Here is a 115,343-nt window from a genome sequence, read left to right on the forward strand (position 1 = left end):
GTTGCATGCCTCTTAAACTACCTCGTTCAAGATAAGTATTCATAATGAGTTCTTTTTGCTCTTCTGTGTATTTGATTTTAGGTTTGAGCACACTTGATCGACCACAATCTTTACATCTGAACTGTGCATTCCCACTTTGGTTGTGCCCATTCTTATAGATATTTGCTGATTGGCAACGGGTACATACATAGCTTATCGTTTCTATGATCATATTTAAGGTCTATTGCTCAGGCGTTTCCATTTTTATTCTAGATTAAAACACGTTGATTTTGGACACTACCCAATTTCTAAAGGTAGATGTCAGCAATAAAATTTATAAGCAAGATTCTTATCAATCTTGCTTTTCGTATAAATAAATTATTTTCGAATATACTCTGGAAAAGATTTCAACAAATCAGCACAGATAGCCTTACGACCTTGCTTAGATTCATTTCTATCAAATTCTCTCATACCAAACTTTAATACTTCAGTACCGCGTTTACTTCCCAATTCATGCTCAAAGCATTTGCGAGAGTCATCAATGAGTTCTTGATTATATTGAGTATAACCACATTGAAGTTGAGCACGACTCAATAAACCATGTAATGAAACTAGTTGTTCACAATAAGTTGGCTGCTCGCCGTTTGCTGGCTTTAGGGCTTCTTTATTAGCAAAAGTGACGCCACAAGAAAAATATGCCAGACAGCTAAGTATAAAAAATTTCTTCACCTTATTACATCTCCCATTTAATAAATATCTTTGTTTAAAATTAGCTTTGTGAACCAAATTGATAATTCCCTAAACTTGTTTTTACTACTATTTCACGAACCATTTGAGCATCGCAATTCCCAATAGATAACTCTGTATATTCTCCAAATTTCAAAGTAATTGGAAGTTTATTATTTTTAGCATATTCTGAAATTCTGCATCTATTACCTCTATTTAAAATAACATCATATATAGTCACTTCCTTATCAGACACTGCTTGTATAACAATATTGTATGTTTCTTTATCGTAGAGTGAAGTAGCATAAGTATTAATACTAAATTTAACTCCAATTGGCTGACCTTCTTCAATATTATTAGAAAAATTTCCTTGATCTGAGTTATTTTCATCATCTATTCCTTCATCTCTAAAGTCAGGATTATCCTCCCATGTTGAACTTTGAGTCACATAACTGCTTTCTTCAGTCGAATTATCTTCACTATGGTTTTCTATAGGTCTATTAGCTGATAATTGTTTAATATTTTCTTGTTCCATATGATCCTGATTTTTTAAGTCATATTTATTTAAAATTTTTGCACCAACAATCATAATAAAAATTACACTTGATACTACTGAGAACCATGCTTTATAGCTCCCTTTAACTTCATTTTTAACATAGCCAGACTTGATAAAACCATTTACTTCATCACTAATTAATAAAATTAGCGTATAAATATCTACCAATATAGATAATAGGTATAGCGATCCTTGAAAAATTGAGTAATGATCAACTATTAGTGAAAATACATATGCCAATATACCTAGTACTAACAATAGAATTAAAGAGAATCTTGCTATATTTTTTTCTTTTTGATAAAAAATAAATTAAAGTAAAAAATATTAAGCCTATAATGATATTAGCTATTAATATCGCTAAAATTGATAATCCACTTGATTCATTTTTTAAGCCCGCCTGATCAAGAAATGATATGAGTAAAGAAAAAAATAAAGAGAACAAAGTAAGTGTCGTTATCTTTTGAATAAACAATGGAGTGTTTTTAATCATGTCTTCCCCAAGCGAACAGGCTAAACCACAAACGTAATCAAAGTTTACATATTTACGTAATTTCAATCAATAGTTACGTAAATATTAGTTAAGCTGCTTATTTTGAGGAGATGAAAAAGATGATGATGAAAAAACCTTATTTGCAAAGCGCTTAACTTTAGCAATGCGATCAAAAGGCTATGAAGCAAAAGCTTCGGTTCTAGAAAGAGAGTTCAATTTGAACTACTCTGGTAAACCGATGACTCTGCACGGCGTACGTAAATGGCTTATAGGTGAAGCGATACCATCTGGTGATAAATTATTAACATTGGCAAAATGGTTAGAAGTGCCTCCTGAAGAACTGGTCTTTGAAAAAAATATCCAAAAAGCAATAAAAGAACGTGATCAGTTGTGGCAAAAAGAATTAGGCTATAGAGATAAAGATGTATTTGAAGCTTATCTCAAACTTTCAGCATCGCATAAAAAAATTATTAGAGATATGATCATCGCTTTATCTGATAAGTAACCGATTATGATTAATATAATTTTTAGAAAGGAAGCAAGATATTCAAAATATCTTGCTTTCTTCATCTTATTAAATTAATTGAACTGAATTAGTTAATTTATTACCCCACCACTCTTCAATCGCATTCATATCAAAATATACTGCTGCCTGTCTGGTATTACCCTCTTTAATTGGACGAGGAAAAGTATCATCTTCTATTATTAGTTTTCTTAACTTATCTGCTTTTATTGAAAGTATATAACATACTTCTTTTTTTGTTATTCTTATTTTTCTCATTATTTAATACCTCTATTTATAAGCTTTTAATATCTATGTTATATTCTTCTAAAAATCTTTTTCTTTTTCTGTTAATAGTTGATTTAGAAAAAAGATTTTCATAGTCACCATTGATAACACAATTGTAAAACTTTCTATCACTATTATCAGTGATACTATTATTTGAATTTTTTAGTTCTATTGTTGGAATACGAGTTTTCTCAAACAAGTTACTAAAAAAAATATCAATACTTTTAAAATCTAACCATTGATGACCAAACCTCAGGTCCCATGTCGAAAGTTGTTTTGAATGAATTCTTATTTCTTGACGAATCATTAAATCTGCTAAAGCTTTTAACTCTCTGCTTGTCTTAGATTTCTTTGCATTTACTTCAACTTCACGTCCCTTGTAATAATTACAAATATGCCAACGCTTAGAGCCAAGGCCAAAATAGATACCATTTTCAAATATTGCTTTTTCTTTATGCGTATAAGTAGCATTTTTCTTAAGATGAGATAAATATTGCAAAGCATTTTGCTTACTTTCGAAAACTATATCTCTCTTAATATCAATATTATGAATTCTAAATTGACCGAGCCTAATAGCTTCTAACTGTTTATCTGTTGGTTGAACTAAATTCATATGTTTTAATTTATCTATTGTTTTTAAAATTAAATCAATTATATCACTGTTGCCTGTCACATTATGGCCATACAAAAATTTGTATAGATTGCCAGAAAGCTTTAAACCAGTGCTAGTTTCATCTTTTGTGCAAAATGATTGAATCTTAATAACACTATCAAACTCAGAACTTACTTTCTTTGCTTTGTATGAAATAACTGCGTCATCAAAACTATATTTATCATTACTATAAATTTGATAACATGATGATATTTTTTTTGGATCATGATTAATTTCAATTTTAATAGATATTTTATCAATGTGTATTCTTTCTTTTTTCATAACAAGTTCTCTTTAGTTGGATGATTAATAATTAGTGATATAGTTTTAAATTATTCTTTATGACACAAATGTACTCTTAATATAGATATAAATTGATATTTAACTAAATTTCTCAACTTCAAAATTTATTATTTTTATTACTTAAACATAGTATTAGTAGAAATAAATTAATGACTCTATCACTCTGAGGTGGCGCATATTAATAGCACTTCTCATATTTGTCAAATTTTTCAAAAACCACTTTATTTATAATTATTTTTTATTTAATATTTTCTTGTTATTTACTTACAAAATTCTCAAGCGTATTTGCTACTTATTCACATAATTTAAAATTCACATTAAACTGTCTACCTATTCATCTTCATCATAAATGTATGCCCCATAGAAAACTAGTTTAGCTACTTCCCTCTCGTACTCTGCACAATCAAATACAACTTTGCCAATCTCGTTGAATACACTAATAGCAGAATCATGCCTATCTAATAGAAAAATCTTAGGTATATTCTTCATTAATGCCAACTTAGCTATCATACTCTGCGTTGGATAAAACAGCCCAAAGCCTGACCAGTTTCTTTCCGCCTGAATCAACACTATCTCATTTTCACCAGTTGATTCAGCCATTATTGATTCTGGATCAAGTACATTAATAATTTCTTCATGCTTATGAATATTCGATAATTCAACTTTTCGAATGCCATCACAAAGACTTAAATCATTAAAAAACAATTTCATATAAAATACCTCAAAGCTAAAGTTATAAAAATCCAGCCTAATCTTCTAATAACTGATCAACATAATCTGCCCACCATTGCATCATTCCAACACGTTCCTCAAGGTGTGATCCTTTATCATAAGCACCTTTTACACCCTTTTTCATATGGGCTAAACAAGCTTCAACAACTTGCTCTTTATCACTAAACTGATTGTTTAATGCAGTACTTGCAATATGCCTAAAGCCATGAGGATTTTGACGCCCTTTATACCCCATACGATTTAATGCCATATTAAAGGTGTTATCCGAAATAGGTTGGCTTAGGCTATTTCGACCTGCAAATAATAAATCAGATTCCGTTCGATATTGCTCTAACTCTTTTAACAATGTGATGGCTTGTCTAACCGTCTTCACATGAAGCAGATATACAAAACCAACCATTTAATTTAGCGCGCTTAACTTTCTGCTTAACAACTTCCAAACCACCATAAAATTCAATATTTTCAAAATCAGCAATGGCTTGTTGAAGCAAATTAAGGTCTTCATAATTTTCGATATAAGCAAGTACAAGCGTATGTTCTTTCGATTGCTCCAAACCCATTTCTTTCACATATTTATATGCATTCATAAGCCTTTCCCCTCATGATGCAATTCAGCCATTGCAAGTAAAGTCGCTGCTATACGAATCAAGTCATAAGCATCTTTGCGAATAACTGCCAACTCATCATCTGTAATCACGTTATCTTTAATCGCAGCAACAATTGATTGCACCAGGTCTCCGTTCTCATGCGCCAATTTCCCGACTTTAAGAATGAAATCAGCACTGGATAGCATTTGAATTTTTGGCAACTCAAACCAAGCAGCATTTCCATGAATAGAGCAAATACTGTCCATAATCCGAGCATCTTTTGTCTCAGAAAGAATGGCTTCAAAATGATGAATATTCGCTTTGTGCGTTGGAGTCGTTGGATTTATAGAACTCCGAAAAGTATTGATATTAAAACCGTTTTTATCTGCAATCAGTGCCATCAAGCAATCATCTTTATCAGAATTACTGACAGCAGCTTTTATTGCTAATTCGAGTGGCATCACAGCACGTTCACGACGCTCATTTAAAGAAAGAACCATGTTTAAAATCTCCCAATTCATTCATTTTTTTATTTTTTATATGGATTTAAGCTACTTCTAAGTTATAGAACCAGCGGACAATATCAGCGTATGAGAAACGATTTTCAGAATGATCAGCCAAAGCCTGCATTAGCTCTGGGCGCGGAATCTTGTAACGATGGCGTAAATGAGTACGCAAATATGACGATGATGTACCGCATTTTTGAGCACCTCGTTTTATATCTCAGTTTTTTTATTGCTTGGATTTGTAGTTTTTTCAAGTTTAAAAAGCTGCGCGCATTCAATTGATCAAGATGCAGAACGTGCTATTGCATACCAAGCACAATTCCAAAATGCAAACGAACATGCGGTTTATGTTCGTCATTTGGGAGATAAGTGATGAATAAAAAAATTTTAGATCCCTGCTTTAAAGCTAGCCAACTTTTCTTTCCTGCTTTAAATAGATGTGGGGGGTCAAATACAACTAAATTGAACTGTCCATCATTGAAAGGCATATTTCTAAAATCCATTTCAATATCTGGATTAACTTCAAGTGAGCGGCCATCACAAAGTGTATGTTGCTCGGTTCGGATATCACAAAACGTTGCCAAAGGATTTTTATGATCAAACCACATCATTCTTGAGCCACAGTGCTGAGCTAAAAGTTGGCTCTAAAGTCAAAGTAGATTTTATTAGTGAATCGCACACAATTTTTTCGGGTAAACGTTTTACGGGTACTGGTGTTGTAGATCGTCTTGAAGATGGCCGAGTATTTGGACGTTTAGATGATGGCCGTACTTTTCTGTGCTTTCCAAGTGATGTTGTGGTTTTGGGAGAAGTGGCATGAAAATCATAAGCATCGAATTTAGTTCAAACCTCATATGCCCTAAGTGTTACAGCTCTCAGATCTCATTTGGTTGTAGTCATTCAAGTTCAGGTTCACAAGCTGAATGTCGTTCATGCGGCTATTGCTGGCGATGAAGGAGGAATCATATGACTACATATACAGAAATGCTTGAACAGCCTCAAATCATCACAAAAATTGAATCAGCGATTGGCGGGCAAATTGTTAGCGTTTATTTGGCTGCTCACTTAACACCACCAATTCCATTTCAGGAAAATGGTCGCTTTAAATACGTTGATCCAGCACCACAGAAATACGCAAATCATTTACGTGAAGGCATGAAATTGTTTGCTGAGTTACTTGATGAAATTCACCAAAAAACTGGTGGTGAAGATGCCTGAGATCATCATTACCATAGAAGTTGATTCAGCACCACAATTGGTACTTGGGCAATCAATCCTTGGCGGAATTATTACAGCCCTAAAGCTTGAAAAGAAAAAGTTAGTTTCAGTTGCTGATCTAGTTTCTAAATATAGCTTGTCAGATGAAACGATCCGCACAAAGTGCGCAGCAATCAACCAAGGCAGCAACGGCAAACATCTTTATGATCCAGATGCAGCCGATGCAATTTTGAAAAACACCAAAATTCGACGCGGTGCAAAACGTATCAATTAATTCACTTATTTTATTGGCTATGCGGAATAAGTAGTGGAATTTAAGTTTTAAGAAAAATCCGTATTTCGGAATAACGTGTGTAATTTAAAAAGGTAACTATCATGAAACAAGCACTAAAAATCAAATTGGCAGACCATTCAGAATTTACACAAGCATGGTTTGCATTCATCAAATTAGGCTATCAATGGGGCGGTAATTGCACCGAACCTTGCACAGCACCATATCTATACACATACGAAGATGGGCGCATTCTCGCTGATTATTTTGATGTTGAAGGAGCTGATTTACTTAGTCCTAACTCGGCTCTTGGGTACTTCAATGCTAATAAACATAAAGAAATCACACTAGCAGAGTTAAAAATCACTGCATTTGGGCGTGAAGAAGCTGTATTTATCGGGATTGATGCTGATTACAAATATTACAGTGTGGATGCTGATGGAGATGCTTGGTACACAAAAAATGAGCCACACCTTTCAGAACGTGGTGATTTTTGGGGTAAAGATATTTCAATGAAAGAAGCCCCTAACTTCAATCTGCATAGTGATTGGAAGCAATCATTAATAAAGCGTAACAGCGTTGAAGAAGAACTTGATGATCTTGAAGTTTCCACTCAATAAGTCGTTTCGTCTGGATTGGTTTTTATAACTTTTCCACACGTTATTCCGTATAGCCATTTTATTTAAAGAGGCAATATTATGAAAAGATTAACAACTAACACTGCTGTTTCAATTACAGAAATTTGGAATATAGCTCCTCAAGAAGCATTCCACTGGGAACGATTTCCAAATGGAAAATGTGTATGGCATTGCAGAATAAATAGAAAGACTATTAGTAAAAAAGCTCCAAACTTTGATACTAAGGTAAACTCATTATGGCGCGATGAAAATATGCAAAAAGTTGCAGATGAAACGAATGCTTATATTAATACACAGCTAAGTAAACTCAATATTGTATTAGCATAAAAATATGGATATTTAGCTCTAATTTGATAAATCAGAATGCCCGCTATATGCGGGCTTAGTTTTAACTATTAAACGCTTCAACCAAATCAGCGGCATTCGGATTGTAATAAGTATTCACCAACACATCTATTTTCTTATGCCCTGTGATTTTCGCTAGAATCTCAACTGGAAGCTTTCTTACTCGAACCATACGTGTGATTGCTTCATGTCGTGTATCGTGAAAATGCAGCTCATTAAGCCCCACAGTCACCTTTCTTTTTTCCCACATCAAACGAAATGCATTTTCAGATTGCGGAATGATTCTGCGGCCATCATGCTTGATCAATGCAAGCAATGCTTTTGCTTCTTCAGAAAGAGGAACGTTTCTTGACTCGCCATTTTTCGTCTTTGGCAAATGCACATGCCCATCAAAGATATCTTTCTTTTCCATTGCCAAAATTTCACCACGACGCATAGCTGTCTCGAGCGCAAACAAAAAACCCCAAGCGACATAATGCTGTGATAAAACTGGTTGCCTGCCATGTTCATAATCAAGAACTTTTAAAATCAGTTCGATTTCAGATGGATGTATACGCCGATCACGCGCTTTTGGTTTTTTCGGCTTAGTGATTAACATCCAAGCATTTTCATCAAGCAAGAACAATTCTTTTTGAGCATAAGTAAACATTGCACTGTAATGTGAAATCTCTTTAAGAACTGTATTTTCCCCTACTTCAGTTAGACGCTTATTTCTCCAGTGCGTCAAATCTTTCGGAGTAATGTCATAAATAGACTTTTGTGCCAAAGCACCAAATTTCATTTCAAAGTTTTTATACTGACCAGCGATCCAAGCTCGTGATGATTTAGACGAATTGAATTGACCTACATCTTGATAGTATTTTGTATTAAGATCACGAAACAAAAATTTTGGCTTTAACTCACCATTTTCAATTTTTGTTTGTGCTTTCAATTCTAATAGCTTTAATGCTGCCCACTGCTCACATTCTTTTGCAGTGTCACGAGTACAATAGTATCTCTTTTTTTCGTATGAAATAGAGATTGCATATGTATCTCCTCTTTTTCGTGCAACTGGCAGCTTCATTCTTGACACATTCTTGACACGTTTAACTTGTAAATATTGCCATTTTTTAACAAAAATTCCAACAATACCAAGATTAAAACGCAACGATAGGCATAAAAAAAGACCTATAAGCTACTGATTCGCTTATAAGTCTTTGATATATCTTGGTAGGTATAAGCAGACTCGAACTGCTGACCTCTACGATGTCAACGTAGCGCTCTAACCAACTGAGCTATACACCTAGGATGCAAGCATGATATTCATTTTTAAAAATTATCACAAGTTATTTTGAGATTGTTTAATTTCAATCGCACAGACTTTAAGCAATTTTTTAAATTCTTGAATATTTTGCTGGCTATCCTGCTCTAAAAACACAATTTTTTGATATAAAACAATAACTTGCTGAAATAATTGCTGATCACCACTTAAATTCGATAAACGCAGCATCCAAACTTGAAATGTTTCTGCTGGTTTTTTATGCAAATGCTTAGGCAACTGCTTTTGAAATTGCATAACAATGCGTTGATATAACGCTTGCTGCCGTGTTTGCCTCCACCAATAGAAGCCAACATACACAGCTAAAATTCCTGCAATACCCATAATTAAGATCACCACATAACTATAACTTGAATTAAAGCCTAGTTTAGATAACCAATTTTTTTGTGTTTCCGCATCATAACCCACAACTTTGGACTGCCATTGATAACTTAAATAGTCGCTCCAAACACGCATATTTTTCAAAAATTTAAATTGCTGTAAACGCCATGTTTGCGCCTGTGTATCTCCCCAAACTTGCTGATCTTCAGCTAGATAATTCTGCATTCCACCATCGATACGTTGTGGTGCAATCATTGCGGTAGGATCAATCCTTTTCCATTGACCGTGCAGGTAAACCTCACTCCATGCATGTGCATCAAGTTGACGAACCTCCCAACTTTCTCGATCTAATGCAAACTGTCCACCTTGATAACCTGTCACAACTCTGGCAGGAATCCCTGCATAGCGCATCAACATCACAAAACTAGATGCATAATGTTCACAAAAACCTTTTCGACTAGAAAACAAAAATTGATCTATGCGATCCCCACTTAATGTTCCAGGGGTCAGCGTATAAACGAAGTTATTCGTTCTATACCAATTCAACACCGTTTGAATATATTTCTCAGGCTGTTTCTGACTTTGTTCAAACAGTTGATGGGCTAATTGTTGTGCTTTTTGATCACGATCCTCATCAAATCGAGTATTAAATTCAATTTTGCGTGGCGATAGTAAAATAGATGGTGCTGATGTTCGCCCCAACCAAAACATTTGTATGGGTTGATTACGTTTAATCAGCTTTGATGGTCGTATACTATCATCTTGATATAATTGTAAATAACGCTCTTGTGGAATGGAATATTCCAAGCCCATGATCCAATTTGCCTGCTCATCAGCAGCTAAATATTGATAAGCAACGCGATATGAAGTTGAGTCCACATTTTTAATTTGCTGATTATAAAAACTACTGGTCCATGTGGTTCCATCATATTCATCCAAAACCAAAGCACGCCAATACAACTCTTGTCTATTTGGTAGTTGTCTCATATCCGCAACAACACGAAAAGCCAAAGCCGATGATTGTGATAATTGCGCAATATCTCCTGGAGACATACGATCACTGATCCCTGTAATTGCTCGATCTTTATGAATTGGAATTGCCCAAAGAGGTGGCAAACGAGGAAAGAAAATGAATAATATAATAAAGAACGGCGTCGCAATCCCGACCAACTTTAGAATTTGTTTGACATCATTTTTTAACTGATTTGATGATAATTGATGCTGGTTAAATAGACCAGTTTGAATCCGATATAGTCCCATCAAACACATCACAAATGCTGAAAAAACAATAACAGCCATCCAAAATGCCTGACTATGTAACAATAAACTGGCACTAACAAATAAGGCAAAATTGAATACAATTAGTAAATCACGGGTATTTTTGGTTTCCAAACTTTTTGCAAATAAACAAGCACTTAAAAAAGCGACTCCGGCTTCCACCCCGAGTAAAGTCTGATAATTTAAATAAATCAGACCTAAAGATAATAAAGAGAAAAAAACTAAAATAAGTCGCGGAAATGGTGCAAGTTTTTGTTTGCTATATCTCCAGACCAATATGAGCCAAATAGCACCCCACAACCCACTCAATGTCATAGGAATAAAAGCCACTTGCCCAATTAATACAAATGCCAATACAGCTAAAATACAAAAATAGATTTGTTTGGTCATGATTTTAAGCCTGTGCAAGTAAAAGTTTTGCTTGAAGAAGCTGTATCCGCCCCTGACCACTTTCTAATCTTGCATGTGGCAGTATCAATGCATAATCATCACCAAGTTGTTCACATTGCTCAATTAAGCCCATCATAAAGCTTAATTTTTCCTCATGACTTTGCGCAGGGATTTTTTGATAATCAATTTCTAAATGTTGATGATTGGCTTGAGCCTCAAACATTTTGATAAAAAAACCCTGTCCTCGAGCAACTTGCTTCCATGCCACATTTTGATAAGAATCACCTTGTTGAAAGGCTCTAAGTTCCTTAAATTCATCTAAGCTATCATTGGCGTTGGTTGGTTGATTTTTATGTTCTTTTTGCCAGTCATAAGCTTTAGGTGCAATCCAAACTTTATGTTTCGGATATAAATAAGTCCACGCTCGTACCAAACCTAAAGGATAGGTCGAATAAATTTTCATCGCACCAAATTCATATAAACCACGCTGCTTTGGAAAAAAAGCAAGTTCTAGCGTATGTTGTTGCTGATCTAAGTAAATGAGTTGCTCTTGTTGCAGCCATTGGATACGTAAATATCGGGTCATTACCGATGGCTGATTCAACCGAAGTTTTAAAATTAAAGGCTGATCGACTTGCCCAACCTCAGCTGCAATCAGATCAATTTTTAAAACATGCAATTGCTTGAAGGTGAGATAAAAACTAATACATAAAATGGCGCTAATTAAAAAGCAAAAACCTAAAATCAAGTTATTTGCATAGTTAATACCTGCAATAAAAGTAATTAGAATCAGAACGAGATATAAAAAACCTTGCTTATAAATAAAAACCAAAACATCTTTCTGTAACAGGGTTTTAGTCCCATCAACTTGAAAGCGTTTCGCAATCCACTGCTGAATCCTTTGCATAAGCCAATCTCAACTATAAGACATCAACTGATTGCAAAATTTGTTTTACCTCTATTTCACCTAAACTTAAACGATGGGCAACCACGGCAACAAAAACGGTTTGCACATCATCAGTGGTTACAAAGCTACGACCTTCAACCAGTGCATAAGCTTGTGCAGCAGCTTTTAATGCCAATACACCACGTGTTGATAAGCCATGACGTTGTTTACGTGTTTCAGCAGCCAAATCTAAAATATAATTGAGTACAGCATCACTTAAAAAAACCTGTTTCGCCAATTCACGTAATTGCAAAATATCAACTTGCGTAAATACTGCTTCTAATTGATGAATTAAAACCTGACGTGAGCTTTGCTGTAACAGTAGTTTTTCTGCTTGGCGAGATGGATAACCAAGCGATAAACGCATCAAAAAACGGTCAAGTTGCGACTCAGGCAAAGCATAAGTTCCACTTTGAAATAGTGGATTTTGCGTTGCCAACACCCAAAATGGTTGTGGTAATTCATAATGAGTTCCATCAACAGTGACTGCTCCTTCTTCCATGGCTTCGAGCAATGCACTCTGTGTTTTTGGGCTACAACGGTTGATCTCATCTGCCAATAAAATCTGAGTAAAAATTGGACCTTTTTTAAACTCAAATAGATGTTCTTTTTGATTAAAAATATTAATGCCAATCACATCACTCGCCAACATGTCATTGGTAAATTGAATCCGCTGAAAATGCAGCCCTGCTAGACGAGCTAAGGCACTGGCTAGAGTCGTTTTACCTAATCCCGGTAAATCTTCAAACAACACATGCCCACCTGCCAATAAGCAAGTCAACGCCAATTTAGTTTGCTGGGGTTTATCTAAAATAAGCTGATTCACTTCAAGTAAAAAACGTTCAACTTTCTGACTAAAATGCTTAATATGTTGTTCTACTTCTTGATTTTGTTGTTTTTTCTCTTGAACAGAAGCGTTTTCCATGCCCCACATAACTCTATCCCCAAACTAAAACAGTGCATGATTCAACATACACTGTTTTAGTTTTTTTTCAAAGAAATCAAATAATTTCTAGCAAGGGCATTTTTTCAAATTCCCACCTGACGATGGGTAACGTGCATCAACACAATAGCGATAGAAAGTCTTGGCATCCATTGGGGTTAAATCTGGATGATGCGCTTGCATGTGTTTTACATAATTTTCATAATCAGGTACACCCACCATCAAACGAAAACTTTTTTGCAAGTTTTGCCATAACACTGCAATACGAGACCAATTTTTAGGTGAAAAGATCAAATGCTTTTGTGACATGATGGTGAATTTAATAATCTTCACAATCACAGCACGTCCTTGCCGAGCAATTTTAAAATCCATCACGATTCTCCCCTCACTGTTTCTGCTGTCATCGCAGTTTCCGTGAATACTGCAGGCGCTTCATTTACAGTTGGCACAGGACTTTTTAAAGCACGGCGAATAATTCCAATCGATGCAATAATCATAACAATTGCAACAATCATGAAAAATCCGCATAACACCGCATTAATCTGATTCGACATCACAATGGTCTGCATTTCAGCAACTGACTTCGCAGGTGCAAGAACATCTCCACGTGCAATGGCATCAGAGAAACGATTCGCTTGAGCAAGGAAGCCAATCTTCGGATTTTCGTGGAAAATCTTTTGCCAACCCGCTGTCATAGAAGTAATAAATAAGAAAATCGTTGGAATAATTGTTACCCAAACATACTTCTCTTTCTTCATCTTGAATAAAATAACCGTACCCAAAATCAATGCCATAGACGCGAGAATTTGATTTCCAATTCCGAATAATGGCCACAAGGAGTTAATACCACCGAGAGGATCAACCACGCCTTGATAGACAAAGAAGCCCCAACCTGCAACTGCCACAGACGTCCCAACCAAATTTCCAAAGAATGAACCTGATTGCTTCACTGCTGGCACAACAATCCCAACTGTATCCTGTACCATGAAGCGGCAAGCACGTGTTCCCGCATCCACTGCGGTCAAAATAAATAGTGCTTCAAATAGAATGGCAAAGTGATACCAAAATGCCATCATTGCACGGCTATTGAAAATTTCTGAAATGATATGTGCCATACCAATTGCAAAGGTTGGCGCACCACCCGTACGAGACAAAATCGTACTTTCACCGACTTCCTGTGCTAATACTGTCAACATTTCTGGATGAACTACAAAGCCAAGATTACGAATGGCTTCAGCAGCAGTATCAACATTTGTACCTAAAACAGCAGCAGGCGCATTAATCGCAAAATAAATCCCCGGATCAAGTACAGTTGCACAAATCATTGCCATGATACCGACAAATGATTCCATCAACATACCGCCATAACCGATCATACGAATGTTGACTTCATTATCAACCAACTTTGGCGTTGTCCCTGAGGATACTAAGGCATGGAAACCAGAAATTGCCCCACAAGCAATGGTAATAAATAGAAATGGAAATAAGCTACCTGCAAATACAGGCCCTGTACCATCGACAAAATGCGTCACTGCGGGCATTTTGAGTTCAGGCATCGCAAAGATAATTCCAATCGCCAGACCAGCTATCACACCAATTTTAAGGAAGGTTGATAGATAATCACGAGGCGCTAACAATAACCACACAGGCAATACTGATGCAATAAAACCATAAATGATCAATGCCCAAGTCAGTTGAGTTCCAGTTAAGGTGAACAATTGCCCCCAGTAAGGGTCTTTTGCCACATCACCGCCAAAGACAATCGCCGCCATCATTAGCACAAAACCAATGATCGAAACCTCAGCAATTTTCCCTGGGCGTAGATAACGCATGTATATGCCCATGAATAATGCAATTGGGATGGTTGCTGCAATACTAAACACACCCCACGGACTATGCGCCAAAGCTTTTACGACAACCAATGCAAGTACCGCAAGGATAATGATCATGACCCCGAGCGTACCCAACATCACAATAACACCCGCGAAAGTACCTAGCTCCTGCTTTGCCATTTCCCCTAAAGAACGACCATCTCGCCGTGTCGATATAAATAGAACGAGAAAATCTTGTACCGCACCTGCAATCACAACACCAACTAAAAGCCAAATGGTTCCCGGCAAGTAACCCATTTGCGCTGCGAGAATGGGTCCAACCAAAGGTCCTGCACCTGCAATTGCAGCAAAGTGATGCCCAAATAGAACATATTTATTGGTTGGCACATAATCCAGACCATCATTCAAACGATGTGCTGGTGTTAAACGTTTAGGGTTTAATTCAAAGACTTTGGTTGCAATAAATAAACTGTAGAACCGATACGCAATGCTATATACACAAACCGCAGCCAGAACGAGCCAAACTGCATTAACATGCTCACCACGACTTACTGCCAAAATTCCAAATGAAATTGCACCAATAATGGCGACTAAACTCCATAGAATTTTTGAGGATAGTGTGGTCTTTGCTTGTATTTTTTCCATTCAGAACCTCTCAAATACATAAGCTGTAGTTTTAGATTTCCCTTTCTATATTTTCTTTAGAAGAAATATCTTTGTGAGTCTATCTGTTATTAAAAATGATTTATCTAATACTTTGGCATAAAAAAAGGGATGATTGTTTAATCATCCCTTCGATAATCGTATCACTTACGTAGCAGTGCTACTCATTTACGATTATGCACGCTCTAGGTAATCACCTGTACGCGTATCAACACGAACGCTTTCTTCTTGCTGTACGAATAATGGAACACGTACGACCGCACCTGTTTCAAGCTTCGCTGGCTTACCGCCACCGCCAGAAGTATCACCACGTACACCTGGATCAGTTTCAACGATTTTCAACACCACAAAGTTTGGTGGGTTCACGTTTAAAGGTACGCCATTAAACAACATGATCGTACATTTTTCATTAGAATCATCTTTTAACCATTTCGCAGCATCGCCCATTGCAGTTTTGTCCGCAGCGATTTGCTCGAAAGATACAGGATCCATGAAATTCCACATTTCACCATCGTTGTAAAGGTAATCCATTTCAACTTCAACAATATCAGCCGCTTCTAAAGAGTCACCTGATTTGAAAGTTTTTTCTAATACTTTACCTGAGCGAAGGTTACGTAATTTCACACGGTTAAATGCTTGACCTTTACCTGGTTTTACATATTCATTTTCCATGATTGAACATGGGTTGCCATCAAGCATAACCTTAAGGCCTGCTTTAAAATCATTTGTAGAATAATAGGCCATGAAAGGCTCACTCCAAACTTAAAACTCAAATCTATTAGTGCTAGACTACACACACAGCTAAGGCTAACACTATTTTAACGTATTGCATGATAAACTATTTACATCAAGAGCAAAACTGGCAATCACAACTCAGTGATCTAATTACTGATCCTTTAGAGTTGTTAAATCTGCTGGAATTATCGACTGAGCAATTATTATCAGGGGCAATCCTGGCATCTGAACAGTTTAAATTACGTGTGCCACGTGCATTCGTCGGAAAAATGCGCATTGGTGATCCCTTTGATCCCCTTCTTTTACAAGTCTTACCGCATCATCTTGAACTTGAAGAACACCCAGAATTCGTCACAGATCCATTAGGTGAAGAAGCAGCCAATCAGATGGCTGGGGTTTTACATAAATACCAATCACGGTTTCTACTCACGTTAACAGGCGCATGTGCAATTCATTGCCGTTATTGTTTCCGTCGTCATTTCCCTTATCAAGAAAATTTACCTAAAAATGATGATTGGCTAAAGATAAAACAATATATTGAGGATAATTCTACCATTAATGAAGTTATTCTCAGTGGCGGCGATCCTTTAACTTTATCTAATCGAAAAATAGCACTTTGGGTGGAGCGATTAGAGTCATTACCACAACTCAAAATATTGAGAATTCATTCACGTGTTCCGATTGTTATTCCAAATCGTATCGATGATGAGCTTATTTCTATTTTAAAAAACAGTAGGCTACGCATTATAGTAGTGATACACTCAAATCATGCTTCAGAACTTGATGATTTTACGTGTTCAAAGTTATTACAGTTATCATTGCAACATATAACTGTGTTAAATCAGACGGTTTTACTTAAAGGTGTGAATGATTCATCAACAACGTTAACAGAACTAAGTTATCGCTTGTTTGAAGCGCGGGTTATGCCCTATTACTTGCATGTATTGGATAAAGTAAAAGGTGCTCAACATTTTGATTTAAGATCTTCAGAGATAGATCATATATACAGTGATGTATTAGCGAGTTTAGCTGGATATTTAGTCCCGAAACTCGTCAGGGAAATTGCGGGCGAAAAAAATAAAACACCGCTTTTTGGGGTTCAAACATTCTGAGACTGATTACAATGATGAATAATGCATTTTCGGATATTTTTCAAATTCCTACTGTATTAAACCGGAATAAACTCAGCTTTTGTGATGCAAACACAAAAAGTTTAACCGAATGGATTTCAACGCTTTCTATCATGCAGTTAGGTGATACTTCAAAAGCGTTGTTTGCAGCCTTATTAGAACTAAGTGAATTGGAATGCTCTGAAACATTACGTTTTGACTTAATCCAAACATTACACCCAACTGTTGAAAATATTTTAGGTAGCCTAGAAAAAAATTTTTTTAACCAAGGTGTAATTAGTTCTGATCGTAATGAACATATTATTGAACTTGCAATGCTACTACGCTGTTATTTTGCAGCCATTTATATCAATATTGTTCGCCGTAGTAATGATCAATTAGACCATCAAAAATTTTCAATATTTGCCCTGAGTCAAAAAAAGAATTTACACACAGCAAGAACACTGGCAACTTTCCAAGCACTACAGCAATTAACCCAACTCTTATATCAACAACACATGTTATATAGCGAGCCTGTTGCTGGACAGTGGTTGATTGCTCATCAACTCTACGATGCAGCCGTTACACATAAATATCATCAAATCAACTTAGAACAAGCTCAAGGTAAATCCAATAGCCTCAATAATATTGCTCAAGCCTATGCTCAATTGATTTTGATGGATATTTTTAATACGAATCAAATTCGCCAATCTGAGATACAAGCATTATTTCAATGTAGCTTCGATTGGGCAAAAATGCTGCAACTATTACCCAAAGAGACTGATTTAACCAAATATGTTGTAGATACGACTAAAGACCACCCACCTATTTATAATAAAAAACAAAGCTCTGGATTTAATCCTAATATTTTTATTAGTACGTATAGTCTATTGGATCACATAACCGCAACATTACATAAAAATGCTGAATACATTTCCAAAAATGAAAAAATTTATTTAACCCCAGCACTCAAGTTCCATGTCCAAACTATTTTAGGCTCAACGGCTGAACGTCGCCATGAACGCTATGAATACTCGGCTCAACTACATATTTGTTTTGGTTTATTGACTGCCCATTTTTATCTATCAAAGGCAAAAAATTTCTCTGAAACCTTATTGCTAGAGCATGGTTATGGTTTACAAAGTGAATCAAAGTTTCTATCAACTTGGGATAAAAAAGATGCATCTGGCAATCAAGAATCATCGATTCAACGATTAAGTCGTGAAAATAAAGCTATCTATCAAGTTGATATTCTTGATATCAGTGTCAATGGATACCGTATTAAATGGTCAGGGGAAGCACCAAAAAATCTTAGAACAGGCGAATATATTTTAGTCAAAGAAACCTCTCACGGTCATTGGCGTGGGGGTGTCATTCGTTGGTTAAAGCAATCAACTGAAAAAAGTTTAGAACTCGGCTTAGAGGTTTTAGCACAAGAGATTTTCCCTTGTGCTGTAAGAATTCAGGCTGATCGGCATATAAGTAATTATCATCCAGCACTGATATTAAAAAATCAAAATTTGGATGAAACTAAAACAACATTAATTTTACCAGGATCACAAATTTTTCGTGAACAGCAAGCGGTGCATTTAAGATTGGGGAAAGAGGAAATAAAAGTGTATCTACTAACAGCACAGCTGATTACCCAAAGTTTTGTGCAATTTGACTTTGAGTTGTTAAATGAAGAAGAACAACCTGTTCTTCATAAATTTATTGCGCAAAAAAACATGGATACAAATGATCAAGATTTATGGGAAGCATTGAAGTGAGAAATTCCTTACTCTCTAAAAAGTTAAAACGGACAGAAACGCGCCTACTCATCATTGATGATAACCAGTTGCGTTATAATCAAATTTTAGAGATTTTTGCGCAAAAAGAACATCAAGTTCACGCAACCTTACTTGATGACCTTAAGGCCTTTGAAAAACAATTGAATCTCACTTGGGATATTGTCATTTTTGGTCGAGCTTACGATTTAAAAATTGAACAGACATTATCCTTAATCCAAGCCTCTGCTCAGCCAAGTTTGCCGATTCTATTACTAGAACCTGACGACTATAATTTAGAACAATATCAAAATTATATTCATAAAGGTCTTTATGATGTCATCAATCTAAAAGCACCAGAAAATTTCTATATTAGTATTATTAGATCTTTGTCTTATAGTCGTTTAGTTCAAGCTGAGCATCGTTTACTGACTGAATTAGAAGCAGCGCAAACCCAAGCACAATCTTTGGTTGCAGAAAGTCATAAAGCGGTTGCTATTTTACAAGAAGGGATACATATCAATGCAAATGCTGAATATGCTCATCTATTCGGTTTCAGTAATGAAGAAGAGTTAATTGGTTTACCAATTTTGGATGTGTTACAGCCCGAAGATTTAAGTCAATTTAAATTACGTTTTAAAAAAATCTCTCAAGGTCAATTTGAACAAGCACATTTTGAAATTCGCACACAAAATTCAACTGTCAAAAACAACCTACTTCGAGTCGAATTTTTACCTTCAGGAAATGATGATGAAATTCAACTCAATATTGAATGTGAGCCATCAGATACGACCAACACAGCACTCCCCGCAACACCTATTTTGATTACACCCGAAAAAACTTCAGGTATAAATACCGCTTTACAACAAATTAATCGCCATTTAACAAACCATCCTGCCAATGCGAATGCATTAGTTTTATTTAGCTTAAATAATTGCCCCAATGAAGTTTTTCAATCGGACTGGCGCGGTACTAAGGCCTACTTTGCCAATATCCAAAACTTTATTAAAGAACAAATCAACATTCCAATTTATCAGATTGGTACGGCACTTTATGTAAGTTTATTCCAAGCTGAATCAAAAACAGTCTTAAACTCGTTACTAATGGGCTTAAATAGCCTACAAAAACCTCAGTTACTGGTCACCGAGAATTACACTTTCCCATTACATCTAAAATTAGGGTATCACGAACTTAATCAACAGATTGTCGATGAAGCAAATTTTGAACAAATTCTAAGCAAGGCATTTTCACTTGGATTACCCGTATTGAATAATCCAACTATTGATGCTGATATTGGTCTAACAACGGATAATATTCCAACCACCATTCAACTCAGCCTTTTACAAGAGTTAAAACACAAATTAGATGCTGGTGCCATTCATTTAAAATATCAACAACTCTATGATAAGCAAGACCAATTTACCCACACCTATGAAGTATCAGGTGGGTTTATTTATAACAACCAATGGTTAGATTTAATGGATCTAGACGATCTAAAAGATGACCCAGAGTTATCCGTACAATTAGATCGTTGGGTACTTGTAGAAGCCTGCAAGCAATTACATAATTTTATTACCCAATATCCAAAAGCAAAATTGATTGTAAATCTTAATCATCACATTTTACTAAATGATAGAAAACTGGCGGAATTAGTTGCTAAATTATTGACGATAATTGGCAGTAAACAAGGTCACCCATTAATTTTACAGTTTTCTGAGCAAGCTCTACAACAAAATTTATCACAAGCTCAACCTCTAATTGCATCACTTCGCCAACATGGTGCTGAGATCTCAATTCGTCACTTTGGTAACTCACTGTATAGCAATTCTATTCTTGAGCAAATTGATACTCAATATCTTAGCTTCCACAGCAAATTAGCCAAGATGTTAGGTACAGAGAAAGAAATGGCGGCATTACAGGAAAAAATTCTACATGCTATTGCTCAAAAACCAGTTGAAATCTTATTAACAGAACTCAATGACATGACTTTATTTGCAAATGCGTGGAATGTAGAAGCTCGCTTCTTACAAGGTAATTATTTCCAAAAGAAACTTGACCGTTTAACTGACGTACAAGACCAATAAGATATCCTCTCCAGCCCTCCGTAAAAAACGGGGGCAATTAATGGATATAAAAAAACGGGCATATTGCCCGTTTTTACATTTCTCGATATTAACGTTTGATAGAACGTGACATACCAGAGAAACGTTGTTTGAATTTGTCGATACGACCACCAGTATCTACATTCTTTTGTTTACCAGTATAGAATGGGTGGCAAGCTGAACATACGTCAAGATAAAGAGTGTCTTTACCTAAAGCAGATTTAGTTTCAATAACGTTACCGCATGAACAAGTTGCAACTAATGTGGTGTATTTTGGGTGAATATCGGCGCGCATGGTCGATGCTCCTAATAGAGAAAGAAAGGCTTAAGCTGTTATCGCAAATTGATCACTCTCAAAGTGAGGAAAGCAGAGTTTTAAACTCGCAGATCAATACCATAACAGACCATTTCTTTTGACTTACCGAGACTCATAAAGGTCAGAGCAAAGCCAACAAGTGCCGAACATTATACGCCAATAAAATCAAATTAGCGAATTAATCTTGATTGGTTTTCGCCCAATGATTTGCAATCACACCACAAACCATTAATTGGATTTGATGAAAAATCATAATTGGCAGCACAATCATTCCTAAAGGTTGCCCAATAAAGAGAATCTGCGCCATTGGTACACCACTTGCCAACGTTTTCTTAGAACTACAAAAGAAAATTGTGACCTGATCTGCTGAATTAAAGCCTAACCATTTAGGTAAATATAAAGCGAGTAACATCACAAGCGTCAATAATACAGAACATGCCAAGGTTAAATAAAATAGCGTCAAACCACTCACTTGATGCCATAAGCCTGCAACTACAGCACTACTAAACGCACCATAAACCACCATTAAGATCGAGCCTTGATCGAAAGCCTTGACCAAACTTGGTAATTTGAGCATATAAGGAAATACATAAGGACGTAATAACTGCCCTAAAATAAAGGGTACCAACAATAACAGCGTAATCTGAATAATAGATTTTGTTGGATCAAAACCATGTTGGCTTTGACCTAAAATAAAATAGCTTACCAAGACAGGTGTAATAAACATCCCAATAATATTGGAGAAAGAGGCACTACAAACAGCCCCTGCAACATTGCCCTTTGCCATAGAAGTAAATGCAATTGAAGATTGTACTGTAGATGGCAAGAAGCACATAAACAGAAAGCCCCAATACAATTGCTGCCCTAAAATTGGTTCTAATACGGGTTTAGCCAGTAATCCAATCGCAGGGAAAATCACAAAAGTAAAAGCAAAAACTAAAGCATGCATTTTCCAATGCAGCATACCTTCAAGCACAGCTTCACGTGATAATTTTGCACCATGCAAAAAGAAAAGTATGGCGATAGCAACCGTCGTCAGCATATTAAAATAATGCGCTAGCTGTCCTGCAACAGGCAAGAACGTCGCCAGTATCACCATAGCAATTAATAATATTGTAAAGCGATCCAATGCCAATAATTTTAACATAATCTATCCCTATCCATTCACCAATAACAATAAAGCCCAATACGACATTGTTGACCATTTGATCAAAACATCATACTGAGCTGTATCAATAAAGCGAAGGCTTTAAATCAAAAATCTTAGACTACAAAGCCTAAAATCAATTATTACGTGCGTTTTGATCTTGCTGAATCAGCTCGATTTTATAACCATCAGGATCTTCAACAAAAGCAATCACCGTGATGCCACCTTTCATTGGCCCTGCTTCACGGACGACCTTACCGCCACGTGCTTTGATTTGTTCACATGCTTGATAAGCATCTTCTACACCAATCGCAATATGACCATAAGCATTCCCTAAGTCATAGCTAGGCGTATCCCAATTATGTGTCAACTCAAGTACAGTGTTATTTCTTTCATCGCCATAACCGACAAAAGCCAGGGTAAAACGCCCTTCTTCATAGTCACGCTGGCGTAGCAAGGTCATACCAAGTACCTCAGTGTAGAACTTTAAAGATTGTTCTAAATTACCTACTCGTAGCATCGTATGTAACATGCGCATCGTTATTCACCTTTCTGCTGTATGATGTGGTTCTCATGGTCACGTAATAGTTTCGCAACCCAAACCACGAGGATTAAAATTGGAATACCAATTAACGTCGTCATTAAAAAGAAATTCGGATAACCGATATTGCTGACTATTGTTCCTGAATAACCACCCAATAATTTGGGGGTTAACGTCATTAATGAACTGAAAATCGCATATTGAACCGCAGTAAATGACACACTGGTTAAGCTCGATAAAAAGGCAATAAAAGCCGCACCTGCTAAACCTGAAGCCAAATTATCGATAATAATGGCAAAGTACAGCCACAAAGAACTATAGCTTTTGATCACCTTACCAGAAAGTTCGATCATCCCTGACTGACTCGGATCAATCACAGCAATCGGCTGAATCTCTACATTTAAAGCCATCTCAGCATGAGATGCTGTATCAATATGATACTGTCGTGTTGCAAATAATTCATTTCCAGTATTATTTTTTAAGTGAACTAAGGCTGTAATGGCTTTAGTCGGAGAAGCTTGTAACAACTTTCCATCCACTGCACCTGTAAATACGCCATTTTCATCTACCTTAGTCACAAATTCTTGACCATCTAATTGAAGAACAACAGGCTTCTCCTCATTTAAGTCTTCAGCTTTAATCCCTGCCAGCTGCCCTTTAATCACCAAGCTTTGTTTTAACTCTTTTGGTGTTAAATGGTCATCACTACTGATGGGTAATAATTGAATCTGAGCTTGCTGAGAACTCACTAAATAAGGGACGGTTAATTGAATTTTAGAGTCCGCTTGATTTTGATATTGAGTGCTTAACTTCACTTCATTTGCTTTTGATAATGTGGCATTGGGTACTTGCAGCTTCCAATAACCAACTTCGTCCGTTGCGACTTGATAATGTTGATCACCGATTTGAACGTCCACCTGATCTAGTGGTTTACCTGATTTGACCAAGCCAATAAAAATCAAATTGGTTGAGCTTGCCAACACTGCACCGACAAACATCAATTTCATAATGTTCATGCGTTGTGCAAGTAAACCACCTAAAAAACCGCCGACCAAGCTAAACAACACACCATAAATTTTAACTGCTTCGGCAATCTGCTCTTTACTAAAATTTAAATCTTGATAGAACACATTGGAAATCACCCCTGCAATAATGTCAGAGATACGAAAAAACCCAATCAATAGCAAAAGCACTAAAGCAAGTTTGACACCATAACGTTTAAAGAAATCTAGAATAGGTGCAATCCAAGTTTCTTTAGCCATCTGCTGATTGACAACACCCATTTTAACCAGAGCAAAACCGATCAATAATGCCATTGCTGTAGCTGTTAAAAAGCGTAGTGCCTCTAAACCAAATAAAGCTGCGGTGTCTTTAATTGTTGCTGCTTTAACGATAGCATCTGTTAGATTGCCTGAATAAATATAGCTCACGACAAAAGTGCCAACCGCAATAAAAAACACAAAGACCAAGCGATAATAGTCTGTAGTTTTATAATGTTTATAAACGCGATTTACTTGTGGTTCACGAATACATAAAGTGGTGATGATACCCACCGCCATGACTGCTGCCATAGTCAAATAGGTATATTTCCAAGCTTCATAGATATAATTACCTTTGGCAGTTCCCAAATAAGCAGCAAGAAATAAAGCCCCTGCACCCGCAACGATCATCCCAATACGATAACCTGCGTTGTAAGTTGAAGCTAAAACCGTTTGCATCTCACTTTCAGCAAGCTCGATACGATAAGCATCAATCACAATATCTTGGGTCGCTGCGGAGAATCCCAGTAAGACTGCACCAACTGCCATTTGGATTAAATAGCTTTGTCCAAGTGCTGGGTCGGAAAATGCCATAATACAAATTGCACATATAATTAAAATTTGTGCAATCAACAACCAAGCACGGCGGCGACCTAAACTTTTCGTTAAAAATGGAACGGGCAATTCATCAATTAAAGGCGCCCAAACAAATTTAAAAGAGTAGCCCAATGCAGCCCAACTAAAAAATGTCACAGCACTTTTATCAATTCCTGCCTCACCTAGCCATAAAGACAAGCTAGAAAAAATCAATAGAATGGGTATCCCTGCGGAGAAACCAAGAAATAGCATGATCAGTGCGCGGCGATCCCAAAAAGCTTTAAATGCGGATGCCCAGCCAGTGGCTTGAGTTGTCATTGGTTATTATTTTCCATGAACAGCGTGAATGTGCTTATTCAATCGTTTCTTGCACTCGCTTGCAAGTTGCTTTATGCAACTATTGTTTTGTTTTGCCGATAAAAAACACAAGTTCGCTTGATCTTTAGACCTAAAACTGTATACCTTTAATTACTTAACTTTCGTTTATTTGTTGGATAGCAACAGTGACCCAAAAACTTGATCAAATGACTGCAACAACTTTATCTTTAACACCAACAAACACGATTACAGCGAAGATCAATTTATTACCAAGTGCCTTTGAGCAAACGGATATTCAAGCAACACTCACGAAAACAGCACTTCGTCCAGAGCAACTCACCCACATTCTCAATTTAGCTGAGATTCCAAGTTCAACGAAACGCATCAAACCCCTTAATAACTTTCTTGGGCAAGATCGCGCACGTGCTTCAGTTGAAGCAGGTATTTCCTTACCATATTCAGGCTATAATATTTTTGCAGTCGGCACAGCAGGTCTAGGCAAACGAACCATGATTAAGCGTTTGCTTCAGCAGCACGCCAAAACCATGCCAACGCCAAATGACTGGGTCTATGTCAATAACTTCAAAAACCCAAGACAACCAATTGCGCTGCGTTTCCCCGCAGGACAAGGCACAAAATTTCAAAATGCATTACAACAAGCATGGCAGATCATTCTAAAGCAGTTAGAACGCCGTTTTAGCGCAGAAAGTTATCACAATCGTATTGAGCGTATTCGTCAAGACACGGGTGATGTACAACAACAAGCGTTGATAGAACTCACAAAAGAGGGGCAAGAGCTCGATTTAAAATTGATTTCTCGTGATGACAAACACGTCTTTATTCCAATGCAACTCAGAGAGAATGAATATCAAGAATTAACAAAAAATGATCTTGATGCTCTGAGCAGCAAAGACCGCGCTGAAATCACATCCAACATGCGTTATATGGAGAAAAAGCTAGAACGTTTAGGCTTACACCTTGGCGATTTAGAAGATGATGCGCGCGATCAAGTATCGATTTTAAACCGTGACATTGCGACCCAAGTGGTTACGCCACGCATGGAATCAATTTTAAATAAAAATAAAGAAGTCAAAGGTCTCGATGTATATCTAAAACATTATGCTGAGGACATTATTGATAATGTCGAGCTAATTTTAGAGCAAGAAGAAGATGACTTTACACCTGCTTTATTCAACCGTGTTCCTTCACGCTATCAAGCCAATGTGATCGTTGCCAATAAACCCAATAGCGGTGCACCTGTTATTTTCGAAGATTTTCCAACACACTACAATTTATTGGGTCATGTTGAGCAACTTACACACAATGGTACGATTACCACTGATTTCACCTTAATTCGCCCAGGTTCATTACATCAAGCCAACGGCGGCTTTTTAATCCTTGAAGCAGAACAATTGCTTGAACAACCTTATGCATGGCAAGGTTTAAAACGTGCATTAAAATCAGGACAGCTCAAACTTTCATCTTTGGAACACATGCTCACCTTAACAGGCAGTATTTCGATTGAACCTGCTTCTGTTCCCCTTGATCTTAAAGTTGTTCTATTGGCAGAACCTGAAATTTATTATGAAATTTTAGAAGTCGAACCTGAGCTAGGTAGTGTCTTTAAAATTCGCGCTGACTTTACCGATACCTTGCAACGCAATAACAGCAATGAACAAGCCTATATGCAACTGATTGCAGACTATGTTCAAGCAGATAAATTACTTCCATTTGATCGTTCAGCACTTGCAGCTTTGCTCACTGATTCTAGCCGTCAGGCAGAAGATCAAAGTTCACTCTCTCTACATGCCTCTACACTCGGCGATTTAATTCGTGAAGCACATCATCATGCCTTTAAAGCCGATGACAAAATCGTCACTGATCAGCACGTTAATCAAGCCTTGCACCATCGCCAATATCGCTTAGGCTATTTAAGAGAGCTTTACTGGCAAGATCTCTCGCGTGGTACGCAGCTCATTGAAACCACAGGACATCGCCTGGGTCAAATCAATGCCTTGTCTGTAATTCACTATGCAGATGTTGAGTTCGGTTTACCCTCTCGTCTCACCGCATCCGTCTATCAAGGTGGCGGCGATATCCTCGATATTGAACGCAGCGTTGAATTGGGTGGTTCACTACATGCCAAAGGCGTGTTACTGATGTCGAGTTTCTTAAAAGCTCATTTTGGTCGTGCGCAGATTCTACACTTCTCTGCAGCTTTGGCTTTTGAACAAAGCTACGGGCAAGTGGATGGCGATAGTGCCACTGTTGCAGAACTGTCAGCTTTAATCTCTGCCATCTGTCAAATTCCAATTGATCAGTCATGGGCAATTACAGGCTCAATGAATCAACTCGGTCAAGTTCAACCGATTGGTGGGGTCAATTCCAAAATTGAAGGTTTCTATGATGCCTGTAAACTTCAAGGTCTAACAGGTAAACAAGGCGTGATTATTCCACGTCAAAACATGCAACATTTGATGCTACGCCAAGATGTGATTGACGCAGTACAAGCAGGTCAATTCCATGTACATGCCATTGATACAATTGATCAAGCTTTAGAAATTTTAATGGCTCGCCCTGTTGGAACACTCGACAAGAAAGGTCGATATAGTAAAAACTCAATTTATGCGGCTGTCATGCAACAATTAGAGTATTGGCAAGCGATTGAAGATGGTGAAGCTGTTGAGGACGATGAGCCAAAGAAAAAGAGAAAGCGCAAGAAAACCAAGAAAGATGATGCTGATGCAAAAACTTTAGAAGATTCTACCGTTGAAGCGAAAAGCTTAAAAATGCTCAGTAAAAAAAATAGGTCATAAAGAAAAAGCCATGTTCTTTAGAGAACATGGCTTTTTTGCTTAAGCAACGCCTTGCAAAGAGCGCCCACCTGGCAATTGAGCAAAATATTGTTTCAGTGCATCAATACAACGATGTACTTTCATTGGATATTGTTCACGCTTCGAGGTTAAAGCATGTAGCGTATAAGCAGGAAGTTGCCAATCAGGTAGAACTTCGACTAAAGACCCATTGATCAACTCTTTTTGAATATCCATATAGAGAATACGCGCAATACCATGCCCTTGTTGACACAATGATTTTGCGACAAAAACATTATTGGTACTTAGACGTGTTTTCATATCGACATTGACAACTTCATTACTCAAACCATGACGGAATGAGAAATGTTGATAATTTTGCATCAATGTGACAGGTAATAACTCATGATTACGCAAATCTTCAGGACGTGTAATTGATGATGATTGATTCAAATAGCTTGGTGAAGCAACTAAGACCTGATCGACCCGCGCCAAAGGTACAGCACACAACTGTTGATCATCAACTTTTAAACTCATCCGAATAGCAATATCAATACGTTCTTCAATCAAATCAATATAGCGATGATCTGCTTCAAAATGAATGGCTAATCCTTTATGCGCTGACATCCAGTGAGAAAGTGCAGGTATGACATGCAACGCACCCAACTCAGGTGTGGTTGCAATACGCAAATCACCAACAAGATCATCACGTAATTCATTAATACGAATTTTGCCACGTTCAGCTGCTGCCAACATTTCTTGGCAACTGAGAAAAAAAGCTTGCCCAGCTTCAGTGAGACTGAGTTTCCGAGTTGAACGGTGAAGTAAAGTGACATCCATTTCATGTTCTAAAGAACGGATCTGCTGACTGACTGCACTTGTTGTAATCCCTAGTTCTCGCGCTGCACCACTAAAAGAACTTTTTTCAACAACGCAAGCGAAGACCCCCATTGCACGCAATTGATCTAACATAGACTTCCCTCTTAATTTATTAATATGCTTATTGTTCTAATTAAAGCAATTCACAAGAGTATACAGGGAAGTCTATTTTTTAACTAGATATTATCAACAATTTGTTAAAAGCCTATTAACAAGTTCATCTAATTTGGTAAAACCGTGGTTGGGTTTACAGGTTTTCCATCTAAACGGACCTGAAATTCAAGCATGATACGAGATGCACCAGAAGATCCCATCTCTGCAATTTTTTGCCCTGCTGTCACATTATCACCACTTTTTACTGACATTTTGCTGTTGTGCGCATATGCGGTGATATAACCATCAATATGTTTAATCAACACCAAATTTCCATATTCTTTTAAGCCATCAGCAGCATAAACCACTTGTCCATTTGCAGCAGCAAAAACAGGATCACCTTCATTGCCACCATAACGTGTTCCTTTGACATTATTTGCCAAATTAAAACTTTGAATAACTGCTCCATTTGATGGTTTTACCCAATGCAAACTCGAAGCCAGAGTCGTTGATGTAGGCGTTATAGGATTTGTTGGAGCAACTTTAGGGACAACAGGTTGTGTTTTTGGAACAACGGGTTGCTGTTGAGGCGGTAAATTAATACTTTGACGTTGAATTGGCGTTGTCTGTGCGACTGCTTGTGTAGATGTCGTTCTTTGTGCAACAGAGCCTTTTAAACGTAATGATTGATTGACATAAATTCGATAAGGTGGCGCAATATCATTCAGCGCAGCCACATCTAAATAATTCAAACCATAACGATTTGCAATCGCGCTCAACGTATCGCCAGAACGTACGGTGTAATAATTTGGTGCTTGCTGTACATAACGATTACCACCTTTTGCTTGTGGTTTTGATGCACAACCTGTAACGACAACAATGCTTGTTACTGCCATAGACAACACAATGGTTTTAATCATTTTTCGTGATAGAAAAATCGAGACATGGTTTAAATGCATCTTTGCCCTCATCGAAAAAACCTTGATCTATTTGCGCCTAAGAGTATCAAAAAAGTGAGAAAAAACGAGCTCTCACTTTCTATATTCACAAAGTTATAACATAGCAACCGTTAACCATTTACATGAAGATGTAAATTGTCGAGTACAGCATAATTGGTTGCATCCATTTGAATGGGTGTGATACTCACAAAACCATTCGCAACCGCGAAAAAATCTGATTGAATATTACTTGAAACAGATTGAGGTTCTGTGACAGCTTCCCCCGCTAAACCTATCCAATAGACCTGACGACCACGTGGATCGACATGACTACTAATCGGTTTGGACTGCGCTCTACGTCCTTGATAAGTGATTTGTGTTCCTTGAATTTGCTCAACATCAGGAATATTAATATTAAAGATATGACGTGGCGGTAATATCGGTAGACCCTTTGTGATAAAATCGTGCACCCATTGTGCAGCTTTAGCATAATGTTGGGGATGCTCATATGAACGTACATTTGAGCCTGCTAATGAAACCGCAATCGCTGGCTGCTTCATTAAACGTCCTTCAAAAGCAGCACCGACAGTCCCCGAATACAGCACATCATCACCCAAGTTTGCGCCACTATTAATACCACTGACAACAAGATCAAATTCAAAATCGAATAGACCATTCATTGATAAATAAACACAATCTGCGGGTGTTCCATTCACAGCCCAAACATCCTCTGCAATTGGGATCGGTCGTAAAGGACGATCTAAAGTTAAGGCACTTGAGTAACCGCTACGCTCACTTTCAGGTGCAACCACGACTACTCGACCTAAAGGCTTTAACGCTTGTGCTAGAGCCTGTAAGCCTGGTGCAAAAACACCATCATCATTTGCTATTAAAATATTCACTTTGATCCTGTCTCTTCAAATGTTACTACGTAGTTTTTTCAATTGAATTATTCAGTGAATTATATATATTTGTAACTTCATAGTATTAGAAATTTATGCCGCCATGAGACATTTATCTACTTTTATCCGTGTTTTAGGGGTAAGTTTTTCACTTCTAACAGCACCCGCAATTTTTGCAAACACAACGGTTTCAGCTAAAGAAGCAGACGCACTCATCAAAGATGATATTGCCAATGCGCAAGTCCTCATTGAAATGTGCCCAAGCTTAATTGGAAAAAATGCTAAATTTGACGAAAACATCAAAAAGATGGTGGGTTCTTATTTAAGCACCTATTCTGATAAATCAGCTTCCCTTGAGAGTCTACAAAAGGACGGAGAATTCCAATCTTTATTGAAAGATGCTCGTGACGCAGCGAAGGAAGTTGAAAAAGCTGAACAAAAATCAGTATGTGAAGATGTATTGAATTTTGAAGGCTAATGATTAAATTCAAAATTTGTGGTTTTAAATTTTAATATTTAAAGCCACACAACTCCACTTCCCTACAGCAAACATACAATTTATTCATATTTTTATGCTATAAGCTATTCAAATTCTTTAAGTCTTGTTTCTGAGTTTGAATTCTTATGAAGAAAAATGTTTTCAAAACACTAGGTTTATCATTGTTGATTGCCTCTAGTATTCTCACAACAACAGCATTTGCCGCAGAAAAAAAATCTGAAACTGAGAAAATTGAAGTCACCCCAACCTCAGAGGGCGTTACCCCACAAGAACTCGCTGCGATTTATGTTTTATCTGAAATCTGCCCCGATCTGATTGGTAAAGATTTAAAATTTAATAAAGCATATGACAGCTTAGTCAAATCTTATTTATCCAATGAACCCAACGCTGTAGATATTCTAAATAAGCGTGCCGCAACCAAAGAGTTTCAAGCACCTTTGGCAGAAGCACGTAAAGATGCTAAGGCTGCATCCGAAGATGATAATCGCCAAATTTGCGATGATGTTCGAAATTATTATTCCAAGTAACTGATTAGTTACAATACTGCATGAAAAAGCCGCCATCTACCATAGAAGTCGGCTGTGCTTTATCCTAAAATGCTAGGCTCATCTGCTTCACACAAGATATTGGAACCACCTAGAATGACTCAAAAAAGCGCTCTTGCTGCATTATTACTTTTGCCAAGCCTTTCATATGCAGCGACTGTCCTACCGTCTCCACCAGAATTAAATAATAAATCCTATGTATTGATGGATTATGAGACTGGACAAATCCTTGCTGCAAAAAACGAAAATGAAAAACTTGCACCTGCGTCTATGACTAAAATGATGACAAGCTACATCATAGAACAAAAACTTTTAAAGGGTGAATTAACAGACAACGAACAAGTCCGTATGAATGAATCAGCATGGTGTCGTGGTACCAGTGCTGAATCATGTATGTATGTACCATTAAATGGTACAGCAACTGTTCTAGAAATGTTACGTGGTATTATTATTCAATCAGGCAATGATGCATCTAAAGCAATGGCTGAACACATTGCGGGCAACGAAGGTACATTTGCCCATATGATGAACCAAGAAGCCAAACGTATTGGTATGATGAATACTCATTTCATCAATGCAACAGGTATGCCTGCTGAAGGTCATTACTCAACTGCTAAAGATATGGCTGTACTAGCGCAACATATTATTAAAGATAGCTCTAAATACTACCCGATCTATTCGGAAAAAGAATTTACGTTTAATGGTATTAAACAAGGCAACCGTAATGCCCTGCTTTATACAGATCCAAGTGTTGATGGTTTAAAAACGGGTCACACTGATGAAGCGGGTTATTGCCTAACCACTTCGAGTAAACGTGGACCAATGCGTTTGATCTCAGTAATCTTTGGCACACCAAGCATGAATGAACGTGCCAATCAAACTCGTACATTATTAGCATGGGGCTTTGCGAACTTTGAAACAGCAAATGTACAACCTGCTAAACAAGTACTTGCTAAAGCCAAAGTATGGTTTGGTAAAGAAGATAATGTTCAAATTGGTCTAGCTGAAAACTTCAATGTAACGATGCCTAAAGGTCAAGCGGATAAAATCAAAACTCAGCTTGTGGTTCAACCTAAACTCAATGCACCTTTAGCCCAAGGTCAAGTCGTCGGGAAATTGGTTGCTAGCCTTGATGGTAAAGTCATTGCAGAGAAACCACTGGTTGCATTAAAAGCTGTTGAAGAAGCAAGCTTCTTTGCACGTATGATTGACCATATCAAAATGTTCTTTAGCAATTTATTCTAATTTTAGAATAGACTAATTAAGCATTCATGCTCTTGGGCATGAATGCTTTTTTATTTTATAATTCCTCTAAATTTTCCAATTGAACACTGCTATGTCAAACAACATTCGTCCTTATCTAGATCAAAAACCTGATGTTGATTCAAGCTGCTATGTTGATGATATGTCTGTGGTAATTGGTGATGTCAAATTAGCTGAAAATGTTTCTGTTTGGCCCTTTGCCGTAATCCGCGGTGATGTGAATTCAATTCAGATTGGCAAAAATAGTAATGTACAAGATCATTGTATGTTGCATGTCAGCCATAAAAATCAAGCTAAACCGAATGGTTCTCCGCTCGTCATTGGTGAAGATGTAACTATTGGTCATCATGTGACTTTACATGGTTGTACCATTGGCAATCGTGTCTTAATCGGGATTAATACCGTCGTTTTGGATGACGTGATTATTGAAGACGATGTGATGATTGGTGCTGGTAGTCTTGTTCCGCCACGTAAAGTGTTAAAAAGCGGTTATCTCTATGTCGGTAGTCCAGTACAGCAAGTTCGTGCACTGACTGAAAAAGAGATGCAGTTCCTTCCTTATTCAGCACGTCATTATGTGAAAGTGAAGGATAATTATTTAGATCAAATTGATCCGTAGTTTTTTTAAAACTACAGATTTCATATATTGGAATAAAAGGCACATATTCTCTATTCTTCTTTTTGTATTAAGATTTTTTAGGAGAAAAATAATCATAGGATTATTCACAGTTCTGTTAATTACATCTACTCATGCTACAGAATTAGAAAAATGTGCAGGTATAGAATATGCAGCTGATACATTAATGACATTCCATCAGATGGGATCTGATGTCGAAAAAGCAAAGGAATTTATGCTCAATTATTTAAATAAAAAGGTGAAATATTTAACAGAATAGTTGATGAAGTGAAGAACTCTCCTATTTATACAGATGAAAAATAAGCTGAAAAGGCTATAGAAAATTTTAAAAATAAATGGAAAAAATACTGTTTAGAAAATGATTAAAATTAATTGTGTTTTGTTGATACTCACTATATCGATTTAACACATAAAATTAAATTCAACTACCACATTATATCTATTTAACTACTAGCCTCCTTTAAATTCTCATAAACACTCTAATCTAGATTATCATAATTTTTAAAAAAATTTGTAACCCCTTAAATTATTCAAGCTAAATTCCATTTTTCTACACAATTTTACATTAGGCTACATGCAAAATAATTTGATTCTTTTTTGGGGCATTTAAAATGAAACATCCTCTCTATTATGGAAAACTGAGCGCACTCAGTTCGGCATTACTCAGTATAAGTTCTTCAATTTTTGCTGCCGATACCAATACAACGCCTCCATCTGCCGAACCCACAGTTCAAACTTTACCGACACTCTCCGTTGAAGTATTTTCAGAACCACAAAAACAAAAAGATGATGACATCAGTGCAGTTCCTAAGACAGTGATTACCCGAGATGAAATGCTGCAATATGGCGATCAATCCATCATGGATGCTTTACGCCGTGCGGCAGGTTTTCAACTTCCAACGCCTGGACAAGGTCCTCGTGGTGGTGGCGGTGCTTCTGGAATGCGTTTTCGTGGTGGCGCTGGCCCGACATTCTTAATCAACGGCGAACCAGTGCAAGGCGGCCCTCGTGGTGGGATGTCTATCATTGACACCATTACCCCTGAAATGATTGAACGTATTGAGATTGTTAAACAACCAAGTGTTGCTCAAGCTTCAGTTGCATCATCAGCAGTGATCAATATTATTTTAAAAGAACCACTGGATAATCGTATAAGTGGTTCGGTAAAAGTAGGTTATGGGCTACGCAGTAGCCAACAACAAGAGTCTGAAAATAAACAAATTAATATTCAAGCAGACGGTCGTGACAACGCATGGTCATATAGTGTTTCTGCAAATCAAATGTGGGTTGATAATACATCACTCACTAAAACTGAAACGGCAACAGGAACACGTGAACAAGCACGTACTGTCAATCGCACCATGCAAATGTTTGCACCTCGCTTGCAATATGATCTTGATGATCAACAAAAATTGATTGCTGAATTATTCTATCGCAACATCAAAATGAATGGTTATTCAGCAAATCAAACACAAGATGATAAGAATGATAGTATTCGTTTAAACACGCGCTATGAACGCAAAGACAAAGATCTGAGTGATAAAATTCGTTTATCAGTAGAACGTCAGACCGAAACGCAGCTTACACGTTCTTTTCAAAATACTATTTATACCGATGAAACCATTAATGAATATGGTTTAGCTTATGATGGTATGCGTAAATTAGATCCAGATCGTCAAATTAAATTTGGTGTTGACGCACGTAGTAATAATCTAGATAGCAATGTAAGTGATAGCCTAGATGAACAACGCTATGCCCTATATGCTGAAGGAAGCTGGCGTTTCACTGATCGACAAACCATTACTTTAGGTGCGCGCCAAGAATGGTTAAATCGCTCAGGTTTAGTCGATTATCAAGATCAGCATTTGAGCCCAGTATTGGCTTATCGTTTTGATCTGACCGAACAATGGTCGATCCAAACGAACCTAAGCCAAGCGTTTAACAGCCCAAAGACAGACCGCCTCATTCCAAATGTGACAGTTTCTACAGATAGCGATGCCGGTTCATTAAACAATCCAGATCGTGGTGGAAATCCAAACTTAAAACCAGAAAAAACCCGTGCTGCTGAATCAACACTAGCATATGACTCTGCAAGTGGTGGTGTCAGCTTAACTGCATATCATCGTGAAATTAAAGACTACATCGAAAAGGTGATTGCGCTTGAAGGTTCACGTTATGTCGAGCGTCCACAAAACCAAAATGAAGCAACAACATATGGAGTTGAACTTTCTGGACGTTATGCGTTGAAACAAACAGATGCGGGTCATTCATTTATGCTGAATGGGCAAGTATCAACCATCCGTGCCAAAGTTGAAGATGAACAACACAATCAACGTTTAGTGAGTGATGTTGCACCCTATAATGCAAGCGCAGGTTTATCTTATAACTTTAAGCCTTGGCAACTTTCTACCAGTATCAATGTGAGCTATACTCCTGAATTCACTCGCGGCTTAGATAATCAACCTTATGATCGAACCACCAATGAACGCTTTGGTGTAGATCTGAGTGCAACTAAACGCTTTACTCATGGTTGGGCAGCAAGTTTGAATCTGAACAATGTATTAAGCACGGATTATAAAGAACGATTGACCAACCAATCTGATGGTAGTTTATATCAAGCAAGAACAAACCAAGGCATGCCTAGTTTCCAATTCTCTCTAGAGAAAAAATTCTAACTTTTCTGCCAAGACTACGTTGATTCTTGATCAACAAAAGCCAGCTATTTTTATAGCTGGCTTTTTAGACTTCAAGATAGATATTAAAAATTGAATTAAGAAAACTCCCAATATTGGGAATGCTATGATCTGTATTCTACTTTCATCAGCGCTTAGAGGATAATATGAGAGCCGAACTCAAAGCCAAAATCGTGCAGGTCTGCGATGCAAAAATTGCAAAAAAAGGCAGTAACGTCGGACTTTCGTTCTATGCTTTCTTTGCCAATAAAAATGATGATCCTAAATGCTTAATGGAAGCTGCCCATTGGTGGATCATAGAGCATCGACTTAATCATTTTGAAAAAGCTGACAAGATTAAAGCACTGGTCTTAGCCCAATCCGATTAATTAAAGACTTAATACACATCTCGTTGATAACGCTGTTCCTGCTTAAGCTGTTCTACGTGCTCATGCCCTAGAATCTCTTTTAGAACGTGATCCACACCGCTCGCCATGCCTTGCAAACTACCACAGACATATATTGCTGCACCTTGTGCAATCCATGTCTGTAATTGAACCGATTGTGTTCTTAGGCAATCTTGCACATAGACTTTTTCAGCTTGATCACGTGAAAAAGCATAATCCACCTGATCCAGAAAACCATGCTGCTGCCAATAGCGAATCTCTGTTTGGTATAAATGATCAAACTGCTGCTGTCTTTCACCAAAAATCAGCCAATTTTTTTTATATCCCCAATGCTCACGTTGACGTAAATGTGCGACCAGACCTGCGATTCCCGTACCATTGCCGATTAAAATCAGTGGTCGCTCATCATGAGATAAATGGAAACTTGGATTATGGCGTATATTGGCTTGCAGCAATTGGTCTTGCTCCAACCCCACTGTCAACCAACCTGAACCTAGTCCTAAACCTGATTCACTCTGTTGTTGCCTCACCACCAATTCGATTAAACCATTTTCAGGTAGGCTTGCAATTGAATACTCACGCTGGGCTAATGATTCAAACTGTGTAATCCATTCTGCAAATAAAAGCGAAGCTCTAGGCGGTAACTTTCTTAAATTTAAGCGGCGTAGTTGAGGGATGAAATCCACTGCATCTTCTTGCTGTTGCGCTACCAAAAAATTCTGAATATCAGCCGTATTATTTTCACATTGAATCTCTAAAATATCACCTGATGACCAAACCAAATCTTGTTCAGGAATCAATTGGATTTTATAAATTGCATCCCCAGTACTGCCTGTATTCAGGCATTGGCGATGAGCAAATCTTAATTCCACGTGCTCTTTTTCAATAGATAGTGCTGAAAATTGAGTGGTGGTTAATTGCTCCAAGCCAAGCAACCATTGTTCTAAATCACGACTATTAAGCTGATCGACACAAACAGTCGAAAATAGAGCCTGAGCTTGCTGCTTCAATAACCATTGTTCTAGTGTTTTTCCAAACTGACAAAAATTCGCATAGCGTTGATCACCCAATGCAAGCACTGCAAATGATAAGTGCGATAAATCTAAAGATTGGGACAATATTCTATGGACAAATGACTGGGCTGCATCAGGTGCATCCCCTTCTCCATAAGTACTCACCACCCATAGAATACGTTGATGTTGGGTTAAATCAGTAATACTCAGTTCTTGAATATTTCGAATTGCAGTGTGATGATCAATTAAACGCAATTGTTCAGCCGTATGCTTTGCCCAAGATTCAGCATGACCTGATTGACTGGCATACACCACTAAATAAGCAGGATGATCTTGATTGGCTTTTTGCTTCGCATAACGTTGTTGCCATAACAACCAAACAATTATAAAAAGATGTAGACTCAATAATATTGCCAATATCACAATAATTGTCAGTACAGCTTGAGTCATCCTTTCACCTTAAATAGCAGACCAAATGAGCAGAATAATTGCCGATAAACTACATGCTGTTAAAAGCAGATGTGTCACTAAACGGGCTTTAATGGTCAGGAACAGAATATAACCAGCCAACGATAATAAAATAATGATGATTGCACTGATATCAATTAACCAATGCCAAGCTGTTCCAACGTTTTTCCCACGATGTAAATCATTCAATAGTGAAACAGGAGTAGCTGGTTTTTGTGTAATTTCAACATCACCATTATCGAGTAGCACCCACAAGTCGGTTGAACCTGCAGGGCTTTCGAGACGAATCATGACCTCACCGTCTAGTACTTCACTACTTTGATAACGACCAATCAAAGGTTGTTTCGAACGAACGTATTCCACAATACTTTGGCTTGGATTCTCTTGTGTTTGAAGAGATGCAACCAAGGTTGGTGGTAAAGTGAGTGTGGTGGTCTGCTCTGCATTTTTTGATTTGAACCAATCAGGATTATTGAGGAATAAACCTGTGGCAGCAAAGAAGATCAAAACGATAAAGGCAAAGGCAGAAAGCCAACCATGCACATAACGTGCATGGCGGTAAAAATCACGGCGTTGATACAAGGGACTAGCCTCATAGATGGAGTGATGCTAAAGCTTAAGCACCACGTTGGAAATTCAATTTAACTGTACCAATTTCTGCTTGAGCAGGCAGCGTTTGTGTTGCAGCTTTTGGTGTGACATTCAACTCAATGGTTTGATAAGAATGATCACCATGCTCACGCGAGGTTTCAATATGGATAATATATTTACCTGCACTCACCATTTTACCTGCTTCGTCTTTACCATCCCAAGCCAACTTATATTGTCCTGGTTGACGTGAAGGTTTTGCAACAGCATCTAGGTTTGGCATTTGACGACCATATCGACGCCACCAAACATAGTTAGAGTTAACCCACTTCTCATCTTTACCCCAAACAGCTAAGGTACGCACAATCTTTTTATCACCATCCGTTACCCAAACCGAGACATAAGGCGCACGGTAGTTATCTACTGCGATCTTTGGAATATTCACTTCTAACTGAGCTTGATAGCCTTTTGGCCAAGCTGTTGCTGTACCAGTTGCAGCGACATGATGCATTGTTTTAGGTTGATTGGCATCTAATAATGATGACCATCCTGAACTTTGATAACGTGTGCCATCAGTTGCAATCAGTTGAGCCTCATAACCAACGAGTTGTTCAATCAGTTGCATCCCCTCATGCGCAGGCATTGCAGTTAATGCGGTTGCTAATGCATCTGAATCAGCAGCACACTGCCCAACCACAACACATTGTTCAACGTTCTGAATCGGTTGTCCTGTATGTGGATTTAACAAATGTGATTGATCTGCGAATCCACGATAGCCTTGACCACTAAAAGCTACAGCTTGATCTTTAAGGTTAAGTACTTGAGTTGGTGCAACATTATCAAAACGTTCATTCGGGTCTTGTACACCAACTTTCCAACCTGCTTGTTGAGGTGATTGCCCCCAAACACGCATATCACCGCCAATATCAATCAGAATCCCTTGTAAATGTGGCACAGCTTGTTTTGCTGCCAACAAAGCACGGTCAATCACATAACCTTTGGCGTAAGCATCAGGCGCAATTTTAACTGCTGAAGGTGTTTTAATTTGTTTGATTTCAGGATTCAGTTCAATACTTTGCGTTTGTAACTGACTCAGCAATGATTCTTGGGTATTGTCATCCAAGCGTTGGACTTGATTGCTTTGTTCCCACAACTGAATCAACTGCCCCAAACGCGCATCAAAACCACCACACGTTGCGCTACGCCATTGCTCACAAGCAGCAACAACCTCATAAAGCTCAGATGAAGCAGAAATTTGGTGTTCACGATTTAATTGGCTGATTTCACTATCATCACGCCAAACTGAAAGAATCTGATCAAGTCGAGCAATTTCTTTCTGAATTGCTTGTAATGCTTTTTCTGCATCTTGTTGCTGAGATGTGGTTACGACAACATCTAAAGATGTACCTAGCACATGATCTTGATGAAAACGATAACTTGGTGATTGAGCCGACTCGGATAACTGTTGTATTGCATTTTCACTGAGACTTTGCTCATTGGCTTGAGTCGCCGTGATTGGTGACATGAATACAGCCAACGCTGCCATCAACGAGGATAAACGAAAGATTATCTGTACTGGACGCGAAAGTTGTTGAGTTGATGACATACTAGGGTTCCATTCTCCAAGATTTACCTAAAACTTAATGACCAATAAATTTCAAGCAATACTCTTCACTTTATCTTAATGCTCATCTTCTTCAGCTCAATTTCGGCATAACAATAGATTATATTTTTAAATAAAATCAACAGTATTAATCCAAATTAGGCTTCACATAAACGAGGTAAATAATTTTTTAATGACTGACTAAGTTTCTAAACACAGAGACTAAAAAATTATCGAAATAATATTGCAATTGATACTCGTTATCAAGTAGATTGTCACAAATCTTTTGCGTTTTTACTTATTTATCTTTTAAGGAATTTTTCATGCGTCATTTGGTTACGATTGCATTACTTTCAGCATTACCGACATTCAGTTTTGCCCATACGGCTAGCCCTTTTTTATTGCCAGAAGTATTTGATAGTAAGTCAGACAATGTTAGTTTCCAAAGTAGTATCACTGTAGAAAAATTCTTTGTTCCAAGCAGAAACTTTAAAACCAGTTATCAAGTCACAAGCCCAGAAGGTAAAAATGAATTCCTGAATGCAGCGGCAGAACTGAAAAAATTTAATATTGCTGAATTCAATTTGACCAATGAAGGAACGTATCGTATCCGAACCAAAGATGCTGTAGGTAATCCAACCAAATATGCTTTAGTGGATGGTCATTGGTTACGTGTGCGTCCAACACGCCCTGCAAATGCCGCACCTATGCAACCTCAAGCAAATGCTGAACAAAAAGCACCTCAGCAAGCAAACCAACCACCTCGTTTTGTTGCTGAAGACCAAGTTCCAGCCAATGCAAAAACAATACAAACCACCAATTATTATATTGCCGAAAGTTTTGTGACCAAAGGCAAACCAAGCCCAATTCCACAAGTTGAAAATAAAGGTTTTGAATTTAAATTTTTAACACACCCAAATGAATTATATGTTGGTGAATCACTTAAAGCACAAGTTTTAATGGATGGCAAAGCTGTTCCTAACTTAGAAGTTGATGTCTTTAAAGGTGCAAGTAGCTATCAGCCAAATGCAAAACGTGAACAACCACATGTGAAGACCAATGCTAAAGGCGAGATTGAAATTAAGTTTAATGAAGCTGGTATTTATTTAATTACAGCAGCTTATCCAGAAGCAAATAATGACAATAGCAAACAACCTGCGACTCAAACCTATACTTATAGCGTTACTGTAGAAGTGACTGAATAAATTCATCAGGCACTTACTTGCTGTAAGTGCCTTTCTTTCACCTTGTTATAAAATACAATTCATTTTGATCATAAAAATAGTATATTGTTTTAAAACTCGTTCTTAGCTTGTTTTATGACTTCAAAAAAAACCAGTGATGCAGGTATCTTTCTATGGATGGTTTATCAAACCATGCAAAAGATGAATCTAGATGCAGCAGCCATTTTTGCCAGTGTACATTTACCCGACCAAGCTCCTGATAAATTTGTCCGTCGTGATAATTCGACTCAACAACGTTTTTGGCGCGCAGCGGAGCAAATTAGTCAAGATCATGATATTGGTTTACATGTAGGTGCCAATATTCCGGCCTTTCGTGGACAGGTGATCGAATATCTTTTTCTCAGTAGCCCAACCTTCGGGGAAGGTCTAAAACGAACCATTCGCTATCAAGTCTTACTCACCAATGCCATATCATTTAAACTAGAAATAAATGATAAAAATATTGCCATCATTTCAGGATTAAACCATTCTGTTCGACATTATTTAGAATGTGCGATTGGAATTTTACTCAACTTTTTCAAATATATGAGTGAAAACACATTCACCCCAATTGAAATCGGTTTGCCTTATCAAGAAGGTGCAACACAAGAAGAATATTTTAAAACATGGGGTTGTCCTGTCAAACTCGGACAAACAGATGGTTATATTTGCTTTGATCAACAACTATTAAATATTCCCTCACCTGCATATGAACCTGAATTATTAAAAATCCACGAGCATCACGCAGAATCTCAACTTGAACTCCTTAATAAACATCAACTCATCGAGCAAATAGAAAGAATTCTAGCCAGCGGTTTACTAGAATCAGGTGAATTTGATCAAAACATAGTCGCACAACATTTGAATCGTAGTTCCCGCAGTCTAAGAGCTGATTTACAACTATTAAACACCACTTATGAAAAAGTCATCGCACAATATCGTGAACGTTTAGCACGTCGTTTATTGTCCCACACCCAAGAAAACATTGATCAAATTGTTTATCTTACAGGCTTCTCTGAACCATCTGCATTTTCTAGAGCATTTAAACGTTGGACTGGAGAAACACCGACTGCTTATCGACAAAGAAAACAAAAATAATTTGATTTGATAGGCAGATTAAAACTGTCAGCTCGGTCAAAACTTTTCATCGTGATTTTCTTAAAATCGGATGCATGTTTTACGAGGTCATCTCACATGATTGGTTTTCCAGCAGGTATCTTTGTTGCAAATGGTATGGAATGGTATTTTCATAAAGTCTGGTTACATGAATTTCCAAGCAAAAATAGAAACAGTCCATTTTTCACGCACATTGCTCACCACAAACGCGCACGCCTAAATAGCTTTCATGACGAAGGCTATGCAGAGTCAATGTTTAAAAATTCTGAAATGTATAATGAGAAATCAGCCCTCATTGGTCTAGCAGCAGCATCAACAATTTTCCTGCCCGTTGCGCCTTTTTTTACTGTTGGTTTGTATTATGGTATTTGGAATTATTGGAAAGTCCATGCCAAATCACATTTAGATCCTGAATATGCCAAGAAACGGATTCCGTGGCATTATGACCACCACATGACCAGCAACCAAAATGCCAACTGGTGTGTAACTAAACCTTGGTTTGACTATATTATGGGAACACGTGTTTTAACTGATCTATCACATACCGAAACAAATCCTTTAGCTATGAAAATGCCATTGTGGTTAGAAAAAAGAGTTAATCGTGCTGCTCGTCGCCTATTACCTAAAGCTTATGCAAAGATTGATGCGAATACGCAGTTGGATCAGCACAATTTGCATCAAGGGGTTGAGGTTGCTCTGTAAAATCAAAAAAAAGCCTAATCATATTTGATTAGGCTGTAAAAATTATTAATTCGGAAGCTTTTAAACACAATAATTAATCGATATTATTCTGCTACAAAATAACCCTAGTAGAAAACCAACAATGTTAAATATTAATTCGAGTGTTGCTGTCTTAACTGCATCATTAATACTATCTGCTTGTGGTAGTGATAATCATCAATCTAAAGAAAATAATTCGACTAGCTCTACACCATTCACTACTGAGTTTAAAAGTAATTTAACTTTACAAAAAGATTCAGACCCTATCATTCAGATTTCAGGAAGACGTAGCAATCAAAATGATGATGTAAATGCTTATTCGGTTACACATCGCTTTTATCGTGGCAGCTCATCCATCATTTTAATTTATAATTTTGATAAAAGTGATATAAATAAAACTTTACACATTAATTATGATCCTATTTTAAAGAAAGTATTGAGTGTTTCTATTGGAAAAACTTACCTAACCAAACTTAATATTAATTCATCAAACAACAACTCCCTCGCTTGTTCAGATTCTATTCTTTTTGAAGCGTGCAAGAATATCAATGTGAAATTTGATGAAAAAACTGGTAATAGCGAAATTAATTTTGAAAATCTAAAACTATCAAATACACCAACTATAACCATAACTCCAGTGAATACTTTGGATAGCGTTCAATTGCCACCAATAAATAAAAGTTATACTTATTTAACAGGTAAAATATCAGGTTCATTATCTATTCCAGCTCAAACATTTGAAAATATTAGAAAAACAAGCCAAATTAATATGTCTGTAAACCAAAAATCAATTTCTCCTATAGATGCTATTTATGATCCAGAAACAAAAGAGATTTTATTCAGTTCCTATGCAGATAATTGGATTGATTCAGGTTTAAAACCAACCAACTTTACGACTTCAATTGAAAATACGATTACGAAATATGCTTTAGTTGAAGCTGAGACCTTACATGGCTTTTCAGGTGCTTGTATGTCTTTTGTCGTGAGCACCCGGATTAAAGATGTTGCATCAATTCAAGCCAGTGACAATACCAATGATATTAGCCTAAAATTCAATCAATCTATTTATCAAGATAATACCATTCCTCCTCTATTTCCAAATATTCCAATTCAGCAAACGTGTGCAACCACATTTATACAATTGGATGGCGTAGTTAAAGTCAACAAGCCACTGACCCAACTCCAAATTACACCAACATTTAAAAATGGGGAAAATAGAACCGTTGTCCAACCTGCATTATATTTTGATGTCATCAACCATAACCAACAAAGGTTTGGAAATAATACGATTCAGATAGAACTTAAAAACAACAAGATCGAGAAGATAAATTTTAAAGACTTCTTAATAGGCGTTGATTCAAGTACGGGTTTATTAAAACGTTTTGAATATAACTTTACTTGTGATGCCGCTCAATCTTGTCAAGGTATAAGCTACAGCCCAAAAGACAATCAACTTAAATTTAGCAATACGGCTTTATTCTATAAGGGTGAACATCCTGAATTAAATAAAAATATTCACATCAATGGCATATTTGATTTTGCTGGACGTTAATTTAGATTTATAAAATCTAAGCTAAAAACCGAGCAAATATCCGCTCGGTTTTTTATTTGATTAATGTGAACCCGTTTTAGACAATAAGTTCAAGATCAGTACACCACTCATAATCAAGGCAATACCAACAATCCCCCAAACATCCAACTTTTGATCAAATACAAACCATGCCACGGTGGTAATTAGGACAATCCCGACACCTGACCAAACCGCATAAGCAATACCAACTGGAATTGTTTTCAATGTGAGAGATAAACAATAAAATGCAATCATATAACCGAGTACAACAACAATAGATGCTATCGGCTTAGTAAATCCCTCACTACTTTTTAAGGCTGAAGTAGCAATCACTTCCGCAATGATTGCGATAAATAAAAAGAGCCAATTCTTCATGTTACCTCCTATAAAAACATACTCTAATCGCTAAAATTAGACGGGGCAAAAAAATACCCTCTTATCATAAGAGGGTATTTTTTAATGCAGAACATTAATCACAAAAAATTACGCTGATTTCTTCGCCATATTATTTTTACGGATGGTAATCATCAGTAATTGTACCGCCGCAGGAGTGACACCCGGAATACGGTTTGCTTGCGCCAAAGTTTCAGGACGAACTGTTTTTAACTTCAAGGTGATTTCACGTGACAAACCTGAGATACCATCATATTCAAAATCAGCGGGAATTCTGGTCTCTTCAAGACGCTTTAACTGTGCAACATCTTCATGCTGACGATGAATATAACCTTCGTATTTCACCGCAATTTCAATTTGCTCGCCCACTTGCTCTGAAACTTCCGAACCTGTTAATTCAGCAATTTGACTAAAGTTGATATTTGGACGTTTCAACAAATCAATGGCACTACATTCTTTGCTTAAATCAGCACCCGTCATTTCAACGAATTTTTTACCCATTGGGTTATTTGGTGCTGCCCATAAATGTTGTAAACGAGATGTTTCACGCTCAACCGCTTCCATTTTTTCGCTATAGGCAGCCCAACGCTCATCATCAACCAAACCGAGTTCACGACCAATAGATGTTAAACGTTGATCAGCATTATCTTCACGCAACATCAAACGATATTCCGCACGTGAAGTAAACATACGGTAAGGTTCTTTAGTACCCAGCGTGATCAGATCATCAACCAATACGCCCATGTAAGCTTGATCACGTTTTGGTGTCCACTCTTCTTGTTCCCAAGCACGGCGTGCAGCATTTAAGCCTGCAAGTAAACCTTGCGCACCCGCTTCTTCATAACCTGTCGTACCGTTGATTTGACCCGCAAAGTACAAGTTCTGAATGGCTTTGGTTTCAAGTGAGAATTTTAATGCTTGTGGATTGAAATAATCATATTCAATCGCATAACCAGGACGCAAAATATGCGCATTTTCCATGCCACGAATCGAGCGAACCAAATTGAACTGCACGTCAAACGGTAATGATGTTGAAATCCCGTTTGGATAAAGTTCATGCGTATCCAAGCCTTCAGGCTCTAAGAAAACCTGATGCGAATCTTTATCAGCAAAACGGTGAATCTTATCTTCGATTGATGGGCAATAACGTGGCCCCACACCTTCGATCACCCCTGTATACATGGGTGAACGATCTAAACCACCACGAATAATCTCATGAGTTTTTTCACTCGTATGTGTGATATAGCAATTCACTTGTTCAGGATGCATCGATGCATCCCCCATAAATGACATTACTGGAGATGGAAAATCTCCAGGTTGTGGTGTCATCACAGAGAAATCAACCGTACGCGCATCAATACGTGGCGGCGTCCCTGTTTTCAAACGTCCAACCGGAAGATTTAACTCACGTAAACGATGTGCCAAGGCGATTGATGGCGGATCACCTGCACGACCACCACTAGAATTCTGTAAACCAATATGAATCACACCACCCAAGAATGTACCTGTGGTTAGCACAACTGTTTTCGTGTCAAAACGAATACCCATTTGGGTCACAACGCCTTTAACAGTATCGCCTTCTACAATGAGATCATCTGCCGCTTGTTGGAAAATATCCAAGTTGGCTTGGTTTTCTAAGGTATGACGAATTGCAGCTTTAAAACGTACACGGTCAGCTTGCGCACGCGTTGCACGAACCGCAGCACCTTTACGAGAGTTTAAAATACGGAATTGAATACCACCTTTATCCGCAGCAAGTGCCATTGCACCACCCAGCGCATCAATCTCACGAACAAGATGTGATTTACCAATACCACCGATTGCAGGGTTACAGCTCATCTGGCCCAAAGTTTCAATATTATGCGTCAACAATAATGTTTGTCTTCCCATACGTGCCGCAGCAAGTGCCGCTTCCGTACCAGCGTGACCGCCACCAATTACGATAACGTCGTAAACTTTAGGATAGTGCATAGTGGTAATGTATATTTAAAAAATGACAGAGTATTATACAGGAGTTTTGCATTAAATTGACAAAAATGGGCTATATTCTTGCAAATTCCAAGACACTGATTTGCCTACAAAACATACAAAAAGAAACCTTCTGTTGCATTTGTCTTCTACGATTAACACAGTGCCACACAATTATTAACTTGATCACCACTGCTTTATTTAAGCAATTTTTTATTCTAAATAGTGCACAACATACTTTAGGAAAATGACATGAACAAAAAGCTTTTAATTTCATCATTTCTTTGTAGTCTATGTTTCACCCTCGCAGCACAAACCCATGCTAAGTCCAACCTTGATGCGCAGACTCAAAAATTTCAACAAATTTGTAAAAGTAAAAAACAAGGTGACATGGTTTCCTTTGCCTATAAAGGTGTGGTTTTTAATGGCACATGCGAACCCAATCAAACAGGGAAATTAACATTCCAACCACCAATGCCAGCAACTAATGCAACACCTGAAACTCAAAGCAAAATTTCAGAAACTCAATCCGCACCACGACCAATAAGTTCGCCAGACACACCGTAAATTTGAAGCCAATAACATCCTCATCAATATTTAAATGATAAAAGAATGTGACACAAACGCATTCTTTTATCCTAATTTGATACAGCAAACACACTAAATTCAAAAAAATATCTTAAAATTGTAATCTCCTTATTTTATAATCCCTTTAGACAAGCTGAATCTATTACAATAACCTCAAATACATTTACTTAGGTTTTCCTGTGAACTGGCTACAAATCCATATTACCGTTGATCAAGATCAAGTTGAGCTTACTGAAACACTCCTTCTCTCTCTAGGCGCGGTGAGTGTTACTTTGGATGATGCAGAAGATCAAGCTTTACTTGAACCATTACCAGGTGAAACGCCACTTTGGAATAAAGTTATTGTTACAGGAATCTATCAACAAGAAGAAGATGATCCAATTGATGTTGATACGTTAGAAGCTTTTCTAAAAGTACAACTTCCTGATGTTCCTATACGCCATGAGTATTTAGAGAATCAAGTATGGGAACGCGCGTGGATGGATTATTATGAACCCATCCAAATTGGTGAGAAATACTGGATTGTACCTGAATGGTTAGAACCACCTGAAGCAGATGCAACTAATATTAAACTTGATCCAGGTCTTGCTTTTGGTACGGGAAATCACGCAAGTACGTTCCTATGCTTACAATGGTTAGGCAAAACTGACGTTAAAGATAAAATCGTCATTGACTACGGCTGTGGTTCGGGCATTTTAGGCGTTGCGGCTTTACTACTTGGTGCTAAAAAAGTCTATGCAACTGATATCGACCCACAAGCTGTATTGGCAACCAAACAAAATGCAGAATTAAATGGTGTACTTGATCGTCTTTATGTAGGATTACCAGAAGAGTTCAATCAAGCATTTAATCAACAAGCAGACGTACTTGTTGCAAATATTTTAGCAGCCCCATTAATGGCGCTTGCGCCTGAATTCTCAACTTTATTGAAAAATGAGGGTGAGTTTGCACTTGCTGGTGTAATTGAAGAGCAAGTTGCTGATGTTTCTGGTGTTTATTCTGAGTTTTTTGATATATTAGAAATCGAAAAACGTGAAGAAAACTGGTGTCGCATCTCAGGAAAACGTAAAACAACAATTTGAGAATATTGTTCCTTATGAGTGAAAAACAAACCCGCTGCCCTAAATGTTCCACTGTGTACAAAGTAACCCTTTCACAACTTAGTGTTGCACAGGGTATGGTTTGTTGCCCTAAATGCGTGATTAATTTTAATGCATTAACCAATCTCTTAGAGTCTGAAACGGATGATACGATACTAACACCAACCAATCGGTCATTATTTTCGTCAATCCAACCCGATAGTTCGTTTGCTGAGAAGCAAATGCAAATTTTAAGTATTTTTGACCAAAAAATTGAAAACTCAAATATTGATTTACTGACATATTTAAATAATTTGAATTATTTCAATACCGAACCCGTTACGGCATTGCCTAATTTGAATCTATCAGAAGACAATGTGTTGATTGACCATGAACAAAACCACAAACAACACGGTTGGCTTTACTATACGCTTTGGGGGGTAGGCAATATTGCATTAATCCTCGTATTTGCTTTTCAGATCTTATGGTTCAATCCAAAATTGATGCACGCAAGCCCAGCATTAAATCGCATTTTCAATTTTACCTGTGAAATAGTTACATGCAAAATGGAAAACGAACAATATAAGTCTTTAAGTTTTGAAAAAATAAAAGTGAAACGTGTTGGTAAAGATGAAACAAGTTTCTCAGGGGTACTAATCAATCACCACAAAGACAGTCTCATTATTCCTTCTATTAAAGTTGTTTTAAAAGAGCATGGTAAGATCACGACCGATATTACACTTAAGCCACAAGACTATTTAGTCGACAGTCTAAAAACCATTCAACGTATTCCAAGCAATAGCCCTTTTCGATTTCAATTTACGATCCCAAAAAGCAAAAATAGCTTTGATGACTATAGTTTAGAAATTGTACAGCCCTAAAAGCATAAAAAAGTGACAAAAAAATTAAAAAAAGTGCAGTTAATTTGCTCATTTTTTCACAGACAGTGGTATGATACGCGCCACGAATGCTTAACCCACATACTCCTCGTTATTTATAAACAATAAAATCGTTAAACGAACTGTGCTTCTATCATATAAGCGCATTGTTGGTTTTTTTGTTTTTAAAACTAGGCTGTAACAAATCTTTAACGATTGTTGCGCTTATTTTTTACACAATTCGAGGATTTGTGGCAAGCTAATAGTTCCTTTGTTTTAGAGTCACTGTTTTAGGATCTAAAACAGGACTCGTTAATTTAGACCACATTTATATATCACTTTACCCAAGTGGTATTTTTGATTTTTCGGATTAATACGCATGAATAGCAAATCTCCTATTTTTACGGCTCAATCTGATGTCGCTCTTCGCATCCATGTAGATCGCGCAGTTCGTCATTATTTTGCACAATTGCAAGGTGAGCAACCATCTCAAGTTTATGACATGGTTTTAGCAGAAATGGAGAAACCTCTTTTATCTGTGGTCTTAGAATATACTCGTGGCAATCAAACACGCGCTGCTGAGATTTTAGGCCTTAACCGTGGAACTTTACGTAAAAAGTTAAAAGCTCACGGTTTAATGAGTGAATAATTGATAAAATGCTCACGTTCTCGTGGGCATTTTTTTTGCCTTAGTTTTAATCTGTAAACTTCAAACTGTTGACCAAAATCATGACTATCAAACGTGCTTTAATCTCTGTTTCCGACAAGACTGGAATCGTTGAATTTGCTCAAAACCTTGCAGCGCTAGGTGTAGAAATTTTATCTACGGGCGGTACATATAAGTTGCTTAAAGACAACAATATCGCTGTAGTAGAAGTTTCTGAACATACAGGTTTTCCTGAAATGATGGATGGTCGTGTTAAGACACTACATCCAAAAATTCATGGCGGTATCTTGGCACGTCGTGGTCTAGACGAAGCTGTAATGCAAGAACACAACATCGATGCAATTGATTTAGTTGTGGTCAATCTTTATCCATTTGCTGCAACAGTCGCTAAACCGAACTGCTCACTTGCTGATGCAATCGAGAACATTGACATCGGCGGACCAACCATGGTTCGTGCGGCAGCGAAAAACCATGCTTCAGTGGGTATTATTGTGAATGCTTCTGACTATGATGTAGTCGTTGCTGAATTAAAAGAGAATGGTGCGCTTTGTTACGAAACTCGTTTCGATTTAGCGGTGAAAGCATTTGAACACACAGCACAATACGATGGCATGATTGCATCTTATTTAGGTGCGCGTGTTGGAAAAGCTGAAGGTGAAGCAGACTTATTCGCTCGCACTTTCAACACCCAACTCAATAAAGCTCAAGATTTACGTTATGGTGAAAACCCTCACCAAAATGCTGCTTTCTATGTTGAAGAAAATGCAAAAGAAGCTTCTGTTTCAACTGCAAAACAGTTACAAGGTAAAGAATTATCTTATAACAATATTGCCGACACAGATGCAGCACTTGAATGTGTTAAATCATTTGCAAAACCTGCTTGTGTCATCGTTAAACATGCAAATCCATGTGGCGTTGCGGTTTCATTAGATGGTATTCAAGCAGCTTATGATCTTGCTTATGCAACTGATCCTGAATCTGCATTTGGTGGCATCATTGCATTTAACCGTGAGTTAGATGTTGCAACTGCACAAGCAATTGTAGATCGCCAATTTGTTGAAGTTATTATTGCACCAAGTATTGCTGATGGCGTACTTGAAGTCACAGGCGCGAAGAAGAATGTACGCGTGTTAGTATGTGGCGAACTTCCTGCGATTGATGCTCGTGCTGCACAACTTGACTATAAACGTGTGAATGGCGGTTTATTGGTTCAAGACCAAGACTTGGGTATGATCACTAAAGATGACCTTAAAGTTGTAACTAAACGTGCGCCAACTGAACAAGAAATTGATGATCTTATCTTTGCTTGGAAAGTTGCAAAATACGTGAAATCAAATGCGATTGTTTATGCTAAAAATCGTCAAACCATTGGTGTTGGCGCAGGTCAAATGAGCCGTGTCAACTCTGCTCGTATTGCTGCGATCAAAGCTGAGCATGCTGGTTTAGTGGTTGAAGGTGCAGTAATGGCATCTGATGCATTCTTCCCATTCCGTGATGGTATTGATAATGCGGCTAAAGCTGGCATTAAATGTATTATCCAACCAGGTGGTTCTATGCGTGATGAAGAAACAATTGCAGCTGCTGATGAAGCTGGTATTGCAATGGTGTTCACGGGTATGCGTCACTTCCGTCACTAAATAATTAGAGTCTCTAGCACAAATTTTCCTAAATCCCCCTTTATAAAAGGGGGACTTACTTTTTATCTAAACTAAAAAAGCATGTTCCCCTCTTTCTCAAAGAGGGGTTTGGGAGAGATTCAGAGGGGACTTTTTTATTCTGAACAGGTATATTCTTAAATACGGAAAAAGGAAATAACTTAATAATGAATATTTTAGTTTTGGGTAGCGGTGGCCGTGAACATGCACTTGCATGGAAAATCGCACAAGATACAAAAGTAACGCAAGTTTTTGTTGCACCAGGTAATGCGGGCACAGCAACTGAAGACAAATGTCAAAACATTGACCTCGATATTTTAGACAATCCAGCCATTATTGAATTTGCAAAAGCAAATGATGTGGCATTGGTGATCGTTGGCCCTGAAGCACCATTAGTCAATGGTGTGGTTAATGCCGCACGTGAAGCAGGTTTAAAAATCTGGGGACCGACTCAGTACGCTGCGCAGCTTGAAGGCTCGAAAGCATTTGCTAAACATTTTTTAAAACGTCATAACATTCCAACAGCATTTTATGATGTATTTACTGAAGTTGACGCTGCGAAAGCTTATATTCAACAGCATGGTGCACCAATCGTGATTAAAGCGGATGGTTTAGCTGCAGGTAAAGGTGTGATCGTTGCAATGACCAACGAAGAAGCTTTTGCTGCAATTGACGATATGCTTGCAGGCAACAAGTTTGGTGATGCAGGTTCACGTGTTGTGGTTGAACAGTTCCTTGCTGGTGAAGAAGCAAGCTTCATTTGCATGATCGACGGCAACAACATCTTACCAATGGCGACCTCACAAGATCATAAACGTATTTTTGAAGGTGACCAAGGTCCAAATACTGGTGGTATGGGTGCGTACTCTCCTGCTCCAGTTGTTACAGCAGAAGTATTTGAACGTGTCATGAATGAAGTCATGCGCCCAACTGTTGATGGTATGGCAGCAGATGGTCATGTCTACACAGGTTTCTTATATGCTGGTTTGATGATTGATGAACAAGGTCAACCACGCGTTATTGAGTTCAACTGTCGTTTTGGTGATCCAGAAACACAACCGATTATGATGCGCTTAAAATCATCTTTGGTTGATTTGGTTGAAGCTGGTATTGCTGGTAATTTACCAAGCGAAGCTGAATGGGATGAGCGTAAATCAATCGGTATCGTTCTCGCTGCTGAAGGCTATCCAGATACAGTACGCAAAGGCGATGTGATTTCTGGCATCGGACAATCTCCTGAAGATACTAAGATCTTCCATGCGGGTACAGCAACCACTGAAGATGGTCATATCATCACAGCTGGCGGTCGTGTTCTTTGTGTAACAGCACTCGGTGATACTGTACTTGAAGCACAAATCAATGCTTTAGAAGTATGTGGTCAAGTGACATTTACAGGTATGCAATATCGTAGCGATATTGGTTACCGTGCGATTGCACGTGAACAAGCTGAATAAGCCTTTTTATGATGAAAGGAAGCCTTCTTTGGAAGGCTTCTTTATTCACTAAAAGTGCATAAAACAGGTATCTATATTCATTATTAAAATAACAAATTCAGAAAAATATATATTGATTATGAAATAAACCATTCAAATTCATATTCAGAAAAATCCATAAAACTATCATCCATTTATATTTACTTAGCACATAATTTTTCTTAAACAATCATGCTGTTATGCCTTAGAGCGTCTAGTATACCCTCTATAAAAAAGTCTAAATTATTGTTATGATTGGTAAATTAATAGATGATTTCTTATGTTTAATTAATATTCTTTTTGATCATTTTCAAATATTTAGAATATTAATAGAAAACTTAAAAATTTCATCTAATTCCACATTTAGTATGAAGACAATTTGAACTATTCTTTTTCTAGGTCTGCACACATCAGACTAGAACATGAACATTCATCTATTTTCCATATGTTGTAACAACTTCTTAGATTCAAATTTCGGAATAGTCCTCTATTTATTTTGAATGATGATGCCAATTTACAACATACAAAACCATTGCGATTCCTGATGCTAGAAAAGTGAAGATTTTCTCGGCATTGTTCCGACTAGGATTTATACATGAAAAAGCTGATTAGCCTTTTTTTAAGTGTATCTGTGTTATTACTTGCAGCGTGCAGTAAACAACCTGATACCGCATCTACTGAGCAAAAAGCGAATGCTGGTGGATTACAAACTGTTGTTATGGCATCTACTGGCTCAGACGCTGATATTTGGCGTTATATTGCGACATTACCTGAAACTAAAGCCGCGGGTATTAAACTTGAAGTAAAAAACTTTACTGACTATGTTGCAATGAATACTGCCGTTGCCAATAAAGAAGTTGATATTAACGCCTTCCAATCTTACGCTTATCTTGTTGCTTTTAATGCCGCAAATAAAGACAAGATTGCACCTGTTTCAACGACTTATTTGGAACCAATGGGCATTTACTCAAGCAAAGTCAAAAAGGTTGAAGAATTTGCTCAAGGTGCAACAATTGCAATCCCAAATGACGGCGCAAATGAATCACGTGCTTTACTACTTTTACAAAGTGCTGGTTTAATCAAATTAAAAGCAGGCTTTGACCCAGTAAAAGGCACACCTGCTGACATTACTGAAAATGCAAAAGCAATTGTCATTAAACCAATTCAGATGGCAACAGCAGTTCGTGTAAAAGACGAAGTTGATGCGATCTTATTAGGTAATACATTGGCGTTGGAAGGTGGTCTAAACGTTCTTAAAGATGCAATCTATTACGAACCAATTGATCAAAGCACCAAGTTAAATGTAAATGTTTTAGCTGTGGCTGAATCACGTAAAAACGATGCTGTACTACAAAAAGTCGGTGCGCTTTACCATACAGAAGCAGTGAAAAAATATGTGCAAGAACACTTTGCAGGCACCAAAGTTGATGTAAACAAACCGACAAGCTATCTCACAGAAGCAAAATCGTAATATAATATTTTCAATGAAACAGGCAAAGTGACTTTGCCTGTTTTTTCTTTTTTGCTTAGTATTGACGAACATGATCCAATTTAAAAACATTTCGAAACACTACCAACTAAAAGGTCAAACGATCAACGCACTGGATCAAATTAATTTAGAGATTCCAGAAGGCAGTATCTTTGGCATTATTGGTTATAGTGGTGCAGGTAAAAGTACGTTGATCCGTTTGATTAATTTGCTTGAACGCCCGACTCAGGGACAAGTGATTATCAATCAGAAAGACTTTACTGCAATGGATGCACGTACGCTTCGTCAAGAACGTGCAAATATAGGCATGATCTTTCAGCACTTCAATTTACTGCAAACTAAAACAGTATCTGAAAATATTGAAATGCCGCTCAAATTATTGGGACATAGCAAAGCTGAGCGCGAAAAGCGTCTAGCGGAGCTATTAGAGTTCATTGATCTCAAACAAAAGAAAGATGCCTACCCCGATGAACTTTCAGGCGGACAAAAGCAACGCGTGGGTATCGCACGTGCGCTTGCCAATCATCCTAAAATTTTACTTTGTGATGAAGCCACCTCTGCACTTGATCCACAAACAACTCAATCCGTTTTAGCACTGTTAAAAAAGATTAATAAAGAACAAAATATCACCATTGTGATGGTCACGCATGAAATGGACGTGATTGAATCTGTTTGTGATTATGTTGCAGTGATGGAGGCAGGTCATGTCATTGAGACAGGACCTACCCTCAGTATTTTCAGCCAACCGCAACATTCAACGACCAAGACCTTCATTCAAACTGTTTTACAACAACAGTTACCAATTAATATCCTCAATAATCTTGAGTATAAACATCATAATAGTATTTATAATTTGCAGTTCTTGGGTACATCCGCGCAAGAAACCGTGATTCAAGCTGTAATTAAACAGTTTGATTTGAGCTTAAATATCCTATTTGCCAACATGACTGAAATCAATGGCACCGTGATTGGACAGATGTTTATTCAACTCTTAGGTGATCCCCTCATTATCCAAGAAGCAATCCAATTCTTAGAGCTTCAGGGTGTTAAAGTTGAGCAGTCTGGAGTCAGCCAATGAGAGATTTAATTGTACAATGGTTGACGGAAGCTTCTGCACCATTCTGGCAAAGTTCCCTTTCAATTGATCAGTTCGTCACAGCCCTACAAGAAACCTTCCAAATGGTTTTCTTCTCATTACTTTTTGGCTGTATTTGGGGATTGATTCAAGGGGTAACTCTAGTTGTCACTCGCACTGGCGGTATTTTACAGAACAGAGTGATTTATTACTTCCTCAACCCGATTGTCAATGCCCTGCGCTCTTTACCCTTTATCATTTTATTGATTGCCGTTATTCCACTGACTAAAATGCTCGTTGGTACATCTATTGGGACGTGGGCTGCGATTGTCCCCCTCACCATTTATGTTGGCCCATATTTAGGGCGATTGATTGAAACTTCATTACTTGAAGTGAATGAGGGTATTATTGAATCCGCTCAAGCAATGGGAGCTTCGCCTTGGCAAATTATCTTCAAGTTTATTATTCCTGAAGCACGTAGCTCATTGATTCTCAACCTCACCACAGGAACGATTTCTTTAATAGGTGCAACAGCAATGGCAGGTGCGGTCGGTGCAGGTGGTATCGGTGATTTAGCCATCTCTTATGGCTATCAACGCTTTGATACCAGTGTCGTTATTTTAACCGTGATTGTATTACTGGTTTTGGTTCAACTGGTTCAATCATTTGGTGATTGGTTAGCGAAATTACGCTAATCACAGCATAACAAGAAGCTCTCATTTTTGAGGGCTTTTTTGTTTCTTTCTATTTTAAGGAAAGTAAATCTGATTTGCCGCTTTGAATGTATTGACATGCAAAGGCACTAAATCATCGAGTTCTTGATAACCACCTGCCAACACAAACAGTAATGGAATTTTCATTTTCTTAGCCATCTCAAAAACTAAACGATCACGCTCGAACAATAATTCTGTGGTAAACCATTTTGAGCCATATTTATCATGTTGATGACAATCCATCCCCGCCTGATAAATAATTAAATCAGCATCCCAACGGGAAGCATATTGAAAACTTTCTAAAATTGCTTCTCGATATTGTTCAAAATCCCCCTGTTTCGGGTGAATATAACGAGTCAGACTCCGTTCACCAGACTTGCAACCAAAACGGATTCCAAAAATACTAAAATTAATTAGATTGGTCATACGATTGCTAAAGATCGCTGTGCCATCGCCACCGTGTTGATCACAATCTAAAATAAAAATACGCTTTTCAGGATATTGTTTAGCAACCAAAGCTAGGCCATTAAAAGTACAATATGCTGCGCCAGATTCATAACTGGCATGATGAAAACCTTGTGCAATATTTGCGGCAATCCCCTCTTTCAATGCAATTTCAGCACCCAATAATTGCCCTGCTTGCACTGATAAGATTGCATCACGTAATTGTTCATTCCAAGGTTTAAAACCCTGAATCGTTGCATATGCCGTTTCTCCAGATAAGAAAGCCTCCACATATTGCGGATTATGTAGTTTTTTTAAAATTTCAATATCAATTAAACCAGGATCAATCAATTCAACCATTTGATCCGTGCGTAGCACATCCGCAACGGCGGTCAGTTTTTCCATACTATTGGTATGCGTTCGTGCAAAATAGCGTGGAGCGTAACAAGCTTTTAGCATGGATGTCCTACATATAATTGATCTCGTGCAATCTCGATCAGTTGGCTCAACTCAGTCGTATCGGGTCGAAATAAACCATTATCAACCTGCTGTTTAAAATGATAACCAAACGCACGTGCGCGATTTTTTGGAGAAACAGCCAATGTCGTAAGCCGTAAAAACCAAAAACCATTCATTTGAGCAATTGGGATCACATATCCTTTATATTGTTTATTAGGCTGCTTTTCTAGCACATCAATGTCATAACTTGCAGAAAAAAGGCTACCTGCGGGTAAGCGCACCCCATTCATCATCAACGGAACTAAACTAATACAGGAATGATTATCTCCCATATTCAGTTTCTCCATCATGATGGGTAAACCTTTATCATCGACAAAAATGTTAATTTCACCCTGTCTCAATAAACGGTGATGGGCTATCCGCAAGAAAAACTTTTCTGCCATCGGACATGAGCCAACTTTGGGTTTTTCCTCTAAAGAATCACATTCGATCATTTCTATTGTATGTACTGTTTGTGGAAGAAGAATATCTGCAAGTAATTGACAGATTAATACGCTTTCTTCAAGTTCTGCATACTGGTGAATGGTACGAAGCTTCGCTTGGAAATCAACTTCTTGCTGCAAATTTTGGGTAAATGAATCTTGTGAATTGGCAACTTTTAGATACTGTTGCACATGCGGATCAATATCCAAATTGCGCCAAGTGTCCAATAGCAAACCATATGAAGAGCTTTGATTCAGAATATTTTTTAAACCTTTAATTTCATAATCTTCAAAAATACGAAAATCTTGAAAGCCCATCATATCTCGAGGTTGCGAAACGAATTCGGCAATCACACGTGTCGCTTGAGTATACCCACAACCACGACGTTCCGTTTGATGACTAAAATGTTCATTCAACATTTCTGTGAGTTTGGCAGACAAAGGATGTAAATATTTTTTGAAGATAATGACAATTTCATGATCGACCAAATCAGTCATAATGCTCTCTCTTTATTCTTATGATTTATTTTAGTTTCATCTCTAAATTTGTACTTCGTTAAATATTGTTAAATCTAATTCTTAAATTATTTAGCTTTAATTAAATATCTTACATATCAATAAAGATGAATATAAACCATTAATTTATCAAACTTTTATACCATCTTTATTTAAAACACACGGCTTGTCAACCTAAAAAATAAAGGTGTTCCAAGCAGTCATAATTTACCCTAAAAAGTCAGTCTTCAATACGGCTTCCTATCGGAACTTTTGCACTCTTATAGATTTACACTTAAACTGATTATATTCGGATGATTCAAATATTCCACCCAGCAATAACCTCATAAAACAGAGATTTAGGATTCGGCTATGCATTATAAAATTCATGCAATTGACGTAAAAAACACCTTAAAAAACTATATTTGGTTATTAGAAGATACGCATACCCATGAAGTTGTTGTGATTGATCCAACAGAAGCTGAGCTTGTGACTGATTTTTGCAAACAGCATCAACTTAAACTTAAACAAATTTGGCTGACCCATTGGCATCGTGATCATACCAATGGTGTACAAGATTTATTGGCAGATCAAAATCTGCAAGTATTTGGACCTCGTGAAGAACTCAGTAAAATTGCGCTTATTTCCCATCCCTTGCAACATGATAATCATTTTCATTTCAATCATTTGAAAATCGAAATTATTGCTACGCCTGGACACACCTTAGGTCATATTGTTTATTTTATTGAAGAAATAGATACGCTGTTCTGCGGAGATACTTTATTTGCAATGGGCTGCGGACGTTTATTTGAAGGTACAGCTGAACAAATGTACCATTCATTAAATCGACTCGCTGCATTACCAATCCAAACAAAAGTGTACTGCACACATGAATACACCCTCGCAAATGCAGAGTTTGCTTTAACGATTGAACCCCATAATGTGGCGTTGCAAGAGCGCATGAAACATATCAAAACATTAAGAGATGCAGAGCAAATGACGTTACCAAGCACAATTGAATTGGAGCTAGAAACAAACCCCTTTTTACGTACAGACAGTGCCGAAGACTTCGCACGTATACGTGCCCTAAAAGATCAATTTTAAGTTCAAGACACAATGTTGATGATTTCATTCTATGCTTTTAAATAAAGTGGAAAGTGAAATCATTTTTTACATTTAATTAAGCACAAAAATCAGAAAAACAACACATATCGCAACACCATCTAAAACGAATAAAATCATATGATTATAAAAAAACAAGATCTCAAATTTAAGATTAAATTCAGTTTTGATTAAACTAATTTTACATTAGTTACACGAAGAAAAATAAATATATGCAATGCCCCTTTAAAAAATTTTGGGTCACCCTTATTAATAGATATAAGTTAAAAGGAGTTCAAACATGAAAACTAGAGTTGTGAAAGCAAAAAATTTATTGGCTTTTCGTATTTGGTTAGAAAAATTAGGATATTCAGTGAAAAGTCTTGCTGATAACAGAGGCTTTACGTTCAGCTTTAAAAAAGAATATGGTCTTGTCACATGTGATTTATCTGGAAATGCTTTAGCTATGCAACTTGGCGAAGAATTTGAAGACCATTTAAAAGCATAATAATTATTTATATTTTAGGGTTCCAAATGGATTTGGAATCCTTAAGCTATGTTGAAAAATATTAACGACTTTAATCTCAGCATTAATCCATCATTTTCTAACCATCTCACATAAAATATCATTGGAACCAAATCGATTTCCAAGTATCATAATGCCCTAATCGAGGGATGCTGCGACAATTGATTGGTACTAAAGATCGATTTGCCAGGCTCGATGTAAGAAGCAACGCTTCGCAAGACAACGGCATCCGCGAACAGAATGATCCATACTATTTTTTCTAGGAGATCCTGATGAACGCGGTTACTGCTTCATTTACAGATTATAAAGTTGCTGATATTTCACTTGCTGATTATGGCCGTAAAGAAATCAAACTTGCTGAAGCAGAAATGCCGGCTTTGATTGGTTTACGTAAGCGTTATTCGGCTGAGAAACCACTTGCTGGTGCAAAAATCTTGGGTTGTATTCATATGACAATCCAAACGGCTGTACTGATTGAAACATTAGTTGAACTCGGTGCAGAAGTGCGTTGGACATCTTGTAACATCTTCTCTACTCAAGATCACGCTGCTGCTGCTATCGCTGCTGCGGGTATTCCTGTGTTTGCTTGGAAAGGCGAAACTGAAGAAGAATACATGTGGTGTCTTGAACAACAAATCAATGTAAATGGCACACCTTGGGACGCCAACATGATTCTTGATGATGGTGGTGATTTAACACTACTTGTTCACGAAAAATACCCTGAAGTGATTGCAAAAATCCACGGTGTAACTGAAGAAACCACAACAGGTGTTCAACGTCTGTATGAAATGTTACGTGATAGTACTTTAAAAGTTCCTGCAATCAACGTAAATGATTCCGTAACGAAATCTAAAAACGACAACAAATATGGTTGCCGCCATTCTCTAAATGATGCGATCAAACGTGGTACAGATATGTTGTTATCTGGTCGTCGTGCACTTGTGATCGGTTACGGTGACGTAGGTAAAGGTTCTGCACAATCACTTCGTCAAGAAGGCATGATTGTACGTGTAACTGAAGTAGATCCAATCTGTGCAATGCAAGCATGCATGGACGGTTACGAAGTTGTATCTCCATACAAAAATGGCGTTCAAACAGGCAAGAAAGAAGACATCAATCTTGAGCTTCTTCAAAACACTGACCTTATTGTAACCACAACGGGTAACTACCACGTTTGTGATTCAGCAATGCTTGATTCATTAAAAGCGGGCTCGGTAGTTTGTAATATCGGTCACTTTGATACTGAAATCGACACGAACTACCTACGTGGCTACAAATGGGTTGAAGTTAAGCCTCAAGTTCACCAAGTGTATCGTTCAGAAAATGAAAATGATTACTTAATCCTTCTTTCAGAAGGTCGTTTGGTTAACCTAGGTAATGCGACTGGTCACCCATCACGTATTATGGATGGTTCTTTTGCTAACCAAGTGTTAGGTCAAATACACTTGTTCGCTGAGAAATTTGCCGATCTTCCTGAAGATCAAAAAGCTGCGAAAATCCGTGTAGAACTGATTCCTAAGAAATTAGATGAAGAAGTAGCTGCTGCAATGGTACTTGGTTTTGGTGGTGTATTAACCCAACTCACTCAAGTACAAGCAGACTACTTAGGTGTTCCTGTTGAAGGGCCGTTCAAATCTGACGCTTATAAATACTAAGAAAATCAGGGCAGACGTTTTACGGACTGCCCTTTTTTCTAAAATTTTTGTATGTATTTAAAAAGGATTTGAAATGACTAAACGTGTTCCTATTTCTTTTGAATTTTTCCCACCAAAAACAGATGCAGGTGCGGAAAAACTACGTGGCGTTCATCAAGAATTACAGCTATTAAATCCAGAGTTTTTCTCAATTACTTATGGTGCGGGTGGTTCTACACGTGAACGTACTTTAGCTGCAATTAATGATTTTAATGGTAAAGGTACACCAGTTGCACCTCACCTTTCTTGTATCGGTGATGACAAGGCACGTATTGCTGAACTTTTAGATTTGTATAAATCTCAAGGTATTGATCGTATCGTCGCTTTACGTGGTGACTTACCCTCAGGTCAAGTTGGTCTGGGTGAACTCCCTTATGCACAAGACTTAGTTCGTTTTATCCGTGAACATTCAGGCGATTACTTTCATATTGAAGTTGCAGCTTATCCTGAAATGCACCCACAAGCAGAAAGCTTTGACACAGACATCAAACGTTTTGTCGAAAAAGTAAATGCAGGTGCAAATGCAGGTATTACCCAATTCTTCTTCAATCCAGATGCATATTTTTACTTCATCGAACGTATTGCGAAAGCAGGTGTGAATATTCCAGTTGCGCCAGGGATTATGCCAATCACCAATGCAAGTAATTTAATTCGCTTTGCAGATGGGACTGGGGCTGAAATCCCACGTTGGATCCGTAAACAACTTGCTGCCTATGGTGATGACAGCGAAAGTATTAAAGCATTTGGTCATGAAGTGATTGTCAAACTTTGCGAACGTTTGATCGCTGGTGGTGCGCCAACACTCCATTTTTATTCAATGAACCAAACTGAGCCAACTCGACAACTTGTTGTTGATCTTGGTTTAAATTAATTTGTAAGAGTCTCGCCCAAACATGAATCGTTTTTATATCGAAGCCGAATTAAATATTGGTAACACTATCGAATTAACGGAATCGGTGTTTCATCATTGGGTACGTGTACTTCGTGCAAAAGAGCAAGAACAGGCCATCTTTTTCAATGGAAAAGGTGGTGAGTTTCTCGTGACATTGAATGAAATTAATAAAAAAAATGCGTTCGTATCGGTTGATCATTTTAATGCCTCAGATAGAACTCCACCTTTTCAAGTGATTTTAGGTCAGGTCATGAGTAAAGGTGATCGTATGGATTATGCGATTCAAAAAGCAACTGAACTTGGCGTTACAACAATTCAACTATTAACTAGTGAACGATGCGAAATGCGGTTAAGATATGATCGTGATCAAAAGAAATTAGATCATTGGCAATCAATTGTTATCGCGGCGTGCGAACAATGTGGAATGAATAGAGTGCCAAAGGTTTTAGCTCCTATTGCATTAAGTGATTGGATCAAATCAGAACAGTTACCACAGTCACGTTTTGTACTCGCACCAAATAAAGATCAAGCAAACGTATTGCTAAATAGCACACCTGATTTAGCACTACTAATTGGTCCTGAAGGTGGTTTAAGTGAAGCAGAAATTGATACTGCGAACCAAAACCATTTTCAAAACTGGTGTATCGGAGATCGTGTTTTAAGGACAGAAACCGCTCCAATCGTAGCTTTATCAGTTTTAAATTATCACTTTTCAATCAAATAAAGTATTTACATTGCTTTCGTATTGGTTTAGCGGTAATTTAAAATAAAACTCTACTCTGTTTACAAAAAAACAAAGACTGTGAACATAGATAAAAAATGAAAAGGACTATTTTTTGTATGCTTGGGGTTCATGAAAAAAGTTTGCCGCATTTTATTTATACGGATCAAATTAACTATACAAATCACGTACGCCTATTTATTTTAAGCGTATTCTGCATTTCGCTTTTAGATTATCTATTATTTGGTTTTTTCTATTCTTTTAATGCAAATATTTTTACAACTTGGATTGGCATTACTCTCACGCTACTCTTTTGTTTTTATTGTGTTTGTCATTTTTCATTAAAACATTATTCTTCTGTACGATTTGCCCAAAGAACCAATATCACGTTCCAAATTATTTGCTTTTTCACAGGCTTATTACTGGGCGTTAGTACGATTATTATCAATTATTTTTTAGTGAAAGATGTACCCGATTTGTCTGGTTCTCATGTTCTCACCTTAACAGCATTGTTGCTAACGTCATCACATATTATTGCTCTCACCTTCCTTACCCAACATATTCGATACTTCTTTTTATTCTTTATTCCAAGTATCACCCCATTAGTTATTTCCCAAATTATACATAGAGATCAAGAGCATAGTCTCTTTTATCTCGCTTATTACTCATCTTTTTTTGCTACATTATTATGCGCACAAGCAACTTTCAAAATCCATCAACGCTTATATCAAGTATTAGAAAAGAATAAACAATTGATTGATGTGGCTGAACAACACAACCAGTGGACAGAAGAACTGTGCCAACAATTACAACGTGAAGTCAATAAGTCTAAAGATATTGAAGCTCAGCTTCAATTTAACAATCACCTGCTAGAACAAAAGGTTCGGGAACGTACTTTTGACCTGACTGAAATGAATGATAGTTTGCAAGAACATCGTCAAAATTTAGCTTTTGCTCATGAAACTGCGGGGATACGCCCGTGGGAGTGGAATCTTGAAAATAATACAGTTGGTATAACCAATTCTCACCGTAAAGAAGTCACGCGGGACTCTGAAAACCACTATTCCCTACTGCATAAAATTGTACATCCAGATGATGTTGAGCGAGTTAAAAATACCTTATACAATCATCTTTGCGGCCAAACCAAACGTTATGAAGAAACTTTTCGGATTAAACGTCCAAGCGGTGAATGGGTTTGGATTCATGATGTTGGACAAGTTATTTTAAGAAACCCGAAAGATGAAACACCATTACGTATGGTCGGTATCCATCGAGATATTAATCAAGAAAAAAAAGATCAAGAACGTCTAAAATTAGCTGCTAGTGTGTTTGAACAGGCTTCCGAAGGTATCTTTATTCTAGATGAAAGCTTTCATTATCTCGAAATCAATCCCAAATATGAGCAACTGACAGGCTTAGACAAACAATTTATTTTAGAAAAACAGCTTTTTGAAATTACCAAGCAAAATAAACAGCACCATTATAATTTTCACCTCTCTATTCTGGACACCCTACATGAAGAATATGAATACGAAGGTGAATTTCAAGAAACCTACCTTTCTGAAAAATCATGTTTTTTATGGATACACATTAATGCTGTAAAAGATGAAGCTGATCGAATAATCAACTATATTGGTATTGTCTCTGATCAAACTGAGCGTAAACACCAAGAACAACGCCTATCCTATTTAACCAATTATGACACTTTAACGGATCTACCAAACCGTTTTTATTATCATCAGCAATTACATCAGTATCTAATTAATGAAGCTTCGATTCAGCATTTAGCTGTTATTAGGTTAAATATCGACCGCTTCCGTGCTTTAAATGAATTACTTAGTAATCAAGCAGGAAATGAACTCTTAAAGCAAGTAGCTCAACGCTTGCGTATTAGCAATATCGATGCGCTTTTAGTCGCACATCTAAGTGCAGATGATTTCGCCATCATTTATGAAATGTCTCCACTCCATCCACCAATTAACCAATTGTGTAGCAATATTGTTGAAGCCTTTAGTAAACCATTTTATATTGCAGATCAAGAATATGTCGTAAGTATTTCAATTGGCGTTGCCATTTATCCTGAACATGGTCGTCAAGTTGACAACCTAAACACACATGCCGAGCAAGCACTCACAGAAGCTAAACGTTTAGGTGGCAATACCATTCGCTACTATTCAAGTGAACGAACTAACTTTGTCGCCAAACATACTGACTTAGAACTCGACTTACGAAAAGCCATCCAAAATAATGAACTCGTTGTTTATTATCAACCTAAAATTACCACTCAAAATTGTCAAATTAATGGATTCGAAGCTCTGATTCGCTGGAAACACCCAACGAAAGGGCTGATTATGCCCGATATTTTTATTCCTTTAGCAGAAAGCACTAGCCTAATCTCAGATATTGGACGCTTCGTCTTGTATGAGGCTGCTAAACAATTGCAAGAATGGCAGAAACTAGGCTTTACTCAAATTCATATCGCTGTAAATATAGTAGCGCAGCAAATTTTACGTGGTCAGTTATTACATGATATCGATGCTGTACTCGATCAATATTCAATTACTGGCGAGAATCTAGAATTAGAAATTACCGAATCAGCATTTCTTGAAAATACCGAAAATGTGAAAACAGTTTTATGCGCCCTAAAAGAACGTAATATTTCGATTGCACTGGATGACTTCGGAACAGGATATTCCTCCCTTGCCTACCTTACCGAATATCCAATTGATATTCTAAAAATTGATCGAGCTTTCATTTCAAAAATTGGCAATCCAAAACAAGATGCGATTGTTAATGCCATGATCGCAATGGGGAGAACAATTGGCTTAAAAGTTGTTGCAGAAGGCGTTGAGACTGAACAACAACGCGACTACTTAAAACGACAAAATTGTGACATATTACAGGGTTACTTATTTGCTAAGCCATTAACTGCAATTCATGCGACTGAATACCTACAACAACATATGCGACTATCAATTGCCAGATATTCCATTTAGAACCCATTTTGAGCTTGTGGCAGTTTATTTTTCTCTAATTATAAATTGTCAATAAGCATGATCGTTTAGTGAAAATAAGCTTTTTTGACTGGGCGAAAACATGAACTAATGCTATATTCTTGTGCACTTATCTTAATATAATAATCAGCCATATATATGCCTGATTATTATCGGAACAATCGAGACTCAGATGGACGATCAATCTTTAAAAGAAGCCGCTTTGTATTACCATGAATTTCCAACACCAGGAAAAATCAGTGTGACACCGAGCAAGCAACTCGTTAACCAACGGGATCTAGCGCTTGCATATTCACCAGGTGTTGCTGCTCCATGTTTGGAAATCGAACGAGATCCTTCTGCCGCTGCAAAATATACAGCACGCGGAAATCTGGTCGCCGTTGTGAGTAATGGTACAGCCGTGCTTGGTTTAGGAAACATTGGTCCTCTTGCTTCTAAGCCTGTAATGGAAGGTAAAGGCGTTCTATTCAAAAAGTTCGCAGGTGTTGATGTATTTGATATTGAAATTGCCGAGAATGATCCAGACAAGATCGTTGATATCGTTGCTTCATTAGAACCAACTTTTGGTGGTATCAATCTCGAAGATATCAAAGCACCAGAATGTTTCTATATTGAAAAGAAACTTCGTGAACGCATGAAAATTCCTGTGTTCCATGATGACCAACACGGTACAAGTATTATCGTAGGTTCAGCGCTACTCAATGCTTTACAGCTTGTTAATAAAAAAATTGATGAGATCAAAATCGTTGCATCTGGTGCAGGTGCTGCTGCACTTTCATGCTTAGATTTACTTTGCGCTCTCGGCGTGAATAAAGAAAATATCATTGTTGCTGATTCTCGTGGTCTTCTGACGACTTCTCGTGAAGGACTTGATGAATCGAAAAAACGTTATGTTCAAGACATTCAAGCAACGCAATTACATGAAGTAATGGCAGGCGCAGACATGTTCTTGGGTCTTTCAGCAGCAGGGATTTTAACCAAAGAAATGGTTAAACAAATGGCTGAGAATCCAATCATTTTCGCCCTTGCAAATCCAGATCCAGAAATTTTACCTGAACATGCACATGAAGTACGTTCAGACGTGATTATGGCAACGGGTCGTTCAGATTATCCAAACCAAGTAAACAATGCGCTTTGCTTCCCATATATCTTCCGTGGTGCACTCGATGTTGGTGCAACAACAATCAATGAAGATATGAAAATCGCTTGTGTTCATGCGATTGCGCGTATGGCACATATTGAAGCTGACGCAGCAACTTATGGTGAAAAATCTGCATCATTTGGTCGTGATTACCTCATCCCTCGCCCACTAGATCAACGCCTGATTTTAGAAATTGCACCAGCCGTTGCTAAAGCTGCAATGGATTCTGGTGTTGCAACACGTCCAATTGAAGACTTCTCGGTATACCGTCAAAGACTTTCTGAGTTTGTTTATAACTCAGCATTCTTAATGAAACCTATCTTCTCTCAAGCAAAAACTGATCCTAAACGTATCGCTTATGCTGAGGGTGAAGATCAACGTGTATTACGTGCAGTTCAAATCGTAGTTGATGAAGGTTTAGCTAAGCCAGTCTTGATTGGTCGTACTGCTGTGATCGAAGACAACATCAAAAAGCTTGGCTTACGTTTACAACATGGCGTGAACATCGAAATCGTCGATCAAGAAACTAATCCTTTATATGATGATTTCTGGAAAGATTATCATCAGACCATGCAACGTAAAGGTGTGACTGTTGAATATGCACAACGTGAAGCACGTCGTCGCTCAACACTTATTGCTGCGTTGTTGGTTAAATTTGGCAAAGCTGATGGTATGTTATGTGGTACTTATTCAAGCTACGACATCCATTTAGATTTCGTCAAAAATGTGATTGGCTTAAAAGAAGGTCGTAGCACCCTCTTTACACTCAATGCATTAATGCTTGAAGATCGTAACTTATTTATTGCCGATACTTATGTAAATACAAATCCGACTGCTGAACAACTTGCTGAAATGACAATTTTAGCAGCTGAAGAAGTTCGTCGTTTTGGTATGACACCTCGTGTTGCTTTACTTTCGCATTCAAGCTTTGGTAGTGATCAAGTTGATCCTAGCGCTCAAAAAATGCGTGAAGTTTATCGCTTACTTTCTAAACAAGCACCAGAACTTGAAGTTGAAGGTGAAATGCATGGTGATGCAGCATTGGATGATAACATTCGTCATTTTGCATTCCCAAATTCACGCTTTAAAGGTTCAGCGAACTTGTTGATTATGCCGAATCTAGATTCTGCAAATATCTCATTCAACTTATTAAAAGCAACATCTGGTAATAATGTAACAATCGGCCCTATTCTTTTAGGTGCTGCAAAACCAGTACATATTTTAACACCGACTGCGACAACTCGCCGTTTAGTGAATATGACTGCTTTAACAGTTGCGGAAATTCAACAAAGCCGAAACTAATCAATTTAAGCAAAGCTTTTAACATTAAAAGCTTTGCTTAATGCTTGAGAAAACCTCTATTCTGTAGCATGATTGTGTGAAGAATCGAGGTTTTTTCATGCAAGTTTATTTAGTAGGCGGTGCTGTTCGAGATCATTTGCTCGGTCATCCCTATCACGAAAAAGATTATGTTGTGGTTGGAGCAACGCCCGAACAATTATTATCCGAAGGCTACCAACCCGTTGGAAAAGATTTTCCCGTATTTCTTCATCCAAAAACAAAAGAAGAATATGCACTTGCGCGTACCGAACGAAAATCAGGCATTGGCTATCATGGCTTCCAATTTTTCACAGATACAACGGTTAAATTGGAAGAAGATCTCATTCGTCGTGATTTAACAATTAATGCGATGGCAATGGATGATGCTGGTCAAGTTTATGATCCCTATGGTGGTCAACAAGACCTTAATCAGAAAATACTCCGCCATGTTTCAGATGCCTTTACAGAAGACCCTTTACGCGTGCTCCGTGTCGCTCGCTTCGCTGCACGTTATGCCAGTTATGGGTTTCAAATTGCCGAAGAAACATTGCAATTAATGAAAAGCATTGCCGATTCAGGTGAATTAAATGCTTTGACACCTGAACGTGTCTGGAAAGAAACATCTCGTGCATTAATGGAAGATCATGCAGATATCTATTTCCAAACACTCAAAGATTGCGATGCGCTAAAAATCTTATTTCCTGAGATAGATGCCTTATTTGGTATCCCACAACGCCCTGAGTACCACCCTGAAATAGACTGTGGCATTCATACATTAATGGCATTAAAACAGGCTTGTCAGGCAAATTATGCCTTAGACGTACGTTTTTCTGTTTTAGTGCATGACTTAGGTAAAGCACTCACCCCTATTGATGAGCTACCAAGACATATCATGCATGAAGAACGTGGTTTACAACCCGTTACTGATGTCTGTGAACGTTTAAAAGTCCCAACTCATTTAAAAAATTTGGCTTTAATTGTTTGCAAAGAACATTTGAAATGCCATCAAATCAAGAATTTGAAACCTGGTACTGTATGGCGTTTACTACAGCGCTTGGATGTTTTGCGTAGACCCGAAAAGGTACAAGCATTTGTGCAAGCCTGTGAATGTGATGCCAAAGGTCGTTTAGGTTTAGAAGACCGTCCTTATCCACAGGCGCAGTATATTTTGGATGCGATGGAGATCGTTAGAAATATCAAAGCACAAGATTTACCTGAACATATTCAAGGTGCAGAAATTGGTGAAATGCTGATTCAGTATCGAATTGAAGCCTTAGCAAAATTTAAAGCACAGTATGGCGAATAGTCTCAACCAAATTACAAATAAATAAAAACCCAGTCAAAATGACTGGGTTTTTAAACTTTTACTGATTCAATAAAAATTATTGAGCAGCAGCAGCCTGAGCAGCAGCAACTTCATCAGCGAAGCTCATTTCAGCTTTCTTCTCAATACCTTCGCCTACTTCGAAACGAGTGAATTGAGCTACAACAGTACCCGTTGCTTTTAATACGTCAGCAACTTTCTTGTCGTTGTCGATAACATACATTTGACGATCAAGCGCAACTTCGTTCAAGTATTTTTCAACTGAACCAGTCACCATTTTCTCAACGATGTTTGCAGGCTTACCAGATTCTAATGCTTTCGCTTCAGCAATTTCTTTTTCTTTAGCGATTAAATCAGCAGAAACTGATTCAGCATTTACAGCAACTGGGTTGAACGCAGCAACGTGCATTGCAATACCTTTACCAGTGTCAGCATCACCTGTGTAAGAAACAACTACACCGATTTTTAAACCGTGTTTGTAAACTGCAAGGTTTTCACCTTCAACAATAGCAGCACGACGAACTTGAATGTTTTCACCAATCTTTTGAACAAGAGCAACACGTGCTTCTTCTACAGTCGTGCCATCTTCAAGTTTAAGTTCAGCAATTTTAGCAGCATCAGTTTCATTTGCAGCAAGTGCAACAGCAGCAACTTTTGCAGAGAAACCAGCAAAGTTTTCGTCTTTAGCAACGAAGTCAGTTTGACAATTCACTTCAACAAGAATTGCTTTATTACCGTTTTGGATGATAGTGATCGCACCATCAGCAGCAATGTTACCTGCTTTTTTAGCAGCTTTTGCTTGACCTGATTTACGAAGGTTATCAATCGCAAGTTCGATGTCACCGCCTGCTTCTGTTAATGCTTTTTTGCATTCCATCATTGCAAGACCAGTGCGGTCACGTAATTCTTTTACCATGCTAGCAGTAACTGCAGTCATGTTGTTCTCCTAAAATCGGTAGAATATGAATCTGTTCAACAAAAACGGCCCAAAGTTTTCTCTGGGCCGTTTTGCTTTCTCGACGCTCAATTTGTCATCATTTTAAATCACAAAAATGACAAGCTTGCGTCAAAACGCATTAAGCCTCAGGAGCTTCTTTCGCAGCTTCTTCGCCTTTAGCTTGTGCATTCGCTTGTGATTGAGCGTATTCTTTACCAGCAAGAATCGCATCAGCCATAGCTGAAGCATACAAAGTAACTGCACGGATCGCATCGTCGTTACCCGGAATAACGTAATCAACGTTGTCTGGGTTAGAGTTTGTATCAACGATACCAATTACAGGAATACCTAAGTTTTTCGCTTCTTTGATTGCAATCGCTTCGTGATCAACGTCGATTACAAATAATGCGTCAGGTAAACCACCCATGTTCTTAACGCCGCCTAAAGCACGTTCAAGTTTATCCATCTCACGAGTACGCTCTAAAGCTTCACGTTTAGTAAGCTTAGCAAAAGTACCATCTTGAGATTGAGTTTGAAGATCTTTTAAACGGTTGATAGATTGGCGAAGTGTTTTCCAGTTCGTCAACATACCACCTAACCAGCGGTGATCTACATATGGCTGACCAGCGCGTTGAGCTTGTTCACGGATGATGTTAGAAGCAGCACGTTTCGTACCAACGAACAATACTTTGTTCTTTTTGCTTGCAAGATTGTTAACAAAGTTCAAAGCATCATTTAACGCAGGAACAGTGTGCTCAAGGTTGATGATGTGAATTTTGTTACGCGCGCCGAAAATATATTGACGCATTTTGGGATTCCAAAAACGAGTTTGGTGACCAAAGTGTGCGCCTGCTTGAAGAAGGTCGCGCATGCTTACGTTGTAATCTGCCATTTTCTTTACCTTAAAGTTTGGGTTAGGCCTCCATATATCCGCATTCTCCACCTATTGCTAGGCACCCAGAGTAATGTGTCGATATATGTGCGGATTTTTTACGACTATTTATTATCAAATATCTTCGTAAAAGATATTCACGAAAAGCATTTGATAAAATAGGCGGCTATTTATACCATAGACACTTGCAAATTACCAAAAGTTTTTAGAGATCATGAACACGACTTATACAGCTCCTCGTCGATTAATCAAAACGCCCGAAGAAATTGAAAAGATGCGTGTTGCAGGGAAACTGGCTGCTGAAATTTTAGACATGATTAAGCCGTACATTAAAGCGGGCGTGAATACATTAGAACTCGATACAATCTGCCGTAATCATATTGAAAATGTACAACAAGCAATTCCAGCCTGTGTCGGTTATGGTGCTGCCCCAGGTCGCCCTGCGTTCCAACATTCGATTTGTACTTCAGTTAACCATGTGGTTTGTCACGGTATTCCTTCTGACAATAAAGTTTTAAAAAATGGTGATATTTTAAATATTGATGTAACTGTGATTAAAGATGGTTATCACGGTGATACCAATATGATGTATATCGTAGGTGGTGAAACTTCCATTCTTGCAAACCGTTTATGCCAAGTGGCACAAGAAGCCATGTATCGCGGTATGGCAACCGTAAAAGATGGTTCATATCTTGGTGATGTTGGATATGCGATTCAGCAATATGTTGAGTCGGAACGTTTTAGCGTTGTACGTGAATACTGCGGGCATGGTATTGGTAATGTATTCCATGATGAACCCCAAGTCCTACACTATGGCCAAAAAGGTACTGGAATGCGTTTAGAAGCTGGTATGACTTTCACCATTGAACCCATGGTGAATGCTGGTGTATGGCAAACCAAATTACTAGGTGATAAATGGACTGTCGTCACCAAAGACCATAAGTTATCAGCGCAATACGAACATACGATTTTAGTGACTAAAACAGGCATCGAAGTGTTAACTGCTCGTCCTGAAGAAGATTTATCTCGTTTTGTGTAATTTATTATCCCTTTGATTTTGTAAAAAAGCGACTTCGGTCGCTTTTTTACTGGTTCACAATTCGTCAATCAATTTATCTAAACTCAACAAAAAGCTTTATAAGCACAACAATTATAAATCCTAACTAAACAAACTCTTTAGTAAAAACCTTTTACTTTGGTGGGTATAAAAGTTTTTATAAATCGGACATGGAGTCCTTGCATCATGAAAAAGCATATTTTTTGTACGACTGTTGGCATTGTCGCATTTATACCAACCTTGAGTTTTGCTAACTCACCTTATTTTAGTCTAAAAGATGGAGATGGCTTTAAACGCTTTTCAGTTTCAGCAGGTTGGTTACATGCCATGCCACAAGGTTCTGCAAATCCTATTAATATCAATACGACTGTAGCTGAGGGAACACAATCTAAAGTAGGTGATGTATCTAAACAAGCCGTACTAGATGCAGCAGTCAAAGATTCCAATCCTATCGTTTACGGTGCCATTAATTTATGGCCAACCGATACTGTATCTGGACTTGCAACAGGTACAGCTACCATTAAAGGATTATCCAACTGGCAAAGCCAAGGTACAGGTTTAGAAGCGGACAATGTAGATACCGTCGGTATTATGGCGAATTATCACTTTACTGATAATTTGTCTCTAGAGATTAAGGCAGGAATTCCTCCAAAAGTTGATATTAAAGGAAAAGGTGACATATATGCACCATTGAGTGGATCAGCAAGTACTATTTTAGGTGATATTGACTTAAAACAGGATCTTCATATCACTGATTTGAATCAAGGTGCTAGAGCAGCAACAGCACGTGCTTGGTTACCTGCTGTAGAACTACATTATCAATTTGGTAAATCAGGCGTGAATAAGTTCCGTCCTTATATTGGTGCAGGTGTGATGTATGCCTATTTCAATGATTTAAAAATGAATTCAGGGATTGAGTCAGATTTAATTAAAGCAGGTCACATGATCCAAAACATCCATGATGGTAAAGCAGGTGCTGCTTTAGATGGTAAAACTTCATCTGCTGACCCAGTAGTCAAACTTAAAGCAACTGATACTTTTGCACCTATCGTGACTTTAGGTGCAACTTATGACTTTAAACCGAATTGGTTTGCTGTTGGGTCAATCTCTTATTCTAAAATGAATAATGAAGCTCAAATTTATGTGACTGACCGCAATAGTGGCAAAGAACTCATTCGAGCGAATACTAAAATTGATATTGACCCCTTAATTACCTATCTAGGCGTTGGTTATCGTTTTTAAATAACAGAAAAAACAGCTTCGGCTGTTTTTATTGATCGCCACCTTTTAAACCACTCAGCATGAAAATCATGCACCAATTACAATCAATATTCGAATTATAGGCTAGCATAAATTTTAATATTCCATATGAGCTTCTCTGATAAATGCATACACATTCAAAATAAAACAAAATAAATTATATTAAACAATCAAAATCATTAATATAAATTAACTATTTAATAAAAAAAATTTATTGGCACAACATTTGCTTAATACCCTACATGATGAATCAACGACGATTCACAAAAAATTTGCTGACGGCCAATGATGTCCGTTCTGTTCGGTTTGTTTATGCAGAAAGACTGCTTAACAAAAATATATTACGTTCAGTTCAGGGGAAGGTTATGTCTTCAAAAATGAATCTAAATGCTAAGAAAGCAACTGAAATAAAATTATTCAGCTTTTCAACACCTGCTATGCGCGCCTTCCATATGACTTGGCTCGCATTCTTTGTCTGCTTCTTCGCGTGGTTTGCCTGTGCACCATTGATGCCTGTGATCAAAGGCGAATTTAATCTCACCAAAGATCAGATCGCAAACATCAATATTGCCGCAGTGGCCATTACAATTCTTATTCGTCTGATTGTCGGTCCATTATGTGATAAGTATGGTCCTCGTAAAACTTATACAGCACTCTTGATCCTAGGTAGTATTCCTGTTTTTGGTGTTGCTGCTGCAAATACCTACGAATCTTTCCTATTCTTCCGTCTCTTAATCGGTGCAATTGGCGCAAGCTTCGTTATTACGCAATACCATACGAGTGTCATGTTTGCACCAAACGTTGTCGGTACAGCAAATGCTGCCGCAGCTGGTTGGGGTAATGCTGGTGGTGGTGCAACACAAGCAATTATGCCATTAATCTTAGGTGCAATTGTGATGTTTGGTGTTGAACAAGCAATGGGTTGGAGAATTGCCCTACTTGTACCTGGTGTAATGATGCTGATCGTTGGCGTATTATATTGGAAATTCACACAAGACTGCCCTCAAGGTGATTTTAAAGAATTACGTGCGAATGGCGTAGAAGTTGGTAGTGGTAAGAAAGGTGGTGTTGCTATCTTGATGCAAGCTGCTCGTAACTATCGTGTTTGGATTCTATTTGTTTCTTATGCTGCATGTTTTGGTATTGAAATTTTCATTCACAACGTTGCTGCAATGTATTATGTAGATCACTTCAATATGGGACTTAAAGAAGCTGGTTTAACTGCTGGTATCTTTGGTCTACTTGCATTATTCGCTCGTGCTTTAGGTGGGATTATTTCTGATAAAGTTGCTGTTTCAAAAGGTTTAGACGGTCGTACCAAAATCTTATTCATCCTGATTTTATGTGAAGGTTTATTCCTTATGCTATTTTCACAAATGAATGTGATTAGCCTTGCAATCATCAGCATGACCGTTTTTGCACTCTTTACACACATGGCATGTGGTGCAACCTATGCGCTCGTTCCATTTATTGACCGTAATGCATTAGGTGGTGTTGCAGGCATCATTGGTGCGGGTGGTAATGTCGGTGCAGTTGCCGCAGGCTTCCTTCTTAAAGGTCTACTGGATGTCCAAACTTGTCTTATGATTCTAGGTGGACTCGTTACGGTTGCAGCCTTCAGTGTTATCCTCATCCGCTTCTCTGTAGAACATAAAGCTAAAGAACAACAATTGTTTGAACAAGCCATTCTAGAACGCAACTCTGTCGCTTAATCGTAATTCAGTGTGGGATGCTCATCCCACACAACACGCTCTAATACTTTCATACTTAAACGATATTTTTCAGGGGTCTCAATATGAAATTGAATCTTCTTAGCCTTGCTATGCTCAGCCTTTTATCAACAGCTACATTTGCCGCAGATGATTTTCTAACCAAAACTAAATTTTCTCTAGATAGTCGCCTACGTTATGAGCTGGTTGACCAAGATAATCAACTTAAAAATGCTGATGCTTGGACATTAAGACTTCGCCCTTCCCTCGAAACTGGCACATGGCATGGTTTAAGTGCATTTGTACAAGGAGAAGGCACCGTTGAAATAAATGATAATTTCAACAGTACACGTAATGCTGAAACAAACTATAGCACTGTGACTGATCCTGAAAATCTACAATTGAATCAAGCTTATTTAAAATACGTATATAGCCCAAAATTTGATTTAAACGTTGGTCGTCAAGTTATCAATTTAGATAACCAACGCTTTGTGGGGTCAGTAGCTTGGCGCCAAAACGATCAAACCTTTGATGCGATTAGTCTAAATATCAAGCCTTACGCAAAATTTGGTTTGTATTATGCATATATTGATCAAGTCAACACCATTTTTGGTAGTGACGATCCAAAACCGAAATTTGTCCGAGCTCAAGATGGTAAACAAGACAGTCAAATCCACTTGATTCAAGCTAAAGTTAACTATAGCCCTCTGTTAAATTCAACATTTTATGGTTATTTGATGGATTTCGAAGATTTAGCTGCTTGGTCAAATCAAACTTACGGCTTACGTTTAACTGGGAAGAAAAACAATTTTAGATACGTTGCTGAATATGCAAAACAAAGTGAATATGCTGACCAACCTACAAACTACGATGCAGATTACTATGCGCTAGAATTAGGTTATGGCATTACAGACAAAGGATCTGCACTAGGCGAAATTGCACTAGGCTATGAAGTGCTCGGCAGTGATGCAGGAAAAATTGCATTTCAAACACCATTAGCGACCAAACATAAGTTCAATGGATGGGCTGATTTATTCCTGACAACTCCAGTGAATGGCTTGACCGACTTATACATTTCATCAAATTTTAATGTATTTGGTAAAGGTAAATTAAGCACTGAACTACATCAATATCGCAGCGATGTAAAAAATATGGACTATGGTCAAGAATTTTCAGTCTCTTATTCTCATGCATTACCTGTGAAAGGTTTGTCTGCTTTAGCAAAATTCTCAGATTATCAAGCTGAAGAATTTTCAGTAGACACTCAAAAGTTATGGTTCCAAGTTGATTATAAATATTAACTTAGAGGTTCTGTAATCGAATCATCAAAAAACTGTCATCAAACTATCAAATTTCGATGGTTTAATAAAAAATAAAAAAGTCCAAAAATTGCAAAAAGCTTGCTGATCGACCTTTATCAGCAAGCTTTTTTCTTTTCCTAAATAAAAAGGCTACGTTCTAAGTAGCCTTTTATATTCAAATTGAATCACAAGATCATATTAGTCTTGATGCTTAGGTAATGGAATGTATTGCGATTGCGCATTCTGCTGCACTTTACGCTCACCCACTTTGACTTGTACCGTCTGCTGCTTACCACCACGCTCAACTACGACATTAATCATGCTTTGCGGTGCTTGTAATGCAACATAGTTGATCAAATGTGAAGCTGAAGTTATTTGTTCATTATTGACTTGAATGATTTTATCACCACGCTTTACGCCTGCAACATCGGCTGGACCATCACGCAATACATCAGCAACAATTACACCAATCGGTTTCGCAGCTAATACATCATCTTCCACGGTATTTGGAATTAAACTAATCCCTAACCAACCACGGACAACACGACCATCTTTCAAAATTGAGTTTAAAACTTGCTGACAGATTTTTGCAGGAATCGCAAACCCAATCCCAAGTGAACCACCCGATTGAGAAAAAATTGCAGTATTCACGCCGATTAAATTACCCGCAACATCAATCAATGCACCACCAGAGTTACCCGGATTAATTGCTGCATCCGTTTGGATAAAGTCTTCATAAGTATTGATTCCTAAATCTGAACGACCTGTCGCAGAAATAATTCCTTGTGTTACCGTTTGCCCAACACCAAAGGGATTACCAATTGCAAGTACAACATCACCGACTTCATTACCACTGAGTTTAAATGGTAAAACAGGAAGTTTATCTAGCTCAATTTTAATCACAGCCAAATCCGTATCTGGATCTGTACCAATCACTTTTGCTTCAGCACGACGACCATCGTGCAATGCCACCACAATATGTTCAGCCTGCGCAATCACATGGTTATTTGTTAAAATATAACCATCTGCACGCACAATCACACCTGAACCTAAACTGTTTTCATTTTGAGGCTGTTGAGGGGCTTGATTACCAAAAAACTCACGAAATACAGGATCACTCAACAAAGGATGATTCATCTGTTTCACTTTCTGAGTGGTAAAAATATTCACAACCGCAGGTGCAGCAACTTTTACGGCAGCACTATAGGAAACAACGCCACCTGTTCGAGTTGTATCAATGAGAGGTTCAACTTTCTCAGCAGGCATTTTGACACCATCAGCAGCAACTGTTGGTTGCGGTCGATGTGATTTCTGCCAAGCCAGAAAACTAAATATAACAACAACGAGTAAAACCCAAGGTAACCATGTAAATGCACGGCGCACGTTTATTATCCTCTAGACAAAATTATGTTATGAGCAAACTTATTTATTGAAGAACAACAACTTTAATCTATTGTAAAGTAAATTAGTTTAGATCTATGTAAAAGTTAAAAAAGTTTTGTCTAGCTTTAGTTACTTTTAAAAATATGTTTTTATTAACTTGAATCTATAAATGTCATTCAGTTGAGGAATCGCATGGCAAATTTGCATGATATTGTGCAATGGTGTAATCAAACTTTAAAAGCAAATGAATTTAAAGACTACGCACCAAATGGCTTACAAATTGAAGGCACGTCAGAAATCAAAAAAATAGTCTGTGCCGTCACCGCATCTGAGGATGCAATCGATGCAGCAATCGCTCAGCAAGCAGATGTTTTGCTTGTGCATCATGGCTATTTTTGGAAAGGCGAACCCTACCCAATCACGGGCATGCGTGGCAATCGCATCAAAAAACTAATCCAACATAATATTTCATTGATCGCCTACCATTTACCTTTAGATGCACACCCAGTACTCGGAAATAATGCAGCGATTGCTGATTTAATTGGTTTAAAAAACTTAGAAGCATTAGATTCATCTGAAAAATATCCGATTGGAAACATTGCTTATTTAGAACATGCACTTAGCCCTGAACAATTTAAAACAAAGTTACAGACTATTTTTGATTTTAATGTGGTTCATTTACCAAGTGACAAACCCCAAATCAAAAAAGTAGGGTTTTGTACGGGAGGTGCTCAAGATTTTATCAATAAAGCCGCACAAGAAAATTGTGATGCTTATATTTCAGGTGAAGTCAGTGAACGTACTTTTTATGAAGCTAAAGAACTTGGTGTTCATTATTTTGCCTGTGGTCATCACGCAACTGAACGCTATGGCGTACAACGTTTAGCACAAGCGATTGCTGATCAATTTGCTGTAGAAACTATCTATTTTGAGTTGAATAATCCAATTTAATAGAATTGATGAATCCGATTTTATTTATCGTTTTTAATTCAGCCTTTATTGTATATCGTTCTTTAAAAGACCGCCCTATTATCTTTGGAATCATTTACAATAGAGCCACTTAACGTAAAACCCAGCAATTGCAAGGATTGGAACATGACAACCATTACTTTACCTGCACTTCCGTATGGCTATGATGATCTAGCGCCACACATCACTCGCGAAACTTTAGAATACCATCACGACAAACACCACAACACTTATGTTGTTAACTTGAATAACTTAATCAAGGGTACTGACCTTGAAGGTAAATCTTTAGAAGAAATCATCAAAGCTTCTGCTGGTGATGCTTCTAAAGCAGGTATCTTTAACAATGCTGCACAAGTATGGAACCACACTTTCTACTGGAACAGTATGAAACAAAATGGTGGCGGTCAACCTACTGGCGCGATTGCAGCTAAAATTGAAGAAGCATTCGGTAGCTATGAAAAATTCGTAGAAGAATTCACTGCTGCTGCAATCACTCAATTCGGTTCAGGTTGGGCTTGGTTAGTTGCTGACGAAGTAAATGGTAAATTATCAATTACTAAAACTGCAAATGCAGATACGCCACTTGCTCACGGTCAAGTTGCAGTATTAACAATTGACGTTTGGGAACATGCTTACTACATCGACTTCCGTAACTTACGTCCAAAATACATCGCAACTTTCTTAGAAAGCTTAGTGAACTGGGACTATGCAAATGCAAAACTTGCAGGTCAACCAGCAGGTGTTGAGAAATAATTTTTATTTCTTGAATAAAAACTGCCCACTTTGGGCAGTTTTTTTATATATAAAAAATTAAAAGCATATTTATCAAGCAAACAATTCATTTTATTTATTATTCTTATTGACGCATTAGTTTTTCATGCCTAAAATGCGCATCAGATTCTCCAATAGCTCAGTCGGTAGAGCGACGGACTGTTAATCCGCAGGTCCCTGGTTCGAGCCCAGGTTGGAGAGCCAATCTACTATTCTTCCATAGCTCAGTCGGTAGAGCGACGGACTGTTAATCCGCAGGTCCCTGGTTCGAGCCCAGGTGGAAGAGCCAAGATTCTAAAAAGCCTATATCACGATGATATAGGCTTTTTTCTTTCTAGAAATCCGCTCTTAAACCATATATAAAACACACCAAAACCATATAAACGATGATAAAAAGTACAATTAAATCAATATTTAAATTTTTTCTTACGAATCACTTGACCAAAACTATCTACATGCATAGAATGCTACCCAGATTCTCCAATAGCTCAGTCGGTAGAGCGACGGACTGTTAATCCGCAGGTCCCTGGTTCGAGCCCAGGTTGGAGAGCCAAATTCTAAAAACCCACTCAATTAGAGTGGGTTTTTTATTCATACTTTGATAAGAATATGTTTGAATCCAATCCATTTATCTTCTTACTTATTGGGATCGTTAGTACACTGCTACTCCTAATAAGCTGCATACGCCCTTTTCTCCCGCAACAGAAGTTTTTCGCCCGTCCAGTCATTACATCTTTTGAATCTAGAATGTTCATAAGGCTGCAACAGGCTTTTCCACATTATCACATACTCGCCCAAGTTGCCTTCAGCGCACTAATTACCAGCGATCACTACAAAATCCGTAGTCAGTTCAATCGTAAAGTTACTGATTTTGTAGTCTTAGACCAAGAAATGAAAGTATTAGCCATTATTGAGCTCGATGACCCAAGTCATTTTGGCAAAGAGTTGGAAGACAAAAAACGAGATCAAATGCTGCAAGAAGCGGGATATCAAGTGCAGCGTTACACTCAGATTCCATCTATAAAACAATTACAGATGGATATCCGATAAAAAAACAAGCGTTAAATTATTCAGCTTTTGCTGCTTGTTCAGCAATTTTCTGCTGCTCAAACTTCTTAGCAATCTCAGCATGTTGCTGATCATATTTTTTCTTCGTTTCCGCATCACTTTTGGCTGCTAGAAATGCCATGCCTATAATAAAGATTGGGATCAGAAGCCCCAGACTCATTAATAACCACGGTATCGGCTTCTTTTCAGCAGGTTGTTGGCTCATCGGTAATTCAGACTCGGAAACTCTCAATAATGCGACAATATAACAAAAAAGAGCCTCTTTTAAGAGACTCTCATATTAAAACTCAGATTAGAGTTTTTAAATCAGCTTAAAACTTACCCGTACATTGTGGATTTTGACTGGCGTCTTTCTGTGCATCAGTCAGTACAATCCCCGTACCTGCTGACATATACTTTTGAATGAAGTCGACAGCTTTGGCATTTCTACAAATGATCGCCTGTGTATGCGTTGCATTCGGCACAATATCCAACTGATAGCCTTGATCATAATCTGCCTGTGGGAAGAATTTTAAAGCATTGTCTTTCATATTCTTAACTAAAAGTTGCGTAACTGCTGGTAATACCGCTTGATCTTTCTCACCCTGAATAAGTAAAGTCGGGGTTTTAATTACTTTTTCTTTAGTCGCATTAGTTGCAGGCTGAGTTGCAGCTAAGAAATTTTGAACAACAGCATCTGCTTTAAATTTAGTGAGATCAATACCAAACTGTGTAATTTGATGTGTAGGATCTGCCAAGAAAGCTAAAATCCCTGCTTTAAATTTCTCTTGCAACCCATTTGCACTATCTGGAGCTGGGTAACTTAAACATGCTCCATCATCACCTGTACGACCATATGCAAATTCAGCAATATCAGCTGCACCTGATGTAAAGATGGTTTTGAAATCATAGTTTGGTTGCTGCGCCTTAATTCCTGCACTAGCCAAAGCAGCATAAGCCAACAATTCGGCATAGCCATCTGCAATTTCATCAATTTTTGCCTGACCTTGAGCTGGTGTGAGTATATTATTCGCTACTGCATAACGTACTTGCTGTAAGGCCTCATCCAACTTACTTAAAGACTTAGGTTTCCCACTAGCATCAAGATTAAATTGTGGGTCAATATAAATCTGAATAATTGTACCCAAGCTTGATGCAGGAGCACCCGCTACTGCGCCTTTATAACTAATATCCGCATTCGCAAATTCAGCTGTACCTAATGAAGCATGTCCACCTTGTGATTGACCAATTGACATCCAATCACCTTTCAGCTGATTGCCATAATGGTCTTTTACTGCTTTTACCGCAGCTAGTGCCGATTTTGCTTCACTACTTAAATTAAGGTATGGATGAACACCTGGTGTACCTAAGCCCTCATAATCAGGTGCAATCACAACGTAACCAGCCGCCAATAGAGTATCAGCAAGGATTCTAAAACGAGGATTAATCACATTTTTGCTTGGTGCGCAACCATCACCCACCCCAACAGTTCCATGTTCCCACACAACAACACGATAACCATCTACAGGTTTAGCAACTTTAGGAAAAAGCACCATCGCTGTTGCAGTTGCTGTTCGCTCTTGAATATTTGCCATGTTATACGCCATTACTTTAATTGAGGCAGCATTATTAACCGTATCAATTGCATAATTGCTTTCATATAAATACGTTTTGCTCGAATCCACTCCAGTGTAATCATCATTAGTGTCATTACATGCTGTTAAGAATAGTGCAGAAATTGAGAACGTGATTGCCAAACCGATTTTTGACCGTTTCATAAAACATCCTTTTCGTCTTTGTCTTATTTTTGTGCATGAAACCACATGCTATATTATTAAGGCATAAAAAAAGTGCCCTGCATAGGACACTTTTCAACTAATTGGTCATATTAAGATATTAATTCCAAAAAGATTCCAACAAAAATTATCATTCCAATCCATCTATTGTGACGAAATGCCCAAAAACAGATTTTCGGATCACGATCTTTGGTTTTGACTGCTTGATAAATAAAATCCCCCGCAACAATCAATAATGCGACCAATCCAAATGGTATTAACAGATTTTCTAAATATAATGCGCTACCAATTAGCCCCATACTTAATATCTGAAGTAAAGCAATAATTTGAAGATCATAGCGACCAAATAAAATTGCGGTAGATTTCACACCAATTTTCAAATCATATTCACGGTCAGTGATTGCATATTGCGTATCATATGCAACTGTCCATGCTAGATTTCCAAAATATAGAAGCCAACAAGTGACATCTGGTGTTTGCCCAACTGCTGTATATGCCATTGGAATTGACCAAGAAAAAGCAGCACCTAAAAATACTTGTGGTAAATTGGTATAGCGTTTCATAAATGGATAAATAAACGCTAAAAATAATGCACCAAATGACCAGTAAAACGTTTCAATCGGTAGAAAAAATAAAAGACAAGCACTTGCTGCAACTAAAGCTAGAAAAACAAAAACAGCCTCTCTCGCCCGAATGACACCTGTAGCTAATGGACGGTTCTTAGTACGCTCAACGTGAGCATCCACTTTCCGATCTGCAAAATCATTAATCGCACAACCTGCTGCACGCATAAAAATGACACCCAAAATCATAATAAACAGAATCTTAAAATCTGGTGTGCCTTTTGAAGCAATCCACAAAGCCCACATTGTTGGCCAGAATACCAGTTCTGTACCAATCGGCTTATCAAAACGGCAAAGATAATAGTAGGCTTCTAAACGTTGTCGCCATGTTGTGTGCTGCACTGTTTCCATGATGAATCCTTAGAGTCAATGCGATCGAATAAACTGTTCAAATGCAGGCAAGAACGTTTCTTGCACAATGAATTTACAACCATGCCAAGTATAACAACTCTGCCGTGTCCAACCTTCTTCAAGATAAATCACACGTCGTTCACATGCAGGATTAGTCCGTTGAAACAAAAACCAACCAATTGGCTTATTACGAATATGACGGAATAATCGTGCTTTTTTCTGCAAACTTAGAATAGGAAAAATACTTTTTGCTTTGACCCATGCCTGTGTTTCACTACCATAAAGATTGGTTTCTCGCACCCATGCAATATGATGTGTTGGCATGTTCATCCATTTACTATCAGTGAAAGTTAAACGTCGGTATTGTTCTTGAATACGTTCAACATGAAATTCACCGCAGCCTAAATCAGTCAATTGCTGTGTAAGCGAACCAGATGCATACAACCATTTTTTTAATTCAACAGGAATCTCTTCCCCTTTTATTCTGTTTGGTCGTAAATTTCGCATGCTCGGCTCACTAAAAACATCGCGATTAGTTTACAGTAATTTTTTAATAAAAAGCACATGACTTTTAATTGAATCAAAAACATAAAAAAAGCTCGCCGAAGCGAGCTTTTTTGAATCGGATGTATTACAAGCTGTAGTACATATCAAATTCAACTGGGTGAGTCGTCGTGTTAAGACGACGTACATCTTCAGTTTTAAGTTCGATATATGCATCAAGCATTTCTTTAGTGAATACACCACCTTTCAACAAGAACTCATGGTCAACTTGAAGTGCTGCAATAGCCATTTCCAAGTTATGAGCAACTGTTGGGATTTTCGCTTCTTCTTCAGGAGGAAGATCATACAAGTTTTTGTCAGCAGCTTCGCCTGGGTGGATCTTGTTTTGAATACCATCAAGACCAGCCATTAACAATGCTGAGAAACCTAAGTATGGGTTCATTAATGGATCAGGGAAACGTGCTTCGATACGCTTGCCTTTAGGGCTAGAAACGTAAGGAATACGGATAGAAGCAGAACGGTTACGTGCTGAGTAAGCAAGCATAATTGGTGCTTCGTAGTGTGGAACTAAACGCTTATACGAGTTTGTACCTGGGTTTGTGATTGCATTCAATGCGCGAGCATGTTTGATCACACCACCAATGAAGAATAATGCCATTTCTGATAAACCAGCATATTCATCACCAGCAAACAAGTTCTTGCCATCTTTAGAGATTGACATATGAACGTGCATACCAGAACCATTATCACCAACCATTGGCTTAGGCATAAATGTAGCTGTTTTGCCATATTGGTGAGCAACGTTCCAAACTGCATATTTGAACTGTTGAACTTCGTCCGCTTTACGAACCAATGTATTGAAGCTCACACCAATTTCTAATTGGCAAGATGCAACTTCATGGTGATGCACTTCTACACGACCAGGGCCCATGATGTCTTCAATACGTGCACACATTTCAGCACGCATATCTTGTGAAGAATCAACTGGAGGAACTGGGAAGTAACCACCTTTTACACGTGGGCGGTGACCAGAGTTACCTGCTTCGTAGTCTTTACCAGTTGACCATGCAGCTTCTTCTGCGATTAATGTATGGCGCGCGCCAGACATATCGATATCCCATTTAACTTCGTCAAAAACGAAGAATTCTGGTTCTGGACCAAAGAATGCTGTATCGCCAATACCAGTAGATTTTAAATATTCTTCAGCACGACGAGCAATCGAACGTGGGTCACGCTCGTAACCTTGACCAGTAGATGGCTCGATTACGTCACAAGTCACAACAACTGTAGGTTCAGCAAAGAACGGGTCAAGAAAACATGTTGCAGCATCTGGACGTAAGATCATGTCAGAAGCTTCAATGCCTTTCCAACCAGCAATTGAAGAACCATCAAACATTTTACCGTCTTCAAAGGTATCTTCATCAATTGTGTCAGCTGGGTAAGTTACGTGTTGCTCTTTACCCTTAGTATCAGTAAAGCGAAAATCGACCCATTTTGCGCCACTTTCTTTGATGAGTTGAAGGACCTTGTTCGCCATGCTCATTTGCTCCAATGAAATTTTTATGCACTTGTTAAGTGCGTGTTAGTTGTTGGTGTATAATTAGCAATTATCATACCAACAATTTTAAAACATACCTAAAACATTGAAATTCTTTGCAGAAAAAATGCTTTAAGCTCCATGTCCCATATCCACTATAATGTTTGCTTTCGCAAATGCACCATATTTAAACATTCCGATCTCAGCTAGTCCCCAAAACAGACATAACGAACCAAAGTGGTGCAAAACATATAACAGAGAACTAATGTAGTGCAAAAGCACACCATCACTAGTTAGCATTAAATTGGCTTTTTATATCATTCTTTTCAACTTCATTCCAATCAATTCATTTAGACTTTTGGTTCACTTTGCATATTTTCACCCAAGTTATTCAATTTATGAGGTTTATTATCTGTTTCCATGGCTCTTTATATCCTCAGTATATAAATCCATCAAAACATCTATTAAACGAAATATTCAACATTGATCATTTGTTTTTGTTATGATTATTGTCCTCTATATCTAAGAAATGCCTTTACGATGCATACGGTGCGAAAGGAATATCATTTTTAGATAGGTTTATCAAAAGCAAAAGCACAATAAAGTGCGTATTTTCAAAAGGTTATAATCATGCTTTTAATGATTGACAACTATGACAGTTTTACTTACAACATCGTTCAATATTTTGGCGAGTTGAATCAAGAAGTAAAAGTTGTTCGTAATGATCAAGTCACATTAGAAGATATTGAACGATGGCAGCCTAAATACTTGGTAATTGGTCCAGGTCCATGCTCACCAAGCGAAGCTGGAATCTCAATTCCAGCAATTAATCATTTTGCAGGAAAAATTCCGTTACTTGGAGTGTGCTTAGGGCATCAAGCCATTGGGCAAGCATTTGGTGGTCGTATCATTCGTGCAAAAACTGTCATGCATGGTCGTTTATCCGATATGCATCATAGCGATAAAGGTATTTTTAGCAATTTACCCTCACCTTTTGCGGCAACACGTTACCATTCATTGGTGATTGAGCAAGAAACATTGCCTGAGTGTTTAGAAGTGACGTGTTGGACTAACCAAGTCGATGGAACGATTGAAGAGATTATGGGCGTAAAGCATAAAACGCTACCTGTAGAAGGCGTTCAATTCCATCCCGAATCTATTTTGAGCCAACATGGGCACCAAATTTTCAAAAATTTCTTAGATATTTACGCTTAAATGTAAACTCAAGCTCTAAGATAAGCAGCCTATTTAAAAATAGGCTGTTTTTTATTTTGCATCATGAAAATACTTTAAATTAAAAAACTAAGCCTAAGCTCAAAACTAAAGCTATTTTCTGCTAACATAGCCAATTAGCAAGTGAATCATATATCACTGAAAGCGACCCCTCATCATCAACTGGTTTTGCTCAATCTTTTAATCATTAAATGCTGTAACTCATGACTATGAATATCCAACAGGCACTCAATCACATTACTAAAAACATTCATCTTAGCCAGCCACAAATGGAAGATGTCATGCGTAGCATTATGCAAGGTGAAGCAACCGATGCACAGATCGGTGCGCTGATGATGGGCTTGCGTATGAAAGGTGAAAGTATTGATGAGATTACCGCAGCTGCACGTATTATGCGTGAATTTGCAATAAAAATTGATGTCAGTGATATTCCTCACCTTGTCGATATTGTTGGTACAGGTGGTGATGGTCAAAATCTATTCAATGTTTCTACTGCTTCAAGTTTTGTAATTGCAGCCGCGGGTGCAACCATCGCCAAGCATGGTAACCGTGGCGTATCAAGTAAATCGGGTTCATCTGATGTGCTTGAGCAAATGGGGATTCAACTTGATTTAGACATGCAACAAACCGAACGCTGTATCCGTGAAATCGGCGTTGGTTTCTTATTTGCACCAAATCATCATAAAGCAATGCGTTATGCCGTCGCACCCCGTCGTGAATTAGGTATTCGTAGTATTTTTAATTTACTAGGTCCATTGACCAACCCTGCGGGTGTCAAACGTTTTGTGATTGGCGTATTTTCAGATGAGCTGTGTCGTCCTATTGCAGAAGTATTAAGACAACTGGGCGCAGTCCATGTATTGGTTGTACACTCAAGAGATGGTTTAGATGAAATCAGTCTTGCAGCCCCAACAACTGTCGCTGAACTTAAAGATGGTGAAATTAGCGAATGGACACTAACGCCTGATGAAGTTGGTATTCCTTCTCAAACACTGACTGGCTTAGTGGTCAACAGTTCAGAAGAAAGCTTAAAGCTGATCAAAGATGCTTTAGGTCGTGACAAATCAGAAATTGGTGAAAAAGCAGCAAATATGATTGCACTGAATGCAGGTGCAGGTATTTATGTTGCAGGTATCACCAAGACCTACAAACAAGCAGTTGAGTTCGCTCAGGATATTCTTTACGGCGGTCAAGCCTTAGAAAAAATGAGTATTTTGGCTGAATTCACCAAGACATTGAAACAATACCAAGCAGACTAAGGACTTCTCATGATCGATATTCAAAATACCATTTTAGGTAAAATTGTTGACCGCAAACATGAGGAGCTTGCAGCACGTTTAAAACAACGTAGCTTGCACGATGTTGAACAGTGGGCAAAAGAGGCAACACCAGTTCGTGGTTTTGCGAATGCTTTACAGCATAAACGCCCTGCTGTGATTGCTGAAATTAAAAAAGCATCACCATCTAAAGGCATCATTCGTGCAGACTTTAATCCTGCGGAAATTGCACAGCAATATGAACAAGCAGGTGCAGCATGTCTCTCCGTCTTAACTGATGTGGATTTCTTCCAAGGTGCTGATGAAAATATTGTGATTGCACGTAATCATTGTGCCCTACCAGCTTTGCGTAAGGACTTCTTGGTTGATCCTTATAACGTGGTTGAAGCACGTGCCTTACATGCAGATTGTATTTTATTAATCGTGGCATGTTTATCAGATCAACAACTTGAAGAAATGTCAAAAACTGCATTTGAGCATCAACTTGATGTGTTGGTTGAAGTGCATGATGAATATGAATTGGAACGTGCGTTAAAGCTTTCTGAGCAATGTATTCTAGGCGTGAATAACCGCAATCTTAAAACCTTTGATGTTGATTTAAATACTTCATTACGTTTAAAGAAATTGTTACCTGCTTCGCGTGTATTGGTTACTGAAAGTGGTATCGCCACGCCTGCCGACGTAGACATGATGCAAGCCAATGATATTCACACTTTCCTTGTGGGTGAAAGCTTTATGAAACAGCCTCGCCCTGATCAAGCATTTAATGCTTTGTTTGGGCAACCTGATCTAGTTTAAAAACAAACCGAAATAAAAAGCCCAATTCTTTATCATTGGGCTTTGATAATTATTTTAAAAATACCATGCCAAAATATGGATTTGAATTGACAATAAAATAAAGAGCATGAATTTATGTCGAATAAAGAAATTGAATCATTACAAAGAAGCTTATGTGGAAAATATGATACTCCTTATTGTCCAATTTTAGAGGGAACAAAGTTAGGAATAACACTGAATATCAAAGAAAATATAAATCCTATTAATGGTTTAAGACATCCTCCTGAAGGTAAGACAAATGGATGGTATATCTGGGGCGGTGAAGATTTTTCTGATGATCCTAATTTTTTTAAATCTATACATATAGAACATATCACTGAATGGTGCCCACAAATACAAAAGTTTCTAGCATTACCTCCTGGTTGGAGATTCTTAATAGCTAATAATTATGAAGACGTTTGGTTTGATGAGTCATTACTTGACATTTAGTTTTATAAAATTTTTTTCTTAACAAGCTAATTTTGAATAATCTTATAATTACAACTAATTGACCATTTTTGAACAGCCACTCACGACTTTAGATTATCTACAACATTGTATGAATGCAATTCAGTTCAAATTATCACAGTTTCGGACTATAATTTTACATCTCTCGTATCTTGCCTATTTTTCTAAACTTATGAGTAAACACGATTCATCGCTTTCTAAAGATCAGTTTAACTTACTGAAAGCCTTTAAAAAGCAAATCTCTAACCCTCAATCTAGCGCTATTGCAAAACAAGTTGAGGCAAAAAAAACTCAGGCGATCGCTGAAGAGTTAGAAGATACTGAGCTTTTTAAAAAGGCCCTTCTTGGCGTAAAACCAATCGACAATCAAAACATTGCCGATACCAAAGTCGCGCGTCGCAAAAAAGTTGATGCCCAAACCTTAGCAAAACGCGCAGCAGCCGAAGGTGGTACTGAGCAAGAGCTTACAGAAATTTCAGATACTCAAGCCATCTTAAACCCAGTGGCAAGTCAAGCGACTTTAAGCTATCGCATTGCAACCTTGCAGCACAAAGTCTTTGAAGATTTAAAAACAGGTAAAACTCGTTGGTTTGAAGCAGTCGATTTACATGGTTGTACCGTTGAACAAGCCCGAGCAGCCGTTCTACAAATCATTCAAATGGCAAAAGATGAAAATCAGAATGTCATCAAAATTGTTCACGGTAAAGGACCTGAAGCCATTTTAAAAACCTATGTCAATGGCTGGCTTAGACAACATCGTGATGTGCTTGCATTTGTCAGCGCACCTGAAAATCAGGGGGGTACTGGTGCTGTTTTAGTGCTCTTAAAACGTGCAGAAAAGAACCCAAAGCACAAACAATAATCGGCATTTGGTTCAAAATTAAGTTTTTGAGTCGTTTTCTGATACAATTCCCGTTTTGTTCAACCCACCTAAGTGAACATTGTTATGTCTATGCAGCAATCGTACGCAAATATTTTAACTGCCGTTGGTGAAGATCTAAATCGCCCAGGCTTAAAAGATACGCCTATGCGTGCGGCTAAAGCTTTTTCTTTTTTAACTTCTGGTTATAGCAAAACCCTTGAAGAAGTTACAAATAGTGCGGTTTTCCCTTCCGATAACCATGAAATGGTATTGGTCAAAAATATCGAGTTTTATTCGCTTTGTGAACATCACCTTCTCCCATTCTATGGTCGTGTCCACATTGCTTATTTACCTGAAGGTCAAGTTTTAGGTCTTTCTAAATTTGCGCGTATTACTGAAATGTTTGCACGTCGTTTACAGATTCAAGAGAATTTGACACAGCAAATTGCCGAAGCAGTTGCAGAAGTGACTCAGGCACGTGGTGTTGCGGTTGTGATTGATTCAGCCCATATGTGTATGATGATGCGTGGCGTCGGCAAGCAAGAATCAACCACACGTACAGTTTCTTTTGTTGGTGATTTCAAAACTGACAAAGATGCACGTCGTGAGTTCTTAAGTGCTGTACCTGAAAGCTATTGAACCGAGCAATTCATATGTCATCTATTCAGTTAGCAGATTTTGGTGAATTAGTTCAAAACCAAGCCAGCATTGATTTTCCTCGACCTGATCGCCTAGTCACAGGAAATCCTGAACGTCTCACCTATAGCTTATATGAACATCCACATATGGGCTGTGGTATTTGGCAATGTGAAGTGGGTGCTTGGAATATTCAATTTGCTGACAATAAACAAGAGTTTTTTCAAGTGATTGAAGGGGTTGTCCGTATCCATGATGCAAAAACCAATTCTTTTATTGAAGTAACTGCGGGAAATGCAGGCATTATTCCCCCTGCATTTATCGGTACATTTGAAGTCATTGAAGCTGTTAAAAAATACTATGTGCTTGTTGAAGTGTAATTTCATTACATACATTTCAAGATATAGAATTTAGGAATGTAATTGCCACATTCCTTTTTTATTTCTAGTACCTAAGATTTTCAAAACCAAGACTAAACTTAAAAGTAATAATAAATACCAAGAACCTAATTTTCCCCAACCGACCATATGCCATGCATCGATCTGACTCGGATATAGCCAAATTTTATAAAATGTACTAATGTTTTCCGCAATCCAAATCAGGAATGCAAGTACCAATAACACAGGTAACATTGGAACTTTAAAAGTATGTCTTTCAAGCTGAAAAGAGAGCTTAGTCTTCCAAAAAATGACAATACTCCAAGTAAATAAAACCAAACGAATGTCTGGAATAAAAAACTTGGTCATAAAGTTTAAATACGACAAAACTGCTAAACACAGCATATGGCTGAACTGTGGTAAATTTTCGAAAGATACTTGATAAAGTCTTAAAGATCGAGCAAAAAAGCTCCCTACAGCCGAGTACATAAAACCTGCAAATAATGGCACAGTGAGGAGTTTAAAAATTGCAGGTTGCGGATATTGCCAAGAAGCAATCGCAGGATGTGTGAGGAAAATTTCCATCCCCATTGCCATGATATGAAACAAGGCTATCACTTTCGCTTCAGCCCATGATTCAAGCTTCAAGTACAACAAACAAACCTGAATCGCTAATGCATAAAACAGTAAATAGTCATAGCGAAAGAAACCATAGTACTCATGACTTCCCATAGGTGCTGTCAATGCAAAAGCAATTAAAAGCAATAATCCAAATAAGGCAGCCGAAGCTGCCTTAGTCATGAAATTTAGGGATAATACGATCAACTGCACAAAATGAATCCTAGCGTGTTTAGTCTTGAAATATGCTCAATATCAACCTAAATATTTTGCGCTGTATTCATGTACAGTATCGACAAAAATCTTAGGTTGGGCAGGATCAACCCATTGGGTAATGCCATGACCTAAGTTTGCGATATACCCTGTTTTGTCACCATTTGCATAAGCATCATCGAGCATTGCTTTTACCGATTTTTCAATTGAAGCTGCTGAACCATAGAGCACTGCTGGATCTAAGTTTCCTTGTAGGGCAGCTCGACCTGCAACCACATCACGTGCAGTATACAGTGGTGTGGTCCAGTCTAAGCCAAATGCATCTGCACCTGTGCTTAACATGGTCTCTAACCATTGACCACCACCTTTGGTGAATACAATAATCGGAATACGTTGACCATCTTTTTCACGTTGCAGTCCTGCAATAATTTTGCTCATGTAGTTCAATGAAAATTCGACATATTCGCGATGTGCTAATGCGCCGCCCCAACTATCAAAAATTTGAATTGCTTGAGCGCCTGCATCAATTTGTGCGTTGAGATAATCAATCACTGAATCAGCAAGATGATCAAGTAAGGCATGTAACACTTCGGGTTGTGCATACATCATATTCTTAATAAAGCGGAATTCTTTACTTGAACCACCTTCAACCATATAGGTTGCTAAGGTCCAAGGGCTGCCCGAAAAACCAATCAGCGGCACTTGTCCATTTAAAGCAGATCGAATCGTTGAAACTGCATTCATCACGTAAGCTAAATCTGATTTAGAATTTAGTTTCGGTAAATTTGCAACATCTTGTTCAGTACGAACAGTTTTATGAAACTTAGGGCCTTCGCCCGCTTCAAAATACAGTCCCAAGCCCAGTGCATCAGGAACCGTTAAAATATCTGAGAATAAAATCGCAGCGTCAAGCTCATAGCGGCGTAATGGCTGTAAAGTCACTTCACAAGCAAACTCGGTATTTTTGCATAGAGACAAGAAATCTCCTGCTTGCGCACGAGTTTCACGATATTCTGGTAAATAACGCCCTGCTTGACGCATCATCCATACAGGTGTGGTGTCTACAGGTTCACGCAGCAAAGCTCGTAAAAAACGATCATTTTTCAACGTTGTCATTACCAATCTCTAAATTTTTTCATGTAGGATGCATCATAACAAAGTTAGCCCTGAATTTATAATTGTAAACCCATACAAAAAATCAGACTTCAACTAATTTTTTTGCTTTGACACAAAACTGCTACTGCAAGCTGTTCTATTTTCTGTAATACTTGCAATATCTTATATCTCAATATGAATAATTCTTAAGGTTGAATTACATGTTTGTTCGCTCATTACTCGCTATGAGTTTAAGTTGTATTCTTGCTAACGTTGCTTTTGCTGCCCCAACAACTGAGCAAGCATTAAATCCAAAAAAAATCTCGGCTCCTGTACAAGATCCTATTGACCCATTATCTATCGAGCGTTCTGCCGCATCGAGTGTAATGGCTCAACCTGCATCAAGTGTTGTGACTCAAGCTGCTTCTGAGCCACAAGTCAATACAGGAGCTGCTTCGGCAATATCTCAAAAACTAGAAAATGCACCAGAGACAACGACGGCAACAGCACCAACCGTTAAAGTTTCATGGACTTTGGACAGTTTAAATACTGCCGATTGGTATGAAAATCTTGAGAAAGGTCAATTGCCTGTATATGCACGTGCACATGTGATGCTCAACAATGCTCATGCTTCACCAGGTGCAATTGATGGTTCAAATGGTAAAAACACCTTAAAAGCAATTGCTTCATTCCAGCAAATGAATGGTCTCACGCCGACTGGGCAACTGACGAAAGAAACATGGGATGCTTTAGTCTCGCAACAAACCAAACCAGCATATATTGAATACACCCTCACTGATGCGGATTTAAAAGGCCCTTATGCGGATTCAATTCCTTCGGACTATGCACTACAAGCAAAAATGAAAGGTTTGTACTACACCCGTGTAACAGAAATGTTAGGTGAAAAGTTTCATATGGATGAAGGTTTCCTCAAAAAACTAAATCCAACTGCAACATTCAAAAAAGCGGGCGAAAAAATTATTGTTGCGAATGTACGCAATGATTTACCAGAAGATATTCATTTAATCGTTGCACACAAAGGTGCAAGACAGCTTTATTTATTCAATAGTCGTAACCAAATGATTGCATCCTTTCCTGCAACAATTGGTAGTACTGACACGCCTTCTCCGACTGGTACATATAAAGTAGTAGGTGTAACCAAAAACCCATACTACAGCTATTCACCATCGAATTTCGTTCAAGGTAATAACCTTAAACCACTCATGTTACCACCTGGTCCAAACGCACCAGTTGGTAATATTTGGATTGGTCTCAGCAAACGATCTTTTGGTATTCATGGGACACCAAATCCTTCTTTGATTTCGAAGACAGCATCGCATGGTTGTATCCGTTTAACCAACTGGGATGCAAATGATTTAGGTGGAAAAGTACGTTCTGGCGTTACTGTAAAGTTCTTAGAATAATTTAGATTATTCAATAAAAAACCGAATACCATCAGTATTCGGTTTTTTTTATCACGCTTTCTTTTATTCGACACTGGGCAAGGGTTGATAATAGATTTGGTTACGCCCAAGTTGTTTAGCTCTATAAAGCGCTTTATCTGCCGTATGAATCACTAAATCTTGACTGATTTTAGGATTGCCATTAAAAACCGTAATCCCTAAACTAATGGTGACATGATTAGAAACTAAAGATTTTTCATGAGGAATCATCTGCCGATCAATTGCTCGATAAATATTTGTTGCAACTGCATAAGCACCTTGAGCAGAGGTTTCTGGTAAAAGAACAACAAACTCTTCACCACCATAACGTGCAATAAAATCCATATGTCGAATTGAACTTTTGATGTTTTTTGCAATGGCAGAGATCACTTGATCTCCCATCTGATGTCCATAGAAGTCGTTATAATTTTTAAAAAAATCAATATCAATAAACAGTACAGACATTGCCTTACTATCTTTACATGCCAAGTCATAGTAATAACTAAACATTTCTTCAAAAGTACGCCTATTCGAGACCTTGGTTAATTCATCATGTTGGCTTAAATGTAGAAGCTCAGATGCCTGCAACCGCAAAATTTTTTCATCAATTTCAGCTATTTTAGTTTTTAGAAATAATTTTCTTTCCTTAGAGATGAGCATCACACTAATGGAAAAGCCTAATAAGAGACTTCCAATGAAAGTGCGCCCTAACATTAAAAAATCACAGGGTACTTTGAGAAAATATAAGGACAATAAAATCACGATCGCGGCAGAAGAACCAATCCATAACATATGTTTAGGCTTAATTCCGCTAAGAATAAAGCCCAACATATACAAAAATGCAATCAATACCATTGATTGACTTTGCAACACCGCATTAGAAATACTCATCATCAATAAAGATGGAAAAAGAATTGTGCAAAATACGATCACGCATGTAGCTGGATAAAATAATCGGTTCAAGCGTCTAAAGCGAGAAAATGCCCAAAATGAAAATAATGCTGCTCCCACTACAACCAAACTGAGAATGCTATATATCAGATCTAAGAGAAAATGAGTGCTTGTTCGAATAACCAATAAGTTCGATGGTAAAATCAAAAGTACAAAAATGGTATATGTGATTACGCCTTGACCAAAGAACTGAATCGCATTCATTCTGGTTCGATCAATATTAAATTGCCAAAACTCATTTTCGAGTTGAGCAGGCAAACTTTTCTGTGTTTTATTCGTTCTAGAATGTCGAACAACAAGCTGCTCTAGATCTTCTTTTGTTTTGCGTAACTGCTTAATATCATATTGATTTTCCATCCCTCTCACTCTTCTTATAATGCTGTATTCTTATCCAACATAAAAATAACACAATTTCTCATATTTTCATGAGCTTTACGTAACCACTTATCCATAATTGTAGTTACCATTTTTACACCATATGCATTATTATTTATATTATTTTTAAGTCTGAAGTACGCCTTGAATACAATTACACTTTTACAGCCAGATGATTGGCATGCACACCTACGTGATGGATTAGCTTTAAAACGTACTGTACCAGATCTTGCTAAACAATTTGCACGCGCAATTTGTATGCCGAACTTGGTTCCACCTGTCAAAACGGTAGAAGAAGCGCTCGCATATCGTGATCGTATTCTTGCTCATGTTCCAGAAGGGCTTCACTTTGACCCACGTATGGTACTTTATTTTACAGATTTCACTTCACCAGATGAAGTTCGTAAAATCAAAGAATCTGAGTTCGTCAATGCCATCAAATTGTATCCTGCTGGTGCGACCACAAATTCAGATAATGGTGTGAGCGATATTCGTAAAGTCTATGCGGTGATTGAACAACTTGAAGAACATCAAGTGCCGTTATTGTTGCATGGTGAAGTCACTCACAACCATGTCGACATTTTTGACCGTGAAAAAAGATTCTTAGATGAAATTTTGTCTCCGTTATTAAAACAGTTCCCAAAATTAAAAGTCGTTTTAGAACATATTACCACCAGTGATGCGGCGAATTTTGTACTTGAACAAGATCGTAATGTTGCAGCGACGATTACACCGCAACATTTACTCTTTAACCGTAATGATATGTTGGTTGGCGGCGTAAAACCTCATTTCTACTGCCTGCCTATTTTAAAGCGTCAAACTCATCAAACGACGTTATTAGAAGTTGCGACCAGTGGCAATCCAAAATTCTTCTTGGGTACAGACAGCGCACCTCACTCACAAAATGCGAAAGAAAATGCATGTGGTTGTGCAGGTTGCTACAGTGCACCAAATGCAATTGAATTGTATGCTCAAGCATTTGACCAAGTTGGTAAATTAGAACGCTTAGAAGGCTTTGCAAGCATATTTGGTGCTGACTTCTATGGTCTTCCTCGCAATACATCAACAATCACGCTAGTGAAAGAAGAAAATACAGTCGCTGAATCTTTTGACTATCTTGAGGGTCAAAAAATCATTCCACTTCATGCAGGTAAAACACTACAATGGAGAAAAGTGTGACCCAAGAAGAAAACAAAGCTCCAGTGATTGCTCAACGTTTTCGTGGATTTTTACCTGTGGTGGTTGATGTAGAAACCGCAGGATTTAATTCACAAACCGATGCCCTCCTCGAAATTGCGTGTATCCCGATCATCTATGATGAACAAGGACAATTTGTACCAGGCCCTTCTTTCCATGCACACATCAATCCTTTTGAGGGTGCAAACCTAGATCGCCGTTCATTAGATTTTATTGGGATTGATCCATTTAATCCAATGCGTGTGGCAATGGCCGAAGATGAGCGTGGTGCTTTACGTCGTATTTTCAAATCATTAAATGAAGTGCGTAAAGCACAGCATTGTACCCATGCGGTATTGGTAGGTCACAATGCCCATTTTGATTTAGGTTTTCTACAAGCAGCAATCAATCGTTCTGGTACTAAAAATCAAAATCCATTTCATAGCTTTTCAGTATTTGATACTGTGACTTTGAGTGCAGTGATGTTTGGTCAAACCGTGTTAGCACGTGCATGTATTCAAGCAGGAATTGAGTTTGATGGTAAAGAAGCACATTCTGCTTTATACGATACGCAAAAAACTGCTGAACTGTTTTGCTATATTTTGAACAAACTGTCTCCTCACCTTCTTGACACTTTGGTGACAGAGCCCTAATATACACCCACCTCAAGAAGTCCCTATCGTCTAGAGGCCTAGGACATCGCCCTTTCACGGCGGTAACCGGGGTTCGAATCCCCGTAGGGACGCCAAATTTTAAAAAGCCACTGCATCTTTAAGACAGTGGCTTTTTTATTGGTTCTTTATAAATAGAGCTGCTACAAAATAATTATTTTGAAAAATCTATTTTATTATCCTTAGCATATTTTCTACCCTATACTGAAAACAGATCAAAACCATAATTTTAAACCTAATATGCAAATCCGTTTATTCCACTTACAAAATTCACGTTCTCAACGCATCGTTTGGTTTTTAGAAGAATTAGGACTTCCCTACGAGTTAGTCATCAACCACCATTCAAACGTAGATGAAAAGAAAAACTCACCGCATCAATTATCGAAATTTCCTACCGTTGAAATAATAAATCAAGAACAAATCTCTATCTTAGCCGAAACTTCAGCGATTATTGATTACTTGTCTTATCTATATCCTCAATTAGGGCAGAGTAAATTATTAGGATCACAACTTCAAAGTTTTTATTATTGGAAAAATTATTGTGAAGGCACATTTATTCCAGATCTGTTACTCAAACAAATTTTTAACCAAATTGTACAACGCACACCATTTCCAATTCGCTTCGTTTCAAAGTTTTTAAAATATGGATTGATCAAGGCTATTTAAATCCATCATTACAGCGACAAATGTGTATGATCGATGGACATTTAAAAGATCAATTTACGATTGCAGATATTTTGATGTGGTTTCCATTATTGGCTTGCTCGCAAAATGACCATCAATTTAAACATATACAGCGTTATTTAGCCCAAATAGAAAACAGACCCGCCTTTAAAAAATCTTTAATTAAAGGGCAATGGTCTGCTTCTACGTTTCAGTCCTATTGGACAATTGCGTGGTAATTCAGTTATGCTGATTTACGCGAATTCACTCGCCCTTTTACAACAGCCTTAATATTGCCTTTTGCATAATTTAAAAACACAATTAAAGGTGACAATTTAGGATTTGGCTTTTTACCTTGTCCAATTGCCTTGAATTGTGCTGCATACCAAATGATTTCCATGATTGCCATTTTATCGACAAAAGGAATCCCTGTTTTGATTTGATTTACGGCATAACGTACATCATTACCCGCAATTAAACGATCAGTTAAATCAGTTTCAACAGCCAATGGACGTGCAATACCAATAAAATCACATGCACCACTTTCAAGTGCTGCATTCATACCTGCTACAGTACGGAAACCGCCTGTAACCATCAATTTACAAGTCACATGCTGACGAATCTTTTCAGCAAATTCTAGGAAGTAAGCTTCACGTGCAATGGTACTGGCTTTACGAGACTCAGCTTTGGCACCTGCCATTGCTGGCGCTTCATACGTACCACCTGAGATTTCAATAATATCGATTCCCGCAGCATCAATGGTTTTAAATACCGTCATCACATCTTCTTCAGTGATCCCACCACGTTGGAAATCTGCTGAATTGAGCTTCACCGAAATAATGAAGTTTTCTGATGTTGCTGCACGTACAGCCTTATAAATTTCCACCAAGAAACGCATACGGTTCTCAATCGAACCACCCCATTGATCCGTACGTTTATTGGTTAATGGAGATAGAAATTGACTAATCAGATAACCATGCGCACCATGAAGCTGCACACCTTCAAATCCTGCTTTTTCACAGACTGCTGCTGCTGTTGCAAAACGCTGAATAATATCAAGGATTTCTTCATGTTGAAGTTCACGCGGAGTGCCAAACATTGCTGCAAGCATGGGGCTAAAAGGGACTGCCGATGGGGCAACGGTTTCTTTGTTCAAACCTTTAGGGCATTGGCGACCTGGATGTGACAATTGAATCAATTGCACCATGCCATATTTTTTACCAACATCAGCCCATTGCTTTAATTTTGCTAAGTCACGTTCAGTTTCAATCGCAACCACACCAGGTTCATTCTTGGCAGCAATATTGACCATTACATTACCTGTAATCGCACAACCTAAACCGCCTTTTGCCCAAGCCTCATACAAACCAATGTGTAACTCATTCGGCTGCCCTTCGTGATTGGCAAGTGCCTCACTCATAGCCCCTTTAATAATGCGGTTTTTAAATGTGGTATTACGAATTTGGATACTGTCTGCAATCTGACTCATGGTCATCCTCTGCTATAATTAGAGTATTTACTCTAATTTAATCTGATTATTGTGACTGTCAAGGGTTCTTCCGATAAATTGACAATAACATATGTCAATTTAATTACAATGCTAATATTCGCTTGCAGAAATAAGCTGACGTGTATATTCAGTTTGAGGTTGAGTAAATAAAAGTTCTGTTGCTTGATATTCCAATACTTCAGCTTGATGCATGACCATTACGTTCTGACATAGTGCTTTAATGACTTGTAAGTCATGACTGATAAACACATAACTGATCTGCTCTTGTTGCTGCAAACGGCGTAATAGTTGAATCATCGCCATTTGAGTGCTGCGATCTAATGCAGAAGTCGGTTCATCCAAAATCATCAGTTTAGGCTTTAAAACCAAAGCACGTGCAAGCGCGACCCGTTGACGTTGCCCACCAGAAAGCTGGTGTGGATATTTGGTTCTATCCTCCAAACAGAGTTCGACTTTTGCTAAAACAGCTTCAATTTTTGCATTAGATTGTTGTTTGGAAATATTTTGAAGGTGAAGTCCTTCCGCAATAATTTGCTCAACAGACATGCGAGGATTCAAACTACTCAAAGGATCTTGGAATACAATTTGAAAATCACGGCGTAGGGGGCGAAGTTGTTTTTGATTAAGTTGATTTAAATTTTGCGCCAAAAACTGGATTTCACCCTCACTCTTAATCAAGCGAGCAATAGCTAAAGCTAATGATGATTTTCCTGAACCACTTTCCCCCACGATACCCAAAGCTTCACCTTTGAATAAATTGAAATTAATTGATTCTGCTGCAATCTTATAAGCCTTAATTTGGTTCAATAAACCACGTTTGATGGGATACTTGACCGTGACATTTTTTAGTTCAAGTAAGCGCTCAGTCTGTGCGATCGTTAGAGCTTGTCCAAAATCGTGATTGAGTAAATTTCGTGTGTATGCCGTTTGAGGATGTGTAAAAATTTCAGTCGTGCATCCTTGTTCCTCTACGCGACCTTGATTCAGCACGAGCACCTGATCTGCATATTGCTTAACCAGATTTAAGTCATGGCTAATCAAAATCATCGCCATGTTTCGTTGCTCTTGGAGTTTTTTTAACAACGTGAGAATCTGTGCTTGCAACACGACATCCAAAGCCGTTGTTGGTTCGTCCGCAATCAAAATCTCTGGCTCTAAGGCTAGAGCCATCGCCAACATCACACGCTGTCGTTGCCCACCCGACAACTCATGTGGATAGCATTTAAGAATTTGCACTGCATCATCTATCCCGACATCCTGCAATAAAGAAAGCGTCTGTTGTCGAATATCAGCTTTACAAACACCTTGCAAGGCCAGGCTTTCAGCCATCATTTTTTCGACATGATGCAAAGGATTTAAAGCAGTCATTGGCTCTTGGAAAATGATGGCAATTCGCTTGCCTCGAATCTGCTGTAACTGGATCTGAGTTAAAGACAAAAGTGATTGATTGGCGAATCTAACATTTCCCTGCACGGTTAAATTTTCAGGCAATAACCCCAATAAAGCTAAAGTACTAATTGACTTACCAGAACCACTTTCACCCACAATCGCAACAGTCTGTGCGGGATAAACATCAAAACTCAAGTCATCCACAAGGCAATGTCCTGTTTCATCGTGAATGCTGAGCTGCTGAACCCTTAATAAAGGTGGATTCGAAACCGTATTATCGTCTTGGGTCAAATGCATCACGTGCCGCCTCCCCAATATAAATCAATAAAGACAATACAATCGCTAAAGTAAAGAATCCTGAAAGCACTAACCAAGGTGCATCGAGATTATTTTTGCCCTGTAATAATAATTCCCCAAGCGAAGCGGCATCAGCAGGTAAACCATAACCGAGAAAGTCTAATGCAGTTAAAGCAATAATATTGGCAGTTAACATAAAAGGAATTTGCGACAGACTAGAACTCATGGCATTCGGCAAAATGTGCTTAAAGATAATTTGATGATCACGAACACCTAATGCTTGAGCTGCACGAACATAATCAAAGTTTCTGGCACGCAAAAACTCTGCTCTGACTAATCCCACTAATTCTGTCCAACCAAACAACAACATGATCAAAAATAACCAATACACACTGGGGCTGAACATACTGACCAGAATCATGACAATAAACAGCATCGGCAAACCACCCCACACTTCCAGAATCCTCTGCCCAATCAAGTCAACCCATCCACCATAATAGCCTTGTATTGCACCAACAATAATGCCAATCACAGCAGAACAAAGCGTCAAGGCAAATCCAAATAAGAGCGAGATACGCAAACCATAAAGGATTCGAGCAAATACATCCCGTCCCTGATCATCCGTTCCAAGCCAGTTCTGTGGACTTGGTTTTGACGGGACAGGTACCGTAAGTGATAGATTTGGAGATTGATAAGAAAATGCAACGGGTGGAGAAATCATCCATCCTTGCTTTTGAATCAGCTGTTTTACCGCAGGGTCTTGATAATCTGTCGCCGTTTCAAAAGCACCACCAAAAGTGGTTTCTGGATAATCTTTAAAAATAGGAAAATACAAAGACTGCTGATAACGAATCAACAAAGGTTTATCGTTGGCAATCAACTCAGCAAATAATGACAAAATAAAAATGATTAAAAATAGAATGAGACAACGGACACCCAATTTATTTTGTCTAAAACGGTGAAATCGTGCGCGCATCAGCGGTGACATCATGTTCCACCTCTCGCTTCAAAATCAATCCGAGGGTCAATCATTTGATAGAGCAAATCGCCAATTAAACGTAAGATCATTCCAAATAAGGTAAATAAAAATAAGGTTCCAAAAATCACAGGATAATCCCGCTGAGTGATCGCCTCAAAACCCAATAAGCCAATCCCATCGAGATTAAAAATAATCTCGATAAATAAATTGCCGACAAAGAAAATACCGACCAATGCTTCGGGTAAAGCTGCAACCACCACCAAAATCGCATTACGAAAAACATGCCCATAAAGCACCTGATTGTCATTTAAACCTTTTGATCGTGCCGTTAGGACATAAGGTTTTTTCAGCTCTTCTACAAAGGAATATTTGGTCAGATAGGTTCGTGCAGCAAAACTACCCAATACCATACTCAGAATCGGTAAACTCATGTGCCACAGATAATCTTGTATTTTTGCCAATAGGCTGAGTTGAGTAAAGTTTTCTGATACCAAACCTTGCAATGGAAACCATTGCAAATAACTGCCCCCAGCAAAAAAAACGATGAGCAGAATGGCAAAGACAAATGATGGAATGGCATAACTCACAGCAAGTAATAACGAAGTAGATTGATCAAACAGTAAACCATTATTTTTGGCTTTTTTAATTCCCAGTGGGATCGCAATCAAATAAATGAGAAAAGTACTCCATATTCCCAAAGACAGCGTGACAGGCAACTTTTCATAGAGCAGTTGCGTTACAGGTTTATCTTTAAAAAAACTGGTGCCAAAATCCAAGGTGAGATAGCCCTTGAGCATTAACCAAAAACGTTCATATGCAGGACGATCAAAACCATACTGTGCTTTGATCTTTTCAATCATCTCTGGACTTAACCCACGCGCCCCTTGATATTGAGCCAAAGTACTCAAACTGGATTGGGCATTATTCCCAACACCTAAACCTTGCGCATTCTGAATTTGCTGAATGGCTTGTTCGACAGGGCCACCCGGTGCAATTTGCACAATCGTAAAATTAATCAATAAAATGAAAAATAAAGTTGGGATCATCAATAACATTCTTTTCAGAATATAGTGAACCATCTAATAAGATCCTTAATTATTTTAAGTCAGATTTTCGTATAGGTTGGTCGAGTTTCTTCGCTTTCGTGCCATCCACCCACCAATATTCCCAACCAACTGAAAGCTTCGGTTTAATTTGAGGTTGCTGATAGATATCCCAATAGGCAAACCATCGCTCAGGCTTCCCATAGGTCAGAATTTGATAATAACCTGCGCGTAATAAACGATCGAGCACATGTGTATAGAGCACCACATCTTCACGGCTTTTGGCTGCCACAATTTTCTCGATCATCTGATCAATTGCAGGGTTCTTTATTCCTGAATAGTTATAATTTCCTGCCTCATCCGCAGCAGCACTGCCCCAGAATTGAGCTTGCTCCTTACCAGGTGTCAAAGTTTGTGGCAATTTCAACATCATCATATCAAAATCTTGGTGACGGATTCGCTCCATATATTGTGGAACATCCACCTGTCTGAGATTGACTTGGACGCCTAAACGATTCAAATTACGCACAAAAGGCATGAGCTCACGTTGTGGATTTTCTTGCTGCATTAATAATTCAATACGAATCGCTTTACCCTGTCGATCATATAACTGATTATGACGAATCACATAACCAGCATCTTTTAAAATTTGTTGTGCAACCAATAAATTCTGCCGATTAAAACCACTCGCATCCGAAATAGGATAATGCCAATCGGCTAAAAGACCCTGTCGCATGACTGGATTTAGTTGAGCGAAGAAAGGTTTCAGTACTTTTAACTCTTTAGCACTGGGTCGACCTGTTGCAGCCAAATCCGTATTATCAAAATAGCTTTGCAAACGCCGATTTTGATTAAAGAATAAAGCCTTATTTTGCCATTCAAAATCATAAGCATACGTAAGTGCTTTACGAAGATGAATATCATTCAGTGGTGAACGACGAATATTAAATACCAAGCTTTGAATATCGAGCGGTGTCCCCAAACGTGCTTTGTATTTTTTGATCTGACCTGCTTGCACGGCGGGAAAATGATAAGCTGTGACCCAATTTCGGATATTTTTTTCTTCATATAAATTGAATTGTCGAGATTTAAAACCCTCAAAACTGACATCTAAATTTCGATAATACACATATTTGAGTCGATCAAAATTATAACGCCCTTTATTGACAGGCAAATCTTTTGCCCAATAGTTCGGACTGCGTTTATAGGTGATACTACGCCCTGCATCAATTCGATCAACAATATAAGGTCCTGAACCGACAATCGGTTGTAGTGTCACACGCGTAAAATCTTTATTTTTCCAATCCAATTTTGAATAGATCGGTAGACTCGCCAGAATCAGTGGCATTTCCACATTGTTCTTGGACTTAAAAATAAATTTAACCTGATACTTAGAAATCACTTCTGTTTTTGCTAAATCAGACAAATACATTTGAAAGCCTAAATTGGCTTTGGTTTGGTAGGTATCAAAGGTGAATTTAACATCTTCTGCTGTTAAAGCTTGACCATTATTAAAACGGGCTTGAGGGTTTAAATGAAAGGTCACGTCTTTAAGATGATCAGGATCATAACTCACCTTCTCTGCGAGTAACGGGTACATGACCCGAGGCTCATCTAAAGCACGATCCATTAAACTATCAAAAAGATAATTTACACCTTCCGTAGAACTCCCTTTGCCATTCATGCTGTTTAAATTATCGAATGTGCCTAAACTAGATTGACTGAGCATTCCCCCTTTAGGTGCATTCGGATTGGCATAAGGCATCGCACTCAACTTTGCATATTTGGGCTGAACATGCATCGCTAAATAAGGCGTGGTCTGCATCGTCGCAAATGAAAGCTGAGCAAAAAGGCTTAATCCATAAAATAGACTAAGCCTTTTAAATAAAACCAATGAATCCATTAACAATTACAGGTTTGGTACTTTAATAACATCACCAATCCGCAATTGAGTACTTGGAGTGAGATCATTCATTTCAGCAAGCGCACTGGTGTCCATCCCATATTTACTTGCTAAACCAATCAAAGTATCACCACGTTTTACTTTATATTCAGTCACTATTTTAGGGACAGAAATACTTTGACCACGTTGTAAACTTGCATTGGCTTTCAGATCATTTAACTCTGCTAATTCACGACCTGACAAACCAAAACGGCTTGCAATACTATTCAAAGACTCGCCTGCTTTAACCGTATATTTCTCAGTATTCTTGCTTGGCACTGACTTTGAACTATTCTTACTATTTTCCGCTTTTGCTGTTTCTGCTTTTGGTACATCACCTGTGAGTTTCAGTTTTTGACCCACACGAACGCTGCTACCACGAGATAAGCCATTTAAAGCGGTCACATAATCCAGTTGTAAATAATAGCGACTCGCAATATTGCCTAAAGTGTCCCCTGATTTAACAGTATAAATATCTGGCGCAGTTTCTTGCTTATCCTTGTCTTTTGACTTGCTACTACTGCTCACATTATTTTTGCTTGGTGCATCACCTGTGAGTTTTAGCTTTTGTCCAACGCGAACGCCTGCTGTGCGTTCCAAACCATTTAGATCAGCAATATAATTCACGGTAAGCTCATATTTACTGGCAATTGCATTTAAGCTATCACCAGATTGCACCACATACTGCTCAGGAATTGTTGAACCTGCTGGAATCTTTAAAACCTGACCTGAACGCACAGCTTTATTGGTTTTCAGGTTATTCAATTCAGCCAATTCATTCGGTGTGATTTTAGATTTCGTTGCAATACTCGATAAAGTATCACCACGCTGTACAATATAAGACTCTGTTTTATAATGACTCGATGCGGTTACATTTTCATATTTAACTGTACTTTTAGACTCAACCACTTCTTCAGCCTTTGAGACCTCATGCGATGGTACATTGATTTTTTGTCCCGCAAATAAATTACTGCTTGCAGTCAAACCTGAGGTTAAATCAGCCAACTCTTGATTAGATAAAGCATAACGATCAGCAATCAACTTTAAATATTCGCCACGTTTCACCGTATAAGACTTCGTAGCAACCTTCGGTGCAATAGATGCTTTCGTTTCTGTGCTACGCGTTGATTGTGGTGCAGTCATTGGAGTATTACGTGTATTATTTTTTGGTTCTTTTAACGATAATTTTTGCCCAACAAATAAATTATCAGTGACTGACAAATTATTATAGTCAGCTAACTGTTTCAGAGTTAAATCAAAGCGTGCTGCTAAATTAGTGAGATTATCTCCTGATTGAACTACATAACTCTCAGGTTTGCGCTCAACCACTTTCGGTGTCTCAATCACTTGTGGCTTTGCATCATACAAATACAAGCTTGCACCTACAAATAACGTACCTGTTGGATCAATTTGATTCCATGTCGCAATATCACGCCAATTCACACCATTCTTTTGTGCAATAAATGCTAGGGTATCGCCAGGTAGTACAACGTAGGTGCTACGCTTGCCTTTCGGTGCAACCACGACCACATCAGTATCGGTTTTAATATACGGCTTACCTTGATTTCGCTTCGCATCTTCACTATTTGCAGTTGCAGCATCTTCAACTAAATTTTTAGGATAAGCAAAGCCCTTGGTGACTTCTTGTCCTGTTTGATCTGCAACCGATTGGCTGGTCTGAATTGCGGTTAACTTAATCTTGCCATCAAATGGATCGACAATTTCGGTGCCTTGTGGCGCAATCGCTTTAATCTCGGCAACAACACGGTCTTTCTCCGCTTGCGTAGCCTGTGGCTCTAAAACTTGAGTCACTGTTTTCTTCTCACCCGTTTCTTTCACAGCAGTAATAATTTGCTCACGCTCTTTGATTGAAATGGGTGGTTCAATTTTGACTGGTTTAACATTTGCAGCAGGTGTAATTGCAACAGGAATACGTGGTGCACTCGGTACATCAGCCGCAGCTGCAAATGACGCCAATGCATCAGAGCCTCTTGGCGTATTTGTTTTGCTCGTCGTGATTGTTGCTGTTGTTGAACGTGGCGTATTTGTTGCTGTTAAAACCGGTGGTATCTTTGTTGAAGGTGTGATCGTCTGACCTGAATTGGTTGTGGTACGAACTGTCGTCGTAGCCACATTAGATGAAGTATTCATCGTAGGTGGCGGACTATTACTTGCCCAGAAACCGCCAGAACTGGCTTTACCAGAACGTAGTTTTGCATCAATCGATGGGCTTAAATCTGCGGGAATTAAAATACGCATTGGACTCGATGAGTCGACCATTTCTCCACGGTGTGCAGGATTCAACGCATACAGTTCAGCACGACTTAAACCTGTAATCGAAGCAATTTGGTTCAAATCTAAAGGCCCAGCCAGACCTACTTCACGAAAGTGCGGTCGGTTCGCAATTGGAGGTAAAGCAACACCATATGCACTTGGATTTTTAATAATTTGCGCCACCGCTAAAAAGCGCGGCACATAGTTCATGGTTTCTTGTGGAAGCTTTAATGACCAATAATCTGTTGGCAAGCCTGCCGCTCGGTTGCGGTTAATGGCTTGCTGAATTCGACCTGGCCCTGCGTTATAAGCAGCCAAAGCCAATTCCCACGAACCAAATTGATTATATAAACTGCCTAAGAACTCATAAGCAGCACGTGTTGACTCAACTACATCACGGCGACCGTCGTATAAACCAGTTTGCTGTAAACCGTAAATACGTCCGGTACTCGGAATAAACTGCCATAAGCCTGCCGCTGCTGCACTACTGGTTGCAGCGGGGTCATAAGAACTTTCAATAACAGGAAGCAATGCCAATTCGGTAGGCATACCACGACGTTCAGCTTCTTTAACCGTATGATATAAATAACGGCTGGCACGCGCACTTAGACGATCTAAATAAGGTTGACGAGAAATAAACCAACTACGCTGAGCTTCGATACGTGAATCCCAATGGTTTAAATCCATTTTGAATCCAACCGTCATTCGCTTCCACACATCACCGTGTTTCAAGACCAACAGGCGATCACCTTCAACCGCCCGCATATCCGTTGCTGAAAGTAAATCTTCCAAAGAATCTAAACTACTTGCGTCTAAATATCCTGAACTCACTTGTTTAGATGAGGATACTTTATTTGTCTGTGGGGTTGATGAACAACCTGTTGTGATTCCCAACGCAGCGAGAGCGGAAGTGAGTACAGTAATTTTGAATAATGATGTTGCAGATGTTTGCCACATCAATGTGTTCGATTTATACATAAAAACTTCCAGTCAACTCACGCTAGTTTATTTCTTTGATTTGCCATTGTAGTAAAGCCTGTCACTTAGACAAGGCAATAATTTAACGTGATTTGCATGGAAATGTTACAAGAAATTAAAAAATATGAGTTTTGTAACCGTTCAGCACTCAAATTTCGCTTTACAATATAACTTATCTAACGAGAGTGCTAAACTTTCATGAAATATACGCAAATAAAACACCGCTTTTATTTCGATCTTCTGGTTGCAGTACAAACTCAAATTCTTAATTTTTAGGTTCAACTATGTCTCAAACAATCACGCTTTATGTTGATGGCGCATGTAAAGGCAATCCAGGCTTAGGTGGTTGGGGTGCGTATATTATTACTGAACAAGGTGAACATAAACTCTATGGTGGTGAACCGGCGACGACCAACAATCGAATGGAGCTCCAAGCTGCAATCGAAGGAGTCAGTTTTTGTCCAACAGATGCACAGCTGATTATTTGGACAGATTCTAATTATGTCAAACAAGGCATTACCGAATGGATTCATGGCTGGAAAAAGAAAAATTGGAAAGATGTTAAAAACCCTGATTTATGGCAAAAATTAGATGCCGTTTGTGCCAATCGTGATATCGAATGGAATTGGATTAAAGGTCATGCAGGACATGCAGGTAATGAAATGGCAGATCAATTAGCCAATCTTGGTGCTGAACAAACTGCTCAACAAATGAAATCTTCAACACAGGCTAACGCTGATATAAAAAAGCCTGAAGCGGATTGGCTATTAAATGATCCTTTCGGTCTTGATCTCGATATAGAGGAAGAGGAATTAATCGAAGACAATGACGAGCTTAGCATCGAAGAACCGAACATTGATGCGGTAGCAACTGTGCCCCAAGCAACAGAAGATATTTCAACAAGTACCCAACACCCCCACATTGTCATCACCGAGGCAAAATTAAATCTTCAAGGGCCTCGCCAACTGATCCTAGATACCGAAACCACGGGTTTTTATTTCCAAGATGGCGACCGTATTATCGAAGTTGGTGCGATTGAAATGATCAATCGAAAACTAACAGGCAGTTCAATCCATATTTATATCAATCCAGAGAAACCTGTTGGCGATTCTGAGAATGTGCATGGTATTAGCGACGAGTTTCTACAAGATAAGCCGAAATATGCCGAAATTGCCGATACATTATTCAGCTTTTTGCAAGGTGCTGAAATTATTGCCCATAACGCAACCTTCGATATGAACTTCCTCAACATGGAATTTAACCGTGTTGGTTTACCTTCACTGTCTGAAGTATGTGAAGTCACAGATACTCTCGCACTTGCAAAAAATAAGCATCCAGGACAAAAAAATTCTTTAGATGCGTTGGTGCGCCGTTATGAAATTCCTGCACGAGATCGTACTTTCCACGGCGCACTACTCGATGCTGAAATTTTAGCCGATGTTTATCTAGCAATGACGGGTGGGCAAGTCTCTTTTGATATGGATGCCCTTTCTCAAACTGAACAAAATCCAAATAAAATAACACGTCAAACGATTCAAGTTGATTTGCCAATTATTTATCCATCAGAACTTGAATTAAATGAACATGAGACTTGGATCAAACAATTTGAGCAAAAATATGGAAAAGAATGCCTTTTTGCAAAATAAATTTGTTGATGCATGTAACTTTTTGTATTTCAAGTTTTCAAACTTAAGTTATATTAACTATTAATAGTTTTAACCTCCTATTCTAGGAGGTTCATGGATATAACAACTTAGGAAAGGTGTAGGTCATATGTCTTACCAAACCTCGATTCACTTCGACCCAACAGCATTACTAATAATAAAAAATGAGATCGACAATTCGATCAAATTGGTAGAGACAGCAGTCAATACGCTTGCCGAAGAACAAGCGTTACCATTCGGAATTGATGATGCACTTAGTCAATTCGAACAATGTACTAAAGTACTTGCTTTAATTGATATGCCTCACTTGGCACAGATCACTCAATATTCGGCTGCGCTGATGCGTCAAATTATGGCGCAACCACAACAAATTAAAACTAGCGATGTTGTTGCTCTCAGTGAAGGCACAACAATGTTAAAACGCTATATCGAATTTATTTGTTTACGTGAAGTCAAAGTGCCTCAATTTTTGATTGATACGCTCAATCGTTTAGAAAAAGCACTAGGAAAGCCGATCACCAAAGAAGGACAAACACTGCAACCTTTTTTGGACTTAATGACACCGAATTTTAATTTGCCACAAGCACCAAGTTTGGAACAATCGAAGTATATTCACCAGCTCTATAAATTATGCTTAAACAAGCTGATTAAACAAAGTGAATCTCCTCTCGATTTGCAGGGAATTAAACTCGTTGGTGTTTACCTTGCCGGTTTAGCCAACAATCTACCTAGCCAACAATATTGGCAGTTGGTCAATGTAGGCTTAGGACATATTGATGAGCTTTTGATTACAGAAGCACGTTTACGCACTCTGATTCAAATCGAAACAAATATTTCAAAATTCCTAGCTCAGCCATCAGTATTTCAAAATAATATTTCCGATCTCGCTGACATTTTAAGTATTTGTATCAGTCAAGAAGATGAGTTATCTCAACATATTCGTGAACAATTGAATATCGGTGATGAGTTACTGAGTGATACACAGCTTCAAGTTCTCAGCCGCCATTTATACGGTCCAGACTATGAAACGGTTCATACGATTAGTCAATTGATGACAGATGAAATGGCGCAAATTCGTAATGAAATTGAGTATAACCATCAGAATATGTCAGCAGAAAAAACCCAAGAGCTTCAGCAAAAATTAAGTCAGCTTTCCAATGTGTTTAAAGTACTTAATTTAAATGAAGCGGCGAAGGAATTAACTCAACAAGCTGAGAAATTGAGTCAACCCAATACGTTAACAGATGCGACCTCAATCCAACAGTTAATGAATAGCATTTTAGCATCAATGAATTCCATTGGTATCTTAGAGCGAAATTACACATCAAGCCGTTTACAGTTACGTGTAAATAATATGCAGATTTCCCTCGATCGCTTAGATGAAGCACATAGAGGATTACTCACAGAAACCAAGACCTTAATTGACACTTTAACGCAAACACTCAGTCTCTATGTTCAAGATCCTACAGCACACAACTTAGAAGCTCTTCCTACATATCTCAATGAATTATCGGGTGCTGCACTCTTCTTAGGTAGCACAGTGCAACAAACAGCTTTATTAGGTGCAGCACATTTTGCTCAGCATCGTTTAGATCAAAATGAAATCATTGATGCTGAACAAATTAACTGCATCCTCAATGTTGTGGCTGGTTTAGATCTACTCGTAGATAATCTAAAGAATAAGCAACCCGTATTGCAATCTATGTTTGATGTGGCATTATCAAGCAGTCAGCAATTACAAAACATAGCCGCATAATGACTCAATTATCACTTGCTTATATTTTTCAACACCAAAACCTGTTAGTCAACCAAAACCTTCAACTACCAGAAGTTGAAAAATTGGCAAGTGATCTACCCTTACATCATAATGATCACGTCATCGCGCGTGATCTGCTTGAGAATGAAGCCATTCCCGAAGGCTATCAACTAGTACCTATCCGTGAATTAATTCAATCGTGGTCAACCACAGAGTTCCTACAGGCTAGTCGTGCCGTCCAGTTACTAGAATGGCGACGCAACCATAAATTCTGTAGCCATTGTGGGCATGCAACAGAAATTCATTCCAAAGAATATGCAATGGTTTGCCCCGCTTGTAGTTATCATCAATACCCTCGTGTTCAACCTTGTATCATCACGATCATTACCAAAGGTGATAATGAAGTCTTACTTGCAAAATCAGCGCATAATAAAAGTAATATGTATGGGTTAATCGCAGGCTTTGTTGAAGTCGGTGAAACACTAGAAGAAGCTGTACAACGAGAAGCTTTTGAAGAGGTTGGTTTAAAACTTAAAAACATTCGTTATATGTCGAGCCAACCATGGCCATTTCCAAGCAATTTAATGATCGCTTTTCGTGCTGAATATGATTCAGGTGAGATTCAACTACAAGTTGAAGAAATTAGCGAAGCCCAATTCTTTAGATTTGATCAACTACCTGAAATTCCATTTAAAGGTAGTATTGCTCATGCAATGATCATGCAAATAATCGAGAATAAAAAAGCATCTTAATAAAGATGCTTTTCACTTAATCTTCCAAAGCTTCATCCAAGAAGTGCAAAATCGTTCGCTTGGTTTTGAAATAATGGCTCACAAAACTTGCCAAAGTCGCCACAATGGTAATATGTCCTGTCTTTGGGATAATCACCACATGGCTATGATTGCCCTTTTCGCTTAATGCCATATCAAGATCAAAACTATTATGATTCTCAACCAACTGATCATTTTCAGCCATCAACAAATAATGCTTAATCTTATTCTGATTAATGAAATAATACGGCATCACTTGTTGATACGATATTTTTTGATCAAAGGCATGTTCTGCTAGTGGATCGTTCTTGTAATCAAAATGATATGGGCCAGCCAATCCAACGATTGCTTTGATATTGTCTATATATTTAAACTGTTGAGGTTGAGCTGAATACACCACAGACATCACATTAAAAGCACCCGCTGAGTGCCCCATTAAAATGATATTGTCCGTTGAAATATTCAACTTACTTTTATTTTGATTTAGATAATGAATCGCTTGAGCTAAATCATCAACGAATGCTGGAAAGATATTCTCAGGCGCGAGTTGATAATTAATAACCGCAACATCATAGCCTTCTCGCGCGAAGGTCTCGCCAATAAATACATAGTCTCTTTTATTACCATGTTGCCATGATCCACCATGCACAAAAACAATCAAAGGTTTTTGTTTTTTGGGATTTTTAGTTCGATAAAGATCCAGTCGATTTCTGGCTTTTAATCCATAAGCAAGATGTTCTTCTTTTTCAAAAGTATCCTTTGGCGTCAGATAATTCATCGAATAACTTGCTAAATCATAAAGGCGAAATTCCTGATAA

At 38.0% G+C, this 115,343-nt stretch carries 105 protein-coding genes, 5 tRNA genes and 2 pseudogenes (1 of these 112 running past the window's edge); 62 read left to right on the forward strand and 50 right to left on the reverse strand.

Annotated elements, in window-relative coordinates; genetic code table 11:
* The 3 genes from C502_RS0109295 to C502_RS18625 all read right to left on the reverse strand — a co-directional run.
* The coding region (locus tag C502_RS0109295) for an IS1/IS1595 family N-terminal zinc-binding domain-containing protein (RefSeq protein ID WP_018678558.1) at positions 1 to 211 on the reverse strand (211 nt) is incomplete at its 3' end.
* 146 nt (positions 212 to 357) lie between these two features.
* On the reverse strand, positions 358 to 765 hold the full coding sequence (locus tag C502_RS0109300; protein ID WP_228129331.1) for a hypothetical protein: 408 nt from the start codon (positions 763 to 765) through the stop codon (positions 358 to 360).
* Positions 749 to 1,429 (reverse strand): hypothetical protein, encoded by a 681-nt coding sequence (locus C502_RS18625; protein ID WP_018678560.1) that lies wholly within the window; start codon positions 1,427 to 1,429, stop codon positions 749 to 751. Before C502_RS18625 ends, C502_RS0109300 begins: the two co-directional genes overlap by 17 nt.
* Positions 1,430 to 1,914: 485 nt before the next feature.
* On the opposite strand from C502_RS18625, the gene C502_RS18245 reads away from it, so the two are divergent.
* Positions 1,915 to 2,256 (forward strand): hypothetical protein, encoded by a 342-nt coding sequence (locus C502_RS18245; RefSeq protein ID WP_018678562.1) that lies wholly within the window; start codon positions 1,915 to 1,917, stop codon positions 2,254 to 2,256.
* Between the two features lie 69 nt (positions 2,257 to 2,325).
* On the opposite strand, the gene C502_RS0109320 is transcribed toward C502_RS18245, so the two are convergent.
* The 7 genes and pseudogenes from C502_RS0109320 to C502_RS18250 all read right to left on the reverse strand — a co-directional run.
* A complete protein-coding gene (locus tag C502_RS0109320; RefSeq protein ID WP_005053164.1) occupies positions 2,326 to 2,532 on the reverse strand; it encodes a helix-turn-helix transcriptional regulator in 207 nt (68 codons plus the stop codon).
* A gap of 16 nt (positions 2,533 to 2,548) precedes the next feature.
* The gene (locus C502_RS0109325) at positions 2,549 to 3,475 is read right to left on the reverse strand and encodes a phage/plasmid replication protein, II/X family (protein WP_005053163.1); all 927 of its coding nucleotides are present in this window, start codon (positions 3,473 to 3,475) and stop codon (positions 2,549 to 2,551) included.
* Between the two features lie 351 nt (positions 3,476 to 3,826).
* Entirely contained in the window at positions 3,827 to 4,207 is a 381-nt protein-coding gene (locus C502_RS0109330; protein ID WP_005053162.1) for a hypothetical protein, read from the reverse strand.
* A gap of 37 nt (positions 4,208 to 4,244) precedes the next feature.
* On the reverse strand, positions 4,245 to 4,601 hold the full coding sequence (locus C502_RS0109335; RefSeq protein ID WP_228129332.1) for a tyrosine-type recombinase/integrase: 357 nt from the start codon (positions 4,599 to 4,601) through the stop codon (positions 4,245 to 4,247).
* On the reverse strand, positions 4,588 to 4,815 hold the full coding sequence (locus C502_RS0109340) for a hypothetical protein (protein ID WP_018678564.1): 228 nt from the start codon (positions 4,813 to 4,815) through the stop codon (positions 4,588 to 4,590). Before C502_RS0109340 ends, C502_RS0109335 begins: the two co-directional genes overlap by 14 nt.
* Positions 4,812 to 5,315, reverse strand: coding sequence for a phage regulatory CII family protein (locus C502_RS0109345; RefSeq protein ID WP_018678565.1), 504 nt, complete (start codon positions 5,313 to 5,315; stop codon positions 4,812 to 4,814). Before C502_RS0109345 ends, C502_RS0109340 begins: the two co-directional genes overlap by 4 nt.
* A 398-nt stretch (positions 5,316 to 5,713) precedes the next feature.
* Positions 5,714 to 5,932 (reverse strand): annotated as a pseudogene (locus tag C502_RS18250) (methyltransferase); the annotation flags it as partial.
* A gap of 2 nt (positions 5,933 to 5,934) precedes the next feature.
* Between C502_RS18250 and C502_RS0109360 the strand changes: the two are divergent.
* From C502_RS0109360 to C502_RS0109380, 5 genes are all read left to right on the forward strand, one after another.
* Entirely contained in the window at positions 5,935 to 6,141 is a 207-nt protein-coding gene (locus C502_RS0109360; RefSeq protein ID WP_018678568.1) for a hypothetical protein, read from the forward strand.
* Between the two features lie 146 nt (positions 6,142 to 6,287).
* On the forward strand, positions 6,288 to 6,539 hold the full coding sequence (locus C502_RS0109365; protein ID WP_018678569.1) for a hypothetical protein: 252 nt from the start codon (positions 6,288 to 6,290) through the stop codon (positions 6,537 to 6,539).
* Positions 6,532 to 6,813: a hypothetical protein gene (locus tag C502_RS0109370; RefSeq protein ID WP_018678570.1), complete on the forward strand. Its 282-nt coding sequence runs from the start codon at positions 6,532 to 6,534 to the stop codon at positions 6,811 to 6,813. The genes C502_RS0109365 and C502_RS0109370 overlap by 8 nt, the downstream gene beginning before the upstream one ends.
* A gap of 101 nt (positions 6,814 to 6,914) precedes the next feature.
* Complete coding sequence (locus tag C502_RS0109375; protein ID WP_018678571.1) at positions 6,915 to 7,430, forward strand: hypothetical protein; 516 nt, start codon at positions 6,915 to 6,917, stop codon at positions 7,428 to 7,430.
* A gap of 78 nt (positions 7,431 to 7,508) precedes the next feature.
* Positions 7,509 to 7,775: a hypothetical protein gene (locus C502_RS0109380; RefSeq protein WP_018678572.1), complete on the forward strand. Its 267-nt coding sequence runs from the start codon at positions 7,509 to 7,511 to the stop codon at positions 7,773 to 7,775.
* 61 nt (positions 7,776 to 7,836) lie between these two features.
* Here the strand turns inward: C502_RS0109380 and C502_RS0109385 are convergent, their stop codons facing one another.
* The 8 genes from C502_RS0109385 to efp form a co-directional block, all read right to left on the reverse strand.
* On the reverse strand, positions 7,837 to 8,856 hold the full coding sequence (locus C502_RS0109385; RefSeq protein WP_026315776.1) for a tyrosine-type recombinase/integrase: 1,020 nt from the start codon (positions 8,854 to 8,856) through the stop codon (positions 7,837 to 7,839).
* Positions 8,857 to 9,000: 144 nt separating this feature from the next.
* A tRNA-Val gene (locus C502_RS0109390) sits at positions 9,001 to 9,077 on the reverse strand.
* Between the two features lie 34 nt (positions 9,078 to 9,111).
* A complete protein-coding gene (locus tag C502_RS0109395) occupies positions 9,112 to 11,100 on the reverse strand; it encodes a transglutaminase family protein (protein WP_018678574.1) in 1,989 nt (662 codons plus the stop codon).
* 4 nt (positions 11,101 to 11,104) lie between these two features.
* Entirely contained in the window at positions 11,105 to 12,007 is a 903-nt protein-coding gene (locus C502_RS0109400) for a DUF58 domain-containing protein (protein ID WP_018678575.1), read from the reverse strand.
* 13 nt (positions 12,008 to 12,020) lie between these two features.
* Complete coding sequence (locus C502_RS0109405; protein ID WP_018678576.1) at positions 12,021 to 12,980, reverse strand: AAA family ATPase; 960 nt, start codon at positions 12,978 to 12,980, stop codon at positions 12,021 to 12,023.
* 78 nt (positions 12,981 to 13,058) lie between these two features.
* Positions 13,059 to 13,361 (reverse strand): YbdD/YjiX family protein, encoded by a 303-nt coding sequence (locus C502_RS0109410; RefSeq protein ID WP_018678577.1) that lies wholly within the window; start codon positions 13,359 to 13,361, stop codon positions 13,059 to 13,061.
* Entirely contained in the window at positions 13,361 to 15,466 is a 2,106-nt protein-coding gene (locus C502_RS0109415; protein ID WP_018678578.1) for a carbon starvation CstA family protein, read from the reverse strand. Before C502_RS0109415 ends, C502_RS0109410 begins: the two co-directional genes overlap by 1 nt.
* A 192-nt stretch (positions 15,467 to 15,658) precedes the next feature.
* The gene (gene efp, locus C502_RS0109420) at positions 15,659 to 16,228 is read right to left on the reverse strand and encodes an elongation factor P (RefSeq protein ID WP_004662912.1); all 570 of its coding nucleotides are present in this window, start codon (positions 16,226 to 16,228) and stop codon (positions 15,659 to 15,661) included.
* Positions 16,229 to 16,314: 86 nt separating this feature from the next.
* On the opposite strand from efp, the gene epmB reads away from it, so the two are divergent.
* The 3 genes from epmB to C502_RS0109435 are packed head-to-tail and all read left to right on the forward strand — an operon-like array spanning position 16,315 to position 21,178.
* Positions 16,315 to 17,331, forward strand: coding sequence for an EF-P beta-lysylation protein EpmB (gene epmB / locus C502_RS0109425; protein WP_018678579.1), 1,017 nt, complete (start codon positions 16,315 to 16,317; stop codon positions 17,329 to 17,331).
* A gap of 11 nt (positions 17,332 to 17,342) precedes the next feature.
* On the forward strand, positions 17,343 to 19,097 hold the full coding sequence (locus C502_RS0109430; protein ID WP_018678580.1) for a hypothetical protein: 1,755 nt from the start codon (positions 17,343 to 17,345) through the stop codon (positions 19,095 to 19,097).
* On the forward strand, positions 19,079 to 21,178 hold the full coding sequence (locus tag C502_RS0109435; RefSeq protein WP_023274795.1) for an EAL domain-containing protein: 2,100 nt from the start codon (positions 19,079 to 19,081) through the stop codon (positions 21,176 to 21,178). Before C502_RS0109430 ends, C502_RS0109435 begins: the two co-directional genes overlap by 19 nt.
* Before the next feature lie 88 nt (positions 21,179 to 21,266).
* Here the strand turns inward: C502_RS0109435 and rpmE are convergent, their stop codons facing one another.
* The 4 genes from rpmE to C502_RS0109455 all read right to left on the reverse strand — a co-directional run bounded on the left by rpmE (position 21,267) and on the right by C502_RS0109455 (position 25,374).
* Positions 21,267 to 21,491, reverse strand: a complete 225-nt coding sequence (gene rpmE / locus C502_RS0109440; protein ID WP_018678582.1) for a 50S ribosomal protein L31 — start codon at positions 21,489 to 21,491, stop codon at positions 21,267 to 21,269.
* A 199-nt stretch (positions 21,492 to 21,690) separates the two neighbouring features.
* Positions 21,691 to 22,659 carry a bile acid:sodium symporter family protein gene (locus C502_RS0109445; RefSeq protein WP_018678583.1) on the reverse strand — a complete coding sequence of 323 codons (969 nt, stop codon included), beginning with the start codon at positions 22,657 to 22,659 and terminating at the stop codon, positions 21,691 to 21,693.
* 136 nt (positions 22,660 to 22,795) lie between these two features.
* A complete protein-coding gene (gene gloA, locus C502_RS0109450; RefSeq protein WP_018678584.1) occupies positions 22,796 to 23,197 on the reverse strand; it encodes a lactoylglutathione lyase in 402 nt (133 codons plus the stop codon).
* A gap of 2 nt (positions 23,198 to 23,199) precedes the next feature.
* A complete protein-coding gene (locus C502_RS0109455; RefSeq protein ID WP_018678585.1) occupies positions 23,200 to 25,374 on the reverse strand; it encodes an AmpG family muropeptide MFS transporter in 2,175 nt (724 codons plus the stop codon).
* 185 nt (positions 25,375 to 25,559) lie between these two features.
* Between C502_RS0109455 and C502_RS0109460 the strand changes: the two genes are divergently transcribed.
* Positions 25,560 to 28,190 (forward strand): Lon protease family protein, encoded by a 2,631-nt coding sequence (locus tag C502_RS0109460; RefSeq protein ID WP_018678586.1) that lies wholly within the window; start codon positions 25,560 to 25,562, stop codon positions 28,188 to 28,190.
* 39 nt (positions 28,191 to 28,229) lie between these two features.
* On the opposite strand, the gene C502_RS0109465 is transcribed toward C502_RS0109460, so the two are convergent.
* From C502_RS0109465 to surE, 3 genes are all read right to left on the reverse strand, one after another.
* Entirely contained in the window at positions 28,230 to 29,159 is a 930-nt protein-coding gene (locus tag C502_RS0109465; RefSeq protein WP_018678587.1) for a LysR family transcriptional regulator, read from the reverse strand.
* A 128-nt stretch (positions 29,160 to 29,287) separates the two neighbouring features.
* Complete coding sequence (locus C502_RS0109470) at positions 29,288 to 30,118, reverse strand: peptidoglycan DD-metalloendopeptidase family protein (protein ID WP_018678588.1); 831 nt, start codon at positions 30,116 to 30,118, stop codon at positions 29,288 to 29,290.
* A gap of 110 nt (positions 30,119 to 30,228) precedes the next feature.
* Complete coding sequence (gene surE / locus C502_RS0109475; protein WP_018678589.1) at positions 30,229 to 30,999, reverse strand: 5'/3'-nucleotidase SurE; 771 nt, start codon at positions 30,997 to 30,999, stop codon at positions 30,229 to 30,231.
* A 103-nt stretch (positions 31,000 to 31,102) separates the two neighbouring features.
* Between surE and C502_RS0109480 the strand changes: the two genes are divergently transcribed.
* The 6 genes from C502_RS0109480 (at position 31,103) to C502_RS0109510 (ending at position 37,004) form a co-directional block, all read left to right on the forward strand.
* Entirely contained in the window at positions 31,103 to 31,477 is a 375-nt protein-coding gene (locus tag C502_RS0109480) for an MCR_0457 family protein (RefSeq protein WP_018678590.1), read from the forward strand.
* A gap of 146 nt (positions 31,478 to 31,623) precedes the next feature.
* Positions 31,624 to 32,025, forward strand: a complete 402-nt coding sequence (locus tag C502_RS0109485) for an MCR_0457 family protein (protein WP_018678591.1) — start codon at positions 31,624 to 31,626, stop codon at positions 32,023 to 32,025.
* 114 nt (positions 32,026 to 32,139) lie between these two features.
* Positions 32,140 to 33,288, forward strand: a complete 1,149-nt coding sequence (gene dacC / locus C502_RS0109490) for a D-alanyl-D-alanine carboxypeptidase PBP5/6 (protein WP_018678592.1) — start codon at positions 32,140 to 32,142, stop codon at positions 33,286 to 33,288.
* Between the two features lie 91 nt (positions 33,289 to 33,379).
* Positions 33,380 to 33,925: a gamma carbonic anhydrase family protein gene (locus C502_RS0109495; protein ID WP_018678593.1), complete on the forward strand. Its 546-nt coding sequence runs from the start codon at positions 33,380 to 33,382 to the stop codon at positions 33,923 to 33,925.
* Positions 33,926 to 34,554: 629 nt separating this feature from the next.
* Positions 34,555 to 36,618 carry a TonB-dependent receptor plug domain-containing protein gene (locus C502_RS0109505; protein ID WP_018678595.1) on the forward strand — a complete coding sequence of 688 codons (2,064 nt, stop codon included), beginning with the start codon at positions 34,555 to 34,557 and terminating at the stop codon, positions 36,616 to 36,618.
* Positions 36,619 to 36,782: 164 nt separating this feature from the next.
* Complete coding sequence (locus C502_RS0109510; RefSeq protein WP_018678596.1) at positions 36,783 to 37,004, forward strand: DUF6500 family protein; 222 nt, start codon at positions 36,783 to 36,785, stop codon at positions 37,002 to 37,004.
* Between the two features lie 8 nt (positions 37,005 to 37,012).
* Here the strand turns inward: C502_RS0109510 and C502_RS0109515 are convergent, their stop codons facing one another.
* The 3 genes from C502_RS0109515 to C502_RS0109525 are packed head-to-tail and all read right to left on the reverse strand — an operon-like array spanning position 37,013 to position 40,697.
* Positions 37,013 to 38,485: a sulfite reductase subunit alpha gene (locus C502_RS0109515; RefSeq protein WP_018678597.1), complete on the reverse strand. Its 1,473-nt coding sequence runs from the start codon at positions 38,483 to 38,485 to the stop codon at positions 37,013 to 37,015.
* A gap of 9 nt (positions 38,486 to 38,494) precedes the next feature.
* Complete coding sequence (locus C502_RS0109520) at positions 38,495 to 39,085, reverse strand: PepSY-associated TM helix domain-containing protein (protein WP_018678598.1); 591 nt, start codon at positions 39,083 to 39,085, stop codon at positions 38,495 to 38,497.
* 34 nt (positions 39,086 to 39,119) lie between these two features.
* Positions 39,120 to 40,697 (reverse strand): DUF2271 domain-containing protein, encoded by a 1,578-nt coding sequence (locus C502_RS0109525; protein ID WP_018678599.1) that lies wholly within the window; start codon positions 40,695 to 40,697, stop codon positions 39,120 to 39,122.
* Positions 40,698 to 41,017: 320 nt separating this feature from the next.
* Here C502_RS0109525 and C502_RS0109530 point away from each other — a divergent pair, with 320 nt between their 5' ends.
* The 4 genes from C502_RS0109530 to C502_RS0109545 all read left to right on the forward strand — a co-directional run bounded on the left by C502_RS0109530 (position 41,018) and on the right by C502_RS0109545 (position 45,305).
* Positions 41,018 to 41,899 (forward strand): DUF4198 domain-containing protein, encoded by an 882-nt coding sequence (locus tag C502_RS0109530; RefSeq protein ID WP_018678600.1) that lies wholly within the window; start codon positions 41,018 to 41,020, stop codon positions 41,897 to 41,899.
* A 114-nt stretch (positions 41,900 to 42,013) separates the two neighbouring features.
* A complete protein-coding gene (locus tag C502_RS0109535) occupies positions 42,014 to 43,015 on the forward strand; it encodes an AraC family transcriptional regulator (protein WP_018678601.1) in 1,002 nt (333 codons plus the stop codon).
* Positions 43,016 to 43,111: 96 nt separating this feature from the next.
* Positions 43,112 to 43,735 (forward strand): sterol desaturase family protein, encoded by a 624-nt coding sequence (locus C502_RS0109540; protein WP_018678602.1) that lies wholly within the window; start codon positions 43,112 to 43,114, stop codon positions 43,733 to 43,735.
* Positions 43,736 to 43,856: 121 nt separating this feature from the next.
* Positions 43,857 to 45,305, forward strand: coding sequence for a hypothetical protein (locus tag C502_RS0109545; protein WP_018678603.1), 1,449 nt, complete (start codon positions 43,857 to 43,859; stop codon positions 45,303 to 45,305).
* Between the two features lie 60 nt (positions 45,306 to 45,365).
* Here the strand turns inward: C502_RS0109545 and C502_RS0109550 are convergent, their stop codons facing one another.
* Together C502_RS0109550 and mnmG are read right to left on the reverse strand one after the other, a co-directional pair.
* A complete protein-coding gene (locus C502_RS0109550) occupies positions 45,366 to 45,698 on the reverse strand; it encodes a DMT family transporter (protein WP_018678604.1) in 333 nt (110 codons plus the stop codon).
* A gap of 108 nt (positions 45,699 to 45,806) precedes the next feature.
* Positions 45,807 to 47,687 carry a tRNA uridine-5-carboxymethylaminomethyl(34) synthesis enzyme MnmG gene (gene mnmG / locus C502_RS0109555; RefSeq protein ID WP_018678605.1) on the reverse strand — a complete coding sequence of 627 codons (1,881 nt, stop codon included), beginning with the start codon at positions 47,685 to 47,687 and terminating at the stop codon, positions 45,807 to 45,809.
* Positions 47,688 to 47,936: 249 nt separating this feature from the next.
* Here mnmG and C502_RS18260 point away from each other — a divergent pair, with 249 nt between their 5' ends.
* The 9 genes from C502_RS18260 to C502_RS0109600 all read left to right on the forward strand — a co-directional run bounded on the left by C502_RS18260 (position 47,937) and on the right by C502_RS0109600 (position 57,282).
* Positions 47,937 to 48,251, forward strand: coding sequence for a hypothetical protein (locus C502_RS18260; protein ID WP_018678606.1), 315 nt, complete (start codon positions 47,937 to 47,939; stop codon positions 48,249 to 48,251).
* A 200-nt stretch (positions 48,252 to 48,451) separates the two neighbouring features.
* Positions 48,452 to 49,354, forward strand: coding sequence for a 50S ribosomal protein L11 methyltransferase (prmA, locus tag C502_RS0109565; protein WP_018678607.1), 903 nt, complete (start codon positions 48,452 to 48,454; stop codon positions 49,352 to 49,354).
* Between the two features lie 14 nt (positions 49,355 to 49,368).
* Positions 49,369 to 50,232 carry a DUF3426 domain-containing protein gene (locus tag C502_RS0109570; RefSeq protein WP_018678608.1) on the forward strand — a complete coding sequence of 288 codons (864 nt, stop codon included), beginning with the start codon at positions 49,369 to 49,371 and terminating at the stop codon, positions 50,230 to 50,232.
* A gap of 376 nt (positions 50,233 to 50,608) precedes the next feature.
* Positions 50,609 to 50,878 carry a DNA-binding transcriptional regulator Fis gene (gene fis, locus C502_RS0109575; protein ID WP_001086304.1) on the forward strand — a complete coding sequence of 90 codons (270 nt, stop codon included), beginning with the start codon at positions 50,609 to 50,611 and terminating at the stop codon, positions 50,876 to 50,878.
* Positions 50,879 to 50,958: 80 nt separating this feature from the next.
* Positions 50,959 to 52,533: a bifunctional phosphoribosylaminoimidazolecarboxamide formyltransferase/IMP cyclohydrolase gene (gene purH / locus C502_RS0109580; protein ID WP_018678609.1), complete on the forward strand. Its 1,575-nt coding sequence runs from the start codon at positions 50,959 to 50,961 to the stop codon at positions 52,531 to 52,533.
* 185 nt (positions 52,534 to 52,718) lie between these two features.
* Positions 52,719 to 54,005, forward strand: a complete 1,287-nt coding sequence (purD, locus tag C502_RS0109585; RefSeq protein WP_018678610.1) for a phosphoribosylamine--glycine ligase — start codon at positions 52,719 to 52,721, stop codon at positions 54,003 to 54,005.
* A 613-nt stretch (positions 54,006 to 54,618) separates the two neighbouring features.
* A complete protein-coding gene (locus tag C502_RS0109590) occupies positions 54,619 to 55,494 on the forward strand; it encodes a MetQ/NlpA family ABC transporter substrate-binding protein (RefSeq protein WP_018678611.1) in 876 nt (291 codons plus the stop codon).
* 70 nt (positions 55,495 to 55,564) lie between these two features.
* The gene (locus C502_RS0109595; RefSeq protein WP_018678612.1) at positions 55,565 to 56,590 is read left to right on the forward strand and encodes a methionine ABC transporter ATP-binding protein; all 1,026 of its coding nucleotides are present in this window, start codon (positions 55,565 to 55,567) and stop codon (positions 56,588 to 56,590) included.
* The gene (locus C502_RS0109600) at positions 56,587 to 57,282 is read left to right on the forward strand and encodes a methionine ABC transporter permease (RefSeq protein WP_018678613.1); all 696 of its coding nucleotides are present in this window, start codon (positions 56,587 to 56,589) and stop codon (positions 57,280 to 57,282) included. The genes C502_RS0109595 and C502_RS0109600 overlap by 4 nt, the downstream gene beginning before the upstream one ends.
* A 54-nt stretch (positions 57,283 to 57,336) precedes the next feature.
* On the opposite strand, the gene C502_RS0109605 is transcribed toward C502_RS0109600, so the two are convergent.
* Both C502_RS0109605 and C502_RS0109610 read right to left on the reverse strand, forming a co-directional pair.
* Entirely contained in the window at positions 57,337 to 58,203 is an 867-nt protein-coding gene (locus tag C502_RS0109605) for an arginase family protein (protein ID WP_018678614.1), read from the reverse strand.
* Positions 58,197 to 59,183 (reverse strand): hypothetical protein, encoded by a 987-nt coding sequence (locus tag C502_RS0109610; protein ID WP_018678615.1) that lies wholly within the window; start codon positions 59,181 to 59,183, stop codon positions 58,197 to 58,199. The genes C502_RS0109605 and C502_RS0109610 overlap by 7 nt, the downstream gene beginning before the upstream one ends.
* 369 nt (positions 59,184 to 59,552) lie before the next feature.
* Between C502_RS0109610 and gloB the strand changes: the two genes are divergently transcribed.
* From gloB to C502_RS0109650, 8 genes are all read left to right on the forward strand, one after another.
* A complete protein-coding gene (gloB, locus tag C502_RS0109615; RefSeq protein WP_018678616.1) occupies positions 59,553 to 60,284 on the forward strand; it encodes a hydroxyacylglutathione hydrolase in 732 nt (243 codons plus the stop codon).
* Positions 60,285 to 60,582: 298 nt separating this feature from the next.
* Complete coding sequence (locus C502_RS0109620) at positions 60,583 to 60,789, forward strand: hypothetical protein (protein WP_018678617.1); 207 nt, start codon at positions 60,583 to 60,585, stop codon at positions 60,787 to 60,789.
* Between the two features lie 290 nt (positions 60,790 to 61,079).
* A complete protein-coding gene (gene ahcY, locus C502_RS0109625) occupies positions 61,080 to 62,462 on the forward strand; it encodes an adenosylhomocysteinase (protein WP_018678618.1) in 1,383 nt (460 codons plus the stop codon).
* Positions 62,463 to 62,535: 73 nt separating this feature from the next.
* A complete protein-coding gene (metF, locus tag C502_RS0109630; protein ID WP_018678619.1) occupies positions 62,536 to 63,372 on the forward strand; it encodes a methylenetetrahydrofolate reductase [NAD(P)H] in 837 nt (278 codons plus the stop codon).
* A 22-nt stretch (positions 63,373 to 63,394) separates the two neighbouring features.
* Positions 63,395 to 64,117: a 16S rRNA (uracil(1498)-N(3))-methyltransferase gene (locus C502_RS0109635; protein WP_018678620.1), complete on the forward strand. Its 723-nt coding sequence runs from the start codon at positions 63,395 to 63,397 to the stop codon at positions 64,115 to 64,117.
* 116 nt (positions 64,118 to 64,233) lie between these two features.
* Entirely contained in the window at positions 64,234 to 67,110 is a 2,877-nt protein-coding gene (locus tag C502_RS0109640; protein WP_018678621.1) for a bifunctional diguanylate cyclase/phosphodiesterase, read from the forward strand.
* Between the two features lie 190 nt (positions 67,111 to 67,300).
* On the forward strand, positions 67,301 to 69,571 hold the full coding sequence (locus tag C502_RS0109645; protein ID WP_018678622.1) for an NADP-dependent malic enzyme: 2,271 nt from the start codon (positions 67,301 to 67,303) through the stop codon (positions 69,569 to 69,571).
* A 97-nt stretch (positions 69,572 to 69,668) separates the two neighbouring features.
* The gene (locus tag C502_RS0109650; RefSeq protein WP_018678623.1) at positions 69,669 to 70,895 is read left to right on the forward strand and encodes a multifunctional CCA addition/repair protein; all 1,227 of its coding nucleotides are present in this window, start codon (positions 69,669 to 69,671) and stop codon (positions 70,893 to 70,895) included.
* A gap of 76 nt (positions 70,896 to 70,971) precedes the next feature.
* Here C502_RS0109650 and tsf read toward each other — a convergent pair whose 3' ends face one another.
* Positions 70,972 to 71,850, reverse strand: a complete 879-nt coding sequence (gene tsf / locus C502_RS0109655; RefSeq protein WP_018678624.1) for a translation elongation factor Ts — start codon at positions 71,848 to 71,850, stop codon at positions 70,972 to 70,974.
* A gap of 139 nt (positions 71,851 to 71,989) precedes the next feature.
* Positions 71,990 to 72,742 (reverse strand): 30S ribosomal protein S2, encoded by a 753-nt coding sequence (gene rpsB / locus C502_RS0109660; RefSeq protein ID WP_018678625.1) that lies wholly within the window; start codon positions 72,740 to 72,742, stop codon positions 71,990 to 71,992.
* Positions 72,743 to 72,956: 214 nt separating this feature from the next.
* On the opposite strand from rpsB, the gene map reads away from it, so the two are divergent.
* The 4 genes from map to C502_RS0109680 all read left to right on the forward strand — a co-directional run bounded on the left by map (position 72,957) and on the right by C502_RS0109680 (position 78,069).
* Positions 72,957 to 73,781, forward strand: a complete 825-nt coding sequence (map, locus tag C502_RS0109665) for a type I methionyl aminopeptidase (RefSeq protein ID WP_018678626.1) — start codon at positions 72,957 to 72,959, stop codon at positions 73,779 to 73,781.
* A 204-nt stretch (positions 73,782 to 73,985) separates the two neighbouring features.
* A complete protein-coding gene (locus C502_RS0109670) occupies positions 73,986 to 75,041 on the forward strand; it encodes an OmpW/AlkL family protein (RefSeq protein ID WP_018678627.1) in 1,056 nt (351 codons plus the stop codon).
* 383 nt (positions 75,042 to 75,424) lie between these two features.
* Positions 75,425 to 76,771, forward strand: a complete 1,347-nt coding sequence (locus C502_RS0109675) for an MFS transporter (RefSeq protein ID WP_018678628.1) — start codon at positions 75,425 to 75,427, stop codon at positions 76,769 to 76,771.
* Between the two features lie 83 nt (positions 76,772 to 76,854).
* Positions 76,855 to 78,069 carry an alginate export family protein gene (locus tag C502_RS0109680; RefSeq protein ID WP_018678629.1) on the forward strand — a complete coding sequence of 405 codons (1,215 nt, stop codon included), beginning with the start codon at positions 76,855 to 76,857 and terminating at the stop codon, positions 78,067 to 78,069.
* A gap of 198 nt (positions 78,070 to 78,267) precedes the next feature.
* On the opposite strand, the gene C502_RS0109685 is transcribed toward C502_RS0109680, so the two are convergent.
* A complete protein-coding gene (locus tag C502_RS0109685; protein ID WP_018678630.1) occupies positions 78,268 to 79,452 on the reverse strand; it encodes a trypsin-like peptidase domain-containing protein in 1,185 nt (394 codons plus the stop codon).
* 192 nt (positions 79,453 to 79,644) lie between these two features.
* Here C502_RS0109685 and C502_RS0109690 point away from each other — a divergent pair, with 192 nt between their 5' ends.
* The 6 genes from C502_RS0109690 (at position 79,645) to C502_RS0109715 (ending at position 82,242) form a co-directional block, all read left to right on the forward strand.
* The gene (locus C502_RS0109690) at positions 79,645 to 80,403 is read left to right on the forward strand and encodes a Nif3-like dinuclear metal center hexameric protein (RefSeq protein ID WP_018678631.1); all 759 of its coding nucleotides are present in this window, start codon (positions 79,645 to 79,647) and stop codon (positions 80,401 to 80,403) included.
* 144 nt (positions 80,404 to 80,547) lie between these two features.
* Positions 80,548 to 81,174, forward strand: a complete 627-nt coding sequence (locus tag C502_RS0109695; RefSeq protein ID WP_018678632.1) for a superoxide dismutase — start codon at positions 80,548 to 80,550, stop codon at positions 81,172 to 81,174.
* Positions 81,175 to 81,320: 146 nt separating this feature from the next.
* Positions 81,321 to 81,396: transfer RNA gene (locus tag C502_RS0109700), tRNA-Asn, on the forward strand.
* Positions 81,397 to 81,405: 9 nt separating this feature from the next.
* Positions 81,406 to 81,481: transfer RNA gene (locus C502_RS0109705), tRNA-Asn, on the forward strand.
* Between the two features lie 188 nt (positions 81,482 to 81,669).
* Positions 81,670 to 81,745: transfer RNA gene (locus tag C502_RS0109710), tRNA-Asn, on the forward strand.
* A gap of 56 nt (positions 81,746 to 81,801) precedes the next feature.
* Complete coding sequence (locus C502_RS0109715; protein WP_018678633.1) at positions 81,802 to 82,242, forward strand: DUF2726 domain-containing protein; 441 nt, start codon at positions 81,802 to 81,804, stop codon at positions 82,240 to 82,242.
* Positions 82,243 to 82,258: 16 nt separating this feature from the next.
* Here the strand turns inward: C502_RS0109715 and C502_RS0109720 are convergent, their stop codons facing one another.
* The 5 genes from C502_RS0109720 to glnA form a co-directional block, all read right to left on the reverse strand.
* Positions 82,259 to 82,465, reverse strand: a complete 207-nt coding sequence (locus C502_RS0109720) for a hypothetical protein (RefSeq protein ID WP_018678634.1) — start codon at positions 82,463 to 82,465, stop codon at positions 82,259 to 82,261.
* A 106-nt stretch (positions 82,466 to 82,571) separates the two neighbouring features.
* Complete coding sequence (locus C502_RS0109725) at positions 82,572 to 84,017, reverse strand: alpha/beta hydrolase family protein (RefSeq protein WP_018678635.1); 1,446 nt, start codon at positions 84,015 to 84,017, stop codon at positions 82,572 to 82,574.
* A 110-nt stretch (positions 84,018 to 84,127) separates the two neighbouring features.
* Positions 84,128 to 85,009, reverse strand: a complete 882-nt coding sequence (gene ubiA, locus C502_RS0109730) for a 4-hydroxybenzoate octaprenyltransferase (RefSeq protein WP_018678636.1) — start codon at positions 85,007 to 85,009, stop codon at positions 84,128 to 84,130.
* A gap of 15 nt (positions 85,010 to 85,024) precedes the next feature.
* Positions 85,025 to 85,516, reverse strand: a complete 492-nt coding sequence (locus C502_RS0109735) for a chorismate--pyruvate lyase family protein (protein WP_018678637.1) — start codon at positions 85,514 to 85,516, stop codon at positions 85,025 to 85,027.
* A gap of 124 nt (positions 85,517 to 85,640) precedes the next feature.
* Positions 85,641 to 87,056: a type I glutamate--ammonia ligase gene (gene glnA, locus C502_RS0109740; RefSeq protein WP_171067626.1), complete on the reverse strand. Its 1,416-nt coding sequence runs from the start codon at positions 87,054 to 87,056 to the stop codon at positions 85,641 to 85,643.
* Positions 87,057 to 87,680: 624 nt separating this feature from the next.
* Here glnA and C502_RS0109750 point away from each other — a divergent pair.
* The 7 genes from C502_RS0109750 to C502_RS0109780 all read left to right on the forward strand — a co-directional run bounded on the left by C502_RS0109750 (position 87,681) and on the right by C502_RS0109780 (position 92,722).
* A complete protein-coding gene (locus C502_RS0109750) occupies positions 87,681 to 88,265 on the forward strand; it encodes an anthranilate synthase component II (protein WP_018678640.1) in 585 nt (194 codons plus the stop codon).
* 227 nt (positions 88,266 to 88,492) lie between these two features.
* On the forward strand, positions 88,493 to 89,542 hold the full coding sequence (gene trpD / locus C502_RS0109755; protein ID WP_035308770.1) for an anthranilate phosphoribosyltransferase: 1,050 nt from the start codon (positions 88,493 to 88,495) through the stop codon (positions 89,540 to 89,542).
* 9 nt (positions 89,543 to 89,551) lie between these two features.
* On the forward strand, positions 89,552 to 90,358 hold the full coding sequence (trpC, locus tag C502_RS0109760; protein ID WP_018678642.1) for an indole-3-glycerol phosphate synthase TrpC: 807 nt from the start codon (positions 89,552 to 89,554) through the stop codon (positions 90,356 to 90,358).
* A 114-nt stretch (positions 90,359 to 90,472) separates the two neighbouring features.
* Positions 90,473 to 90,826, forward strand: coding sequence for an immunity protein Imm33 domain-containing protein (locus C502_RS0109765; RefSeq protein WP_018678643.1), 354 nt, complete (start codon positions 90,473 to 90,475; stop codon positions 90,824 to 90,826).
* A gap of 190 nt (positions 90,827 to 91,016) precedes the next feature.
* A complete protein-coding gene (locus tag C502_RS0109770) occupies positions 91,017 to 91,706 on the forward strand; it encodes a Smr/MutS family protein (RefSeq protein ID WP_026315777.1) in 690 nt (229 codons plus the stop codon).
* 90 nt (positions 91,707 to 91,796) lie between these two features.
* Positions 91,797 to 92,345: a GTP cyclohydrolase I FolE gene (gene folE, locus C502_RS0109775; protein ID WP_017397502.1), complete on the forward strand. Its 549-nt coding sequence runs from the start codon at positions 91,797 to 91,799 to the stop codon at positions 92,343 to 92,345.
* A gap of 14 nt (positions 92,346 to 92,359) precedes the next feature.
* On the forward strand, positions 92,360 to 92,722 hold the full coding sequence (locus C502_RS0109780) for a cupin domain-containing protein (RefSeq protein ID WP_018678645.1): 363 nt from the start codon (positions 92,360 to 92,362) through the stop codon (positions 92,720 to 92,722).
* 30 nt (positions 92,723 to 92,752) lie between these two features.
* Here C502_RS0109780 and C502_RS0109785 read toward each other — a convergent pair whose 3' ends face one another.
* Positions 92,753 to 93,520, reverse strand: coding sequence for a DUF817 domain-containing protein (locus C502_RS0109785; RefSeq protein ID WP_409360632.1), 768 nt, complete (start codon positions 93,518 to 93,520; stop codon positions 92,753 to 92,755).
* A gap of 72 nt (positions 93,521 to 93,592) precedes the next feature.
* Positions 93,593 to 94,666: a uroporphyrinogen decarboxylase gene (gene hemE, locus C502_RS0109790; RefSeq protein ID WP_018678647.1), complete on the reverse strand. Its 1,074-nt coding sequence runs from the start codon at positions 94,664 to 94,666 to the stop codon at positions 93,593 to 93,595.
* 200 nt (positions 94,667 to 94,866) lie between these two features.
* On the opposite strand from hemE, the gene C502_RS0109795 reads away from it, so the two are divergent.
* Positions 94,867 to 96,069, forward strand: a complete 1,203-nt coding sequence (locus C502_RS0109795; protein WP_018678648.1) for a L,D-transpeptidase family protein — start codon at positions 94,867 to 94,869, stop codon at positions 96,067 to 96,069.
* A gap of 63 nt (positions 96,070 to 96,132) precedes the next feature.
* On the opposite strand, the gene C502_RS0109800 is transcribed toward C502_RS0109795, so the two are convergent.
* On the reverse strand, positions 96,133 to 97,395 hold the full coding sequence (locus C502_RS0109800) for a GGDEF domain-containing protein (RefSeq protein WP_018678649.1): 1,263 nt from the start codon (positions 97,393 to 97,395) through the stop codon (positions 96,133 to 96,135).
* A 162-nt stretch (positions 97,396 to 97,557) separates the two neighbouring features.
* Here C502_RS0109800 and pyrC point away from each other — a divergent pair, with 162 nt between their 5' ends.
* From pyrC to C502_RS18265, 4 genes and pseudogenes are all read left to right on the forward strand, one after another.
* The gene (gene pyrC / locus C502_RS0109805; RefSeq protein WP_018678650.1) at positions 97,558 to 98,592 is read left to right on the forward strand and encodes a dihydroorotase; all 1,035 of its coding nucleotides are present in this window, start codon (positions 97,558 to 97,560) and stop codon (positions 98,590 to 98,592) included.
* Positions 98,577 to 99,242: a ribonuclease T gene (gene rnt / locus C502_RS0109810; protein ID WP_023274763.1), complete on the forward strand. Its 666-nt coding sequence runs from the start codon at positions 98,577 to 98,579 to the stop codon at positions 99,240 to 99,242. The genes pyrC and rnt overlap by 16 nt, the downstream gene beginning before the upstream one ends.
* A gap of 19 nt (positions 99,243 to 99,261) precedes the next feature.
* A tRNA-Glu gene (locus tag C502_RS0109815) sits at positions 99,262 to 99,337 on the forward strand.
* Positions 99,338 to 99,500: 163 nt separating this feature from the next.
* A pseudogene (locus C502_RS18265) lies at positions 99,501 to 100,162 on the forward strand (glutathione S-transferase N-terminal domain-containing protein).
* Between the two features lie 5 nt (positions 100,163 to 100,167).
* On the opposite strand, the gene C502_RS0109825 reads toward C502_RS18265, so the two are convergent.
* From C502_RS0109825 to C502_RS0109850, 6 genes are all read right to left on the reverse strand, one after another.
* Positions 100,168 to 101,412 carry an NADH:flavin oxidoreductase/NADH oxidase family protein gene (locus tag C502_RS0109825; RefSeq protein ID WP_018678652.1) on the reverse strand — a complete coding sequence of 415 codons (1,245 nt, stop codon included), beginning with the start codon at positions 101,410 to 101,412 and terminating at the stop codon, positions 100,168 to 100,170.
* A gap of 111 nt (positions 101,413 to 101,523) precedes the next feature.
* A complete protein-coding gene (locus tag C502_RS0109830) occupies positions 101,524 to 103,119 on the reverse strand; it encodes an ABC transporter ATP-binding protein (RefSeq protein WP_018678653.1) in 1,596 nt (531 codons plus the stop codon).
* Positions 103,097 to 104,107: an ABC transporter permease gene (locus C502_RS0109835; protein ID WP_018678654.1), complete on the reverse strand. Its 1,011-nt coding sequence runs from the start codon at positions 104,105 to 104,107 to the stop codon at positions 103,097 to 103,099. Before C502_RS0109835 ends, C502_RS0109830 begins: the two co-directional genes overlap by 23 nt.
* A complete protein-coding gene (gene yejB, locus C502_RS0109840; RefSeq protein WP_018678655.1) occupies positions 104,107 to 105,177 on the reverse strand; it encodes a microcin C ABC transporter permease YejB in 1,071 nt (356 codons plus the stop codon). The genes C502_RS0109835 and yejB overlap by 1 nt, the downstream gene beginning before the upstream one ends.
* A 16-nt stretch (positions 105,178 to 105,193) precedes the next feature.
* A complete protein-coding gene (locus C502_RS0109845) occupies positions 105,194 to 107,044 on the reverse strand; it encodes an extracellular solute-binding protein (RefSeq protein ID WP_018678656.1) in 1,851 nt (616 codons plus the stop codon).
* Positions 107,045 to 107,050: 6 nt separating this feature from the next.
* Entirely contained in the window at positions 107,051 to 110,335 is a 3,285-nt protein-coding gene (locus C502_RS0109850) for a lytic transglycosylase (protein WP_018678657.1), read from the reverse strand.
* 284 nt (positions 110,336 to 110,619) lie between these two features.
* Here C502_RS0109850 and dnaQ point away from each other — a divergent pair, with 284 nt between their 5' ends.
* The 3 genes from dnaQ (at position 110,620) to nudC (ending at position 114,507) form a co-directional block, all read left to right on the forward strand.
* A complete protein-coding gene (gene dnaQ / locus C502_RS0109855) occupies positions 110,620 to 111,981 on the forward strand; it encodes a DNA polymerase III subunit epsilon (RefSeq protein WP_018678658.1) in 1,362 nt (453 codons plus the stop codon).
* Between the two features lie 127 nt (positions 111,982 to 112,108).
* Positions 112,109 to 113,755 carry a hypothetical protein gene (locus C502_RS0109860; RefSeq protein ID WP_018678659.1) on the forward strand — a complete coding sequence of 549 codons (1,647 nt, stop codon included), beginning with the start codon at positions 112,109 to 112,111 and terminating at the stop codon, positions 113,753 to 113,755.
* The gene (gene nudC / locus C502_RS0109865; RefSeq protein ID WP_018678660.1) at positions 113,755 to 114,507 is read left to right on the forward strand and encodes an NAD(+) diphosphatase; all 753 of its coding nucleotides are present in this window, start codon (positions 113,755 to 113,757) and stop codon (positions 114,505 to 114,507) included. The genes C502_RS0109860 and nudC overlap by 1 nt, the downstream gene beginning before the upstream one ends.
* A 16-nt stretch (positions 114,508 to 114,523) precedes the next feature.
* Here nudC and C502_RS0109870 read toward each other — a convergent pair whose 3' ends face one another.
* A protein-coding gene (locus tag C502_RS0109870; RefSeq protein ID WP_018678661.1) for an alpha/beta hydrolase crosses the window boundary here: on the reverse strand, positions 114,524 to 115,343 show its 3' portion. It continues 53 nt past the right edge of the window; 820 of the gene's 873 nt are visible here — the last part of the coding sequence; its start codon lies off the right edge, out of view; its stop codon occupies positions 114,524 to 114,526.

The organism is Acinetobacter tjernbergiae DSM 14971 = CIP 107465, from assembly GCF_000374425.1.
GTDB classification, from domain to species: Bacteria; Pseudomonadota; Gammaproteobacteria; order Pseudomonadales; family Moraxellaceae; genus Acinetobacter; species Acinetobacter tjernbergiae.

What these genes read in the sequence shown, in the direction of transcription:
- C502_RS0109435 (WP_023274795.1), top strand. Translation starts at nt 19,079, where the DNA reads ATGGGAAGCATTGAAGTGAGAAATTCCTTACTCTCTAAAAAGTTAAAA.
- C502_RS0109345 (WP_018678565.1), bottom strand. Translation starts at nt 5,315, where the DNA reads ATGGTTCTTTCTTTAAATGAGCGTCGTGAACGTGCTGTGATGCCACTC.
- efp (WP_004662912.1), bottom strand. Translation starts at nt 16,228, where the DNA reads ATGGCCTATTATTCTACAAATGATTTTAAAGCAGGCCTTAAGGTTATG.
- C502_RS0109595 (WP_018678612.1), top strand. Translation starts at nt 55,565, where the DNA reads ATGATCCAATTTAAAAACATTTCGAAACACTACCAACTAAAAGGTCAA.
- hemE (WP_018678647.1), bottom strand. Translation starts at nt 94,666, where the DNA reads ATGACAACGTTGAAAAATGATCGTTTTTTACGAGCTTTGCTGCGTGAA.
- purD (WP_018678610.1), top strand. Translation starts at nt 52,719, where the DNA reads ATGAATATTTTAGTTTTGGGTAGCGGTGGCCGTGAACATGCACTTGCA.
- C502_RS0109400 (WP_018678575.1), bottom strand. Translation starts at nt 12,007, where the DNA reads ATGCAAAGGATTCAGCAGTGGATTGCGAAACGCTTTCAAGTTGATGGG.
- folE (WP_017397502.1), top strand. Translation starts at nt 91,797, where the DNA reads ATGCAGCAATCGTACGCAAATATTTTAACTGCCGTTGGTGAAGATCTA.
- C502_RS0109365 (WP_018678569.1), top strand. Translation starts at nt 6,288, where the DNA reads ATGACTACATATACAGAAATGCTTGAACAGCCTCAAATCATCACAAAA.
- fis (WP_001086304.1), top strand. Translation starts at nt 50,609, where the DNA reads ATGAATAGCAAATCTCCTATTTTTACGGCTCAATCTGATGTCGCTCTT.
- C502_RS0109445 (WP_018678583.1), bottom strand. Translation starts at nt 22,659, where the DNA reads ATGTTAAAATTATTGGCATTGGATCGCTTTACAATATTATTAATTGCT.
- C502_RS0109750 (WP_018678640.1), top strand. Translation starts at nt 87,681, where the DNA reads ATGCTTTTAATGATTGACAACTATGACAGTTTTACTTACAACATCGTT.
- C502_RS0109515 (WP_018678597.1), bottom strand. Translation starts at nt 38,485, where the DNA reads ATGACTCAAGCTGTACTGACAATTATTGTGATATTGGCAATATTATTG.
- C502_RS0109640 (WP_018678621.1), top strand. Translation starts at nt 64,234, where the DNA reads ATGCTTGGGGTTCATGAAAAAAGTTTGCCGCATTTTATTTATACGGAT.
- C502_RS0109370 (WP_018678570.1), top strand. Translation starts at nt 6,532, where the DNA reads ATGCCTGAGATCATCATTACCATAGAAGTTGATTCAGCACCACAATTG.
- trpC (WP_018678642.1), top strand. Translation starts at nt 89,552, where the DNA reads ATGATCGATATTCAAAATACCATTTTAGGTAAAATTGTTGACCGCAAA.
- C502_RS0109380 (WP_018678572.1), top strand. Translation starts at nt 7,509, where the DNA reads ATGAAAAGATTAACAACTAACACTGCTGTTTCAATTACAGAAATTTGG.
- C502_RS0109545 (WP_018678603.1), top strand. Translation starts at nt 43,857, where the DNA reads ATGTTAAATATTAATTCGAGTGTTGCTGTCTTAACTGCATCATTAATA.
- dnaQ (WP_018678658.1), top strand. Translation starts at nt 110,620, where the DNA reads ATGTCTCAAACAATCACGCTTTATGTTGATGGCGCATGTAAAGGCAAT.
- C502_RS0109465 (WP_018678587.1), bottom strand. Translation starts at nt 29,159, where the DNA reads ATGTTAGATCAATTGCGTGCAATGGGGGTCTTCGCTTGCGTTGTTGAA.
- C502_RS0109495 (WP_018678593.1), top strand. Translation starts at nt 33,380, where the DNA reads ATGTCAAACAACATTCGTCCTTATCTAGATCAAAAACCTGATGTTGAT.
- C502_RS0109675 (WP_018678628.1), top strand. Translation starts at nt 75,425, where the DNA reads ATGTCTTCAAAAATGAATCTAAATGCTAAGAAAGCAACTGAAATAAAA.
- C502_RS0109800 (WP_018678649.1), bottom strand. Translation starts at nt 97,395, where the DNA reads ATGGAAAATCAATATGATATTAAGCAGTTACGCAAAACAAAAGAAGAT.
- C502_RS0109725 (WP_018678635.1), bottom strand. Translation starts at nt 84,017, where the DNA reads ATGAAACGGTCAAAAATCGGTTTGGCAATCACGTTCTCAATTTCTGCA.
- C502_RS0109835 (WP_018678654.1), bottom strand. Translation starts at nt 104,107, where the DNA reads ATGTCACCGCTGATGCGCGCACGATTTCACCGTTTTAGACAAAATAAA.
- C502_RS0109550 (WP_018678604.1), bottom strand. Translation starts at nt 45,698, where the DNA reads ATGAAGAATTGGCTCTTTTTATTTATCGCAATCATTGCGGAAGTGATT.
- C502_RS18260 (WP_018678606.1), top strand. Translation starts at nt 47,937, where the DNA reads ATGAACAAAAAGCTTTTAATTTCATCATTTCTTTGTAGTCTATGTTTC.
- C502_RS0109770 (WP_026315777.1), top strand. Translation starts at nt 91,017, where the DNA reads ATGAGTAAACACGATTCATCGCTTTCTAAAGATCAGTTTAACTTACTG.
- purH (WP_018678609.1), top strand. Translation starts at nt 50,959, where the DNA reads ATGACTATCAAACGTGCTTTAATCTCTGTTTCCGACAAGACTGGAATC.
- trpD (WP_035308770.1), top strand. Translation starts at nt 88,493, where the DNA reads ATGAATATCCAACAGGCACTCAATCACATTACTAAAAACATTCATCTT.
- mnmG (WP_018678605.1), bottom strand. Translation starts at nt 47,687, where the DNA reads ATGCACTATCCTAAAGTTTACGACGTTATCGTAATTGGTGGCGGTCAC.
- rpsB (WP_018678625.1), bottom strand. Translation starts at nt 72,742, where the DNA reads ATGGCAGATTACAACGTAAGCATGCGCGACCTTCTTCAAGCAGGCGCA.
- C502_RS0109860 (WP_018678659.1), top strand. Translation starts at nt 112,109, where the DNA reads ATGTCTTACCAAACCTCGATTCACTTCGACCCAACAGCATTACTAATA.
- C502_RS0109385 (WP_026315776.1), bottom strand. Translation starts at nt 8,856, where the DNA reads ATGAAGCTGCCAGTTGCACGAAAAAGAGGAGATACATATGCAATCTCT.
- map (WP_018678626.1), top strand. Translation starts at nt 72,957, where the DNA reads ATGAACACGACTTATACAGCTCCTCGTCGATTAATCAAAACGCCCGAA.
- C502_RS0109845 (WP_018678656.1), bottom strand. Translation starts at nt 107,044, where the DNA reads ATGGATTCATTGGTTTTATTTAAAAGGCTTAGTCTATTTTATGGATTA.
- C502_RS0109430 (WP_018678580.1), top strand. Translation starts at nt 17,343, where the DNA reads ATGATGAATAATGCATTTTCGGATATTTTTCAAATTCCTACTGTATTA.
- C502_RS0109610 (WP_018678615.1), bottom strand. Translation starts at nt 59,183, where the DNA reads ATGACTGATTTGGTCGATCATGAAATTGTCATTATCTTCAAAAAATAT.
- nudC (WP_018678660.1), top strand. Translation starts at nt 113,755, where the DNA reads ATGACTCAATTATCACTTGCTTATATTTTTCAACACCAAAACCTGTTA.
- C502_RS0109505 (WP_018678595.1), top strand. Translation starts at nt 34,555, where the DNA reads ATGAAACATCCTCTCTATTATGGAAAACTGAGCGCACTCAGTTCGGCA.
- C502_RS0109375 (WP_018678571.1), top strand. Translation starts at nt 6,915, where the DNA reads ATGAAACAAGCACTAAAAATCAAATTGGCAGACCATTCAGAATTTACA.
- C502_RS0109590 (WP_018678611.1), top strand. Translation starts at nt 54,619, where the DNA reads ATGAAAAAGCTGATTAGCCTTTTTTTAAGTGTATCTGTGTTATTACTT.
- C502_RS0109620 (WP_018678617.1), top strand. Translation starts at nt 60,583, where the DNA reads ATGAAAACTAGAGTTGTGAAAGCAAAAAATTTATTGGCTTTTCGTATT.
- C502_RS0109470 (WP_018678588.1), bottom strand. Translation starts at nt 30,118, where the DNA reads ATGCATTTAAACCATGTCTCGATTTTTCTATCACGAAAAATGATTAAA.
- tsf (WP_018678624.1), bottom strand. Translation starts at nt 71,850, where the DNA reads ATGACTGCAGTTACTGCTAGCATGGTAAAAGAATTACGTGACCGCACT.
- C502_RS0109535 (WP_018678601.1), top strand. Translation starts at nt 42,014, where the DNA reads ATGACTTCAAAAAAAACCAGTGATGCAGGTATCTTTCTATGGATGGTT.
- C502_RS0109780 (WP_018678645.1), top strand. Translation starts at nt 92,360, where the DNA reads ATGTCATCTATTCAGTTAGCAGATTTTGGTGAATTAGTTCAAAACCAA.
- C502_RS0109325 (WP_005053163.1), bottom strand. Translation starts at nt 3,475, where the DNA reads ATGAAAAAAGAAAGAATACACATTGATAAAATATCTATTAAAATTGAA.
- C502_RS0109410 (WP_018678577.1), bottom strand. Translation starts at nt 13,361, where the DNA reads ATGGATTTTAAAATTGCTCGGCAAGGACGTGCTGTGATTGTGAAGATT.
- C502_RS0109825 (WP_018678652.1), bottom strand. Translation starts at nt 101,412, where the DNA reads ATGAGTCAGATTGCAGACAGTATCCAAATTCGTAATACCACATTTAAA.
- C502_RS0109320 (WP_005053164.1), bottom strand. Translation starts at nt 2,532, where the DNA reads ATGAGAAAAATAAGAATAACAAAAAAAGAAGTATGTTATATACTTTCA.
- C502_RS0109850 (WP_018678657.1), bottom strand. Translation starts at nt 110,335, where the DNA reads ATGTATAAATCGAACACATTGATGTGGCAAACATCTGCAACATCATTA.
- C502_RS0109715 (WP_018678633.1), top strand. Translation starts at nt 81,802, where the DNA reads ATGTTTGAATCCAATCCATTTATCTTCTTACTTATTGGGATCGTTAGT.
- C502_RS0109480 (WP_018678590.1), top strand. Translation starts at nt 31,103, where the DNA reads ATGAGACATTTATCTACTTTTATCCGTGTTTTAGGGGTAAGTTTTTCA.
- C502_RS0109330 (WP_005053162.1), bottom strand. Translation starts at nt 4,207, where the DNA reads ATGAAATTGTTTTTTAATGATTTAAGTCTTTGTGATGGCATTCGAAAA.
- rpmE (WP_018678582.1), bottom strand. Translation starts at nt 21,491, where the DNA reads ATGCGCGCCGATATTCACCCAAAATACACCACATTAGTTGCAACTTGT.
- C502_RS0109645 (WP_018678622.1), top strand. Translation starts at nt 67,301, where the DNA reads ATGGACGATCAATCTTTAAAAGAAGCCGCTTTGTATTACCATGAATTT.
- ahcY (WP_018678618.1), top strand. Translation starts at nt 61,080, where the DNA reads ATGAACGCGGTTACTGCTTCATTTACAGATTATAAAGTTGCTGATATT.
- C502_RS0109405 (WP_018678576.1), bottom strand. Translation starts at nt 12,980, where the DNA reads ATGTGGGGCATGGAAAACGCTTCTGTTCAAGAGAAAAAACAACAAAAT.
- C502_RS0109570 (WP_018678608.1), top strand. Translation starts at nt 49,369, where the DNA reads ATGAGTGAAAAACAAACCCGCTGCCCTAAATGTTCCACTGTGTACAAA.
- C502_RS0109795 (WP_018678648.1), top strand. Translation starts at nt 94,867, where the DNA reads ATGTTTGTTCGCTCATTACTCGCTATGAGTTTAAGTTGTATTCTTGCT.
- C502_RS0109650 (WP_018678623.1), top strand. Translation starts at nt 69,669, where the DNA reads ATGCAAGTTTATTTAGTAGGCGGTGCTGTTCGAGATCATTTGCTCGGT.
- C502_RS0109340 (WP_018678564.1), bottom strand. Translation starts at nt 4,815, where the DNA reads ATGAATGCATATAAATATGTGAAAGAAATGGGTTTGGAGCAATCGAAA.
- metF (WP_018678619.1), top strand. Translation starts at nt 62,536, where the DNA reads ATGACTAAACGTGTTCCTATTTCTTTTGAATTTTTCCCACCAAAAACA.
- C502_RS0109735 (WP_018678637.1), bottom strand. Translation starts at nt 85,516, where the DNA reads ATGCGAAATTTACGACCAAACAGAATAAAAGGGGAAGAGATTCCTGTT.
- C502_RS0109600 (WP_018678613.1), top strand. Translation starts at nt 56,587, where the DNA reads ATGAGAGATTTAATTGTACAATGGTTGACGGAAGCTTCTGCACCATTC.
- dacC (WP_018678592.1), top strand. Translation starts at nt 32,140, where the DNA reads ATGACTCAAAAAAGCGCTCTTGCTGCATTATTACTTTTGCCAAGCCTT.
- ubiA (WP_018678636.1), bottom strand. Translation starts at nt 85,009, where the DNA reads ATGGAAACAGTGCAGCACACAACATGGCGACAACGTTTAGAAGCCTAC.
- gloB (WP_018678616.1), top strand. Translation starts at nt 59,553, where the DNA reads ATGCATTATAAAATTCATGCAATTGACGTAAAAAACACCTTAAAAAAC.
- rnt (WP_023274763.1), top strand. Translation starts at nt 98,577, where the DNA reads ATGGAGAAAAGTGTGACCCAAGAAGAAAACAAAGCTCCAGTGATTGCT.
- C502_RS0109530 (WP_018678600.1), top strand. Translation starts at nt 41,018, where the DNA reads ATGCGTCATTTGGTTACGATTGCATTACTTTCAGCATTACCGACATTC.
- C502_RS18245 (WP_018678562.1), top strand. Translation starts at nt 1,915, where the DNA reads ATGCGATCAAAAGGCTATGAAGCAAAAGCTTCGGTTCTAGAAAGAGAG.
- C502_RS0109635 (WP_018678620.1), top strand. Translation starts at nt 63,395, where the DNA reads ATGAATCGTTTTTATATCGAAGCCGAATTAAATATTGGTAACACTATC.
- C502_RS0109415 (WP_018678578.1), bottom strand. Translation starts at nt 15,466, where the DNA reads ATGGAAAAAATACAAGCAAAGACCACACTATCCTCAAAAATTCTATGG.
- C502_RS0109695 (WP_018678632.1), top strand. Translation starts at nt 80,548, where the DNA reads ATGACAACCATTACTTTACCTGCACTTCCGTATGGCTATGATGATCTA.
- C502_RS0109720 (WP_018678634.1), bottom strand. Translation starts at nt 82,465, where the DNA reads ATGAGCCAACAACCTGCTGAAAAGAAGCCGATACCGTGGTTATTAATG.
- C502_RS0109485 (WP_018678591.1), top strand. Translation starts at nt 31,624, where the DNA reads ATGAAGAAAAATGTTTTCAAAACACTAGGTTTATCATTGTTGATTGCC.
- C502_RS0109605 (WP_018678614.1), bottom strand. Translation starts at nt 58,203, where the DNA reads ATGCTAAAAGCTTGTTACGCTCCACGCTATTTTGCACGAACGCATACC.
- C502_RS0109395 (WP_018678574.1), bottom strand. Translation starts at nt 11,100, where the DNA reads ATGACCAAACAAATCTATTTTTGTATTTTAGCTGTATTGGCATTTGTA.
- C502_RS0109785 (WP_409360632.1), bottom strand. Translation starts at nt 93,520, where the DNA reads ATGACTAAGGCAGCTTCGGCTGCCTTATTTGGATTATTGCTTTTAATT.
- gloA (WP_018678584.1), bottom strand. Translation starts at nt 23,197, where the DNA reads ATGCGCATGTTACATACGATGCTACGAGTAGGTAATTTAGAACAATCT.
- C502_RS0109510 (WP_018678596.1), top strand. Translation starts at nt 36,783, where the DNA reads ATGAGAGCCGAACTCAAAGCCAAAATCGTGCAGGTCTGCGATGCAAAA.
- C502_RS0109525 (WP_018678599.1), bottom strand. Translation starts at nt 40,697, where the DNA reads ATGTCATCAACTCAACAACTTTCGCGTCCAGTACAGATAATCTTTCGT.
- C502_RS0109765 (WP_018678643.1), top strand. Translation starts at nt 90,473, where the DNA reads ATGTCGAATAAAGAAATTGAATCATTACAAAGAAGCTTATGTGGAAAA.
- C502_RS0109540 (WP_018678602.1), top strand. Translation starts at nt 43,112, where the DNA reads ATGATTGGTTTTCCAGCAGGTATCTTTGTTGCAAATGGTATGGAATGG.
- C502_RS0109670 (WP_018678627.1), top strand. Translation starts at nt 73,986, where the DNA reads ATGAAAAAGCATATTTTTTGTACGACTGTTGGCATTGTCGCATTTATA.
- yejB (WP_018678655.1), bottom strand. Translation starts at nt 105,177, where the DNA reads ATGGTTCACTATATTCTGAAAAGAATGTTATTGATGATCCCAACTTTA.
- glnA (WP_171067626.1), bottom strand. Translation starts at nt 87,056, where the DNA reads ATGAGCATGGCGAACAAGGTCCTTCAACTCATCAAAGAAAGTGGCGCA.
- C502_RS0109690 (WP_018678631.1), top strand. Translation starts at nt 79,645, where the DNA reads ATGGCAAATTTGCATGATATTGTGCAATGGTGTAATCAAACTTTAAAA.
- C502_RS0109830 (WP_018678653.1), bottom strand. Translation starts at nt 103,119, where the DNA reads ATGCATTTGACCCAAGACGATAATACGGTTTCGAATCCACCTTTATTA.
- epmB (WP_018678579.1), top strand. Translation starts at nt 16,315, where the DNA reads ATGATAAACTATTTACATCAAGAGCAAAACTGGCAATCACAACTCAGT.
- C502_RS0109455 (WP_018678585.1), bottom strand. Translation starts at nt 25,374, where the DNA reads ATGACAACTCAAGCCACTGGCTGGGCATCCGCATTTAAAGCTTTTTGG.
- C502_RS0109680 (WP_018678629.1), top strand. Translation starts at nt 76,855, where the DNA reads ATGAAATTGAATCTTCTTAGCCTTGCTATGCTCAGCCTTTTATCAACA.